101 protein-coding genes and 2 tRNA genes (2 of these 103 cut by a window edge) are annotated in these 115,343 nt (G+C 57.5%); 33 read left to right on the top strand and 70 right to left on the bottom strand.

The annotated features are described in order from the left end of the window. From GPM19_RS02570 to GPM19_RS02580, 3 genes are all read right to left on the bottom strand, one after another. Positions 1-260 carry the 5' portion of a CBS domain-containing protein gene (locus tag GPM19_RS02570; protein WP_160417332.1) on the bottom strand. Its footprint begins 433 nt before the window's first position, so the window shows 260 of its 693 coding nt (coding positions 1-260); it begins with the start codon at positions 258-260; its stop codon lies off the left edge, out of view. 154 nt (positions 261-414) lie between these two features. Then, positions 415-1,845: a hypothetical protein gene (locus GPM19_RS02575; RefSeq protein ID WP_160417333.1), complete on the bottom strand. Its 1,431-nt coding sequence runs from the start codon at positions 1,843-1,845 to the stop codon at positions 415-417. A gap of 183 nt (positions 1,846-2,028) precedes the next feature. Next, positions 2,029-4,398 carry a mechanosensitive ion channel domain-containing protein gene (locus GPM19_RS02580; RefSeq protein ID WP_160417629.1) on the bottom strand — a complete coding sequence of 790 codons (2,370 nt, stop codon included), beginning with the start codon at positions 4,396-4,398 and terminating at the stop codon, positions 2,029-2,031. A gap of 225 nt (positions 4,399-4,623) precedes the next feature. Here GPM19_RS02580 and GPM19_RS02585 point away from each other — a divergent pair, with 225 nt between their 5' ends. Continuing rightward, complete coding sequence (locus GPM19_RS02585) at positions 4,624-5,631, top strand: amidoligase family protein (protein WP_160417334.1); 1,008 nt, start codon at positions 4,624-4,626, stop codon at positions 5,629-5,631. 7 nt (positions 5,632-5,638) lie between these two features. After that, the gene (locus GPM19_RS02590) at positions 5,639-6,313 is read left to right on the top strand and encodes a gamma-glutamyl-gamma-aminobutyrate hydrolase family protein (protein ID WP_160417335.1); all 675 of its coding nucleotides are present in this window, start codon (positions 5,639-5,641) and stop codon (positions 6,311-6,313) included. Positions 6,314-6,324: 11 nt separating this feature from the next. On the opposite strand, the gene nfi is transcribed toward GPM19_RS02590, so the two are convergent. Continuing rightward, positions 6,325-7,014 (bottom strand): deoxyribonuclease V, encoded by a 690-nt coding sequence (gene nfi / locus GPM19_RS02595; protein ID WP_160417630.1) that lies wholly within the window; start codon positions 7,012-7,014, stop codon positions 6,325-6,327. 201 nt (positions 7,015-7,215) lie between these two features. Between nfi and GPM19_RS02600 the strand changes: the two genes are divergently transcribed. Then, positions 7,216-7,935, top strand: a complete 720-nt coding sequence (locus tag GPM19_RS02600) for a glutamine amidotransferase (RefSeq protein ID WP_160417336.1) — start codon at positions 7,216-7,218, stop codon at positions 7,933-7,935. Between the two features lie 127 nt (positions 7,936-8,062). Here the strand turns inward: GPM19_RS02600 and GPM19_RS02605 are convergent, their stop codons facing one another. Further along, positions 8,063-9,775, bottom strand: a complete 1,713-nt coding sequence (locus tag GPM19_RS02605) for a DEAD/DEAH box helicase (protein WP_160417337.1) — start codon at positions 9,773-9,775, stop codon at positions 8,063-8,065. Between the two features lie 518 nt (positions 9,776-10,293). Between GPM19_RS02605 and GPM19_RS02610 the strand changes: the two genes are divergently transcribed. Together GPM19_RS02610 and GPM19_RS02615 are read left to right on the top strand one after the other, a co-directional pair. After that, a complete protein-coding gene (locus GPM19_RS02610) occupies positions 10,294-10,503 on the top strand; it encodes a CsbD family protein (protein ID WP_160417338.1) in 210 nt (69 codons plus the stop codon). A 1-nt stretch (position 10,504) separates the two neighbouring features. After that, positions 10,505-11,005: a PRC-barrel domain-containing protein gene (locus GPM19_RS02615; protein ID WP_160417339.1), complete on the top strand. Its 501-nt coding sequence runs from the start codon at positions 10,505-10,507 to the stop codon at positions 11,003-11,005. A gap of 94 nt (positions 11,006-11,099) precedes the next feature. Here the strand turns inward: GPM19_RS02615 and GPM19_RS02620 are convergent, their stop codons facing one another. Beyond that, complete coding sequence (locus GPM19_RS02620) at positions 11,100-12,110, bottom strand: glutathione S-transferase family protein (RefSeq protein WP_160417340.1); 1,011 nt, start codon at positions 12,108-12,110, stop codon at positions 11,100-11,102. Between the two features lie 94 nt (positions 12,111-12,204). After that, positions 12,205-13,107 (bottom strand): LysR family transcriptional regulator, encoded by a 903-nt coding sequence (locus GPM19_RS02625; RefSeq protein ID WP_160417341.1) that lies wholly within the window; start codon positions 13,105-13,107, stop codon positions 12,205-12,207. Between the two features lie 353 nt (positions 13,108-13,460). Here GPM19_RS02625 and GPM19_RS15510 point away from each other — a divergent pair, with 353 nt between their 5' ends. Then, complete coding sequence (locus GPM19_RS15510; RefSeq protein ID WP_319928082.1) at positions 13,461-13,601, top strand: pirin-like C-terminal cupin domain-containing protein; 141 nt, start codon at positions 13,461-13,463, stop codon at positions 13,599-13,601. 250 nt (positions 13,602-13,851) lie between these two features. Further along, positions 13,852-15,552 carry a peptidoglycan DD-metalloendopeptidase family protein gene (locus GPM19_RS02640; RefSeq protein ID WP_160417343.1) on the top strand — a complete coding sequence of 567 codons (1,701 nt, stop codon included), beginning with the start codon at positions 13,852-13,854 and terminating at the stop codon, positions 15,550-15,552. A 134-nt stretch (positions 15,553-15,686) separates the two neighbouring features. On the opposite strand, the gene GPM19_RS02645 is transcribed toward GPM19_RS02640, so the two are convergent. After that, a complete protein-coding gene (locus tag GPM19_RS02645) occupies positions 15,687-17,336 on the bottom strand; it encodes a L,D-transpeptidase family protein (RefSeq protein WP_160417344.1) in 1,650 nt (549 codons plus the stop codon). Positions 17,337-17,407: 71 nt separating this feature from the next. Between GPM19_RS02645 and GPM19_RS02650 the strand changes: the two genes are divergently transcribed. From GPM19_RS02650 to GPM19_RS02675, 6 genes are all read left to right on the top strand, one after another. Next, a complete protein-coding gene (locus tag GPM19_RS02650; protein WP_160417345.1) occupies positions 17,408-18,130 on the top strand; it encodes a murein L,D-transpeptidase catalytic domain family protein in 723 nt (240 codons plus the stop codon). A 180-nt stretch (positions 18,131-18,310) separates the two neighbouring features. Continuing rightward, a complete protein-coding gene (locus GPM19_RS02655) occupies positions 18,311-18,997 on the top strand; it encodes an SDR family oxidoreductase (RefSeq protein WP_160417346.1) in 687 nt (228 codons plus the stop codon). 204 nt (positions 18,998-19,201) lie between these two features. Further along, complete coding sequence (locus tag GPM19_RS02660) at positions 19,202-20,194, top strand: LLM class flavin-dependent oxidoreductase (protein WP_160417347.1); 993 nt, start codon at positions 19,202-19,204, stop codon at positions 20,192-20,194. Then, a complete protein-coding gene (locus tag GPM19_RS02665) occupies positions 20,191-20,916 on the top strand; it encodes an AzlC family ABC transporter permease (RefSeq protein ID WP_319928083.1) in 726 nt (241 codons plus the stop codon). The genes GPM19_RS02660 and GPM19_RS02665 overlap by 4 nt, the downstream gene beginning before the upstream one ends. Further along, a complete protein-coding gene (locus GPM19_RS02670) occupies positions 20,913-21,221 on the top strand; it encodes an AzlD family protein (RefSeq protein ID WP_160417348.1) in 309 nt (102 codons plus the stop codon). The genes GPM19_RS02665 and GPM19_RS02670 overlap by 4 nt, the downstream gene beginning before the upstream one ends. 120 nt (positions 21,222-21,341) lie before the next feature. Next, positions 21,342-21,827, top strand: coding sequence for a peroxiredoxin (locus GPM19_RS02675; protein WP_160417349.1), 486 nt, complete (start codon positions 21,342-21,344; stop codon positions 21,825-21,827). A gap of 81 nt (positions 21,828-21,908) precedes the next feature. Here the strand turns inward: GPM19_RS02675 and GPM19_RS02680 are convergent, their stop codons facing one another. The 4 genes from GPM19_RS02680 to cobA form a co-directional block, all read right to left on the bottom strand. Beyond that, complete coding sequence (locus tag GPM19_RS02680; RefSeq protein ID WP_160417350.1) at positions 21,909-22,352, bottom strand: DUF4383 domain-containing protein; 444 nt, start codon at positions 22,350-22,352, stop codon at positions 21,909-21,911. Positions 22,353-22,542: 190 nt separating this feature from the next. After that, positions 22,543-24,468: a putative bifunctional diguanylate cyclase/phosphodiesterase gene (locus GPM19_RS02685; RefSeq protein WP_160417351.1), complete on the bottom strand. Its 1,926-nt coding sequence runs from the start codon at positions 24,466-24,468 to the stop codon at positions 22,543-22,545. A gap of 216 nt (positions 24,469-24,684) precedes the next feature. Next, positions 24,685-25,452, bottom strand: a complete 768-nt coding sequence (locus GPM19_RS02690) for a PRC-barrel domain-containing protein (protein ID WP_160417352.1) — start codon at positions 25,450-25,452, stop codon at positions 24,685-24,687. Positions 25,453-25,596: 144 nt separating this feature from the next. Further along, complete coding sequence (gene cobA / locus GPM19_RS02695) at positions 25,597-26,508, bottom strand: uroporphyrinogen-III C-methyltransferase (RefSeq protein ID WP_160417353.1); 912 nt, start codon at positions 26,506-26,508, stop codon at positions 25,597-25,599. 74 nt (positions 26,509-26,582) lie between these two features. Here cobA and GPM19_RS15355 point away from each other — a divergent pair, with 74 nt between their 5' ends. Beyond that, complete coding sequence (locus GPM19_RS15355) at positions 26,583-26,912, top strand: hypothetical protein (protein ID WP_227842108.1); 330 nt, start codon at positions 26,583-26,585, stop codon at positions 26,910-26,912. 70 nt (positions 26,913-26,982) lie between these two features. Here GPM19_RS15355 and GPM19_RS02705 read toward each other — a convergent pair whose 3' ends face one another. The 3 genes from GPM19_RS02705 to GPM19_RS02715 all read right to left on the bottom strand — a co-directional run bounded on the left by GPM19_RS02705 (position 26,983) and on the right by GPM19_RS02715 (position 28,796). Then, positions 26,983-27,345, bottom strand: coding sequence for a hypothetical protein (locus tag GPM19_RS02705; protein WP_160417354.1), 363 nt, complete (start codon positions 27,343-27,345; stop codon positions 26,983-26,985). 74 nt (positions 27,346-27,419) lie between these two features. Then, positions 27,420-27,950 carry an Hsp20/alpha crystallin family protein gene (locus tag GPM19_RS02710; protein WP_160417355.1) on the bottom strand — a complete coding sequence of 177 codons (531 nt, stop codon included), beginning with the start codon at positions 27,948-27,950 and terminating at the stop codon, positions 27,420-27,422. Positions 27,951-28,136: 186 nt separating this feature from the next. Continuing rightward, positions 28,137-28,796 carry a rhomboid family intramembrane serine protease gene (locus GPM19_RS02715; protein ID WP_202114660.1) on the bottom strand — a complete coding sequence of 220 codons (660 nt, stop codon included), beginning with the start codon at positions 28,794-28,796 and terminating at the stop codon, positions 28,137-28,139. A gap of 418 nt (positions 28,797-29,214) precedes the next feature. Between GPM19_RS02715 and GPM19_RS02720 the strand changes: the two genes are divergently transcribed. Continuing rightward, positions 29,215-30,624, top strand: a complete 1,410-nt coding sequence (locus tag GPM19_RS02720; RefSeq protein ID WP_160417356.1) for a PhoH family protein — start codon at positions 29,215-29,217, stop codon at positions 30,622-30,624. A gap of 109 nt (positions 30,625-30,733) precedes the next feature. Here the strand turns inward: GPM19_RS02720 and GPM19_RS02725 are convergent, their stop codons facing one another. The 10 genes from GPM19_RS02725 to GPM19_RS02770 form a co-directional block, all read right to left on the bottom strand. Next, positions 30,734-31,726, bottom strand: a complete 993-nt coding sequence (locus GPM19_RS02725; RefSeq protein ID WP_160417357.1) for a YihY/virulence factor BrkB family protein — start codon at positions 31,724-31,726, stop codon at positions 30,734-30,736. A 58-nt stretch (positions 31,727-31,784) separates the two neighbouring features. Further along, the gene (locus GPM19_RS02730) at positions 31,785-33,596 is read right to left on the bottom strand and encodes a complex I subunit 5 family protein (protein WP_227842109.1); all 1,812 of its coding nucleotides are present in this window, start codon (positions 33,594-33,596) and stop codon (positions 31,785-31,787) included. Next, entirely contained in the window at positions 33,593-35,101 is a 1,509-nt protein-coding gene (locus GPM19_RS02735; RefSeq protein ID WP_160417358.1) for a proton-conducting transporter transmembrane domain-containing protein, read from the bottom strand. Before GPM19_RS02735 ends, GPM19_RS02730 begins: the two co-directional genes overlap by 4 nt. Next, positions 35,101-36,597, bottom strand: coding sequence for a complex I subunit 5 family protein (locus GPM19_RS02740; RefSeq protein WP_319928084.1), 1,497 nt, complete (start codon positions 36,595-36,597; stop codon positions 35,101-35,103). The genes GPM19_RS02735 and GPM19_RS02740 overlap by 1 nt, the downstream gene beginning before the upstream one ends. Then, positions 36,594-37,283: a DUF4040 domain-containing protein gene (locus tag GPM19_RS02745; protein ID WP_160417359.1), complete on the bottom strand. Its 690-nt coding sequence runs from the start codon at positions 37,281-37,283 to the stop codon at positions 36,594-36,596. Before GPM19_RS02745 ends, GPM19_RS02740 begins: the two co-directional genes overlap by 4 nt. 6 nt (positions 37,284-37,289) lie before the next feature. Continuing rightward, entirely contained in the window at positions 37,290-37,955 is a 666-nt protein-coding gene (locus tag GPM19_RS02750; RefSeq protein ID WP_160417360.1) for an alpha/beta hydrolase, read from the bottom strand. A 67-nt stretch (positions 37,956-38,022) separates the two neighbouring features. After that, positions 38,023-39,792, bottom strand: a complete 1,770-nt coding sequence (locus GPM19_RS02755; protein WP_160417361.1) for an SLC13 family permease — start codon at positions 39,790-39,792, stop codon at positions 38,023-38,025. A 245-nt stretch (positions 39,793-40,037) separates the two neighbouring features. Continuing rightward, on the bottom strand, positions 40,038-40,244 hold the full coding sequence (locus tag GPM19_RS02760; protein ID WP_114485639.1) for a cold-shock protein: 207 nt from the start codon (positions 40,242-40,244) through the stop codon (positions 40,038-40,040). Between the two features lie 239 nt (positions 40,245-40,483). Beyond that, positions 40,484-42,160 (bottom strand): GMC family oxidoreductase, encoded by a 1,677-nt coding sequence (locus tag GPM19_RS02765; protein ID WP_160417362.1) that lies wholly within the window; start codon positions 42,158-42,160, stop codon positions 40,484-40,486. 21 nt (positions 42,161-42,181) lie between these two features. Then, entirely contained in the window at positions 42,182-43,693 is a 1,512-nt protein-coding gene (locus GPM19_RS02770; protein WP_160417363.1) for a CoA-acylating methylmalonate-semialdehyde dehydrogenase, read from the bottom strand. A gap of 167 nt (positions 43,694-43,860) precedes the next feature. Between GPM19_RS02770 and GPM19_RS02775 the strand changes: the two genes are divergently transcribed. The 3 genes from GPM19_RS02775 (at position 43,861) to GPM19_RS02785 (ending at position 46,578) form a co-directional block, all read left to right on the top strand. Further along, positions 43,861-44,793, top strand: coding sequence for a LysR family transcriptional regulator (locus GPM19_RS02775; RefSeq protein WP_160417364.1), 933 nt, complete (start codon positions 43,861-43,863; stop codon positions 44,791-44,793). A gap of 162 nt (positions 44,794-44,955) precedes the next feature. Further along, positions 44,956-45,594 (top strand): peptide-methionine (S)-S-oxide reductase MsrA, encoded by a 639-nt coding sequence (gene msrA / locus GPM19_RS02780; RefSeq protein WP_160417365.1) that lies wholly within the window; start codon positions 44,956-44,958, stop codon positions 45,592-45,594. 141 nt (positions 45,595-45,735) lie between these two features. Further along, positions 45,736-46,578 (top strand): glucose 1-dehydrogenase, encoded by an 843-nt coding sequence (locus GPM19_RS02785; protein ID WP_202114661.1) that lies wholly within the window; start codon positions 45,736-45,738, stop codon positions 46,576-46,578. A gap of 38 nt (positions 46,579-46,616) precedes the next feature. Here the strand turns inward: GPM19_RS02785 and GPM19_RS02790 are convergent, their stop codons facing one another. Then, positions 46,617-47,354, bottom strand: a complete 738-nt coding sequence (locus GPM19_RS02790; RefSeq protein WP_160417366.1) for a tellurite resistance TerB family protein — start codon at positions 47,352-47,354, stop codon at positions 46,617-46,619. Positions 47,355-47,588: 234 nt separating this feature from the next. Here GPM19_RS02790 and GPM19_RS02795 point away from each other — a divergent pair, with 234 nt between their 5' ends. Beyond that, the gene (locus tag GPM19_RS02795; protein WP_160417367.1) at positions 47,589-47,807 is read left to right on the top strand and encodes a hypothetical protein; all 219 of its coding nucleotides are present in this window, start codon (positions 47,589-47,591) and stop codon (positions 47,805-47,807) included. A 165-nt stretch (positions 47,808-47,972) separates the two neighbouring features. On the opposite strand, the gene GPM19_RS02800 is transcribed toward GPM19_RS02795, so the two are convergent. After that, complete coding sequence (locus GPM19_RS02800) at positions 47,973-48,449, bottom strand: phosphate-starvation-inducible PsiE family protein (protein WP_202114662.1); 477 nt, start codon at positions 48,447-48,449, stop codon at positions 47,973-47,975. A 197-nt stretch (positions 48,450-48,646) separates the two neighbouring features. On the opposite strand from GPM19_RS02800, the gene GPM19_RS02805 reads away from it, so the two are divergent. Next, positions 48,647-49,150, top strand: a complete 504-nt coding sequence (locus GPM19_RS02805) for a hypothetical protein (RefSeq protein WP_160417368.1) — start codon at positions 48,647-48,649, stop codon at positions 49,148-49,150. A 154-nt stretch (positions 49,151-49,304) separates the two neighbouring features. On the opposite strand, the gene GPM19_RS02810 is transcribed toward GPM19_RS02805, so the two are convergent. Further along, positions 49,305-50,978, bottom strand: a complete 1,674-nt coding sequence (locus GPM19_RS02810; RefSeq protein WP_160417369.1) for an isovaleryl-CoA dehydrogenase — start codon at positions 50,976-50,978, stop codon at positions 49,305-49,307. Between the two features lie 189 nt (positions 50,979-51,167). Here GPM19_RS02810 and GPM19_RS02815 point away from each other — a divergent pair, with 189 nt between their 5' ends. From GPM19_RS02815 to GPM19_RS02825, 3 genes are all read left to right on the top strand, one after another. After that, entirely contained in the window at positions 51,168-51,686 is a 519-nt protein-coding gene (locus tag GPM19_RS02815; RefSeq protein ID WP_160417370.1) for a cupin, read from the top strand. 312 nt (positions 51,687-51,998) lie between these two features. Then, positions 51,999-52,262 (top strand): helix-turn-helix transcriptional regulator, encoded by a 264-nt coding sequence (locus GPM19_RS02820; RefSeq protein ID WP_160417371.1) that lies wholly within the window; start codon positions 51,999-52,001, stop codon positions 52,260-52,262. Further along, a complete protein-coding gene (locus GPM19_RS02825) occupies positions 52,252-52,731 on the top strand; it encodes a HipA N-terminal domain-containing protein (RefSeq protein WP_227842110.1) in 480 nt (159 codons plus the stop codon). The genes GPM19_RS02820 and GPM19_RS02825 overlap by 11 nt, the downstream gene beginning before the upstream one ends. A gap of 119 nt (positions 52,732-52,850) precedes the next feature. On the opposite strand, the gene guaA is transcribed toward GPM19_RS02825, so the two are convergent. After that, positions 52,851-54,428 carry a glutamine-hydrolyzing GMP synthase gene (gene guaA, locus GPM19_RS02830; protein ID WP_160417372.1) on the bottom strand — a complete coding sequence of 526 codons (1,578 nt, stop codon included), beginning with the start codon at positions 54,426-54,428 and terminating at the stop codon, positions 52,851-52,853. A 9-nt stretch (positions 54,429-54,437) separates the two neighbouring features. Then, positions 54,438-55,907 (bottom strand): IMP dehydrogenase, encoded by a 1,470-nt coding sequence (gene guaB, locus GPM19_RS02835; RefSeq protein ID WP_160417373.1) that lies wholly within the window; start codon positions 55,905-55,907, stop codon positions 54,438-54,440. Between the two features lie 164 nt (positions 55,908-56,071). Here guaB and xseA point away from each other — a divergent pair, with 164 nt between their 5' ends. Next, a complete protein-coding gene (gene xseA, locus GPM19_RS02840; protein ID WP_160417374.1) occupies positions 56,072-57,415 on the top strand; it encodes an exodeoxyribonuclease VII large subunit in 1,344 nt (447 codons plus the stop codon). A 25-nt stretch (positions 57,416-57,440) separates the two neighbouring features. On the opposite strand, the gene GPM19_RS02845 is transcribed toward xseA, so the two are convergent. The 5 genes from GPM19_RS02845 to GPM19_RS02865 all read right to left on the bottom strand — a co-directional run bounded on the left by GPM19_RS02845 (position 57,441) and on the right by GPM19_RS02865 (position 62,991). Next, positions 57,441-58,418 carry a C45 family autoproteolytic acyltransferase/hydrolase gene (locus GPM19_RS02845; protein ID WP_160417375.1) on the bottom strand — a complete coding sequence of 326 codons (978 nt, stop codon included), beginning with the start codon at positions 58,416-58,418 and terminating at the stop codon, positions 57,441-57,443. A 171-nt stretch (positions 58,419-58,589) separates the two neighbouring features. Then, a complete protein-coding gene (locus tag GPM19_RS02850) occupies positions 58,590-59,408 on the bottom strand; it encodes a Crp/Fnr family transcriptional regulator (RefSeq protein WP_160417376.1) in 819 nt (272 codons plus the stop codon). Between the two features lie 184 nt (positions 59,409-59,592). Continuing rightward, complete coding sequence (argA, locus tag GPM19_RS02855; protein WP_160417377.1) at positions 59,593-60,906, bottom strand: amino-acid N-acetyltransferase; 1,314 nt, start codon at positions 60,904-60,906, stop codon at positions 59,593-59,595. A 129-nt stretch (positions 60,907-61,035) separates the two neighbouring features. Beyond that, the gene (locus GPM19_RS02860) at positions 61,036-62,301 is read right to left on the bottom strand and encodes an inorganic phosphate transporter (protein WP_160417378.1); all 1,266 of its coding nucleotides are present in this window, start codon (positions 62,299-62,301) and stop codon (positions 61,036-61,038) included. A 9-nt stretch (positions 62,302-62,310) separates the two neighbouring features. Then, entirely contained in the window at positions 62,311-62,991 is a 681-nt protein-coding gene (locus tag GPM19_RS02865; RefSeq protein WP_160417379.1) for a TIGR00153 family protein, read from the bottom strand. Positions 62,992-63,125: 134 nt separating this feature from the next. Between GPM19_RS02865 and GPM19_RS02870 the strand changes: the two genes are divergently transcribed. Both GPM19_RS02870 and GPM19_RS02875 read left to right on the top strand, forming a co-directional pair. Next, positions 63,126-64,019, top strand: a complete 894-nt coding sequence (locus GPM19_RS02870; RefSeq protein WP_160417380.1) for a CYTH domain-containing protein — start codon at positions 63,126-63,128, stop codon at positions 64,017-64,019. Positions 64,020-64,067: 48 nt separating this feature from the next. After that, positions 64,068-64,928: an ion transporter gene (locus GPM19_RS02875; RefSeq protein ID WP_160417381.1), complete on the top strand. Its 861-nt coding sequence runs from the start codon at positions 64,068-64,070 to the stop codon at positions 64,926-64,928. A gap of 31 nt (positions 64,929-64,959) precedes the next feature. Here GPM19_RS02875 and GPM19_RS02880 read toward each other — a convergent pair whose 3' ends face one another. Both GPM19_RS02880 and GPM19_RS02885 read right to left on the bottom strand, forming a co-directional pair. Beyond that, positions 64,960-65,583 (bottom strand): L-threonylcarbamoyladenylate synthase, encoded by a 624-nt coding sequence (locus GPM19_RS02880; protein WP_160417382.1) that lies wholly within the window; start codon positions 65,581-65,583, stop codon positions 64,960-64,962. A gap of 93 nt (positions 65,584-65,676) precedes the next feature. Continuing rightward, positions 65,677-66,591, bottom strand: a complete 915-nt coding sequence (locus GPM19_RS02885; protein ID WP_160417383.1) for a PHP domain-containing protein — start codon at positions 66,589-66,591, stop codon at positions 65,677-65,679. Between the two features lie 119 nt (positions 66,592-66,710). On the opposite strand from GPM19_RS02885, the gene GPM19_RS02890 reads away from it, so the two are divergent. Then, a complete protein-coding gene (locus tag GPM19_RS02890; protein WP_114488369.1) occupies positions 66,711-67,010 on the top strand; it encodes a YciI family protein in 300 nt (99 codons plus the stop codon). A 295-nt stretch (positions 67,011-67,305) separates the two neighbouring features. After that, positions 67,306-69,315: a bifunctional tRNA (5-methylaminomethyl-2-thiouridine)(34)-methyltransferase MnmC2/FAD-dependent 5-carboxymethylaminomethyl-2-thiouridine(34) oxidoreductase MnmC1 gene (gene mnmC, locus GPM19_RS02895; RefSeq protein WP_160417384.1), complete on the top strand. Its 2,010-nt coding sequence runs from the start codon at positions 67,306-67,308 to the stop codon at positions 69,313-69,315. A 228-nt stretch (positions 69,316-69,543) separates the two neighbouring features. Here the strand turns inward: mnmC and GPM19_RS02900 are convergent, their stop codons facing one another. From GPM19_RS02900 to ccmA, 13 genes are all read right to left on the bottom strand, one after another. After that, the gene (locus GPM19_RS02900) at positions 69,544-69,819 is read right to left on the bottom strand and encodes a YheU family protein (protein ID WP_160417385.1); all 276 of its coding nucleotides are present in this window, start codon (positions 69,817-69,819) and stop codon (positions 69,544-69,546) included. After that, positions 69,816-71,870, bottom strand: coding sequence for an NAD-dependent DNA ligase LigA (gene ligA / locus GPM19_RS02905; protein ID WP_160417386.1), 2,055 nt, complete (start codon positions 71,868-71,870; stop codon positions 69,816-69,818). Before ligA ends, GPM19_RS02900 begins: the two co-directional genes overlap by 4 nt. 83 nt (positions 71,871-71,953) lie before the next feature. Next, entirely contained in the window at positions 71,954-73,486 is a 1,533-nt protein-coding gene (zipA, locus tag GPM19_RS02910; RefSeq protein WP_160417387.1) for a cell division protein ZipA, read from the bottom strand. A gap of 236 nt (positions 73,487-73,722) precedes the next feature. Further along, entirely contained in the window at positions 73,723-77,235 is a 3,513-nt protein-coding gene (gene smc / locus GPM19_RS02915) for a chromosome segregation protein SMC (RefSeq protein ID WP_160417388.1), read from the bottom strand. A gap of 33 nt (positions 77,236-77,268) precedes the next feature. Next, complete coding sequence (gene ccmI / locus GPM19_RS02920; protein WP_160417389.1) at positions 77,269-78,513, bottom strand: c-type cytochrome biogenesis protein CcmI; 1,245 nt, start codon at positions 78,511-78,513, stop codon at positions 77,269-77,271. Next, positions 78,510-79,004 carry a cytochrome c-type biogenesis protein gene (locus GPM19_RS02925; RefSeq protein ID WP_371829346.1) on the bottom strand — a complete coding sequence of 165 codons (495 nt, stop codon included), beginning with the start codon at positions 79,002-79,004 and terminating at the stop codon, positions 78,510-78,512. The genes ccmI and GPM19_RS02925 overlap by 4 nt, the downstream gene beginning before the upstream one ends. After that, positions 78,995-79,522, bottom strand: coding sequence for a DsbE family thiol:disulfide interchange protein (locus GPM19_RS02930; RefSeq protein WP_160417390.1), 528 nt, complete (start codon positions 79,520-79,522; stop codon positions 78,995-78,997). The genes GPM19_RS02925 and GPM19_RS02930 overlap by 10 nt, the downstream gene beginning before the upstream one ends. Continuing rightward, positions 79,519-81,525 carry a heme lyase CcmF/NrfE family subunit gene (locus GPM19_RS02935; protein ID WP_160417391.1) on the bottom strand — a complete coding sequence of 669 codons (2,007 nt, stop codon included), beginning with the start codon at positions 81,523-81,525 and terminating at the stop codon, positions 79,519-79,521. The genes GPM19_RS02930 and GPM19_RS02935 overlap by 4 nt, the downstream gene beginning before the upstream one ends. Positions 81,526-81,537: 12 nt before the next feature. Next, a complete protein-coding gene (ccmE, locus tag GPM19_RS02940; RefSeq protein WP_160417392.1) occupies positions 81,538-82,047 on the bottom strand; it encodes a cytochrome c maturation protein CcmE in 510 nt (169 codons plus the stop codon). Beyond that, positions 82,031-82,279 (bottom strand): heme exporter protein CcmD, encoded by a 249-nt coding sequence (gene ccmD, locus GPM19_RS02945; RefSeq protein ID WP_319928085.1) that lies wholly within the window; start codon positions 82,277-82,279, stop codon positions 82,031-82,033. The genes ccmE and ccmD overlap by 17 nt, the downstream gene beginning before the upstream one ends. Next, positions 82,276-83,016 (bottom strand): heme ABC transporter permease, encoded by a 741-nt coding sequence (locus tag GPM19_RS02950; RefSeq protein ID WP_160417393.1) that lies wholly within the window; start codon positions 83,014-83,016, stop codon positions 82,276-82,278. Before GPM19_RS02950 ends, ccmD begins: the two co-directional genes overlap by 4 nt. A gap of 13 nt (positions 83,017-83,029) precedes the next feature. Next, a complete protein-coding gene (ccmB, locus tag GPM19_RS02955) occupies positions 83,030-83,698 on the bottom strand; it encodes a heme exporter protein CcmB (protein WP_160417639.1) in 669 nt (222 codons plus the stop codon). Between the two features lie 55 nt (positions 83,699-83,753). Further along, positions 83,754-84,398 carry a cytochrome c biogenesis heme-transporting ATPase CcmA gene (gene ccmA / locus GPM19_RS02960; protein ID WP_160417394.1) on the bottom strand — a complete coding sequence of 215 codons (645 nt, stop codon included), beginning with the start codon at positions 84,396-84,398 and terminating at the stop codon, positions 83,754-83,756. 250 nt (positions 84,399-84,648) lie between these two features. Here ccmA and GPM19_RS02965 point away from each other — a divergent pair, with 250 nt between their 5' ends. Together GPM19_RS02965 and GPM19_RS02970 are read left to right on the top strand one after the other, a co-directional pair. Then, on the top strand, positions 84,649-84,999 hold the full coding sequence (locus GPM19_RS02965) for a LexA family protein (protein WP_227842111.1): 351 nt from the start codon (positions 84,649-84,651) through the stop codon (positions 84,997-84,999). After that, the gene (locus tag GPM19_RS02970; RefSeq protein ID WP_160417395.1) at positions 84,999-85,628 is read left to right on the top strand and encodes an IMPACT family protein; all 630 of its coding nucleotides are present in this window, start codon (positions 84,999-85,001) and stop codon (positions 85,626-85,628) included. Before GPM19_RS02965 ends, GPM19_RS02970 begins: the two co-directional genes overlap by 1 nt. A gap of 90 nt (positions 85,629-85,718) precedes the next feature. On the opposite strand, the gene GPM19_RS02975 is transcribed toward GPM19_RS02970, so the two are convergent. The 3 genes from GPM19_RS02975 to GPM19_RS02985 all read right to left on the bottom strand — a co-directional run bounded on the left by GPM19_RS02975 (position 85,719) and on the right by GPM19_RS02985 (position 89,250). Beyond that, on the bottom strand, positions 85,719-87,041 hold the full coding sequence (locus GPM19_RS02975; protein ID WP_160417396.1) for a sodium ion-translocating decarboxylase subunit beta: 1,323 nt from the start codon (positions 87,039-87,041) through the stop codon (positions 85,719-85,721). A 9-nt stretch (positions 87,042-87,050) separates the two neighbouring features. Further along, positions 87,051-88,874, bottom strand: coding sequence for a sodium-extruding oxaloacetate decarboxylase subunit alpha (oadA, locus tag GPM19_RS02980; RefSeq protein ID WP_160417397.1), 1,824 nt, complete (start codon positions 88,872-88,874; stop codon positions 87,051-87,053). Positions 88,875-88,992: 118 nt separating this feature from the next. After that, on the bottom strand, positions 88,993-89,250 hold the full coding sequence (locus tag GPM19_RS02985; protein ID WP_160417398.1) for an OadG family protein: 258 nt from the start codon (positions 89,248-89,250) through the stop codon (positions 88,993-88,995). Positions 89,251-89,424: 174 nt separating this feature from the next. On the opposite strand from GPM19_RS02985, the gene GPM19_RS02990 reads away from it, so the two are divergent. Further along, positions 89,425-90,354 carry a tRNA dihydrouridine synthase gene (locus tag GPM19_RS02990; protein ID WP_160417641.1) on the top strand — a complete coding sequence of 310 codons (930 nt, stop codon included), beginning with the start codon at positions 89,425-89,427 and terminating at the stop codon, positions 90,352-90,354. A 157-nt stretch (positions 90,355-90,511) separates the two neighbouring features. On the opposite strand, the gene GPM19_RS02995 is transcribed toward GPM19_RS02990, so the two are convergent. The 8 genes from GPM19_RS02995 to GPM19_RS03030 all read right to left on the bottom strand — a co-directional run bounded on the left by GPM19_RS02995 (position 90,512) and on the right by GPM19_RS03030 (position 97,521). Further along, positions 90,512-90,588: transfer RNA gene (locus GPM19_RS02995), tRNA-Arg, on the bottom strand. A gap of 20 nt (positions 90,589-90,608) precedes the next feature. Further along, positions 90,609-90,701, bottom strand: a tRNA-Ser gene (locus GPM19_RS03000). 135 nt (positions 90,702-90,836) lie between these two features. Then, positions 90,837-91,025 carry a carbon storage regulator CsrA gene (gene csrA / locus GPM19_RS03005; protein WP_114486914.1) on the bottom strand — a complete coding sequence of 63 codons (189 nt, stop codon included), beginning with the start codon at positions 91,023-91,025 and terminating at the stop codon, positions 90,837-90,839. A 192-nt stretch (positions 91,026-91,217) separates the two neighbouring features. After that, the gene (locus GPM19_RS03010) at positions 91,218-92,468 is read right to left on the bottom strand and encodes an aspartate kinase (protein ID WP_160417399.1); all 1,251 of its coding nucleotides are present in this window, start codon (positions 92,466-92,468) and stop codon (positions 91,218-91,220) included. Between the two features lie 112 nt (positions 92,469-92,580). After that, positions 92,581-95,190 carry an alanine--tRNA ligase gene (gene alaS, locus GPM19_RS03015; RefSeq protein ID WP_160417400.1) on the bottom strand — a complete coding sequence of 870 codons (2,610 nt, stop codon included), beginning with the start codon at positions 95,188-95,190 and terminating at the stop codon, positions 92,581-92,583. 126 nt (positions 95,191-95,316) lie between these two features. Further along, positions 95,317-95,769, bottom strand: coding sequence for a regulatory protein RecX (locus tag GPM19_RS03020; RefSeq protein WP_160417401.1), 453 nt, complete (start codon positions 95,767-95,769; stop codon positions 95,317-95,319). 3 nt (positions 95,770-95,772) lie between these two features. After that, on the bottom strand, positions 95,773-96,885 hold the full coding sequence (gene recA / locus GPM19_RS03025) for a recombinase RecA (protein ID WP_160417402.1): 1,113 nt from the start codon (positions 96,883-96,885) through the stop codon (positions 95,773-95,775). A 114-nt stretch (positions 96,886-96,999) separates the two neighbouring features. Continuing rightward, positions 97,000-97,521 carry a CinA family protein gene (locus GPM19_RS03030; RefSeq protein ID WP_160417403.1) on the bottom strand — a complete coding sequence of 174 codons (522 nt, stop codon included), beginning with the start codon at positions 97,519-97,521 and terminating at the stop codon, positions 97,000-97,002. A 210-nt stretch (positions 97,522-97,731) separates the two neighbouring features. Between GPM19_RS03030 and mutS the strand changes: the two genes are divergently transcribed. Both mutS and fdxA read left to right on the top strand, forming a co-directional pair. After that, positions 97,732-100,332, top strand: coding sequence for a DNA mismatch repair protein MutS (mutS, locus tag GPM19_RS03035; RefSeq protein WP_160417404.1), 2,601 nt, complete (start codon positions 97,732-97,734; stop codon positions 100,330-100,332). 152 nt (positions 100,333-100,484) lie between these two features. Next, positions 100,485-100,808: a ferredoxin FdxA gene (fdxA, locus tag GPM19_RS03040; protein ID WP_114486907.1), complete on the top strand. Its 324-nt coding sequence runs from the start codon at positions 100,485-100,487 to the stop codon at positions 100,806-100,808. A gap of 394 nt (positions 100,809-101,202) precedes the next feature. Here the strand turns inward: fdxA and eno are convergent, their stop codons facing one another. The 9 genes from eno to GPM19_RS03085 form a co-directional block, all read right to left on the bottom strand. Next, positions 101,203-102,495 (bottom strand): phosphopyruvate hydratase, encoded by a 1,293-nt coding sequence (gene eno / locus GPM19_RS03045; RefSeq protein ID WP_160417405.1) that lies wholly within the window; start codon positions 102,493-102,495, stop codon positions 101,203-101,205. Between the two features lie 51 nt (positions 102,496-102,546). Continuing rightward, positions 102,547-103,413, bottom strand: coding sequence for a 3-deoxy-8-phosphooctulonate synthase (gene kdsA, locus GPM19_RS03050; protein ID WP_160417406.1), 867 nt, complete (start codon positions 103,411-103,413; stop codon positions 102,547-102,549). A gap of 5 nt (positions 103,414-103,418) precedes the next feature. Beyond that, positions 103,419-105,074: a CTP synthase gene (gene pyrG, locus GPM19_RS03055; protein WP_160417407.1), complete on the bottom strand. Its 1,656-nt coding sequence runs from the start codon at positions 105,072-105,074 to the stop codon at positions 103,419-103,421. 104 nt (positions 105,075-105,178) lie between these two features. After that, on the bottom strand, positions 105,179-106,597 hold the full coding sequence (locus GPM19_RS03060; protein ID WP_160417408.1) for a glutamate synthase small subunit GltD family protein: 1,419 nt from the start codon (positions 106,595-106,597) through the stop codon (positions 105,179-105,181). Between the two features lie 24 nt (positions 106,598-106,621). Further along, positions 106,622-111,064, bottom strand: coding sequence for a glutamate synthase large subunit (gene gltB, locus GPM19_RS03065; RefSeq protein WP_160417409.1), 4,443 nt, complete (start codon positions 111,062-111,064; stop codon positions 106,622-106,624). 461 nt (positions 111,065-111,525) lie between these two features. Next, on the bottom strand, positions 111,526-112,632 hold the full coding sequence (gene aroB, locus GPM19_RS03070) for a 3-dehydroquinate synthase (RefSeq protein ID WP_160417410.1): 1,107 nt from the start codon (positions 112,630-112,632) through the stop codon (positions 111,526-111,528). Further along, positions 112,629-113,177 (bottom strand): shikimate kinase AroK, encoded by a 549-nt coding sequence (gene aroK, locus GPM19_RS03075; RefSeq protein ID WP_160417411.1) that lies wholly within the window; start codon positions 113,175-113,177, stop codon positions 112,629-112,631. The genes aroB and aroK overlap by 4 nt, the downstream gene beginning before the upstream one ends. Then, positions 113,177-115,210: a type IV pilus secretin PilQ gene (locus GPM19_RS03080; protein ID WP_160417412.1), complete on the bottom strand. Its 2,034-nt coding sequence runs from the start codon at positions 115,208-115,210 to the stop codon at positions 113,177-113,179. The genes aroK and GPM19_RS03080 overlap by 1 nt, the downstream gene beginning before the upstream one ends. Continuing rightward, positions 115,207-115,343, bottom strand: the final stretch of a protein-coding gene (locus GPM19_RS03085; protein WP_227842112.1) for a pilus assembly protein PilP. The gene runs 439 nt beyond the window's last position; only the last 137 of its 576 coding nucleotides appear in the window; its start codon lies off the right edge, out of view — the gene reads right to left on this strand; it ends in the stop codon at positions 115,207-115,209. The genes GPM19_RS03080 and GPM19_RS03085 overlap by 4 nt, the downstream gene beginning before the upstream one ends.

Here is a 115,343-nt window from a genome sequence, read left to right on the forward strand (position 1 = left end):
CCATGAGACTTGACGTAGGATCCGGCGTCGTTGGCCCCGGTAAAAATTGATTTCAGCCACCAGGATTTGCGTTGATCGGTGCCGTTTTCCACCCGACGCATCAAGTCCCCTTCACTGACGATACCCAGCACCTTGCCTTCGGCATTGACCACCGGCACTGCACTGATTCGGTTTTCCATCAACAGTCTGGCGATTTCGCGTACTTGAGTATCCGGTTCTACCGTGATCACATTCTGGGTCATGACATCGTTTGCTTGCATGATATTACCTCGTTCCTGGCTTGCATTGGCTTTCAATGACTTGCAGTGGCTTGGGCCTCCCTGGCGTGGCGAGAACACTCTCTTGTAATTCTAGTTTGGAATGCGACATGCCGCGATCTTCCACGCCTCGGGGCAATGACTTACTTGATACAGCTCAGTAAGCATTACCGCCTTCTTCATGGACCTTCTCCACCACCACGATACCCGAACGGCTTACCACCACCTTCCAACGCGCCAACAACGGTGACGAACCACTGCCACTTTCCTTCACCACCAGATTGAACAGATGGCGACGCTCAACGCTTTCACGCACTGCCTGGCCATCCTTGAGCCGATAGATATAGTGTTTTTCCTTGCCCATCAAACGCGTCAGCATGCCAATATCCAGCGACAGAGTTTCGCGGGTATGCTGATAACCGCTGAGAAAGCGGGTCGGCGACATCCGTGAGCTTGATCGATAGTGAACGATGACCTCTTCTCGTTGTGCCACCTTGCGTTTTCGCACGCGCTGAATATCCTCGTCGAGCGAGGCAAAGCGCGTGTAATCGAACCATTCCAACTGGCGCCCCACCAATACATTGTGCGTGGCATCGAAATAGTGGCGCCGCCACTTGGGACGCCCCTTGCGCAACAGGCGCCACAAGGTATTGCGTAAATCATCCTTGAAGACTTCCCGCATGGCATACAGCAGTGCAATGGCCAGCACCAGCAAGGCTGTCACGTCGCCCATGTAGTTACGCAGGTATAAAAGACCCAGCGAGACAAAAACCATCACCACCGCCGTGGCCAAGCCCTTGACCGCTCTTTGCTCTCCTCCCCCGAGTTCCTGGGTACGCTGCTTCAGGGTGATCGGATATTCAATCAGGCGGCGCAGCAGGCGCATCTTGTTGGACATGCGCGTCGGATCCCGGTTGACGCGTTCGGCGTTGTACTGTTGCTGCTGGCGGTAGTCACTTTCATATCGACACAGGTCAACGTAATGCCGACGAACCTCGGAAAATTCATTTCCTCGAGGTAAATGCGCCACTAGGGCCAGCAGTTGTTGTTCGGTAAACCAGGACAGGTAGTTGTCGATATTGGCAAAGTACTTGTGCAGCGCTTCGTCCTTGGGCCGGTTACGTCTCAGACGCTTGAGGATGCCTTCACTCAGCTCGCTGACCTCGGTCAATTGAGCTTCCAGTTCGGGGCCGAGTCGCTGCTGTGTCGGGTCGCTCTTGTGCAGTTCTTCATCACGCCACGCCTTGCGCAGAATACGAACGTTTTCCAGCATCGCCTGGGTACTGCGTTCCATGGCCACGACGTATTGATAGGCATACAGGCTCAAGTTAAGCCGGTAATGTTCCGTGCCTAGGCGATTGCGGCTGGACAGCCGGCTATATACCAATGGCAGGTGATGCTCATCACTGTAATAGGTCCGCGCGACATGCACACCGCTGTGGTAGAGCGCTTCTTCGGAGATGACTTGCGTACTCAGCCCCAGTTCGCTGGGAACAAACAAATACACGTCCAGATGATGAGAAGTTTCCTCCTGAAGCGTACGGGATATCCGCAGCTGAAAGCTGTTTTTGCGTTCTACGCTGATCACCCGAACAAACTCCTGCTCTACTGGATGCCTTAAGGTTATACCATATGGATATGGTACCGAGGTTGTCATACTGATCCAGAGCGACCATTTCCCGCCATGTTCATTAAAACGTGACGAGAAACAGCTAGCCGCCCAAGCCTTCGTCCATTTTCAACACATCAAACAGGCCTATGAATATTTGAGTTACTTATCACCTTGCTCGCCACCGGTGGAAGCATAGGCCTGACTGTCGGGGTCGCCCTGGGCATGAGCCTGGGAACGCCGTAACCCTGCTTGCTTGTATTCATCACCTTTGGCGTACTCTGCCTCCGTCGGCCGAGGCGCCTCCTGGGGAGCGGCGGGGTGAACCCGTCGACTATCATGCTCGGTTTTGGGTTCCAATGAGTCGCTGGCCTTGTCTTCCAGCTCGCCGGTTTTGCCTTCCACACTGATGCTCATGCGCGGCATCGCCATATCCAGCCCCTGCTCTTCCATACGTTGCTTGAGCAACAGGTTGAAGGCGCGCGCCACGTCCCACTGCATTTCCGGCGCGGTACGAAAGCGCATCCGCAAGATAGCCCCACCTTCATCAAAACGATCAATCCCCTGGGGTTCCAGCGGTGACCAGATGTGGTGACGCATCATGGGATCCTTGCGCAGCTCCATCGCGGTTTCCTGCATCAAGTGCATGGCATCGTCGATCGGCATGGCATGCGGCACACGAATCCGCATCAGGGCGATGCCGAACTGGCGCGACATGTTGTGGATTGACTCAATCCGGCTGAAGGTGATGATATGCACTACCCCATCCAGGTCACGCAGGCGCACGGTACGCAGAGTCAGTCCTTCCACCGTCCCCGTGTGGCTGTTGATCTGCACGAAATCATCCACCGCCAGCGAATCTTCGATCAGAATGAAAATACCGGTGATCAAATCCTGCACCAAGGTCTGGGCACCAAAACCCAGCGCCAGACCGATGACACCGGCACCTGCCAACAGCGGGGTCACATTTACCCCCAGGTTTGCCAGCCCCACAATGGCGGTAATGATCAGAATGGTGACGAAGATCACATTACGGATCATTGGGGTAATCGTTTGGGCTCGTGCCTGGTTGACACGCCGCCCCCGCGAGCGCGCCGATGAGGTCAGGGCACGCTGAATCGCGGTATCGGCAAAAATCCAGATCAACCAAGCCAGTAGTAGCGTAAGCCCGAGACTCGCAATCGCCTGGCCGATACGCGCACTGGCCATGCCTTGCTGCCCCCATCCCCACAACGAACCACCCCATACCTGGACAGAGAGCTCGGCAAAGATCCCCCAGGCGCAGATATGCCCCAATACATAACCGAAGCGTTCCAGTCGTTTACGATACTGGCTACGCCGATGATGATGGCGACGCTTGCCCATACGCTCGGCATGGCGACGCAGCAGTCCTGTGACCACCAGCGTCAGTACCAGCAAGCCAGCCGATATGATCGAGCGTGCCAGTGCAGTACCTACCCCTCCCACGGTAATGAAAATTGCCAACAACGAGCCGCCGACCACCAGCAATGCTGGCACATGCCAGAGCGCACCCAGTACCCGGACCAATTCAACCACGGTTCCCGCATCACGCCGCTGAGGATAAGAACGGTTACAGATCAAATGGCGAATCGGGCGCTTGAACTTGAGGATGAAGCGCGCACTGATCAGTGCCGCCAGCATGTTTGCCAAGACCGATACCAGGCTTGAAAGCTCTTCCCCCAGCATGTCTACAAGGCGGCTGGAATTGACCGCATCGCCCAGCGCAATCAAGGCGCCGATGACGAATAACCAACGCAGCGCGCGTCGCTGTAGAAGCTGCACGGCGGTAAACCGGTGCCCACGACTGAACACCGCAATGACGGTTTCAAACACCACCGACAACGCCCGCCCGAATAGGCATACATAGGCCAACACCAGTACCAGCACGCGCCCTGGGCTATAAGCCAACAGCTGGGATACGCCCAGCACCAACACGAAAGCGAGTGCCCAAGGCAGCATGCGTCGCAGAAAATGCACCGCCAGCAGCCAGGCCGGGGGATCACGTGGCAGATCCAGCGGCCACTGTCGACGCCTGGCCACCAAGCGCCCAAGAGCAATCAGCATCACTAGCGAGCCAACCCAGACCAGCCCCAGAATTGCCCCGCTGGCGCTGACACGAATGGCTTCACTGGCATCGGCACTTTCCATCAGGTTACGCAGGTCTTCCGCCCCTTGGGATAGCTGGCGCGACCATTCGTTAATGGGTGATGTGTCGGCCTCCGCCTGCTCCCCCAAGTCAGTCAAGGTGTCCGCCAGCGCACCCAGTAGGCCCTGGCGCGCACCGGATTCCTCGCCGGCTTCATGGGCCATCTGCAAGTCACGCAGTGACTCCAGCAGCTCATTGCGACGCTCGCTATCTTCCAAGGTGGTGATGATGTTATCCAACGAGCGTTGAAATGATTCGCTATCCGCTTGTGTGTTTTCCTGGTTTCCATTCATCCCCGGCAGGCTCAATGTCTGCGCCTGTACCGGCGCCACCATCAGTGCCGTGAAGATAAACAGCCCTAGCATTATCTTGGCTACGCTTGCCTTGAGCCCCGTCTTGATTAATTCTGTTTTCAATAACATGATCTTGAATAACATCGCCTCGAATAACATCGTCTTTCTTGGCTGCTGTATTACCTTGTGCTGTCGCACCTGCTTCTCCTGGCTGGCAAGGGTGGCGGCCTGTGGCTAAGACCAACCGGGGGTATGATAGACTTAAGGTGATATTCGTTCACCTCACAGGATGCCGAGATGACGTTGCAAGCACCACCCGAACGGGATAATTTTGAAGGCCTGCCACGACATATCGGGGTGGAAATTGAATTTGCCGGTTTGCCGCCCCGGGACACCGCATTGATTATACGCGACCTCTTTGGTGGCGAGCTCAACGTCATCAGCCCTCACCGCCTTAACGTGGACGGCACGCGCTGGGGCAAGTTCGGTATCGAACTGGATACCCAGTACGCGCACCCGGACACGGCGGTGCTTGAAGAAAGCCCCCATCAAGATAGCGAGTGGGAACGTCAGCGTCACCAGATGCGGATCGAGTTTCACCAAAAGACCCGTGAGCTTATCGGCGACATGGTCTCGGGTCTGGTGCCCACGGAAATCGTCTGCCCGCCTGTTCCCTGGAACGAACTGGAGGAGCTCGACAGCTTATTCGATGCCTTGCGTGAACACGGCGCCAAGGGCACGGATGCCAGCCTACTCTATGGATTCGGCCTGCATTTGAACCCGGAAGTGGCCAGTCTGGAGGTGGATGATATTCTGGCTCAGTTGCGCGCCTATTTACTGATGGCGGTCTGGTTACGTGAAGAAATCAAGGTAGATATCACCCGAGAAGTGCTGCCTCACGCTAACCCCTTTCCCAAGGAATACGCGCTGAAAGTATTGAATAGCTCTTATACACCGGATCTCGATACCCTGATCGAGGATTACATCGCCTACAACCCCACACGCAACCGCGAACTGGACATGTTCCCCCTGTTTGCCTACCTACGCCCGGAGCACCCTCACGAGTTGATGCAGAATAAATTGGTCAAACCGCGCCCCACCTTTCATTACCGCCTGCCCAATGCGCAACTTTCACAACCTGGCTGGGGTGCAGTCGTGGAATGGAATCGCTGGGTGGAAGTCGAGAAACTCGCTGCACGGCGCGACGTGCTCATGGCGCGTTGCAAAGAATACGTGGCCGACCATGCCCGCTCACCAGTGACACGCTGGCTGGAAAAAATCCGTCACTGGCTGAGAGAGGGATAATACGCCTATGTCACGCCCCTTGATCGGCATCACCACCTCGGATGCCAAGAGTCGCCTTGCCTGGTGGTTTGACTGGTTCGCCGTCTGGCGTCATGGCGGGCGCCCTCTGCGCTTATCGCCTTCGCGTGCCCTGCCGGATACTCTGGATGGGCTGATCATCGGGGGTGGCGACGATATCGAAGCACACCTCTATGGCGGCGAAGTGCAATTGGACGTACGGGTCGATCCCCAGCGCGACAAGCTCGAGCTGCAATTGCTCGAAACCTTCATTCCCAAGGGCACACCGGTGCTCGGCATCTGCCGCGGTGCCCAGCTGATCAACGTCCACCTGGGTGGCACCCTGGATCCGGATATCTACACCACTCATGAAGGACTCAAGCAACGGCGTACCGTGCTACCGCGCAAGACGGTGGACATCGTCGGCGACAGCCAGCTTTACCGCATTCTGCGAGTCAGCTGGTGTCGCATCAACAGCCTTCATCATCAGGCGGTGCAGAAGACTGGTCCCGGCATCAGGATCGTCGCCCGCGACCGCAACGGCCTGGTCCAGGGAATCGAGTCAACCGAGCATGACTTTCTGATCGGCGTGCAGTGGCACCCCGAATGGCTGATTTTCAACCGCCCCCAGCAGCGCCTGATTCGCGCCCTGGTCAAGGCCGCCCGGCGGGTGCAACACGACTAGCAAGCACGTCACTAGCTGTGATGTGAAGCGATGCGCCGCGATGCCAGGCGATCGGCAAGCCGCGTGGGCTCGGGCAGTTTGGTGCGCCCCAAGCACTGAATCACCCAGTCAAGCGCCGTGGGAAGGCTGATGCGATGGCCCGGCGAGACAAAGATCGGTTTCACGCCTTGGCGTGAGCGCAGTACCACGCCGATGGTTTCCTGCTGCTCTCCCCGGCCGTCGAGAAGCGGCACCCAGTCGCCGCGCTCGGGTCCTGGCTCGCCGTGGCGACCGCAAAGCCGCGACTTGGCCACACCGATGCTGGGCAGGTCGAGCCACAGGCCCAGATGGCTGGCCACACCCAGACGCCGCGGATGGGCAATGCCCTGGCCGTCGACCATGACAAGCTCCGGCCGGATACTAAGTTTGCCGAAGGCGGCAAGGGCCGCGGGCAACTCGCGGAAGGAAAGCAGCCCCGGAATGTAGGGCATGCGGGTCGGCTCGCGGTGCACCACCTCTTCCACCACACCAAGAGATGGCCACTCGAGCACCACCACGGCTGCCCGGGTGACCTCGCCACCAGCCTCGAAGCCGATATCCACCCCGGCAAGATGGCGCACCGGCGCCAGGCGATCCTCCAGCTCCACACACGAGGCCAGGCGCCGCTGCAGGGCGATGGCCGCCTTCGGGTCCAGATTCCAGTCATGCAGCGGTTGCGAAATCATCGCAGTTCTCCTGAAGAAGCGACTTCACAACGCTTCACCATTCCCATGGGTTTTCCAGCTCCTGAGCGCGTTCGGCTGCTTCACGCAACACACACTCATTTGGTTGTCCTGCTGTTTAGGGAATCCTCATGGTAGGCTATTTTTCCGCTTTACGAATAGCCAGTCGAAAATCCCTTTCTGTCTGCTGGAGTCGCTTACATGGCGCAACTTCTCATCGTCAAGACCGGCAATGCCTTTCCCGAAGTCATCGATGCTCACGGCAACTTCGAGGCGCTATTCCAGCGACAGCTGGAAACCGCCCTGCCACCCGGCTTGACACTTCAGGTGTTCGACGCCCCACGCGAAAGCCCGCTACCTGAACTTTCTTCGCTCGCAGGGATCGTGATTACCGGCTCACATAGCATGGTAAGTGCGGCCGAGCCCTGGAGTGAAGCGCTCAAGCCTTGGCTTGTCGAGGCACTTGAACGTGATATCCCCATGCTCGGGGTATGTTACGGCCATCAACTGATGGCATCGGCATTCGGCGGGGTCAGTGATTATCATCCAGCCGGGCGCGAATCCGGCACACGCCAGGTGACGCTCAATGAATACGCACAAGGCGACCCCTTGTTGGGTGAATTGCCCCAGCAGTTTCACGCACATCTGACCCACGCTCAATCGGTATTGAGGCCGCCTGAAAATACTCGAATACTCGCTGGAAACAAGCATGACCCCTACCAAGCGCTGCGTTATGGTCCGCACCAGTGGAGCGTACAATTTCACCCTGAGTTCACCGTACCGGTGATGCATGCTTACCTGGAACGCCAACGTAGCGCCTTGCGTGAACAAGGCGAAGACCCGCAGGTGTTGATGGATGCCGTCAGACCCACTCCGGAAGCCACCGCCTTGCTCCCACGGTTTGTTTCGCTATTGGGTTAACGCCAGCACCCTGAACAGGCAGGCCGACACCCATTCATGCTGAGCTCACCCCTGACGCAAAAGCCTCCGCAACCGAAATTTTCGGTGCGGAGGCTTGTTTAATTGCCGGGCTTATGCCCGGCCTGGATCAGGCGCGTTCGCGGCGACTAATCGGCGCATCATCTTCTTGGCGACGACGCGGCGCACGCTCGGGAGCACCGCTGTCTTCGCTGATTTCCAGTTGACGACCGGCTACACGGGCGCGTGCCATCTTGACCAGAATACTGGGCGGCAAGCCATTGGGCAGCTCGACCACGGAGAAGGCGTTACGAATATCGATACGACCGATACGCGCACCTTCAATACCGCCTTCGTTGGCCAGCGCCCCTACCAACTGGCCGGGTTTCACGCCGTCCTGATGGCCGACGGACACGCGATAGCGGGTCATGCCTTCGCTAGGCCCGGCATTGCGGTCACGACGTGGCTTGGCATCACGCGTGGTAGCACCACGCTCTTTCTCTTTCTCTTTACGCGGCGCCTGCAGACGACCGATCGGTGCTTCGTCAGCACGCGCCATGGCCGAGAAAGAGCACGCCAGCTCGATCGGGTCATGACCCTCTTCCACCAGGCGCTCAATCAACGCACGTTGCTCATCGGCACCTTTGGTCAAGGAGGCGATAACCCGCTGATGGAAAATCTCGTCACGGTGAGCACGGATAGCCGCTTCATCCGGGACGGCCATTTCGCTCAGTTTCTGGCCGGTAGCTTGTTCGATCCAGCCCACTTTGCGGCCTTCGCGGAAACCGACGAAGGTAATCGCCACCCCGGTGCGACCGGCACGGCCGGTGCGGCCGATACGGTGTGTATAGGCTTCGCTATCCTGGGGCAAGTCATAGTTGATGATGTGGGTAAGACGCGACACATCCAGACCACGCGCCGCCACGTCGGTGGCGATCAGAATATCGACCTTGCCACGCTTCAGGCGAGTAATGGTGCGCTCGCGCAGGCTTTGATCCAGGTCACCCGAAAGGCTGGCCACGCTCAGACCGCGAGCGGACAACTGTTCCATCAGGGTGGTACAGGCAGCCCGGGTCCGCACGAAGACGATGGCACCGTCGACGGGCTCGACTTCGAGGATACGGGCCAATGCTTCCAGCTTGGCGCCGCCATCGACGCGCACCAGACGCTGTTCGATGCTTGCGGCGGTACCCACGGCGGAGGCAATTGCAACCTTGACCGGGTCGACCAGATAACGGTTGACGATGCGCTCGATTTCAGTCGGCAGAGTCGCCGAGAAGAACACACGCTGGGCATCCTTGGGGGTGTCGGCAACCACACGCTTGACGTCATCGATAAAGCCCATGCGCAGCATTTCGTCGGCTTCATCCAGCACCAGGGCTGAGAGGCCGTCGAGCTTGAGGCTACCGCGATCCAGGTGGTCGATCACTCGACCCGGCGTGCCGACCACGACTTGTGCGCCACGCTTGAGCGCGCCCAGCTGTTCGCGATATTCCTGGCCGCCACATAGTGTCGCCACTTCCAGGCCTTTCATGTTCTGGCCGTACTTGCTGAACGACATGGCAACTTGCTGGGCCAGCTCGCGAGTAGGTGCCAGTACGAGCACCTGGGGCTGGCGACGCTGAATGTCGAGACGCGACAGCAACGGCAATGCAAAAGCAGCGGTTTTGCCGGTACCGGTCTGGGCCTGGCCCAGCATATCGCGGCCTTCGAGCAGCGCAGGGATGGTTTGCGCCTGAATCGGCGACGGCGTTTCATAGCCCTGTGCTTCAACAGCGGACAGGACGGCAGGCAACAAGGAGAGGTCGCCGAAGCTCGGCGAGGTAACAGAAGTCGTGGTCATTAATTAATCACACCTTGGTAGACCGGTTTTTTTACCGGCAAATAACATCTAAAGCGTCCCTGACTCTGTCAACGATTGGATTCCAATCGGCATAATACGAATGCCCTCTTGAGGGCGGCATCAAATTGAGTCGGGGACACCGGTCGCGCCTAGCATTTGTTCTGGGTAGCCAACCGGCTATTTCACCAGAACACTGTGGCGACCTTACTGCGCCGATTTCACCCGGGTGGTGAAATGCTGGAGGCGCGCCATCTTCACAGCAATGAACATCAGCAAACGGCTTGATGTTCGCGCAAGCTTGCCATGCAGGCAAAGGCTTGTATCGTCGTGATGGAGGGGTCAACACATGCGAGGAATGCGCATCCTACCATTATCATCGCCGCCTGGCCAATTTTTTCCTTGTTTCTCCTGAAGAAAGATGAGAACTACCACGCTTGCGTCTGTTGGAATTTCAACTAGCCTGAAAATATCTATCAAAAACAGTCGCAAGATGTTTCGTCAGTCCAAGGAGGCACGCAATGAACTGGGATCAAGTGGAAGGCAAGTGGACGGAACTCAAAGGTAAGGCCCGTGCCAGTTGGGGAGAGCTGACGGACGATGACTTGGATCAGATTGATGGTAAACGTGAACAGTTGGTAGGTAAGCTTCAGCAAAAATACGGCTTAGCACGTGAGGAAGCTGACAAGCAGGCCGACGAATGGGCGAAAGACCTTGATAAGGAAACATGAAATGCGCAAGGCGACACTCACTTTAGCAGTTGCGGCAATTGCCAGCGGTTACGCATTGGGAACGCATGCATCCGATGACGCTCAACCACACGGCTCTCAGAATCCCCAAGGCCTGTATTCGGCAGAAGATATTCTGGATGCCGATGTCTTTTTTGCTCACAATGTTGATGAAGAAATCGGTGAAGTGGAAGACATTCTGTTCGATGACGCAATGAGCATCAGTGCGCTTGTAATTGAAAGCGGCGACATTCTCGGGCTCGGTGGGCGTGAAATCGTCATCGAGCCGGAGTATTTCAAGCTGGAAACGAGCACCGAGGGAGACGGCGATACCGAGCACCGGATACTTATCGATGCATCTTCCGAAGAAGTGGAAAATTTCCCTACCTATGATCGCGACTGGTGGGAACAGGCCAAACAGAACACTAGAGAGGCCTGGCAGAACACTCGCCAGGATGTGGAAAGTGCTTGGCAGCGCACACGTGAGGCCATAGAAAATAACTGAACGAACTAATTAAAGTTAAAAACGTTAATATCCCTTCTAAAGGAAAATAGCGGCGAACCAAGGTTCGCCGCTATTTTCATCTCAACCACTCTTTTCAGCCGAGCTTCTTTTTACGCACGCCTCGCCCGACTAACCGTTCGCGGTCATGGGGACGTTCCAGGGCCAGTATCGGACCGGCCGGTACGATCCGGGTGGGATTGATAGTGTCATGGCTGTAATAATAATGGCGCTTGATGTGATCCATATCCACGGTTTCCGCCACACCCGGCCACTGGTATAGCTCGCGAACGTAATTCGACAAGTTCGGGAAATCTTCGATACGTTTCAGATTACATTTGAAATGGCCGTAATATACCGCATCGAAACGGACGAGCGTGGTGAAGAGCCGAATGTCCGCTTCGGTAAACCACTCTCCGGCCAGGTAACGCTGTCGGCTCAGGCGGGCTTCCATCCTCTCCAGTGCTTCAAACAACGCCTTGACGTGTTTTTCGTAAACATCTTGCTCGGTGGCAAAGCCGGATTTATAGACCCCGTTGTTGATATGGTCGTAGACATCGGCGTTCACTTCATCGATCGTCTCACGCAGATCGAGCGGATAAAAATCCAGGTCATTACCGCTGAGATCGTCAAAGGCATCGTTGAAGATACGCAGCAGGTCGGCGGATTCATTATTGACGATGGTATTGCGCTTCTTGTCCCATAATACCGGCACGGTCACTCGGCCAGTATAATGAGGGTCCGTCATGGTATACAGCTGGTGGTGATACTCCACCTGATTGACAGGGTCGCCACTAGCCCCCTCCCGGGTATTGTAGGTCCATCCATGTTCCAGCATCAGAGGACTGACATGCGATGTGTCTATCAGCGAATCGAGCCCCTTGAGGCGACGCATGATCAAGGTGCGATGTGCCCATGGGCAGGCCAATGAAACATAGAGGTGATAGCGGTTTGCCTCGGCCGGAAGCACCTTGCGCTCGCCTTCTTCACTGCGCGCTTCGTCGCTGACCCAATCGCGCAGTTGTGCCGATTCACGCACAAACTCGCCACCATGCTTTTTGGTGTCGTACCACTGATCGTGCCACACCCCATTAACCAAGCGTCCCATTGAATGTCTCCTGAAAAGGGTTTGTTTGCGTCTCTTTTCAGCATACGCCCAAGTGTGCCCGGCTCAAGTGGAGGTTTTGCGCCCATTCATTCGATCACATCGAACCATGTGGCTGGCACTCGACCACCGCCCGTCTCAGTGCTTCGGCCATGGCATGTGCTGCCGGGCCTGCTCTGTCGCGATCGCGAAAGATCAACTGCATAGGCACTTCCCGGATACCACCGGCGGCCAGGGGCAAGGGTTTTAACAGGCCGGAAGCCAAGGCCTCTCCAATACGTGTTTCCGGCATCCAGGCAAACCCCAGGCCACGCTTGAGCATGTCCATGGAGGTATCCAGGTGGCTCACCGTCCAGCGTTGCTCGGCTTTCAGCCAACCGGCACTGGCAGACTGGCGTAACGCGGAATCGCGCACCACCAGCTGGCGATGCTGAGTCAAATCACGCAGGTCCAGCGCTCGACCCAAACGGTGCAGAGGATGGTTCGGATGCGCCACGGCCACAAAACGAACCGTGACCATGGGTATGCCGAGAAATCCCTGCGCCTCGATGCCTGTCACCACTAGATCGGCTCGGCCGTCATAAAGCATTTCAATGCCGCCATTAAGCACGCTTTCATGCAACTGGACACGAACCTGCGGGTAAGTTGCCGAAAAGCTCTCCAACGCCTTGGCTTGTGCGGCGGCGGGAAATATCTGATCAATGGCCACGACCACTTCCGCTTCGAGCCCTGCCGCTAATCGCGTTGCCACATCTTCAAGCGAGGCGGCACTTTCGATCAATTGGCGTGCTCGGCGCAAAAGCAACTCACCAGCTTCCGTCAAACGCACCTGACGGCCGATGGGCTCCAATACCTGCACGCCCAACTGCTCTTCAAGCTTATGAACCGCGTGATTCAGCGTGGAGGGACTTTTATGCACGGCTTCGGCAGCACGTGCAAAGCCTCCATAGTCAACCACAGCGGCCAACATCTGCCACTGCGCAAGCGTTACCCGAGACATTTCGATTTCCTCGATGCAAAACAGCGAAACAATCCGCTTAATATTCGAAAAAATCTCACTAGAATGCCATTAAATCACAGCTGAACGCTGTAACCGACCGCGAATTGCTTCAAAGACACTTATCGGAGGCCTAAATGGCATTGTCCACTCAGCGCGTTATCGATCATCTTATAATGCGGGTATCGCTCATCTTGCATTGTCACCTCACGGCAATGTGACGTTCGCCACACCCGCCGCCACCCTGCTGGCTTATGTGTTTGAAGGGCAACTTGAATATGGCGACAAGCATGTACGAGCCGGAGAGCTGGCAAGGTTTGCGCCTGGCAATGAGCTATTCCTGACGGCTTCCGGGGGTGCTCAAGCATTACTTGCTGAGCGGCGAACCACATCATGAACCTATCGCTCACTACGGTCCTTTTGTAATGAACGAACAACATGAACTCGAGCAGGCATTGCAGGATTACCGTAATGGTTCCTTCGGGGCTTTTTTATAGAGGATAGAGTCATTTTTCTCCCCTATGACTTTAACTACCACCGATGAAACTAATTAACACAAAAATTAACAATAAATAGCAAACACTGTTCTAGGTAGGAAAGGTGCTATTATTGCTTCCTTTATTACCTGAAAGAGCAGGTTTTTGTATGGGCATACAGTCTATGCACTCCTGCTTGCATGGGGTAAGGTTTATCAGCTTTTTCATAGTTTGGTTACCTCTTTCACTGATTTTGGCGGTCTTATTACCCATGTTGCGAATCCTTCATTCGCTGCCCCGCACGCATAAACTGTTACTTTTACCTGTGGCGACCATGGTCACAGTGCTGGGCGCACAAAAGTTATTGACGACATTTAATGATTTTTCTACTCCTACTACATCTCTGGAAAGTGTACTGGTACCGCTTCCCGCCGACTCCCGCCCTGGGGTGCCCTCTCTTCGCCAAGAACAAACGCCGGTAGCCGACGCCATCGGACGTGCCTCGCGCGCACTGGATGCCACTCGGGAACATATTCCCTTAAACGAGCTCACCGCCACCGAGATCGTTGACCTTGATGTCATTGTTGCCGCAGAAGCGAATATTGCCGCTCAGCCTCCCGAAGACACCTTCACCCCACTTGACGATGGCTCGCTGCACATGGCGATGGTGATAGGTACCCTGGCCAGCGGCATGCCCGACAGCTCACCGACTCTAGCCACGCTTGCCGATACTTCCATGGAAAACGACTCGGAAATAGGCGATGCCACTTCCTACGATGACTACGCCACCGATCTCGACGTTTTTGACGACATTTCCTTTCTCGACCTGGAGCTTGCCGCGGAAGAAACCTTCGTCCCAGAATGGACCACCCATAGCGTGGCTTCCGGAGAGACCTTCGCCATTCTAGCGCAAAACCAACTGGGGCTGGGATATAGCCGAGTCCTCGAACTGTTGGCCGACCTCCCCGACCAGCGGCTGTTGACTCATTGGCGAGCCGGGCAGAGTTTCGACTACAAGCTCGATGCACAGGGTGAGTTGCTCTCACTGCGCATGATGAAAAATACCCGTGAAGGTGTACTGATCGAGCGTGAAGGAAGCCAGTTCGCCGTCACCGGTATACAGCGTCATGGTGAACCGGTTCAACGCCTATACGCCGGCAGTGTCAGCGGTAGTTTTGCCCGCTCGGCCCAAGCCACCGGCCTGAATAGCGGCGCCGTTACCGAATTGACCCGCCTGCTCGAACAAAAACTTGATTTTCGCCGCGACAGCCGTCGCGGCGACCGTTTTCAGGTATTGCTCGAGTCCGACATGATCGAAGGTGAAACCCTCGATTCTCGTGTCCTGGCCGTTCAATATGAAGGCGCACGCATGGATTTGACCTTGGTGCGCAACCTGACGGACAACAACTTCTATACCCCCGACGGCAGCAGCCTTGATCCTGCTTTTTCTCGCTACCCCTTTGAAGGCAGCTATCGTCTGAGCTCAAATTTCAACCCGCGACGCAAGCATCCTGTGACAGGGCGCATCAGTCCCCATAACGGCACCGACTTTGCCATGCCGATTGGCACTCCCGTCACTTCACCAGCGACTGGTCGCGTAGAGCGCGTCGGCAACCACCATGCAGCCGGGCGTTATATCGTCATTCGTCATGACAATGGTTACCGTACCCGCTATCTACACCTGTCGCGCCCTCTGGTCGGCCGTGGCGACCGAGTCGAGATGGGAGAGCGTATCGCCCTGTCAGGCAATACCGGACGTAGCACCGGCCCTCATTTGCATTATGAAGTCATCGTCAACAACTCTCCGGTCAACGCCATGAACGTCGAGTTACCGGAAAACCGTAGCCTGAACGGCGAGAGCCTGGAAGCCTTCAAGCGCCAGACCCAGCCGATCATGGTCGCGTTGCAAAGCGGCGAAGCGGGCACCATCAGCGTGGCGCAGGCGGGTAACGACGAGGAAGATGAAGGCTAACCTTCACTTCTCGGTGAAAGTAAGACGCCGATGACATTGAAAAAGCGCCGCTACCTGCCAGATGAACAGAGTAGCGGCGCTTTTTCATGGCTTGAAATTGATCGGTTGGTTCTCTCGTCTAGCTGTTCTCCCGGCTAGTTAAGGGGACGCTGCAACTTGGCAAGCACTTTTTGATCACGCTGATAGATATCCGGGCGAAATTCCACATTGCCCTGAGCATCAGGCCAGGCAGTCACATAACCCAGTGTCACAGGGATATGTTGCGGCAATCGCACCGTCCGGTCGCTGCCACTGCCGTTCAGCAAGCGGCTCAACCGCTGCTTGCTTCCACTGTCTTCCAGTAGCAGCTGGGCAAATTCCTCAGCATTTTCAACACGTACACAACCGGAACTCAGGGCACGCTGCTCACGCCTGAATAGACCTTGCGCTGGCGTATCGTGCAGGTAAATCATATGGTCGTTGGGAAAGCGGATCACCACGTCACCCAAGGGATTTCCCGGTCCTGCTACCTGGCGCAGCATTATATTGCCCGGTGCCGACCAATCAATCGAGTCAGGTGAAAGAGGCTCACCGTTCGCATTCAATACCCGAATATTATTCCGGGCAAGATACTCCTGATCACGCCGCACTTCGGGCAAGACGTCTTCACGTAAAATCGTCGGCGGCAGCGTCCAGGACGGGTTGAGGGTCAGATGCGTAATCGCCGAGTGAATGAGTGGCGTATCCCGCCCGGACCTGCCGACCACTACCTTTGAACGCCATCGCTCGCCATCCGGGCGAAAATAATGCAACCGGTAACCGGCGATATCCACCCAGACCCTCGGCGTGTCCCGGGGAATCGACGTCATCCAGCGTGCGCGTTCCAGATTGACGCGCAACTGATCGACACGTGAAGAGAGTGAGATATTGAGTGCCGCCAGGGTTTGACGACCGATAACCCCATCCGCCTCAAGCAAGTGGCGCCGCTGAAAGCGTTTGACCGCAGCCTCGAGCGTCTCGTCAAAATAAAGCGGCTGAGGTGAACTAACGGCAATTTCAGGATAAGCGTCTCTGTCCGCGCGCATCACCTCAGGCTCACCCACCTGGACCAGACGCCTGCGCAGCAGAGCCACATCCTCATGGGTCATGCCAGGGCGCAGGGCTTCATTGCGACTCGGCAAATAGCCCAAGGAGGCCTGTGCAGGCTGGTTGGCCAACCCCCGGTAATAGCGAAGCGCATCACGCAAAGATTGATATTCACTGGTGCCGGGGCGCGCCAGGGCAAACACAGCGTCAAGGTTCCGGGCATCGACGCCCTGCACCACCTTGGACAGGTTGTAGCGCCTTGAGTCCAGTTCAGTTTCCCAGTTTTCCAGCGTTTCCTGTGGATTTATCTTGCCGCGTTCCAGATGATCCAGGGCAAGCAGCAACTGACGCGTGGCCCGAAGCTCGAACACCGCTTGTGTATCGGCATCCGCTTGCTGAGCCTGCCGGTAAGCTGCCAGTAACTGTGACGCCTGATAATTTTCGGGTTCGAGACCATCGTCTTCGAGGTGCTCCAATGCCTTGACCAAGGCCTCGACCGCGGCCTCTTCCTGCCAGACCGGCTGATTTTCGTGTAACCGGTAAAACGCATCCACCGGTAGATCGTTTTCCGGCAATCCGGCCAAACGCTGCATCAATGTCTCTGATAGCGCTTCCGGCTCCGCAACATCGTCGTGGGTCGCTGCAAGCAGGCCATGTGACAGGACCAGACATAAGGCTAGCCCCCCTACCCATCGCCTCTTCAACTTGATACCTTTCATCGTCCACTCCTTGCGTTACGACTGCTACAATTCTATCAGCCTTGTTTACCCTTCTTGCGGAATCTTTCAGTATGGCGGCACACTCAAACGCTACAGTATTGTTGTTTACATTACCGTTTTCTCTATTACCCCTCATCACACATGCCGATACATTCATGTCCCGGATTAACGGCAGTTCACCGCCAATTTCAGGATCACTTGAGCATCGTCTGGCTCAACTTGCTCCCCATGCCAACCCACATGTACTACAACTTGCCGCCAAAGCCTTGTCATGTGCCGCACCCAGTGCCCAGCGTCTGGCAGTGATTGATTTTTCGTTGCCCTCCACCGAAGAGCGCCTTTGGGTTTTCGACCTGCAACAGCAGACCCTGCTGTTCGAAGAACTGGTATCGCATGGAAGCGGCTCGGGAGACGCCAAGGCCGAAATCTTTTCCAACACCCCGGAAAGCTACCAGTCGAGCATCGGTTTGTTTCGCACCATGAACAGCTACTACGGACGTAACGGTTATTCTTTACGCCTGGAAGGACTGGAACCCAATATCAATGACCTGGCTTACGAGCGCGCCATCGTGATCCATGGCGCCGACTACGTCAGCGATGATTTTATCCAGCAAACCGGTAGACTGGGACGCAGCCAGGGATGCCCTGCCGTGCGTGAAGAAATCACTTATCCCTTGATCGACAGCCTCAAGGACGAGCAATACGTCTTTGCCTATTACCCTGATCAGGAGTGGCTGGAAACCTCAGCGTTTCTCGCCTGCTCCTCTCCTGCCGGTCACCTCGCCCAACGCTGATGCTGCAAAACGACATAATGTCGCAAATGAAGAAAACACTCCCCAATGATGCGGGCATACTCTTACGAACTTTCTCGATGATACCTTTCTTTTCAAGCTGATTTTCAAGCAGCGGGTTGCACCGCGACACAAGATTTATCATGCTGAAGTCTCCTCTTATTTCGATCATGGAGAGTTCTCATGCATAAAGGTGTTGTGTTGATTACCGGTGCCTCCAGCGGCATAGGTGCCGCCACAGCTAGAGCGGCTTCACGAGAAGGGTACAAACTGGTACTGGCCGCCCGCTCTCATGAAAAGCTCGAGGCCCTGGGGCAGGAGCTGGGAACGGACAATGTCATGACCTGCAGTGTCGATGTCACCGACATGGAGCAGCTTCAGAGCATGGTCGAGCAGGCGATGGAGCGTTTCGGACGTCTCGATGCGGTCTTTGCCAACGCGGGCCGAGGCGGCTCCCCCGGCGGCTTTAGCGAGGCCGACCATCACAGCTGGCGGGAAATGATCCTGACCAATATTTACGGGGTCGGCCTGACCCTACAGGCCTGCTTGCCGGCGCTGCGGCATAGCAAGGGCCATGTATTGCTGACCGGCTCCGCCGCCGGGCGAGCCACCATTCCCGGTTCGATGTACAGCGCCACCAAATGGGCGGTTACCGGGATCGGCTATAACCTGCGCGAGGAACTGCGCGGCACGGGAATACGCGTCACCTTGATCGAACCGGGCATGGTGGACACCCCCTTCTTCGACGAACCTCCCGCCCATGCATTGGAAGATCGCGACATCGCCAATGCGGTCATTTATGCACTCGGGCAGCCGCGCCATGTCGATGTCAACGAAATCCTGATACGCCCTACCCCACCGGAAGAGTGACCGCTGCTCAACGCCGAGAATTCCTGGCTGCGCCAAGGATTGGTTTATTTTTTCCGAGATCGTTTGCAATTCCCGGTAGCGACCCTCATAACAGTTATTAGCAAGCAGGCTAAGTATTGAGTCTGACATTCGATGCCACCTTTCGGATGCCCGCGCATCATGCGCTTAGCCGCTGCACCACACGTTTTCACTTTCAGGTGCTGTATGAGCCAACTTTCCACCACACCGCTTTCCGTTCTGGATCTCGCGCCGATTCGTCAAGGGAGCAGCGCTGCCGACACCTTCCGCGACACCGTTTCGCTTGCGCAATTGACCGAACGCCTGGGCTTCACCCGTTACTGGCTGGCCGAGCATCATAATATCGAGGGTATCGCCAGCGCCGCAACCTCGGTACTGATCGGCCACGTGGCCGGGCAGACCAGACGTATTCGCGTAGGCAGTGGCGGCATCATGTTACCCAACCATCCGCCGTTGGTGGTGGCTGAACAGTTCGGTACCCTGGAAACCTTGTATCCTGGACGAATCGATCTGGGGCTGGGCCGCGCCCCGGGCTCCGATGCCGCCACCATGGCCGCCATGCGGCGCTCGGCGCATGCCGGTGTGGATGATTTCCCCCAGCAACTCGCCGAACTGCAGCGTTACCTGGGCGAGCCAAAGCCCGGTCAGCGAGTCAAAGCCGTGCCTGGCCAAGGTACCCATGTGCCCATCTGGCTGTTGGGCTCCAGCGGCTACAGCGCCCAGCTGGCGGCCCGGCAGGGCTTACCGTTCGCCTTTGCCGCCCAGTTCGCCCCCGGCTATCTGTTCGAGGCGCTGCGGCTGTACCGCGACAATTTCCAGCCCTCCGAGCACCTGGAAAAACCCCACGCCATGGTGGGACTGCCGGTGATTGCCGCCGACAGCGATGAACAGGCGGACTTCCTGGCCACCACCGCCCAGCAGAAATTCCTCAACTTGATTCGTGGCAAACGTACCCAATCTTTGCCGCCCACCGAAGCGCTCGACTGGAACCCGCATGAGCGCGCCCAGGTTCAGCAGTTCCTGGGGGCCGCGATCATCGGCGGTCCAGAAACAGTACGCACCGGGCTCGAAGATTTTATCGCTCGTACCGGGGCGGATGAACTGATGATCAACAGCGACTTCTATCGTCACCAGGACCGCTTGCGTAGCTACGAGATCGTCGCTAAGGCCGCACGGTGAGCGCCGAACTCACGCTGAAAGGCTCTCTTTCGGGCTTCAAGCGCATGGCACCGCTTTCGCTGTTCGTGGTCGCGTTCGGCCTGGCGTTCGGTGTCGCCGCCATTCAGCGCGGTCTTTCCGGCTTGGAAACGCTGTTGATGAGCGGGCTGGTATTCGCCGGGGTGGCGCAGTTCGCTGCCCTGGAGCTATGGGGTCCAGAGATTCCCTTGATTGCCTTGATTGCCACCACTTTCGCCATCAATGCCCGACATTTGTTGATGGGTGCTGCTCTCTACCCATGGCTGCGCCACCTTCCTCCCCTGCAGCGCTATACCAGTCTCAGCGTCATGAGCGATGCCAACTGGGCTATGGCGGCGACAGATTACCAGCGTGGCGAAACCAACATCGGCATTCTGGTGGGCGGTGGTATTGCCCTGTGGTTGGCCTGGATGTTGGGCACGGCATTGGGGGTGATATTCGGCAGTGGGATCAGCGAACCCGAGCGCTTGGGGCTGGATGTGATCATGGGCTGTTTCATGCTGGCCATGCTGGTCGGCGGCAAGACCAAACTTTCGATGTTGTTTCCCTGGAGTGTCGCTGCCATGGCGGCACTTTTGGCGCTATATTTCTTACCTGCCAACTCGCATGTGATCGTCGGCGCTCTGGCTGGTGGCATCGCCGGGCTTTTCCTTCCTGACACTCCCAAGCCCAAGGAAACCTCCAAGCCGAAGGAAACAGCATGAGTCTTGCCCTGACACCCGCAGGTGCCTTGGTGGCCATAATTATCATGGCGGGTGTAACCTACCTTGCCCGTATCGGCGGTGTGATGGTGATGGCACGTGTACCCATCGGCCCTAAAGTGGAGCGTTTCATCAACGCCATGGCGGGCTCGGTGTTGGTCGCGGTTATTGTGCCCATGGCGGCACAAGGCGACTGGGCCGCACGAATGGCGCTGGTGGCCACACTCGGGGTGATGTTGGCCACTCGCAAACCCTTGGCTGCGATTACCGCCGGCATCGCCACCGCCGCGTTATGGCGTTTATTTTAGAGCCGCCTGCCCCAGTGCCGATTAGCTGACACAGCATCCATTGGCGAAGGAGTGGGTAAGGCGTCACACTGAGGCAGCGCATTCCTCGATGCGCTATCCATCATTTAACAAGGAAGCCCGATGACGATTTCCGTAGGCGAAAAAATTCCCGACATCACCATCAAGACCAACGGCCCGGAAGGACCTCAAGATATCTCCACCGGGGAGCTGTTTGCCGATAAACGCGTGGTGCTGTTTGCGGTGCCCGGCGCTTTCACGCCGGGGTGTTCCAACACCCACATGCCCGGCTTCGTGGTCAACGCCGACAAGATTTTCGAGAAAGGTGTCGATACCATCGCTTGCATGGCGGTAAATGATGCTTTCGTGCTCGACGCCTGGCAGAAGAACCAGAATGCCCAGGCCTTCACCATGCTGGCCGACGGCAATGCCGAATTCACCAAGGCGCTGGGGCTCGAGCTCGATGCCTCCGGTGCGGGCATGGGCACACGGTGCAAGCGCTTTGCACTGATTGCTGACGATGGGGTAGTGAATTACATTGGCGTGGACAGCAAGGGCGTGAAAGATAGCAGTGCCGAGACTGTGCTCGAGCTTCTCAGCCGTACATAAGCGGGACGTTTGCCATCCCACCAGGGTGAGCAACGCTTAAAAAACAAGGGCGCACCACGGCGCCCTTGTTGGATAGGTGAGTTACCGCGGAGCACGCTTGGTTTCTGTCACGGGACGCGCAGGCGGACCGAAGCCGAAATAGCCGGCTGCCAAGGCAGTGAGGATATGCAACCAAACATCATGGCCGTAGAGCGGGACCAAGCCGAACAGCGTATTGGTGAAAGGGATCAAGCCGAGCAACGCCAATATGGCGAATAGTACCGCATTGACTTGAGCAAAGAAGACCGAGGCACTCAAGCCTTGCCGGGAAGCCATAATCCCCCAGACACCCACGCCAAGATGCACCAGGTTGTGCAGGAAATTGACGGCGAAGAGCCCGAATAACCTGCCATGGCCCATTTCGACTGCCATCTCATTCGTCATGCCACCCGTCATTTCCGGTGGAGTAACGAGACCCGGAATGAACCCCAGTACACCAATGATGGCATAAATAATACCGAAGATGAGAGCAAATTTAGTAACCATGAGACCTCCTGTCCTTGATTGACTGTATCGTCGTGTTGCTTAACTCAAAGCAGCATTTAAACCTTGCTTCAGCCAGTGTAGAAAAAAACGCTGTACTCTGTCTTTTATTGAAAATTCCAGCCTTCAAGTAATTTCATTAGAAATGAAAATGGCATTCGTGGAGGCAACCACTCCCTCAACCACTTATTTTTTATCTATTTATTTGCCGCGTTTCCTCTTCTATCAATTCCTGGTTATTTCCCGCAATAAAACCAATACTTCTGTGCGTCTTATCCTTTACGAGAAGCTTCCTGAAGTCTTCCACGGCTAACGGTGGGCTAAAAAGAAATCCCTGGCCACCCTCGCATTGCTGGCTACGCAACAAGTTATATTGCTCTCTGGTTTCAATGCCTTTGGCCGTAGCTCGAAGATCAAGATTTTTCGCCAACTGGATAATCGATTTCATAATAGTGATAGCATCAGCGTCATGCGGCATGCCATGTACAAAGGATTGATCGACATTGACGGTATCAATTGGAAAGCGCTGCAAATAACTGATCGATAAAGGACCGACCCCAAAGTCGTCAATGGTTAATGCCAGGCCCAGCTGTTGCAATGATTCGAGCATCGTTAAAGAGGCTTTTGCATCATGCATCAAGCTGCTTTCGGTAAATTCCAGCTCGAGAAAATGGGCTTCCAATCCAGTATCTTCAAGTATCTCGATAATGCTTTCTAGAAACTTCTTGTTGCATAGCTCCACCGTTGAGATATTCACCGCGACCGGCACGATATCAATCCCTTCGTTACGCCATGCCTGTAGTTGCCGGCAGGTTTCATGCAACACCCATTGGCCGATGGGGACAATCAGACCGCATGCCTGGGCAACGGGTACGAACTCTGAAGGAAGCACCAGCCCCAGAGAGGGTTCGTGCCAACGAACCAGCGCTTCGGCACAGCACACCTCACCCGTCTCTATATCGACCTTGGGTTGAAAATTGAGAAAAATTTCGTTTTCTTTAAGCGCTTGCTGAAGGTGGCTCTCGATAAACAAACGCTTGACGGTAATCGCATTCATGCTGGGACGAAAGAAATGGTAGGTATTACGTCCATCCTTCTTCGAATGGTACATCGCAAGATCGGCATGGTGCATCAACTCATGCGTATCGATGCCATCAACCGGGTAAAGGCTGATACCCATACTGGCACTGACGCGCACCTCATGCTTGTGGATGCAATAAGACTCAATAATGGTGGAAAGTATTTTTTCAGCCACCTTCGCTGCATCTTCGGGTTTTTCAATTTCAGTCAATAGAATCACGAATTCATCACCGCCCTGGCGACAGACGGTATCCGTATCCCGTACGCACTTGCTTAGACGCTCCGCTACCGCTTGCAGCAGCATATCGCCTAAAGCATGACCCAGCGTATCGTTGACAGGCTTGAAGTCGTCAAGATCCAGATAAATCAAGCCCACCTGATGGTGATGGCGATGTGCCAGACCAATCGCTCGATTAAGTCGCTCCACGAGCAATACCCGATTGGGTAGGCCTGTCAGCACATCATGTTGTGCCAGGTAAGTCATCTTTTCCGACATGGTCTGAGACTGACAGGCATCGTGGAAGACGATTACCGCACCGGTGACATTTCCTTCTTCATCATGCAGCGGTACAGCTGAATCCTCGATGTGACATTCACTTCCATCACAACGAATCAACACGCAATTCATTGCCAATCCTACGGTTCGGTTTTCCTCGATAGCACGTCGCGCCGAATTGGCGGCGGCTTCATGGGTTTTGGCATCGATGATATGAAAGACTTGAGCAAGCGGCTTGCCGATGGCGTCCTCACTTGCCCAACCGGTCAGGGTTTCCGCCATTCGGTTCAAGTAAGTCACCGTGCCATATAAATCGACAGCCAATACGGCGTCACCCACCGAATTGAGCGCCACTCGCGCCCACGCCCTTTCGGCATACAGTGCCGACTTCATTTCAGCAAGCGCCACCCTGAGGTGTTCGTCCTGTCTCGGCTCATTTTCGGTCGGTAGAAACTGGCTTGCCGGCGAGAGGTTTGAGTGCTGCTCCCCTTCTTTCCTTGAAGCCCAATGATCTGCACCAAGCAACCGCTTATAATCAGACATGATCAATTTTCCCAAGAGAGCCCCCTCGATCGGCTACCAAGAAGAGTAGTAGCGCGACCTAGAGCATTCAATTAAATTAGCTTTATAGACTTATCAATTTGAATAAGAGGAAGCACTTTCGTCTTAGGCATGGCGGCTGTCTCTCTTGACACTCGCATAAAAAGCGCGGCCGAAGCCGCGCCTTATGATTCCGCCATATCAATTCAATCAATTATCTCAGGAGGAACCACCTCTCGCATCACTCAAGCGCTGGTCGCCTTCCACTTCATCGAAGTCTTCTTCACGATAGTCTTCGGCGGCGGAGCGAAGCTGCTCTTCACTACGCTGCTGCTGAGATACCAGCTGGTCCCCCTGCACTCCCAGTGCTTCCAGAGGAATAGCCAGCTCTTCGGCACCGAAGCCGAGGAAACCACCGGTACTGACGATACCGTAAAGCTGGCCATCCTGAGTATGGCGGGCGATACGGTCGATATCACCCATTTCCTCACCCTGGCTGGTCACTACCATCATGCCCTCAAGCTCGCTGGCCTGCATGGACATGAGCGAGCTTTCCTGCTCATCGGTAGCTTGCTGCTGAGTAGTAGTCTGGGTTTGTTGTTGGTCTTCTTGCTGTTGGCGTTCTTCCCGTTGCATTTCAACGTCGACTTCTCCACTACGCTCTACTTGCACTTCCGCTTCGCCTTGCTCCTCTACGGTAACCTCAGGCTCCGCCTCTTGAATTTCAACATCCGGCTCCGCCTGCTCCACGTGCACTTCCGGCTCGGGCTGAGTGATGGTTACATCCGGGCTCTGCTGCTCAACGGTAACCGTGGGCGGCTCTTGCTCTACCTGTACATCCGCTGCTTGTTCATCCACTACCACCGTGGTGCCTTCAGCTTGGCCGGCCTCCTGCTGGTCAGTCTGCTCTTCGTTCTGTGCCAGAACGCCACTGACCATACCGGCACTAAGTGCCCCGACTGCGATAGCAATCACTGTCCTTTTCATAGCATGCCTCCTTGATTGGGTTGCAAGCTTCAATCTAGACCACTTATTCGATATCTAAAAAGCAAGTTACAAAACAATAACAAAAAAACCTATGCAAGGGATTGCTATTTTCAAAAGCATTTAGCTTATGTTAATTAAAAGCTGTTAAGCCACTTGATGACATACCATCGCCGGGTTTTGTTCCACCATTTTCACCACACTGCCAACCACGATCAGACAAGGAGAAGGCAGTGGCTCGGCGGCGAGTTTTTCGGGCATATCCGCAAGTGTACCGGTAAGCGCGCGCTGTTCCGGCAAGCTGGCGTTGGCCACCAGCATGATTGGCCAGTCGTCGGGCAACCCGGCGCTACGCAGCCCAGCGCAAATCGCCCCCACCTTGGAAAGCCCCATATAGAACACCAGCGTTTCATCACGACTGGCCAATGCCGCCCAGTCCGGCGTGCCGTCTTCACGACATAGTTGAGCAGTGATAAACCGCAGCTGCTGGGCATGGCCACGGTCGGTAAGCGGAATACCCATGCAGGCGGCGGCGGCCGAAGCGGCGGTAATGCCGGGAACGATTTCTATGGGCACCTGAGCGTCACCCAGCAAAGCAAGCTCTTCACCCATACGACCGAAGATGCCGGGGTCACCGCCTTTCAGGCGTACCACCGACTTGCCTTGCCCCGCCAATTTGACCAGCAACGCACCGATTTCGGCCTGGGGCATACTGTGATGACCGCGCGTCTTGCCCACGTAATGGCGCTCGGTTCCCATCGGAATCAGCGCCAGCACATCATCCCCCACCAAACGGTCGTAGACCACCGCATCGGCCTGCATCAGCAACCGCGCTGCCTTGAGCGTCAACAGTTCCCCATCACCGCTGCCTGATCCCACCAAGTACACGCACCCTTGGCGACAGGCGCCGCGCAACGAAAGGTTGGGGGTAGCACGGTGTTCCTTGTTGGACGTTAGGCAGGACAGGTAACGCCACGCTCCCTGGCTCAAGCGGGACTGATTGAAACGGGCGAAGGCTTCAAGCCACTTCTGTTTAAGACTTTGGGTCAGAGTGCGCATGGGGGCCCTCTCCTCTTCGATCAGGGATTTTATTTCAGGAACGCAGTTACCACATTGTGTACCGCAGGCATGCCTTGCGCCCAGCGCATCATAGCCTTCACGACCCAGTCCGGCCAGGCCGGGCCGGGCCGGGCTGTAACAGGATAGCTGAGCTGGGCAGCGTAAAAAGCGCAGCCCTTGAGCTGCGCCTTTCGACGGTGATTGGTCGCTTCGGTTGGAAAGCTGGGCAACTCAGTATCGAGCAGCAAAGCCTGCATGCCGACGCCGTGACCTTCTATGCCGGCAGTCTGGCGGTACCCATGCGGCGCGACATGGATTCGCCCGAGGGTCAGCAAGGTGCTGGAACCTTCAACAGTTTGCTGAGCCGCCACATACGCAAGGTACTGACGCTATCGGGCGATTGATTTCACCCACATCGGAGAATTCGCTAACCGCTTGGTGAATGCCTTTCTCATCTCACTGGTCCAGACACGACTATTCTTCCCGTTCTCCCTGGATATCGGCTGCACGGTTTTCTTCTCCGACCAGGTACTTTTCGACAAAACGTTGTCGCTGCTGTTCATCGAGGAAAGGACCGAAATAGGCGGGGTCCAGACCTGCCTCCCCAGCTTCGAAGCCAGCGGTTCCCGCTTTCGTTTGTGCATCCACAGAAACCGAGGAATTGAGATTATCTCGTATGATCATACCGGCGTGCTGGGCCGGGGTAAGGATGACACCCCGATCGAGGTGATCATCGATAGTGCCTTCCATCTGGGTACCCAGCATCACTTCGTCTTTATACTTCTTGCCCTTCGCCTCGTCTTCGAGTTGTTGACGCACTTCGCGCTCATCGTTCATGTTCAGTTCCTTCTTCACTAACGGTCGACTGCAACAAGATAGGCACCTCCTACCGAGGTGCCTAAAAAATGTGTTCAGTGCTTGATAGGTATTTCCTGACGTTTCGGTGCCGCCTCGGCATCGCGGGGAACGGTCACGGTGAGCACGCCGTTGTTGAAAGAGGCCTGGATATCTTCCTTTCGGGCATCCGCGGGAAGATTCAGCATCCGGCGAAAACTACCGTAGGAACGCTCGATGCGTTGATACCGTTTTTCCTCAGACTTTTCCTCCTGACGCTTTTCACCTTCGATGATCAACTGGTCATCTTCAAGGTTCAGCTTGATGTCCTTTTCTTCGACACCCGGCACTTCAACGCTGATCACGTATTCCTTGTCACGTTCAGCGATATCCACGCTGGGACGCAGCAGACTTGGGGCTTCTCCGGCGACGGTCGATGGCATGCCGAACTGGCCCATCACCCTGTCCATCCAGCGATCAAGCTCCTGATGAATACCCAGCAACGGCGAGACCTCGCCACCGCTGGATTTCGCAGGAGTGGAACCTGACCCAGTATCGCTTCCTTCGTTCCTGAGCCAGTTCCATGGGGAAAGCTTGTGCGTATCCATTTTTTAACACCTCCTTTTTTGTCAATATCCATGGGGTAAAGCACCTATATCAGTGTCGGAAACATTCGAAAGGTTATCAAGGGGAGGGAAATTAAAATCGTACGCAAAAGCATAAATTGCTCTAAGTATTTAATATAAATAAACTTGGCTGCACATCAATAAGTGGCCACCTCGTCGGCTGGATAACTAATCACGCCTTTGGCGATCGAACAACACGATAAAGATCAGCCCGAACAGCATGCCGGCCAGGTGAGCGAAATTGGCCACCCCCTGTTGCGTGCCGAACACCCCGGCCATCAGCTCGAGTATCCCCAAAAACACCACGAAGTATTTCGCCTTCATGGGAATCGGCGGGATAAGCAGCACCACGATCTGGTTGGGAAACTTCATGCCGAACGCCAGCAAGATGGCGAACACCCCGCCCGAAGCCCCCACGGAGGGTGCCGGGGGTATCGCACCAACGGAAGAGAGCAGCACCTGTACCACCGCGGCCCCGACAATACAGAAACCGTAAAAGACAGCGAATTTCAACGAACCCCAGACTCGCTCTATCGGCCCACCGAACATCCACAACACGAACATGTTGATAAACAGGTGGAACAGGCCGCCGTGCAGAAAGGCATAGGTAACCAGCTGCCAGGGACGGAATTCACCCGCTGCCAACTCCGGCGGTAATTGAGCGCTCACTTCCACCCCCAAGGGCCATAACGCCAGATACTGCATTCCCAGATAGGGGGCGTTCAACAGCGCCAGAAAACTGAGGGCATTGAGTATCAACAATGTCATCACTACCGGAATGGAACCCCGTGAGGCCAAGCTTTTTTCCTCCTGTTCCATTTGTTGCATATGACGCTCCCTTGAAAAGCATTTTCTCCAGCCTGATAACTCACTTGCGTCTCCACTATTTCTTGCCCGACGACTCAATGGCTCTCAGCTGCATTAAAGATATAACGGAAGTATAGGAAACATATCCGTAAACGAAACGTTGATCGGAGGCGATGATTCCCCGAGCCTGAAAGTTGTCAGCTGAATCCATGAGGCAAGGTACGCTGCGTTTAAACGCCATGTGGCAAAGTCGGAAAAAGCCACTCATGCTTGAATGGAGTCAGAAATATGCCTTGAATCCCATCTCAAAATCAAAGGAGGCGGAGCGGATAAGTGTCAGGGAAGCGACACTGGCTAAAGCAGTTGAGAGCCTGTCACATGACCGTAAGGTTTCAGTGCCAGTGTCGATGTTGCCGTCAACCAAGGAGAACTTTGACCGATGGTACGATTCGATAAGAAAGCCACACGGCTTTACGTGCTGGATACCAACGTATTGATTCATGACCCCACCGCGCTCTATCACTTTGATGAGCATGACGTGGTCATTCCCATGACGGTTCTAGAAGAACTCGACAAACACAAGAACGGCATTCGCGAGATTGCCCGCACGGCACGCCAGATCATCCGCGCCCTTTCGGACCTGACCAACCAGGTCGATTTCCAGGAGATTCAGCAAGGAATTCTCATCCCCAAGCTCAGCGGGGAAACCGGCCGTCTGCGCTTCCTCTGTTATCAGGATCTCAAGCCACTGGATAATATGGAGGACAGTCCCGACAACCGTATTCTGGCCGAGACCTGTCGGCTACGTGAGGAAAGGCCCGATGCCTCGGTGGTGCTGGTCACCAAGGACATTAACCTGCGGGTCAAGGCGGCTGCACTCAAGGTACCGGTAGAGGACTATCTCAACGATCGGGTATTTTCCGATTCCGATACTATGATTGAAGGAGCCAAGGTCTACGTACCCGTCGGTCTGGATGCCAAGGGACTATGGGGATCGCTTAATGTCGAGGTGAAGGTCGAGCGTCTCGAAAACCATACGTTTTATCAGCTCAGCGGAATAATGCCTCATGACTGGCATGTCGGCATGCTGGTGTCCGATGGTGAAAATGGCGCTGAATTCGAGGCCATTGTACGCGAGCTGGGTCCCTCCAGCGCACGCTTGGAGCTGCTGACCAATTACCGTCATCACACCGGCGTATGGGGCGTGCATGCCCACGACAGCCGCCAAAACTTCACCTTCAATCTCTTGATGGATCCGGAGATCGACTTGGTCACCATCGCCGGCAATGCAGGAACCGGAAAGACCTTCATGACCCTGGCGGCGGCATTCCAGCAGACACTGGATTTCAAGCAATTCGAGCGGATCGTCTTTACGCGCGTACCCGTGCCGATGGGCGAGGATATCGGCTTTCTGCCCGGTACTGAGGAAGAAAAGATGTCGCCGTGGATGGGGGCCTTTCACGATAACATGGACAACCTGCTGCGCAATGACGATGGAGAAAGCAGCTGGGACAATGACGCCACCCGTTCATTGATCGGCTCTCGCGTCCAGATTCGCTCGCCGGGCTTTATGCGTGGGCGTACCCTGAACGATACCTTCCTGATTATCGATGAGGCACAGAATTTTACTCCCAAGCAACTTAAGTCACTGGTAACCCGTGCCGGTCGCAATACCAAGATCGTCTGCCTGGGCAACGTGGGGCAGATCGACACTCCCTACCTCACCGCCAACACCTGCGGCATGGCCGCCGTGGTCGAACGTTTTCGCGACTGGCCCCACGCCGGGCATATCACCTTGACCAGCGTGGAACGCTCGCGCCTGGCACTGGCCGCTGAAGAGCTGTTATAGAATTCGATATAAAAACTTTAATATCAATAACTTGATAGTCATATCACTCCACCGCTGGGGCATTACGCCCCGGCCTTCGCGACTCAACAGACACGCTCTGTTCAGATGGTTAATCTTCATCGCTGGGTAAATGGTGGGTTGGCTTTTGCCAGGGATGCATGGGTCCCAGCGTATCTGCTGCATGGGCTTTTCTTTCCCCCATCGGACGCGGCTCACCGACCGTGGTATCCAGCCGGGTCTGGCGCTCCATCTGGCAGTTGATTTCCGCGCCCAACAATATGACGAAGGCCGAAAGCCAGAACCACAACATCAATACCACTACCGCCCCTAACGAGCCGTAGAGCTCGCTGAAATTGGCAAAATAGCGCACATACAAGGAGAGCCCACCGGAGCCAAGCAACCACAATCCCGTGGCGACCAAGGTTCCCACGCTCAGCCATTGCCAGCGTGGCGCGCGCCGGTAAGGAGCGAAGCGATACAGTAGTGCAATCAGGACACTCATAAGCACTAGCAGCGGCGGCCAGCGCAACCAACCCACGATTCGATCATAGGGGCTATGTATTCCCAGTATATTGACCACCAGCGGGAACAGGGCGATAAACCCCAGGGTGAGCAGGGTAATGCCGAGCAAGCCGAATGTCAGGGCGGCCACTACCAGGATGCGCTTGGTTAACCCGCGTTTTTCTACCTGCCCATAAACGACATTAAGCCCCACGACAAGTCCGGTGACGCCCTTGGAAGCCACAAAAATGGCTAATACCGTGCCCAAGGCTGCCGTGATACCCGGCCCTGTATCGATTTCCTCGATAAGCTTCTGCGCTTGTTCGTCGATCAAGGTGGCCGCATTCGGCGGCATCAGACGGCTGAGCTCATTGAGTTGGCGAATGATGTCGTAAGGATCGAACAGCAACCCCCATAGCGAAATCATTGCGGCAATCGCGGGAAATATCGCCAGCAAGGCGTAAAACGCCACACCGGCCGCCAGCATGGTGATGCGATGAGCTTCCATCTGCTGCTTGACCCGCCAGGCGATATCCAGCCAGCCTTTTACCGGAATGTCACAGGGCACTTCGGCCTCACGACCACGTAACCGCTCGCTCATGAAAGTTCTCGCGTCGGGAAAAATATGCCATGAAATTGTCTGGATGATACAGCAACTTTCACGACGGAATATTCTCCCATGCTAGCAGTGCCACCAATCCCACCGCGAGCGCCATCATCAAGCCACTGGCATGGCGGCGCATCCAGGCGTCGCTGGCGAGGAGCTGTTCCAGGCGCTTCATCAGCAGGGTTTCCATCGCCAATGCGCGCGTCACTATGGAGGCCTTGGTGATGAACAAGCGGTGCACCATGGCACCATAGACGTTGGCGCCGGCACGCCCGAGTGCGGCGTATAGCCACCAGAGATCACCGGTCGGTACGATAAAAGGCCTTGGCGTCCATAACGTCAACACCAGCCCGGCGGCTAATACTCCCAAGGGGAGTGGCCAGACCAGTCCCGGCCATTCAGCGAAGGGAGGAAACGGCATGGACTCCGCCGGTAGCGGTAACCAGACAGGCGTAATCAGCGCCAGCCCCAAGGTTGCCAGCCAAGCATAAAGCTGCCAGCCATTTCCCTTGCCGACCTGACGCTGCTGCCATTGGCGCCACAACGCCACGCTCACTAGCGCGGCGGTGCCTATCGCTGCCAGCGACAAGAGCCATATCAAGGTGGTTTGTTCATTGTCGTACAATGCCGACTTGAACCCCCATTTGGATACCATTCCTGCTCCCAGCGTGCCTGCCAGCGAAAGCCCGGGAAGCGCCAGCAACGCCCACATCAGCGTCAGTGGCCAAGCCGGTAGATGCTCACTGATGCTGGTGCCCATGAACAGCGCCCCCTTGGCGAGGGCATGATGAGCGACGAACAATACCAGCGCCGGCCAGACCAGGTGCCAGTTGTCGGGTGCTGTCAGGCCGGTGGCCACCAGAGTGGTCATCATGCCCATTTGACTGATACTCGAATAGGCCAGCACCGCCTTGGGATGACGCTGCATCACGCCGTATATCGCCGCCCCGAAAGCCGCCAGCAACCCGACGACCATGATCAGCTGACCAAGACGCAAGAATCCTTCGCTGAGCAAAGAATTACCTAACGGCAAGACGTTGAGCCAGCCCAGCAAACCCGCCTTGATCATGGCCCCGCTCAAGACGGCACTGGCAGGCGCCGGTGCCACCGGGTGCGCCAAAGGCAACCATACATGCAGGCCGATCACCCCGGCCTTGATGCCAAATCCACCCCACAGCAGCGCCGCTATGGCCACCCCATGCGGGGCTTGGGCAATCCCTTCACGCAGCCCTTCCAGGGTGAGTACCTGCGCCTCCCCCGCCACCCATAGGAAGCCCCCGAGCACCATGCCTTCGCCGAGCACCGCCATGATCAAATAAACATGGGCACCCAAAACCGCTCGCTGCGACTCGTCATGTATCACCAGGGCGTAGGCGGCAAAAGTCATCAGCGAAAAGCCAAGATAGAAACTGGCAATATCCTGAGCGACGATCAAAAGAATATTGCCCGTCAACGTCAATGGCCATAACACGGCAAGGCGCAACAGGCGCCGTCTTGCGGCGGTATCTCCAGCATTTGCCTCGGCCTGCTCATGGGCGAAATAGCCTCGGGCATGCAAGGCCGCCAAGGCCCAGAGCAAGGCAGTGAACATCAACCACGCTCGGCTCAGGGCTGTAAGTTCCCATTGCCCACCGAGTATCCAGCCATCCAGTATCCATTGACCATTACCTACTAGCACTAACCCCAATGCCGGCCAGGCGGCGCTCAGCCACCAACCGTTCAAGTACTGCACCACCCCCTGATCGCCTGCAGCAACATGGCGCCACATCACCTTAATGGACAGCAATAACGGCCAGAGCAAAGCCAGGCCCAGCAGACTGTTGAACCAGAGCGCACTGGAGGTAAGTGTATCGGGCAGCATCATGGCAGGTAGTCTCCCAATGCGACTGCAGTAGCCCAGCCCAAGGGGCTGAACGGCATGGCGGCAAACAGCCCCGCACCCAGGCTGAGCAAGGCGGTGGCAACCATCGGCCATAACAGCCAGGCACTGGTTTCCATATGCCCCAGGCGTCGTTCTTCGGGCCAGGCGCCGTGACCATGAGCCGGGCCCAGGCGAAACCACAAACGATATAGAATAGGCAGAAAATACATCGCATTGAGCATACTAACCGCCACCAGCACCACGATTACCCAGGGCATACCCGCCTGCACGGCCCCCATGCCCAGATACCATTTAGTGATAAAACCGGCTACCGGTGGCAAGCCGATCATCCCCAGAGCACCTACGGTAAACGCCAGGCTGGTCAAGGGCATGCGGCGCCCGGCACCGTTAAGCTCATCAATGCGATGAATCCCCAGCTCTTCGGCGTAGTTGCCGGCGCAGAAGAACAAGGTGACTTTCATAAGGCCCTGGTGAAGCAGATGAGTCAGTGCCGCAATGGTGCCAAAGGGGCCGAACAAGCTGATTCCCAGCACAATGTATGAAACCTGGCTGATGGTGGAGAAAGCCAGGCGCGACTTGAGCTCCTCCTGAGCCAGCGCCCGAAGCGAGCCGTAGACAATGGTGATCGAGGCCGCCACAGCCAATACGGTGGTCATACCCAGTTCCACGCTGAGCTCGATGCCGAAAACATCATAGACAACGCGTAATATCCCAAAGGCGCCGGCCTTGACCACCGCCACCGCATGCAGCAGTGCACTGACCGGCGCCGGGGCAACCATCGCACGAGGCAACCAGCCATGCACCGGCACCATGGCCGCCTTGACCGCCAACCCACCGACCAGTAGCGCAAAGATCAGCAGCAACAAGCCGCGGTAGTCGGGCAGAAAGACTTCAAGGCCGCTGCCTTCCAAGGCGAAAGAGTGCTCACCGGCCAGGCTATACAACAGCACCACACCAAGCAGTAATACCGTGCCTCCTGCCAAGGTATAACGCAGATAAACGCGCCCGGCATCCAATGCCTTCGGCGTACCGCGATGCACCACCAAGGGGTAGGTAGATAAGGTCAGCATTTCGTAAAAAATCAGGAAGGTGAAGAGATTGCCCGCCAGCGCAATGCCTAAGGTGCTGCCCACGCACAGGCTAAAAAAACCAAAAAAACGCTTCCGGTTGGGTGAGCCCTCCAAATAGCCGATGGCATAGAGAGTGGTGCACAACCACAGCAATGACGAAAGTCCCGCAAACATCATGCCCAAGGCATCGGCGCGCAAGACGAAGTCGATGCCTTCCACTACCGGAAAACGAAACGTATCGCGATGCCCCTCTACTACGCGGTACCCCAACAGCACCACCAGTGTCAGCTTGACCAGCGCCGCCCCCAGATTAACGCCGGTACGCCAACGCCAAGCGTTTTCCGGCAGCGCAAAGATAACCACCGCTGCCAACAGAGAAGTGGACAACGCCATTGGCGGCAACCAGGCCGCGTTCATCAGCGGTCCCCTTGCAGTAGATTCAAGGGGCCATAGGCAAACAGCCCTAGCAGCAAAGAAGCCAACGCCAGGCCGAGCGCCAAGCCATCCAGCCAAGGGGGCAAGGCACGAAACGCATAATGAGGAGAAGTTTCGACAAAGGAGTAGCGAAACACGCGAAACACATAGGCGGCGGAAAGCAAGGTGCCCAAGAGGAGCGCTGCCACCCAGGCCCACTGGGCCTGCATCACCATTGCCCGCAACAATAACCACTTGGCGGTGAAGCCTGCGCTCGGGGGCAATCCGATCAAACTGACCGAGGCGACGCCGAAGGCCAGCAATGACAAGGGTAACTGACGACTGGCACCGACCAGGCCTTGCAGTGAAGTCTTCCCAGTGGCGAGTATCAGATTTCCGGCGGCCAGGAACATCGCCGCCTTGGCCAGGGCATGGCCTACCAGATACAGCCAGAACCCTTGCCAGGCCAACACCTGCACCGATGCCGAGATGCCGGGGCCCAGCAACAGGGGAAACACCACCATCAAATACCCCATCTGAGCGACCGTGGAATATGCCACCAAGGACTTCAATTCCACCGCACGCCAGGCCAGCCCGCCTCCCCAAAAAATGGCAATCACCCCGAGCCAGGCGACCAGCTGAGCGGCAAAGATGCTGTCCGGGATCAACACGCTCCATAACTGCAACAGGATGAACAGTGACGCCTTGATCACCAGGGCGGCGTGCAAGGCACTTACCGGCACCCAGGCATTGCCATGTACCGGGGCCAGCCAGGCATGCAACGGAAACAAGGCCGCCTTGAGGGCCAGCCCCGCCCCCAACAACGCCGCAGCCGTCCAGGCCACCGGCCCCGCTTCCACCACTTGCACCAGACCGGCCAGGTCCAGCCTGTCCCAGTGGCCTAGAATCAACGCCACTCCCAATAAATACATCAGCGAGCCGACCAACGCCAACAGCAAGTAGCGTATGCCGGCCACCAGCGCCTCCACCTTACCCGGCAGCAACAACATGGCGACGGCACTCAACCCCATCAGTTCCAGAGCGACATAGAGGGTGAGCAGATCCGCTGCCACCCAGATCAGCGAAAGCGAACTGATCAGTATCCCTAGCAGCGGCCACAGCCAGCGCTCCAGGCTGCGTTGCGCTGGGTCAGCGTGGCGCAATTCACCCGGTGTATAGAGTGCCGCTACCAGCCCCAACCCTTGGGTGAGCAACAACAGCAAGACACTCAGGCCATTCAGGCGCAACTGTACGGTCAGCTTGCCCCATTCCAGTTGCCAACGCTGCAAGCCGTACTGCTCGACTATCATCAACAGCACGATGCCGCTGGCCACCAGAGGCAGCCCAGCCAGCAAGATAGGCCAGGTACGTTGAGGGCGCAGCCAGGCACCCAGCACACCCAAGAGACAAGGCAGGCACAGAGCCACCCAAAGCGCCGGGTAGGTGAGAGGCAATACCATCTGTGAGCTTTCGACCAGGCCGAAGCGCATGCTCATCATGGCCCTGATCGCTTTTGCCGGAGGCTTTCATTATCGCTGATAAGCGCCTTGGCTCCCTGCAAGTGATACAAACGTCGTATCAGCATGGCACCCAGCAAGGTACCTAACCAGGCCACTCCCAACCCCGTGATGATCAATGCCTGCGCCTGAGCCACGGTGCCCGTCAACCCCGCCAGCAACAGGAACACCCCGGAACCCAGCACATTGAATGCTAGCAACCGGCGCAACAAGTGCCGGTGCAAGGCGAACGCTCCAAGCCCGAGAGCGCTCATCGCCACCCCGGCCAGCAATAAAGGTTGTTGAATAGGTGAGTAAGCCATCACCGGTACGCTGTGTCTGAGAGCCGTACCAATCATGCCCATCCATGCCAGCGCCAGTACCGCGCGAATGGCAGCTTGTCGAAAGGGCTCGCGAAACCAGTCGCGCCGTGGAGGCAAGGGAGAACCGGGCGGAAGGATACCCAAGGCGTAAAACAGGCTGCAGCCGGTCAATCCAGCGCCCAGCGAAAATTCAGCAAGCGCCAACCAGGGTGCCCCAAGCTGCCACCAGGCAAGCGCCATGCTCAAAGCAAAACCGACAAACACAATGCAAGCACGTACCAGATGGCGATCAAACAGACAGCCTAGCGCCAAGGCGGTGAGCCCCAGCGCTAAAAGCAGGTCAAAAAGAGGCGGAGTGGCATTCATCATGGCTCATGCAAGGCGTTCACTCAGCCAAGTGCCGATATCTTGCACCTGTTGCGGGCACAAGGCATGCGCCATGGGGTAGCGGTGATAGTTCACCGTGTAATCCCAGGCCTTGAGCCGCTCATAGGCAGCCCGTCCCAAGGCTTCCTGCACCACCGGATCAAAGTTGCCGTGATGGATCTCTATGGGAATATGCCGGTTGGCATCGGCCAATTGAATACTGTCGGCGGTGGCAAAGTACGTCGACAAGGCCAACAACCCACCCAGCGGCTGAGGAAAAGACAGCGCCACCTCGTAAGCCACCGCCCCTCCTTGAGAAAACCCCGCCATGATGATGCGTCGGCTATCGATGCCCTGATCAATCTGCTCTTGCACCAAGCCCTTGATCCGCTCAGCAGAAGCCTGCAACTGCTTTTCATCCACTCGCCGATCCAGGTCCATGGACTGCAGGTCGTACCAGGCCGGCATTACCATCCCACCGTTGATCGTGACCGGCAAGCGTGGCGCATGCGGCATGATAAAGCGTACATTGGCCCCTTCCGGCAATTTCAGCGCCGGCACCAGGGGTTCGAAATCATTACCGTCGGCACCCAGGCCGTGCAGAATAAACACACAGGCGTTGGCGGGCTGGCCGTTGCGCGGTTCAAGGATCAGTTCACCGGGGTTACTCATGGGTAGCTTCCACTTCAATCAAAAGCGATACCCTAGCGTAAAGCATCAATCACAGCGAGCGCCATTCTTAAAACGGCCATACCACAGGAATTAAAACCAGCGCCACGGCTGCGGTCAGTAAGTTAAGCCCACCCCCTAACCGCAGGAAATCACCGAAATGATAACCACCGGGACCATAGACCATCAGGTTGGTCTGGTAACCGATGGGTGTCAAAAAGCTGGCAGAGGCGGCAAACATCACCGCGACCACAAAGGGCATGGGGTTGACGCCGAGGCTTTCGGCACTGGCCATGACGATAGGAAAAACGATCACGGCTGCAGCATTATTGGTGACGAGTTCCGTCAACAGCGCCACTAGAAAATATACCCCTATCAGCAGCAACAAGGGATTGCCTCCCGCCAACGCCAAGGCCGATTGCGCCACTTGGGCGGCAGCCCCACTGCTTTCCAGTGCCGCTCCCACGCCAAAGGAGGCGGCAATGGTCAGCAGTACCTGAGTATCCAGGCCACGCTTGGCCGCACTCACTGAACAGCAGCCGGTCAACAGTACAGCGGCGGCGCCAAGCATGGTGGCATTGAGCATACTCATCAGACCAAAAGCCGCGAGCATGACAACCCCGCCCAGAATTGCCCAGGCCAGCCCGGCTTTTTCATGCACCGGCCGAGCCGCTCCGTTGAGCTGGCTGATCAACAGAAAATCCCGCGACTGGCGATGGCGTTCGATGAAAGGCGGCCGCGCCTCCAGCAGCAACACATCGGAAGGCTGCAACCGTACCTGACCCAGATTACCCGCCACGCGCTCGCCTCCCCGGCAGATAGCCAATACAGCGGCACCGTATAAGGTGCGAAAATGGCCATCTCGAATACGCTTACCGATAAACTGGCACTGATCCGAGACCACCGCTTCCACCAGCCGACGCTCCTTGAAGTCTTTTTCCAGACTAAAATCTCCGTGGCGCGAGGGAACTAGGCCGCGAATCTGCTGCAATTCCACCGCAGCATCAGAGGTCCCGGCGAATACCAGTCGATCATTGGCTTTAAGTCTTTCCCCCGGACCTACCACCGTGACGATATTTCCCTCGCGTTCGATTTCCACCAAAAATAGCTCCTGCAAATGCCGCAATCCAGCCTCCTCGACACTGCGATCCACGAGCGGCCCATCAGGCGCCACTTCCATTTCAATGGTGAATTCCCGCGGATTATCGAAGGCAGTGGAAGCACTGTGGCGGCGTGGGAGCAAGCATGGTCCCAGCACGATCAGATAAATCAATCCGATGACCGCCACCGGCACCCCCACCCAGGCCAAGTCGAACAAGCCCATGCTTAATGCCGGGTCGCGCTCAAGCAGCAGCCCATGGACCACCAGATTGGTACTGGTGCCGAACAGGGTCATGGTGCCCCCCAGGATGGAGGCAAAACTCAATGGCATGAGAAAGCGCTGGGGAGACAATGCCAGGCGGCGGCTCCAGCTCATCACGGCAGGAATATAGGTCGCCACCACCGGCGTATTATTGAGAAAGCCGCTCAAGGCCGCGACGGGGATCAGCAAGCGGCCCAGCGCTGTGCGTTCCGAATCGGGGCGTTTCAGCACATGACGGATAAGCAGGTCGATGCCGCCTGTTTCCCGGATGCTGGTGACCAGTACGTACATGAACGCAACGGTGAACAAGCCGCTATTGGAAAAACCACCCAACGCCTGGCTGGGGTCGATCACTCCGAGGGTCAACAGTAAAATGACGGCACCGAGCAAAATAATATCGGGCCCGAGCCGGGTAAAGGCCATCAGGGGAAAGATAGTAAGCACTACCGTTACCGAAACCCAGGCATCCAACGACATGACAGTATCCATTAATAACGTGATGCTGCATTGTGACGCCCATCCTATATTCTAAAAAGTTATTTTTAGAAATTCTGAAATTCCATAAAAGAATAAAAAGGCAGAAAAGAGTTAAGCTAAGCGATATAGAAAAGGGCTAATTCTTGAAGAACGTGAATCATAGGCACGCAAAAAGACCCGCCGAAGCGGGTCTTTTCTGCTTGTCTGGCTCGAAAGCCTAACTAGCGAACATCATGCTGAAGGAATTAACCGACAACCTTGATGTTGGAAGCCTGAAGGCCTTTCTTGCCCTGAGTGACGTCGAAGGAAACCTTCTGGCCGTCTTGCAGAGTTTTGAAGCCATCGGCTTGAATTTCGGAGAAGTGAGCGAACAGGTCGTCACCATTATCGTCCGGAGAAATGAAACCAAAACCTTTAGTATCGTTGAACCACTTAACTGTGCCAGTTGCCATTATCGAATTCCTCAAATAGCTAAAATATAGAGCCGGGAAATACCCGAATTACAGTGGGTAGAACAAGAAACCTTCACCAGACTCGATGCTATAGAGCGTTTCGATACTGCTGACTTCGTGCGACTTGCTAACCAACTGCGCGCATTCTGCACCTTTCCTCAGCCCCCGTCAAACCTTATTTGCATTTGTTCACCGAGGGCTTACTGTTCGCCAAAAACTTACTCACCATTCATTATTCACTACCCATTAGTTTCTTGCAGGATCCATCCCGCCGCTTTTTCGGCAATCATCAGGGTCGGTGAGTTGGTGTTGCCGCTGGTGATGGTGGGCATCACGCCGGCATCCACCACGCGCAGGCCTTGCACGCCGCGCACACGCAAACGCGAGTCCACCACCGCCATGGGATCGTTCTCCCGGCCCATCTTCGTCGTTCCTACCGGATGGAAGATGGTGGTCCCGATATCCCCTGCCAGCCGGGCCAGGTCGTCATCACTCTGGTACTCCACCCCGGGCTTGATTTCTTCCGGCTCATACTTGGCGAAGGCTGGCTGCTCAGCGATACGCCGGGTAATCCGTAAAGAATCTGCCGCCACACGCCGGTCTTCCTCCGTATTCAGGTAATTGGGGGCAATCGCAGGCGCCTTTCGTGGATCGCGGCTCTTGATACGCACCGTGCCGCGGCTGGTGGGGTTGAGATTGCACACGCTGGCTGTAATCGCCGGATAGGCATGCAGTGGCTGGCCGAACGCTTCCAGGCTCAACGGCTGAACGTGATACTCGATATTGGGATGCGGGTAGTCGCTGGAACTACGCGTAAAAGCCCCCAGCTGCGAAGGCGCCATGCTCATCGGGCCGGAACGTTTCAAGATGTATTCCAGGCCGATGCCCGTCTTGCCCCACCAAGTGCTGGCCATGGTATTGAGCGTCTTGGAGCCGATCTTCACCTTATATACCGAGCGAATCTGCAAATGGTCCTGGAGATTTTCTCCCACCCCCGGCAGATTTTTCACGATGGGAATTGCATGTTCAGCGAGCAGGTCCGCCGGGCCGATGCCGGAAAGTTGCAACAACTGGGGCGAGCCGATAGCCCCGGCACAGACAAGCACTTCACGCCGGGCATGCGCGACCACTTCCTTGCCTTCCCGCTCAAGACGCACGCCGGTACAACGAGAAGTGCCGTCCGCATTAGGCTGACATTCAAGCTTGAGCACTTGCGAGGAATGCCACAAGGTGAAATTGGCGCGCTTGGTGCAGACTGGACGCAGAAAGGCCTTGGCGGTGTTCCAGCGCCAGCCGGAACGCTGGTTGACCTCGAAGTAATCCACCCCCTCGTTGCAACCGCGATTGAAGTCGTTGGTCTTGGGAATCCCTGCCTGTTGGGCGGCTTCGGAAAAATCGTCCAGCACCTGCCATTTCAAGCGCTGCTTTTCTACCCGCCACTCACCGCCATGCCCATGAAAATCCCCATGTGCGGCATCGCTGTCGCTATTGTCGTCCAACCGATAATGGCTTTCGTGCTTGATGAAATCCGGCAGGCAATGCTCCCAGCGCCAGGCATCATCACCGGTAGCCTCGGCCCAGTCGTCGTAGTCCCGGGCCTGACCGCGCATGTAGATCATGCCGTTGATACTCGAGCAGCCGCCCAACGTCTTGCCGCGTGGGTAGAGCAAGGAGCGGCCGTTCAAGCCTTTGTCGGGCTCGGTTCGAAAGCACCAGTCGGTGCGCGGGTTATCGATGCAATACAGATAACCCACCGGAATATGAATCCAGTGGTAGTTGTCGCGCCCCCCCGCCTCGACCAGCAGCACCTTGTTTTTCGGGTCGGCGCTCAGGCGGTTGGCCAGCAGGCAGCCGGCGGTACCGGCGCCCACGATGATGTAATCGTAGTCATGTGTTTGTTGTTGGGTGTCAGCCATGGCCACTGTCTCCGCGCGTGGTTATTTTGCAGTCGGCATCACGAACTCGGCGCCGGCATCGATGGAATCCGACCAGCGCTGCATGATCGACTTCTGCTTGGTGTAGAAACGCACGCCTTCTTCACCATAAGCATGCGTATCACCGAACAGCGAACGCTTCCAGCCACCGAAGCCATGCCATGCCATGGGCACCGGAATCGGTACGTTGATGCCCACCATGCCCACCTGAATGCGGCGGCCAAATTCACGCGCCACGCTGCCGCTTTCGGTGAAGCAGCTCACCCCGTTGCCGAACTCATGGTCGTTGATCAACTGTATCGCTGTCGCCACGTCCGGCACCCGCACGCAGACCAATACAGGGCCGAAGATCTCTTCACGGTAGATGGTCATCTCCGGGGCCACGTTGTCGAACAGCGTGCCACCCATCCAGAAGCCTTCGGCATTGCCGTCACCGGTCACGGAGGAATCGAAATCCCGCCCGTCCACCAGCAATTCGGCGCCTTCCTGAACCCCTTTTTCGATATAACCGGTAATGCGCTGGTGCGCCTGAGCGGTCACGATGGGGCCCATCTCGGCGTCCAGTTCCAAGCCGTTCTTCACTTTCAGGGCCTGGGTGCGTTCCGCCAGGGCCGGCATGATCTTGTCGGCGACATCGCCCACCAACACCGCCACACTGATCGCCATGCAACGCTCGCCGGCGCTGCCGTAAGCGGCGCCGATAAGCGCATCCACGGCCTTGTCCAGATTGGCATCGGGCATCACCACCATATGGTTCTTGGCCCCGCCCAAGGCTTGAACGCGCTTGCCGTTCCTGGCGCCACGCTCGTAGATCAGGTTGGCGATCGGCGTGGAGCCGACGAAGCTCAAGGCTTTCACGTCCGGGTGGTCGAGCAACGCTTCAACGGAATCCTTGTCCCCCTGCACCACGTTGAATACACCATCCGGCAAGCCGGCCTGCTTGAGTAAATCGGCCATCAACAAGGAAGCGCTGGGGTCGAGCGGGCTGGGCTTGAGAATGAACGTATTACCGGCGGCAATCGCCACGGGGAACATCCACATCGGCACCATGACCGGGAAATTGAACGGGGTGACACCCGCCACCACGCCCAACGGCTGTCGCATGGTCCAGTTGTCGATCCCGGTGCTGACCTGCTCGGTATAATCGCCCTTGAGCAATTGCGGAATGCCGCAGGCAAATTCGACGATATCGATCCCCCGAGCGACTTCACCCTGGGCATCGGTGAACACCTTGCCGTGCTCAAGGGTGATCGCCCGGGCCAGCTCATCCTTATGGGCATTGAGCAATTCCAGAAAACGAAACATGACCCTTGCCCGGCGCAGCGGCGGCGTGTCCGCCCAAGCTGGAAAAGCGGCTTGAGCCGCCGCCACGGCGCTTTCGACATCCGCCGGCGAAGCCAAGGCGACTTGCGCGGACACCTTGCCGCTGGCGGGATTGAAAACATCCTGGCGCTGGGCGGGTTCAGTCTCTACTACTTGGCCATTGATATAATGATTAATTATTGTGTCAGACATATAAGAAAGTCCCGTCAGCTTGATCTAGGAGAATGGTCTAGAAGAATTCTTGCAGTTGATCCCAGCTTATCGTCCTCATCCCAGGGATCAATTGAGAAATTCAAAAGCTGGTTATAAGCTTTACTAATATCACTCTAGGCACTCATATCACTCCAGGTGGATAGCCCATGCAAGACTTCCATGCGTTGAGAGCCTTTGTCACCGTCGCTCGGGAAGGTAGCGTCTCGCGCGCGGCCGAACGCCTTCATCTGACCCAACCGGCCATCAGCCTCAAGCTGAAGCACTTTCAAGAAATCTTGGGGTTGACGCTATTCATTCGGCGTCCGCAAGGGCTGGCATTGACCGCGGACGGCCATGCGCTGCTTCCCGCCGCCGAAAATGCTCTGGCGGCCGCCCAGACCTTCGAACAGGCCGCCGCCGCCTTGCACAGCACCCTGCGGGGACGCCTCAAGATCGGCACCATTGTCGACCCCGAGTTTATTCGGCTGGGCGCTTTCCTGCGCCGCCTGGTCGAACGTGCGCCACAGCTGGAAACCGAGCTTCATCACGGCATGAGCGGCAGTGTTCTATCGCGGGTGCATAACGGCGAACTCGATGTGGGGTTTTTCCTCGCACCTCCGGGTGAAGGCCCCGATGACGCCGTGATGGCTCATCAGGAGCTGACCCACTTTCATTATCATGTGATCGCCCCCGCCGGCTGGGAAGCGCGCCTGGCGAAGAGCGACTGGAAAAGCCTTGCCGCGCTGCCGTGGATCGTCACTCCCGGTGATTCCGTGCATCACCGCCTGCTCGACCAAGTGCTCGCACCCCTTGGCGCCGTTCCCAATCAAGTGGCTCAGGTCGACCAGGAAGCCTGCATGCTGGATCTGGTACGCGCTGGGGTCGGCCTTAGCCTGGCACGGGATGCCTTGGCGATGAGCGAACGCCAAGAGCACGGTCTGCTTGTGGTCGACAACATACGCCTGGCCTGTGCCCTCAGCGTTATCTGGCGCCGTGACCGTTACGAGGAATCTGCCATTCGCACCACACTGGAGATATTGGCAGAGGTATGGAAAAGCCGGCCGGAAGTATCCGTTTCAGTCACTAACCCCGGAATGTAAAAAATATAAATATCAACAAATTAAACCGAAAAAAAGCCAATACAAAAGCATTAAAACAATCTATTAAGCGTTAACCATGCGGCGTCTTAACTCCCTTCACGGAACCCTTACTGCGACTGACACTCAATGGGAGAGGTACACCCATACTGGAGCGCTTCCCCTATGAGCCACTCGATGCACACTTTCCTGCTCAGCCCTCTGGTCCTTGCGCTAGGGCTGAGCGCTTCCTCCAGTCTTCTTGCCGAGACTGACGACACCCGCCTTGCCACCTTTGCCGGTGGCTGTTTCTGGTGCATGGAACCTCCCTTTGAACGCCAGCCGGGCATTGACGATGCTGTCTCCGGCTATATCGGGGGTAGCGTGGAAGACCCTAGCTATGAAGCCGTTACTCAGGGCGATACCGGCCATGCTGAAGCAGTTCAGTTTCACTATGACCCGGAGCAGATAAGCTACCCGCAGCTTCTGGAAGTGTTCTGGCGCAACATCGACCCCTTCGCCGAGAACCGCCAGTTCTGTGACGTCGGCTCTCAATACCGCTCGGCGATCTTCTATCATGATGAAGAGCAAAAACGCCTGGCGGAAACCTCAAAAACCGAGCTGGAAGCGCATTTCGGCCGTGACATCGCCACGCAGATCGTGCCCGCCGATACGTTCTGGGAAGCCGAGGAATACCATCAGGACTACGCGGAACGCAATCCACTGCGCTACAAGTTTTACCGTTACAGCTGTGGGCGTGACGAACGCCTGGAGGAGGTCTGGGGTGAAGAAGCCGGCGGGCCGACATTTACCGGCGCCGATTGAACATACCGCCTCGCTGAATAGCCAAGAATAACCGCACCTTCTTTTCTATACTGCCGACAAAAGCCAATCTTCACGTTAGCGATAGCTCAGGTGAAGAGGCTCAACGTCAATGTGTAATGTATAGAAAAGGATAAATAAACGATGGATACATCAGAACAGGCTCAACCACGCCAACCCGGCATGGAACATCTCATGTCACCGGAGCCCGACTACCAACCGCGTTATCCCGGTTCTGATCGGCTCAAAGGCAAGACCGCACTGATTACCGGGGGCGATAGCGGGATTGGACGCGCCACCGCTGTGTTGTTCGCACGCGAAGGCGCCAATGTCGCTATTCATTACAAGGATGAACACGAGGATGCCGAGACCACCCTGGCCCTCATGCGAGACGAGGGCTGTGACGGTCTCGCGCTAAACGGCGATATCGGCACCAAGCAGGAAGCAAAGCGGGCCGTGGAGGAAACCGTTAAACGGTTCGGTGGCCTGGATATCGTGGTCAACAACGCCGGTGAACAGTACGCCCAATCCAACGTCACCGATATTCCCGAAGAGCAGATTCGACGCACTTTCGATACCAATTTGTTCGGCCCATTTTTTGTGGTGCAATCCGCCTTGCCGCATTTGAAAGCCGGGGCTTCGATTATCAATGTCACCTCGGTCACCGCCTTTCGCGGCCAGGACCTGTTGGTGGATTATTCCGCCACCAAGGGCGCCCTTCTGTCGTTGACACGTGCCCTGTCCAGCAAGCTGGCGGAAGACGGCATTCGGGTCAATGCGGTGGCCCCCGGCCCTATCTGGACGCCATTGATTCCCGCCTCCTTCCCCGAGGAAAAGTTAGCCAAATTCGGCAAGGGTTCACCGTTAGGCAGGGCTGGCCAACCCAATGAAGTCGCCTCATGCATGCTATTTCTGGCCTGCGAGGATAGCTCCTTCATGACCGGCCAGACGCTGCATCCCAACGGGGGAGATCTCGTTGGCGGCTGACGCTTTCGAGACGTTTTTTTGAAAAACTGTATCGCTCTCTACCCTGCGGCCAGGGCCTGGCGCTCCAGCTCATCGACCATGCCCGGCTCCAGCTTCAATGCCGAGGCAAGTTGCTCCAGCCAGGCACGCTCCATGGGATTTTTCTCATCGATCACGGCCACGCTCATCAGGTAGATCTCACGGGCGGCTTGCGGGGAGTCTGCCTCGCGCGCCAACGCCTGGGCATCCAGCGGTGCCTTGAGTTGATGCTCTACCCAGGCATGCAGCTCCTGGTCAGCGCCCAGGGCGTCGATTTGCTGAGTAATCAGTTCCTGCTCACGCGCATCGATATGCCCATCGGCACGTGCCGCCATGATCATGGCTTGCAACAATTCCAGGCTTCGCCGCTCCTGAGTGGAACCGCTCAGGCTCTCCACCGGTTTACCCTCGGCCGCTTCATTAGAGGCACTTGCCTGGGAATTCTGCCAAGCCTTCCAGGCCAACATGCCCACCCCGGCAATCGCGCCGTACTTCAATGCCTTGCCGCCCAGTTTACGGCCGCGTCTGGAACCCACCAATAGCCCCATGGCGCTACCGCCCAGCAGGCTTTTCATATCGAAACCGCCCTCGCTTGACGCCTTGCCGGACTGCCCTTTTTGCCCCTCGTTACCGCCCAGCTGCTTGGAAAGCCCTTCCAGAATGCCTTTCACATCCATTGTGCCGCTGCTGCCTTTTTTGTTATTGCTGCTGCCACCGGCTTGTTGCATCAACTGCTGAAGAATCTTGCTTGCGTTCATGATCGGCCTCTTGGCTGTCGCTGCTCTGGTTTGGTGACGGGATCTGGCTTCGTGAGATGATCTGGACAGTGTAGCGCCGATCTAGTGACTGTCGCCCACCTTACCCAAGCGTTGCCAGGCTTGTGCGTTTGGCATGTAAGGTTTTCTTGCTCCGTCACACTAAAGCCTAGACCTGACGAGAGGTGGTGACGGCAGGTCTCAAGTGCTCAACAATTCGACACGACGAGGTGTGACATGAAAATGAAGCTTTTGACCGCTGGCCTGCTCACAAGCCTGATGATGGCCGGCTCTGCCCTAGCCATGGATTCCGAAGCCGTCGAGAAGCATATGGCCAAGATCAACGACAACTACATCAAGACTGCCGAGGAAGAAGGCAAGATCAAGGCACTTGAGGAGAAGGTCGAAGAGCTCGAGGCCATGATCCAGATGATGCTCGACGATCAGGATTCCTGACCGCTATCAACACCCTGATGCCCGACCACGAGCTCCCGGTGCGTTGACGCTGGGGCTCGCGGAAAGCTGCACGGTGACGGCTTCGGCGTCGTGGACCGTTTCGGGACGTATGGTGAGACGGGATGGTGTCGGCATGGATCTCAACTCAGGAGCCTCACCCTACTCCTACTTGCCCACCAGCCAATGGGTCACGCCGAGCGCCAGCACGATAGCCGCGATGGCCAGCATCTCTTCGGCCGAGATGGTGGCAATATCCAAGATGATCACCTTACGCGCGATAGCCATCAAGGCCGTCGCGATGACCAGCCGAATGGGCAAGACATTGGTGCCCAGGTAAAGCCGAATGTTGATGAAGATTTCCACGGCGATCAGCACCACCATGAAGGCACCGAAGATAACGAAGATGTCGGCGACTTCAAAAAGCATTACTGGCGGTGAGATGAACTTGGTGTAGAGCACATAGATGACATCCAGGACGCCCCAGATGATTACCAGCACCATCATTACCGCCAGTAGCTTGATGGCGTAGCGAATGATGATATGCAACCGCCTGATCAGCGGATCTTCATGCTCCTTCGGCAACTCGTCATGCAACAGCCTGTGCGACTGAGATGTTTCCTTGTCGTTGCCATCGTCTTGCATCGATTTCTCCCGATCGGCCCCACGAAACCAGGCCTTGATTGTTCAATACGCCGACCACTGTCTCAACCGCTGTGAGTGACCCTTTTATCGCCGATGATTGTCTAACTGCTAAGTTAGTGAGGGGTCGCCATAACGATTCTCTCGGGTAAGTTCGCCGTCAGAAAACACCCTGTCGTTCGTGAAAAGAGGACAACACAATGATCGAGTCACTGGAAGATCTCGAAGCCGTTAAAAAGTCGTGTCATTCATTGGTCACGAAGAGTTCAAGACTTTCTGCCGGCGCAGCGATCATTCCAATCCCTGGTGTAGATATAGGGTCAGACGTTGCCATATTGATGCGGTTAATTCCCGAAATTAATCAAAAATTTGGTTTATCGCTTGAACAGATCGAAAGCCTCGACACCGAATCCAAGCTGTTTGTGATGACCGCCATTTCCAACACGGGCAGCAAGATGGCCGGGAAATACATCACCAAAAAGCTGATCGTGCTGCTGCTAAACAAGGCGGCAGGCAAGGTAGCGGCGAAAGGGGTTGCCAAGTTCGTTCCCTTCGTCGGCAGCGCCGTGGCAGGCGGCATCAGCTTCACCGCCATGAAGTACATGGGAAACAGCCATGTCGAAGATTGTTACGCCATTGCTTTGGCAACTCTGGAAAAGAAAAGGCTGGAATCCGTGATCGTGGTCGTACCCGAGCAAAAATAGCGCTGCCAGCTCTGCCATACCGCTTACGTCATCCAATACGGTGAGCTAGGCAACAAGAGGCCTCGTAGGTGATCCCGAGACGAATTGTTCAGTGTTTCCTTTGCAATAACTCTCGCTGCATCCTTGTTCTGGTTGAGATTGTTTAAACACGGCGCTACTGAGGCCGGGCTCGCTGGATAATCGCCCCGCAGTCCAGTCCGCTTGGCAGGCAACCGTAGTTCATGCCGGGCTGTGGCTGCAGGCGCGAGGCGACGAAGGCATCCGCCACCGCACTCGGCGCATGCTGAATCAACAGGGCAGCCTGCAGTGCCAGGGCCATGCTGTCTGCCACCTGGCGGGCGCGGTACTCGAGGGTTTCGCGATCGGCAAACTGCGCCTTGAGTTGGCCGACAAAGCGGTCAAAGGCAGGCTCGCTACCGGAAGCTCGGTTCAGCTCGGCAAAGTACGCTTCCAGCACCGCCGGTTCACGGCCGATGGCGCGCAGAATATCCAGGCACTGCACGTTGCCGCTGCCCTCCCAGATGGCGTTCACCGGCGATTCACGGAAAAGCCGCGCCATGATGTGGGTCTCAATTACGCCCGTTCCGCCGATGACCTCCATCGCTTCATAAGCGTGGCTGGGCGTGCGCTTGCAGATCCAGTATTTACCCACTGGAGTGGCGATACGTGAAAGCAGCCGCTCGTGCTCATCGTGCTGGTTATCCATGGCCCTTGCCATGCGCATCATGTAGGTGGCGGCGGCTTCGCTCTCCAGTGCCAGATCCGCCAGAAGGTTCTGCATCAGTGGCTGCTCGCTCAGCGTGGCGCCAAACGCCTTGCGCTGGCTGGCGTGATGCACCGCCTGGGCGGTGGCCTGGCGCATGCCCGCCGCCGAGCCGATCATGCAGTCGTAGCGGGTCATGCCGACCATTTCGATGATGGTGCGCACGCCGCGCCCCGGCTCGCCTACCCGCCAGCCCAGCGCGCCGCGCAGTTCCGCCTCGCTCGAGGCATTGGCCACGTTGCCCATCTTGTCTTTGAGCTGCTGAATTTGCAGTGCATTCTTGCTGGCATCCGGGCGCCAGCGCGGCACCAGAAAGCAGGTCAGGCCCGCATCGAGTTGCGCCAGTACCAAAAAGGCGTCGCACATCGGCGCGGAGACGAACCACTTATGCCCCACCAGCTCATACGCCTTGCCATGGCCGTCGTGGCCAATGAAATAAGCCCGGGTGGTGTTCTGGCGCACGTCCGAGCCGCCCTGCTTTTCGGTCATCGCCATGCCCAGCGTTACGCCCTGTTTCTCGCCATCGGGGCAATTGCGAGGGTCGTAGTGCTCAGCCGTGGCTTTCGCCTGCCAGTACCTAGCAAGCGCGGGCTCGTGCTGCAAGGCCGGTACTGCGGCAAAGGTCATGGTAATAGGGCAGCCGTGGGCTGCTTCCACCTGAGCTTGCAGGTAGTACTTCGCCGCCCGCGCCACCTGGGCGCCAGGGCCAGGCTCTCGCCAGGGTCGGCTGTGCAAGCCTTGCTCAATGGATGCTTTCATCAAGGCGTGATAGCTGGGATGAAAATCCACGACATCTACACGATGCCCGTAACGGTCGTGGGTGCGTAGCCGCGGTTTTTGCGCATTGGCCTGGAACCCCAGTTCGATGGTCTCGGCGCGGCCCGTCCACTCGGCAAAGCTGCAGATCTCCTCCTCCGCCCAGCCGGCCCCTTCGCGCTTCACCGCCGTCTGCAGTACCGGGTCGGCCAGGTAAGGGTTGTAGTCCTCAAGCGGGGCGGGCTGGTTCTTTACCCTGTGCGTGGCCGCGCCAAAGCGGTCCTGCATGGGTGCGGGTAACTCACTCATTGGTGTTCTCCTCGTGCCAGGGGCAGCCATCATCCCTTGCGCTCACGTACTCTAGAGGTCTCCCGGTAGGCCACGTAGCCTGCTTGAATCATCATCCAAAAAAAATGAATGAATAAAAATAGAAGCGACCTACTATTGAAGAATAGCGTTACTTAATCCAACCACTCAACCCAGTGCCAGGAGGCCATGGTGAGCATTCCCCAGCCCGAACTACTTCATTTTGACAGCGATGAAGCCAACGGCTACCCCAACTCCCCGCTGCCGGTGCTGATTTACCGTCAGGTTCTCGACACCGGTAATGCCGAGGAGCGAGCCGATACATTCGAAACCATGTTCAAACGCCACGGCTGGCCACCGGCGTGGCGCTACCATCTGTATGACTTCGACCACTTTCACTCCACCGCACACGAAGCATTGGGCATCTTCCGTGGGAAGGCCCGGGCACGGCTGGGTGGGCCTAACGGCCGTGAGCTGATGCTTTACGCGGGCGACGTGCTGGTGCTTCCAGCGGGGGTTGGGCATGCCAGCCTGGAAGCAGACGATGATTTCTGCATGGTAGGCGCCTACCCACCGGAGCAATACCCCGAGATAGAGCGCGGCGACCCGGCACAGCTTGCGGCCGCACAAGCGCGGGTGGCTTCAGTGGACATACCAGAAAACACCCCGGTAGGCGGGCCACTGACACCGCTGTGGGGACAAGCCACTTAAATGGTCCAAGGCACTGCCGACAGTAGATTCATGGTAGAGGGAATGGAAGAAGCCTAAAGAGCAACTCCGCCTGCGAAGGTGGGAAAGACAAGACGTTACCCCACTCAGCTGCGGTTTGGCAGCGCAATAACTCCTTTCAGACAGACGGAGTCTTGCCCCAGTGTCACAAGGCGACATAGTTGATTACCGATCGGTAATTTTTAGGGCGTTTTTAGCCCCTAAAATCGCACAGTTACCGCTCGGTAATTATCTGGTTGTAGAGCACAATATTTAAGCCTAGACTTACCGAACGGTAATCACATCCAGGCTCCCATGACTTCCAACAACGCCTCCTCCCCCATGACCACTACCATTCGCCAAAGCGAAGACCTTGGCAAACTGGTGCGCCAGCTACGTGCCGAGCAAGGGTTATTACAGATCGATCTGGCCGGTCTCGCCGGCACCGGCAATCGCTTTATCGTCGATTTGGAACGGGGCAAGCCGACGCTACAGTTGCAGAAAGTGCTGGACGTGCTGGACTTGATGGGGCTTGAAGTCGTCGTGAGACGCAAGGGTGGCAACCGCCATGGCAAGTGACGATACCTTGGCTGTGTACCAAGGCGAAAGGCACGTCGGGTGGTTGTACGATACCCAGCCACTACGCTTCGAGTATGCCCCTGAGTGGTTGGAGTACTCCGAAGCGGTGAGTTTGTCCCCTTCAATGCCTCTCTCGCAGCAGGTTCACGCAGGCGATAACGTGTTGGCTTACTTTGAGAACCTTCTGCCGGAAGGTGATCTTCGCCACCACCTGGGACTTCGCCATCACACCACGACTGTTTTTGGGCTGCTGAAAGCCATTGGTGGAGATACGGCCAGCGGCTTCACCCTGCTTTCACCGGGCGAGTCACCGGCTCCGCCGCACTACCGGCCTATTCGCTGGGAGACCGTGGCGGAACACTTGCAACAGCGGCAACGAGGCCCTTTGTTCTCGCAACAAGGCGAAGAGGCGCGTATCTCACTCGCCGGCGCTCAAAACAAATTACTGCTGATTAACAGTTCCGTGTAAGACCATGTGCAACACTATAAAAAAACGCAAGGAAATCAACAAGTGAATTCCTTGCGCGCTCAATTTATGTGCCTTTAAACCACTTAAAAATAAGTAACTTACTTGTTAATCGTTAATCGCTACTCCCACTCAATCGTCGCGGGCGGCTTGCTGCTTACGTCATACGTCACCCGCGAGACACCGTTGATCTCGTTGATGATGCGGTTGGAGACTTTCTCCAGCAGCTCATAGGGCAGGTGCGCCCAGCGGGCGGTCATGAAGTCGATGGTTTCCACGGCGCGCAGGGCGATCACCCATTCGTAGCGGCGGGCATCGCCGACCACGCCTACCGATTTCACCGGCAGGAACACCGCAAACGCTTGGCTGGTCTTGTGATACCAACCCGAGTTGTGCAGTTCTTCGATGAAGATGGCGTCGGCTTCACGCAGGATGTCGGCGTAGTCTTTCTTCACTTCGCCGAGAATCCGCACGCCCAGGCCCGGCCCCGGGAAGGGGTGGCGGTAGACCATGTCGTAAGGCAGGCCAAGTTCCACGCCCAGTTTGCGCACTTCGTCCTTGAACAGCTCGCGCAGCGGTTCGACCAGCTTGAGCTTCATGGTTTCCGGCAGGCCGCCCACGTTGTGGTGCGACTTGATCACGTGCGCCTTGCCGGTCTTGGCGGCGGCGGACTCGATCACGTCCGGGTAGATGGTGCCCTGGGCCAAAAAGGCCACGCCTTCGATCTTGCTCGACTCTTCATCGAAGATGTCGATGAAGGTGTTGCCGATGATCTTGCGCTTGGCTTCCGGGTCGTCTTCGCCTTTCAGGCGCGACAGAAACTGGTCTTCGGCATCAACGCGAATCACCTTCACGCCCATGTGCTTGGCGAAGGTTTCCATCACCTGGTCGCCTTCGTTCTTGCGCAGCAGACCGTTATCCACGAACACGCAAGTCAGCTGGTCGCCGATGGCCTTGTGCAACAGCGCCGCGACCACCGAGGAATCCACCCCGCCGGAAAGGCCCAGCAAGACGTGGCGGTCGCCGACCTGCTCGCGAACGCGGCCGATCTGGTCTTCGATGATCTGCGCCGGGGTCCAGAGGCGTTCGGCACCGCAAATGCCCAGTACGAAATGCTCGAGAATCCGCTGGCCCTGCAGGGTGTGGGTGACTTCCGGATGGAACTGCACCCCATAGAACTGCTTTTCTTCCCAGGCCATGGCGGCAATCGGGCAGCTGGGGGTGGACGCGGTCACGGTGAATTCACTGGGCACCCTGGCGACCTTGTCGCCGTGGCTCATCCACACATCCAACAGGCCCTTGCCGGTTTCGTGGTCGAGGTGGTCCTTGATGTCCTTGAACAGCGCGGTCTCGGCGTCGATGCGAATCTGGGCGTAGCCGAACTCCTGCACCTTGGAGCCTTCAACGGCGCCGCCCAGCTGCTCGGCCATGGTCTGCATGCCGTAGCAAATGCCGAACACCGGCAGGCCCATTTCGAACACGCACTGCGGCGCGCGGGGGGAGTCCAGTTCCGTGACCGACTCCGGCCCCCCGGCAAGGATGATGCCGTTGGGGTTGTAGTCGCGAATCTCGTCTTCGGTGATATCGAAGGCGCGTACTTCGGAGTAGACGCCGATCTCGCGTACCCGGCGGGCGATCAGCTGGGTGTACTGAGAGCCGAAATCCAGAATCAGAATCTTGTGGGCATGAATATCAGTCATTTCGGTCTCTTAGCCTACCCGGTAGTTCGGGGCTTCTTTGGTGATCTGGACATCGTGCACGTGGGACTCGTTGAAGCCTGCGCCGGTGATCTGGACGAATTCCGGCTTGGTGCGCATTTCTTCAATATCGCGGCAGCCGGTGTAGCCCATGGAGGCCCGCAAGCCGCCCATCATCTGGTGAACGATGGCGCTCATCAAGCCTTTATAAGGCACGCGGCCTTCGATGCCTTCCGGCACCAGCTTTTCCGCGCCGTCGCTTTTGTCCTGGAAGTAGCGGTCGGCACTGCCCTGGCTCTGGGACATGGCGCCCATGGAACCCATGCCGCGGTAGGCCTTGTAGGTACGGCCTTGGTAAAGCTCGACTTCGCCAGGCGCTTCTTCGGTCCCTGCAAGCAACCCGCCGACCATCACGCAGCTGGCACCGGCGGCAATCGCCTTGGACAGATCACCGGAGAAACGCACACCGCCATCGGCAATCAGCGGAATATCATATGGCTTGAGCGCTTCGGCAACGTTGGAAACCGCGGTGATTTGCGGCACGCCGACACCCGCCACGATACGCGTGGTGCAGATCGAGCCGGGGCCGATGCCCACTTTCACACCGTCGGCACCGGCTTCGGCCAAGGCTCTGGCGGCGGCGGCGGTGGCGATGTTGCCGCCGATCACCTGGATCTGCGGGAAGTGCTTCTTGGCCCAGCGCACCCGGTCAATCACGCCCTGGGAATGGCCGTGAGCGGTGTCGATGATGATCGCATCCACGCCGGCTTCCGCCAGTGCCGCAATACGCTCAGCGGTTTCCGGGCCGGTGCCGACGGCGGCGCCGACCAGCAAGCGGCCGTCGCTGTCCTTGGCGGCGTTGGGGTAGGTGCGGGCTTTTTCGATATCCTGGAAGGTCACCAGGCCACGCAGATGAAAGTCATCATCCACAATCAGCATCTTTTCGATGCGATGCTCGCGCATCTTGGCCTTGCTTTCTTCGAGCTGGGTACCTTCGGCCACGGTGATCAGGCGCTCGCGGGGCGTCATGATCGCCTCGACGCTATCGCCGTGGTTGGGCTGGAAACGCATGTCGCGTTCGGTAACGATGCCCACCAACGTTTCCCCTTCGACCACCGGGAAACCGGAGAAGCCGTATTCACGGGCCATGGCCAGCAGGTCTTCAAGCTTAGCCTTGGGGCTGACGGTCACGGGGTCTTTGACGATGACGCTTTCGTGCTTTTTGACCTTGCGAACTTCCGCGGCCTGCTGGGCGATGCTCATGTTCTTGTGGATGATGCCGATGCCGCCTTCCTGGGCCATGGCAATCGCCAGGCGCGCTTCAGTCACCGTATCCATGGCGGCGGAAACCAGCGGGATATTCAGCGAAAGGTGACGTGTCAGGCGGGTCTTGAGGCTGACATCCTTGGGCAGGATATCGGAGAAGCCGGGAACGAGTAATACATCATCGAACGTAAGCGCTTCTTGGGCCATACGTAGCATAGCGGCAACACCCATGGTTGAGCAGATGGGAAGAGGAGATACGAAGGGTTAATCCCCCATTGTAACGGCTAGAGCCCCATCCCAGCAATGTAAGGCATGGCAAGTCTTGGGCGTGATAAGCTGCGTGGCGGTTTTTCTCTCATTTTTTAATCATGAAACCTTTTATGTCGTCTCCCGCTATTGAAGCCCTTTCCGTCAGTGAGTTGAATCGTCGCACCCGCCAGACCCTGGAACGCGATTTCGGTGAATTGTGGGTGGAAGGCGAGCTTTCCAATGTCTCGCGCCCCGCGTCCGGGCACATCTACTTCACCCTGAAGGACGACCGCGCCCAGATTCGTTGTGCGCTGTTTCGCCAGCGGGCGCGCTTCGTGGGCGCGCCCATGCGCGACGGCGACCAGGTAAAACTGCGCGGGCGGGTATCATTGTTCGAGCCACGCGGCGACTATCAGTTGCTGGTAGAGGCGGTGCAGGCGGCGGGCTTGGGGGAATTGCTGGCGGCCTATGAGCGTTTGAAGCAGCAGCTCGACGGCGAAGGGGTGTTCGCCAATGCCCGCGCCCTGCCCTTTCCGCCGCGCAAGCTGCTGATATTGAGTTCCGCCAGCGGGGCGGCGATTCGCGATGTGCTGGCGGTACTCGCGGCGCGCTGGCCGCTGGTGGACGTCACGCTGATTCCCTTGCCGGTGCAGGGCGCCGAAGCCGCCCCTGCGATGATTCGCGCCCTGGCGCTGCTCAACCGCCAGCGCCGACTAGACCCGGCGCGCGATGCCATCCTGATCACCCGCGGCGGCGGCAGCCTGGAGGATTTGTGGGCGTTCAACAACGAGCATCTGGCCCGGGCGATCTTTCATTCGCGCCTGCCGGTGATGTCTGCGGTGGGCCATGAGATCGACACCACCCTGGCGGATTTCGCCGCCGATGTGCGTGCTCCGACCCCTTCCGCCGCCGCCGAACGCCTGGTGCCGGACCAGCAAGCCCTCAAGCGCAGGCTCAAAGAACAGCAACAACGCCTGACGCAAGGCATCGCCCGGCGTCTGGAGCGCGAGAGCCAACTGCTCGACAGCCTGCGTGCCCGGCTGCGCCATCCGGGGGAGGCGTTGAACCGCCAGCGCCAGCACCTTCAAGGGCTGCAAACCCGGTTGTTGCGCGCCCAGCAGCAGACCCTGGCCCAGCAACGAGCCCGGCTGGATCAGCTTATGCGTCGGCTAGGGGGCCAGGATCTCAGGCGCCGTCATGCCCAGGCACAACAACGCCTGGAAAACGCCCGAGCACGCCTGGATCAGGCCATGGCTCGCCGCCTGTCGCAGGAGCGCCAACGCCTGGAAGGCGTGGGCCGCGAGCTCAATGCGGTAAGCCCCTTGGCGGTACTGGGGCGCGGCTATGCCATCGTGCATAACCACCAGGGTGAGGTCATTCATCGCGCCCAGGACACTCAGCCCGGCCAGGCACTCAAGCTACGCCTGGGCGAAGGCAGTTTGACGGTGGAAGTGAAACGGCGCTACAAGCGCTGAGAGAAAACGCTGCCAAACGCAGCGGCTATGTCCGCTCCGGCGGTTCGTAAAGCCGCCATCTCAGGCCTTTCGGGTCAAGCTCGAACACCACCGTCGCCAGGGTGTTTTCCTCGTCCGGGTCATCCGGGGCGAGGCGCAGAATCGGCAAGCCTTCACCACCGGTATCGTGCAGCAGCGCCAGGGGGTCGCGTAGGCCAGCGGCAAGCAGGGCTTCGCCGCGCTGCTGGCGGTCGAAGGATGACTGGGTAATTTGCTGTGCGGCCTGCCCGGTTCGATGATGCAGCGCATGATTGGCGTGAACCCGCGGCTCAGTGACCGAACGTACCGAGACCTCGCCGCCGCCGAATTCCACGCTGAGTATCTCGCCGGTTGCCGGTGCCGCCAAGGTGAAATGAAAACCAGCGCTGTCCGGGAAGCGCCGCAGTAACGCCACGGCATCCGCAAGACTTGACTGGTTCAATACGGCGCGGCCCAGCACCATGCGCGGCACGTTGGGCGAAAACGCCGCCAACCGCAAATTATTGACCGTCTGAACGAGGCCTTGGCGGGTAAAGGCAAAGGTATGCCCGGGCAGTGAACCGGGGTAGCAGAAAGCGGTAAAGCCCTGGCCCTGCGCGGGCTCCACGTCCACCATGAAGCAGTGGCCACGCAGGCACGGCAAGCCGTCTTCGTTATGCGCGATCAGCGGGGACTCGCCGGGCAATTGCACAGAGGTACAGCCATCCGCCGTGTCGGCCAGCAATTCCCCGCGACAGTTCCAGGCAAGCACCTGCTCCAGAGGTAACTGCAGCCCGGCGGCCAAGCCTTCGAGTTCCGCCCAGACCGACGGAAAATGGCGTTGCGTGGTAGCCGCCATCCGGGCGACAGCCGGGTGATGCCTCGCCGCTTGAATCTGTGCCCATAACGTGGTCGCGGTGAGCTCATGCTGAACCGCATCGCGCCCCAAACGGCCCAGCGTCTTGCCCAACTCAAAAGGGTCGCCACTCAGGCGCTGAATTGGCATAAGCCGGTCATATGTCGGTGGATTTTTATGGCTCAAGAGGCTAGGCACCCAGGTTCGCTGTATTTCTTGACGAACTTACCCATCTCCCTCGCGGGTTACCAGTTCAGTTCCCGTATTTCCGCTGTGGCACGAGGTATCGGGCACATTACCTCCTTCCAGCGCCAGGCCAAATTACAATGAGAGGTCATTACCCAAAAGCTTTACCCCCCCCTTAAACATAACATTCTTATAAAGAGAATCCTTATTAAATCCTGTTTCATGAGACATCACTTTGGCTTTCAATAATTCGACGCCATTACGCTGCTTTCTTATGAGCTTTCTATTTTCTAGGGCAGACATACATCGACTGACATGGACACTGGTAATGCCTAGCAAATTACCGGTGATGGCCTGCGTAATCGGTATATTAAAATAATTTTCTGTTATTATTTTTGAAAAAGACAGCCTGGCGTGCAGCTCAAGCAGGAAATGCGCCACTCGCTTTTCCGCTTGGTATTGAGTACAACTCCTTAAGCGCTCTATCAAAATATTGTCATGAATAATAATTAAACGCAGTATTGCACTACCGATATTTTCATTCTCTTTAGCTAAGCCATGTAATGCGGAATATTTCATACCCACCAAACTGCCACTGGTAAGCATTACCACTTCAGCATTTTCCCCTGTCAGAAAACTCTCGCGCAAACCAATAATATCTCCAGGTAAAAATATATCGATTATTTCACGATCGCCATTTCCCGAAGGAACAAACGAGCAAGCCCACCCGCTTTCCAGAACATAAACATCTGATTCCGCACCCCCACCCGCCTTCAATATTTGATGCTTTTCAACAGCAAGCCGCTCACTTTCTTCCTTTAAAAACAGATATCTGTAATCAATTGGCAGCTCGGCATACTGTCCCAGACAATGATAAAAAAAACCATCCCGGAACGTTTGCCACCCATCCGTCATAATCGACATTCGATCATTATTTTCACTTGATTTCCTCATTCCTTGAGTCCTCACAGCTAAAATTTATAAAAACTCGCTCTCCAGTTTTAACAAAAGTTATATATGCAATTTTATTTAACAAAACCCAACTACAACGTAGTGTAGAGAGAGAAATCTCTCCACACCATGGCTGTAAAATTTGAAAGTTTCTCAGTCTGCAGAACGGACTTATGGCGCTTGATTCTTACACTAGCTCTTTGAGCAATACCTTGGATTTTCGCGCCTGGTTATAAGTGTCGCGTTTGAGTGGCGGGAGCTCTTCGAGGGTGGCCGGGCGAAAGCCATGCTCGACGAACCAGTGAGCCGTGTGAGTGGTCAGCACGAACAAGCTGCTTATGTTGTGTTTACGGGCACGGCGCTCCAAAGCTTCCACCAGCCTTTCACCACGCTCACCACCTCGATAACTGCTGTGAACCGCCACGCAGGCAAGCTCGGCAATATCACTTTGCGGAAACTCGTGCAGTGCCGCGCAGCCGATCACCATGCCGTCACGCTCGATCACCACATAATCGTCGATTTCATGCTCCAGGCGTTCGCGGGAACGCGCCACCAGCATGCCACGGCGCTCCAGCGGCTCGAGGAGATCAAGCAGCCCTGCGATATCGTTCAGGGTGGCAGGGCGCAACTGCTCATAGCGATGCTGAGTGATCATGGTGCCCACGCCATCGCGGGTGAACAGCTCTCCCAGCAGGGCGTCGTGGTTGTGCCAGGAAAGCAGGTGCGTGCGGGCCACGCCCTGGCGTGACGCATTACAGGCAGCCTGCAAGTGACGCCTCAATTCACTGTCGGTTTGGGCATGCTCAAGGCGAGGTTCGGCCTCCGCCGGGGTCAGCTGGCGTAACAAAGCCCCCGCTTCATCGCGCAAGCCTTCGGATTCCCCCAGCAAAATCAATTTATCGGCATTTAGCGCCACCGCTGTCTGCTGGGCGACTTCCGAGGCATCCAAATCAAACACTTCGCCGGTGCTGGAAAATCCCAGCGGCGAGAGCAACACCAGCGAGCCCTTGTCCAGTAGCCCCTGAATGGCACCACCCCGCACCCGGCGCACTTCACCGCTGTGGTCGAAATCCACGCCATCCCGGACCCCCAGCGGCTTGGCCATGACCAGATTGCCCGAGACCACGGTCAATTCCACGCCATGCAGCGGTGTACTCGGCAAACCCAGCGATAGCCGCGCTTCCAACCACAGGCGTTGATGCGCCGCGACTTGCTCGACCTGAGCCATGACCGTTGAATCGGCTACCCAGCGGCCGTCATGACGTGTGGGAACGATGCCCGCTGTCATTAGCGCCTGTTGAACCTGGGGACGAATACCGAACACCACCACCAGGCGTACGCCCAGGGTATGCAACAGGGCGAGGTCCTGAATCAGTTGTTCGCCGCGACCGGATGCCATGGCTTCACCTTCGACAAGGATCACGAAGGTTCGTCCACGGTGCGCATTGATATAGGGCGATGCGTTACGGAACCAGTCAACGAAAGGGAAACGCGTATCCAAGGGCCGCTCTCCGGCAGCAGGTGAAAGACAATATCCGCCCCTACTTTACCAGACCCACAAAAACGGCGGCACCACTGTCGTGATACCGCCGCTTTTTCGTTACGTCTTTCTAGCCGTGATAAGTCAACTTCAGCCGAAAATGGCCTTGAAAATAAAGAAGAAGACAATCGCCAAACCAGCACCGGCCGGCAGGGTAATCAACCATGACATGACGATGGTGCCGATCACACGCAAATTAAGCGCTGCCATACCCCGTGCCAAGCCGACACCTAAGATTGCGCCGACCAGCGTATGCGTGGTGGAAATCGGCAGGCCGGTACCCGATGCCAGTACCACGGTAGTAGCAGCAGCAAGTGTTGCAGCAAAACCCCGGCTGGGGGTCAGCTCGGTAATCCCGGTACCCACAGTTGCAATGACCTTGTGGCCGTAAGTAACCAGCCCGACCACGATACCGCCACCACCCAGCACCAGCACCCACCAAGGCACCAAGGCAGCACTTTCGATGACACCGTCACTCTGTACCACGCTGATGACCGCTGCCAGCGGGCCTACGGCATTGGCCACGTCGTTGGAGCCATGGGCAAACGCCATGGCACAGGCGGTAAAGATCATCAGAACGCCGAATACACGCTCGACATTGGCATAGCCGAAATGGTCTTCGGCGTCTTTCACATACGTCACCCGGCGTTCCATGACGATACCCAGGCCCATGATCAACAGCCCCACCCCAAGGGAGAGCAGGAAACTCTGACCGAAACTGAAGTCGAGCCCGACGTGCTTGAGCCCCTTGGTCATGGTCACCATGGAAATGATGAATCCTACCAGGAATACATAGACAGGTACGTAGCGCTTGGCCGCCGCAAAGGGGTCATGGTTTTCAAAGATCAAATGATGCACGGACTTGAACAATAGAAAGCCCAGGGAACCAGCCAATAGCGGTGACACCACCCAGCTGGCGGCAATCATGCTGACTCCGCCCCAGTCGATGGTATGGGCTCCAAGACCCACCAGCGCAAAGCCTACAATAGCCCCCACGATCGAATGCGTGGTGGAAACCGGCCAGCCTTTCATGGAAGCGATCAGCAGCCAGGTAGCCGCTGCCAAAAGCGCTGCCAGCATGCCGTAGACCAACAACTGGGGGTCGTCCTTGAGCAAGGCAGGATCAACGATACCCTTGCGCACGGTATCGGTAACTGCCCCCCCGGCCAACCAGGCCCCTAGAAACTCGAACACCACGGCAATGATGATCGCCTGCTTGATGGTGATCGCTTTCGACCCCACCGAGGTGCCCATGGCATTGGCGACATCGTTGGCCCCCACACCCCACGCCATGAAGAAGCCGAATAGACAGGCTAGGATGATGAATACTTCACTGTACTGAGTAATGATCAGCATAAGGGCCCCTTAGCGCGCTGTCAGAATCTGTAACCGACTACCTACGCGCTCGGCGCGGTCGGATAGCTCACCTACCCAATCGATGATCTTGTACAGAAAAACCACATCCACTGGAGGCAATTCGCTTTCCAGTTCGAACAGCAAACGGCGAATCGCCACTTGCTGTCCATCCGCTTGATGTTCCAGGGTATGCAGCTCACGAATCATGTTCTGCATGACATCCGAGACATTGCGGCCGAAGCCGGATTCAAGCAGGTCCTTGAGTTCTTCCAGCGCTTGACGCGCCTGGGCCACGCAAGCCACCGAGGTACGCATGTAATCGCGCATCGGGTCGGCCAATGCATCGGGCACCCGCATCTTGCGTCCCAGCATGATGCCGGTAATATCGCGCACCTTGTTGGCTATCTTGTCCTGTACGCTGATCAGGTCGAGCAGATCCGAGCGCGATACCGGCAAGAACATGGTACTGGGCAGATTCAAGCGCAGGTCGGTCTTGAGCTCGTCGGCCTCGTGTTCGAGGCGCGTGACGTTCTCACGCAGTTCATTGGCGGTGTCCCAATCCTCCTGCAAGGATGCTTCAAAAAACGGCAGAAGTTGATCGGCACATTCATTGGCCTTGACGATGTGGGCCAGCAGCGGCTGAAATGGCGAGCGGCCGAACATCGCGGAAAAAGGGTTGGTGGTTACCATAATGCCTTTAAGCCTGTTTTCGGGGGGAGCCTGGAAATGGCGGCGCCAGTATAAAGACTGCATACCGTGCCGTCATGAAAAGTTCATAATGTCATCAAAAATTCATCAAAACATCATGCAACCGAGGTAGCAGCATGGCAAAAGATAGCCGAAACACTCGGGAAGTCGAATTGAAACTGGCCTTGGCCGAAGACGGCCCCGAGGCACTCGCCACGCATACCCTGCTGGCTTCACTGCCTTGCCGTAAGCAACAGCTGACCAACACCTACTTCGACACCCCGGAAGGTGACCTGGAAGGCGCCCGCATGGCATTGCGCCTGCGACAGGTAGATGGCCGCACCCTGCAAACCCTGAAAACCGCAGGCCAGGGCGGCGGCGGCATGTCCGAACGCGGGGAATGGGAATGGGAAGTGCCCGGCGGACAGCTTGATCTTGACAGCCTGAGTGCGCTTCCTGTGATGCACGACTGGAAAAGCGCGGCACTTGAACGGCTTGCCCCCCGCCTACAGACGAATTTCACCCGTACCACCTGGCAGCTCGATGCGTCGGGAAGCTCTATGGAAGTGGCACTCGATCAAGGTGAAATTCGTGCCGGCTCCCACCGTGCCAGCATCCGCGAGGCTGAACTCGAGCTTGTCGCAGGCAACCCCCAGGCACTTTGGACGGTCGCGCTTTCCCTCGCTGAAACAGTCAGGTTACGCCCCGCCGACATGAGCAAGGCAGCGCGGGGCAACGCCCTCTTGCAGCAGCATTGGGCATTGCCGGAAGCAGTAACTCCCGATCAATGGTTGCAGCGTGCCATTGTGGCACTGGATGCTTATCACGACAGCACGGATGGCTATTTTCTCCGGGCAGCCCATGACGCCTTGCGGGAATTGGCGCACCATCAGGCACTACACTGTAAAGAACGGCTATTGGCCGAACGATTAATCTCGCAACTCGACGACAGTGGTGAGTTTGCTGCGGCATTCGGCCAGGTGGCACTGAAGCTCTGGCGTCACATGGCGTTAGAAACCACGCCTACCTGAAAAAGTTAGCCGAAGCAGTCAACGATATTTACAATTTAGGAAGACAGCATGGGGTCTGGATTAAAACCGGCTAATGTGGGAATTCGCAAACGTCTATTTCAGATCATTTTCGAGTCTGACACACCCCTTGCCAAGGGTTTCGATATCGCCCTGATCGTCGCTATCATGATAAGCGTCATGGTGGTCATCCTCGATAGCGTCACTGCCCTTCATTTGCGCTTCGGTAGTTTTTTTTACTATCTCGATTGGATGCTGACGGTGCTGTTCACGGTAGAAATCGCCCTGCGAATTTACTGTCTGGAGCGGCCCTGGCTATACCTGAAAAGCTTTTACGGCATCGTGGATATCATCGCGGTGCTTCCCACTTGGTTGGCGCTGCTGTTCCCCGGCGCTCAGGTTCTCTTGCTGGTCCGAATGCTGCGAATACTACGGATATTTCGCGTTCTCGGCCTGTTTACCTTTGTCGGTGAAGCACAGTTGTTGCTGGATGCGCTGAGGCGCAGCCTAAGGCAGATACTGTTGTTCTTCTGCAGCATTTTCATGCTGGTGACATTGTTCGCCTCGCTGATGTTTCTGATCGAATCGCCTGAAGCGGGCTTCACCAGCATTCCCAAGTCCATCTACTGGGCAATCGTCAGCCTGACCACGGTAGGCTATGGGGATATCGTCCCCGCCACCTCGTTAGGCCAGGCAATCACGGTGGTGCTGATGCTCATCGGCTATTCGATCATCGCCGTGCCCACCGGGGTGTTTTCCGCACAAGTCATTCGCTCGATCCGCGAGGAACGCTATTCCCATGAGGCCTGCCCCGGCTGCGGTTACGACCGCCACGAAAAGAAAGCCCGTTATTGCTTGCGCTGCGGCACCTGGCTGGATGAAACCACCGAAGATCCTCGCAAACGCCAATAAGAACAGGTAAAGCATCGGTTATTAAGATTTCTTAAGCTTTAAATGGCTCAACATTTCCCCGGCCTTCACGCAAGATCTTGGGCGGCAGTTCGCGTAGATCAATCACGCTGGTGGGTTCAAGGTGACAGGCGCCGCCGTCGATGATCGCATCCAGATGAGCGGCGAAACGCTCACGAATCTCTTCCGGATCGGTCATGGGCAGCTCTTCGCCCACCGGGATCAAGGTGACGCTCATCAAGGGTTCACCTAGGGCCTCCAGCAAGGCATGCGTGATCCGGTGATCCGGCACGCGCACCCCGATCGAACGCCGCTTGGGATGTAACAGCCGGCGCGGCACTTCGTTGGTGGCATCCAGAATGAAGGTGTAGGGTCCGGGCGTATGCGCCTTCAACAAACGAAAAACGTCATTGTTCACTTTGGCATAAGTGCCTATCTCGGAAAGATCCGAACACATCAACGTAAAGTTGTGCTTTTCATCCAGCGAGCGTAACCATTTGATCTTGTCGATGGCTTTCTTGTCGCCCAGATGGCAACCCAAGGCATAACCCGAATCAGTGGGATAGGCCACCACGCCGCCTTTGCGGATGATCTCGATGGCTTGATCAATCAAGCGCTTCTGGGGGTTTTCCGGATGAATCTGGAAAAATTGGCTCATGCAGTACTCCTGTGACCTAAGGAACCAGTGTGACAGTAAGAAACCAGGCATCGAAACCCATGCCCATGACATGGCCTAGCATAACCGAACGGCTCAGCCGGCGGCCAATGGGCCCGGCTCGGCTTGATCAAGGTGCAGCAATCTTGGATGCCGCCACACCGGACGTGCCGCAGTACGTGGCACCGGGCTCATGCTACCCGGCGCCAGGTGTCCACCGGGGAAGTGAAAATCGCTGCCCAGCGAGGCGTAGAGTTCCCGCTCATCGAGCTGGCGCGCCAAGTCACGGGTGGCATCGGGGTTCTGATACCCACTGACCAGTTCCACCGCCTGCCCCCCGGCGGCCTTGAAAGCATCCAGCAGCAAGCCGCGCTTGCGTCGGGTCAAGCCATGGCGCATGGGATGCGCCAATACCGCAACACCTCCAGACGCCACGATCCAGGCCACCACTTGGGCGATTTCCGGCCAGTGAGATTTGACATCACCGCGTTTTCCGCTTCCCAGGTAACGTTTGAAGGCGGTCGCAACATCCGGCACCATTCCCGCCGCCACCAGGGCATTGGCGAAGTCAGGCCGTCCCAACGGTCGTTCGCTGCCCGCCTGTTCACGCGCCCGAGTCAGCGCATTTTCCAGCCCCAGCTTCTCCAGGCGTTCGGCAATCACTTCGCCGCGGGCAATACGTGCCAATCGCTGCTGCTCGAGCGCCTCCACCAACGGCCCCTGCAAACCGCCGGGCAGCAAGGCCACCACATGGATATTGATGCCCTGCCAGCGACTGGACAACTCACTGGCCGGTACCAGGCAAAGGCCTGCTTCACGAGCCGCTTCACCGGCCTCGAGCACGCCATCCATGGTGTCATGATCACTTAACGCCATATGCGTCAGGCCGCGTTCGGCGCACAGTTTGACCAGTTCCGTAGGCGAAAGCGCCCCATCGGAAGCCGTGGAATGCATGTGCAGGTCGATACAATAGCGTTGCTCGGTGGCAAACGCACAAGGTAATGGGGGCATAGGAATGACGCCGTCCGGCGAGTTTGTCAAAATAGGATGTCGTTAACGACGCGCCCGAATATGGTGCGCGCTTGCGCCCGCGTGGTCAATCACGCCGGGCTTTCCCAAGGAGTTGTCCCATGCTGTATGCCATTATCAGTGAAGATGTACCCGATAGTCTGGAAGGACGTCTCGCCGCACGGCCGGATCACCTGGCTCGCCTGGAAGCCTTGCGTGATGAAGCGCGCCTGGTGCTGGCCGGCCCGCATCCGGCGATTGATGCCGAAACTCCCGGCGATGCTGGCTTCAGCGGTAGCTTGGTGATTGCCGAATTCGAAAGTCTGGAAGCGGCGCAGGCCTGGGCGGAGGTCGACCCCTACATGATTGCAGGCGTTTATGCACAGGTAACGGTGAAGCCTTTCAAGAAAGTTTTACCCTGACCCTTCGCCCGGTCGCTTATACCCGTTTATACCCGCTTATACCCAGGATAAGCACAGTTTTCACCACCCCAGGCATTTTGGCTGGGGTTTTGCACAAACCCTGTGGAAAACTCTGTTGAAAGACGGCGGACGCTTTGTGCTAAGCCAGAGCTAGCGGCACTGTCCACCGATTGATTATTTTTTAACCTATTTTGACGACTGTCGATGATGACCAATCTCAGTCTTAATGGGCTTTGATGTTTATCACCTGCCATTTCATGCGCTTGTATTTTTCTAATTAAAAGGGGTGTCGTGCGTGTCTCATCGCTTTCCCGCTCTACCGCCACTGACCCATCTGACGCCACCCCCTCTGGACTGGCAAGACGGTGCGCCCCACTCCCGCACTTTCGATGATGTGTATTTTTCGCGCCAGGATGGACGTGCCGAAACCGAGCATGTGTTTCTGCATGCCAACCGACTGCCCGAACGCTTCGCACAGTGGGCGGCTCCCCGCCCTTTCGTGATCGGTGAAACCGGGTTTGGTAGCGGCCTCAACATGCTATGTGCCTGGGCCTGCTTTGAGGTGCATGCCCCGCCCGGCGCGCGGCTGCATCTGATTTCCACTGAAAAATACCCCATGAGACGCGAAGACCTTGCACAGGCACTTTCCGCCTGGCCCACGCTTGCCGACCATGCTCGGGTGTTACTCGAACAATGGCCGCCTTGCATCAGCGGCGTTCATCGGCTGTGGTTAAGCGATGCAGTCACCCTGGATTTGCACTTTGGCGATACCACCGAGCGCCTGCAGTTGCTCGACGGCCTTGTGGATGCCTGGTTTCTGGACGGTTTTGCCCCTTCCAAGAATCCCCAGATGTGGCAACCCGAGCTATTCGATGCCATGGCGGCACGTTCACGACCCGGGGCTACTTTTGCAACGTTCACCTGTGCGGGCATCGTCAAGCGTGGCCTGAAAGCGGCAGGCTTTGCCTGGCGAAAACAGCCGGGGTTCGGGCGCAAGCGAGAAATGCTTGCCGGTGAAATCACAGTTCCGCCTGCCGACCAGCGGCGCAAGGCTACCCCCTGGTTCACTCCCCCAGCGCTTCAGACCACGTCGCATGTCGCGGTGATCGGTGCGGGTATCGCTGGCACCAGTGTCGCCGAGGCCCTGGCTCGGCGGGGTGTCCACGTCACCTTGCTGGACCGCGACGCTCCCGGCGCGGGTGGCTCGGGCAATCGCCAGGGGGCGCTTTACGTCAAGCTGGCGGCACAGACCAATCTTCAGAGCCGCTTTTATCTGGCAGGCCTGATGCATAGCCGCCGATGGCTGGCGCGCCTCGACCCCGAACAGCAGTTGTGGCGAGATTGCGGGGTGACGCAACTCGCGTTGACCGCAAAGGAAGCACAACGCCAGGCACGTTTTGCTCATGACCATGAATTTCCAGACACGCTAATCGAAGCGTTGAGCCCTGTTCAGGCGGGAGCGCGCATCGGCATGCAGGTGGAGGCCACAGGCGCGCTGGATTATCCACAGGCAGGCTGGGTCCGTCCCCAGGCGCTGTGCGACCACTTGGCTCAACGCCCCGGCATTCACTTTCAAAAGGCCGAGGTGGCCAGTCTGAAAGCACAGAATGAGGGCTGGTTGCTGACGCTGGAAAACGGCGAAACTCTGCAGACGAACCAGGTGGTGATTGCCACCGCTAGCCTGGCCGACAGCTTCCACCAGACGCGTCAATTGCCGCTACAAGCGGTACGCGGACAGGTAACGCAGCTGGCATTGCCTTCAGGCGTTGCCAATCTGAAACGTGTGGTCTGCGCGGGTGGGTATGTTTCCCCGGCCTGGGAGGGAGTGCTGACCTTTGGCGCCAGCTTCATTCCCGGCGACACCCAAAGCGAGCTGCGCGAGGCAGAACATCAAAGCAACCTTGAAGAACTCAAGCGTACTCTGCCCTCGTTGGTGGAGGCACTGGAAAAGGCGGGGGCAACGCTCGACCCAACCCAGCTGACCGGCCGGGCGGCGATACGTGCCGCGAGCCCCGATAAAACTCCCTACGCCGGGCCGGTGCCGGATGCCGAAGCCTGGCAGACGGACTATGCCCCACTCAGCAAGGATGCCGGCCGGGTAGGCCGGATGCCCGGGCGACACCATGCCGGCTTATGGATCAGTGCCGCGCATGGTTCGCGGGGGTTGGCCAGCGCTGCGCTGTGTGCAGAGGTGATTGCCTCACGCATGTGTGACGAGCCTCTGCCGCTTGAAGCCCCGCTGGTCGACCATCTGCACCCCGGGCGCCGCCTGATCAGCGCACTAATTCGACGGCCGCGTCCTTGAGTTCCTGGAACCGCAATAGATTTCAATTTTGAAGGGCGAGTCTGCATGAGCCACCTTGGTGGCTTCGATGAAGTTTTCAAGATCATCGCGGATCCATTCTTGGCGCATGACCCGAAACATGGAGTTAAAGGTATGCTAATGAGGACGCCAGAATGACCAGAAAGCCATAACGAATATCGCCTAAGCAGCCAAAAATGAGCAAGGCAATCACCGCACTATTGATCTATATCAATAGTGCTCGCCTTCCTCTTCGTCGTCGGCCAGGTCGCGACCGAAGGCACGCCACTGCGCCAGCGTCATCACTTCCGTCATTTCCAGCTCCAGGTCGTGGGCGATGATCAGCTCGTTGCGCTCCAGCTGTCGCTTGAGCTCCACGACCCAGCCGGCCATGCCTTCGCCGGTATCAGTGGTGTCATAGCCTTGGCGGGTGACAAAGGTTTCAAGCAGGGCATTCAATGTCTCCGGCGGCAACATGCGCGCTGGGACTTCGATAAAGCGACTCATGATTCCTCTCCTTGCGTCACGCTGTTTTCCCACTTTCCCAGACGCGCAAGAAAGGTGGGTTCGTCGATCACCTCAACGCCCATCTGCTCTGCCTTGCTCAGTTTGCTGCCGGCGTCTTCCCCCGCCACCACGCAGGCGGTCTTTTTCGAGACACTGCCGGACACCTTGGCGCCCAAGGCTTGCAGCCGGGCCTTGCCTTCGTCGCGCGTCATGCTTTCCAAGGTACCGGTCAACACCCAGGTCTGGCCTTCCAGTGGTTGAGGGCCATGCGTCACTTGGGCTTCTTCCCAGGTGACCCCTGCTTGCAACAAGGCGTCAATGGTCTCGCGATTATACGGCTGCCGAAAGAACGTATGTACATGCGCGGCGACCACCGGACCAACATCGTCCACCGCTTCCAAGGCGGGTTTTTCGGCTTGCATCACCCCTTCAAGCGTGCCGAAATGGCGAGCTAGGTTAGCCGCGGTCGCCTCGCCTACTTCCCGGATACCCAAGGCATAGATAAAACGCGAAAGTGTGGTTCGGCGAGCATTGTCCAACGCCCTGATCAATTTGCTGGAAGATTTTTCACCCATTCGGGGGAGTGTCGCCAGTTGCTCTGCCGTCAGATGAAATAGATCCGCCGGCGTCTTCACCCAATCCCGCTCGACCAGCTGCTCGATCAGCTTATCTCCCAACCCATCGATATCCAGCGCACGGCGGCTGGCGAAGTGCTTGAGCGCCTCCTTGCGCTGGGCCGCGCAGTAAAGGCCTCCGGAGCACCTTGCTACGGCTTCGCCTTCCAGGCGTTCGACGTCGGCTCCGCATACCGGGCAATGCGTAGGAAATTCAATCGGGCGCGCATCGTCAGGACGTTTATCCTTATCCACCCGGATCACTTGGGGAATCACATCCCCTGCCCGCCGAATGGCCACCGTATCGCCGATCATCACCCCCAGCCGTTCAATTTCATCGGCATTATGCAGCGTGGCATTGGAGACGGTCACACCGGCGACCGATACTGGCTCCAAGCGAGCCACCGGGGTAATTGCCCCGGTACGTCCCACCTGGAACTCTACATCATTGACCACAGTGGTTTCTTCCTGGGCCGGAAACTTGTACGCCACCGCCCAGCGTGGGGCGCGAGCGACAAAACCTAACTCGCGCTGCAAACGCAAGTCATCGACCTTGATCACCACCCCATCGATATCATAGCCAAGGCGGTCACGCTTGGCCTCCAGCCGATGACAGTAATCGATCACTGCCTCAGCGCCATTAATCACTTCAAGTTCGACACTCGAGCGAAACCCCAGCTTGCCCAGACGTTGCATCAGTTGGCTATGGCGTTCGTCGCCCATGTCCGGTTCAAGCCGTGCCAGTTGATAAGGATGAAACTCCAACGGACGAGTGGCGGTAACCTCAGGGTCGAGCTGACGCAGGCTACCGGCGGCAGCATTACGTGGGTTGGCAAATATCTTGCTGTCTCTCTCACGGGCGCGTTCGTTCAGCGCTTCGAAGCCGGCATGGCGCATGATCACTTCCCCGCGCACTTCGAGAAGTTCAGGGGTACTCTGATTTCTTAACTTGAGCGGAACCGTCTGCAAGGTGCGCAAGTTGGAAGTAATCCCTTCACCGGTACGGCCATCGCCACGGGTAGCCCCACTGATAAGCACACCCTTTTCATACACCAGCGATACCGCTACTCCATCGAGTTTGGGTTCACAACTAAAGCTGAGTGACTCGGCGCGTATTTCCAAACGCTCGGCGACGCGCTGGGCAAAGGCTTGGATATCCTTCTCACTGAAGACGTTATCCAACGACAGCATGGGGATGGCATGTTCGACTTGCGGGAAACCTGCTGCGGGAGCAGCGCCGACACGCTGCGTGGGGGAATCGGGAGTAATCAGCTCAGGGTAGGTTGCTTCCATTTTTTTCAGACGCTGCATCATGCGATCGTAGTCGGCGTCGCTGAGCGTGGGGTCATCCAGTACGTAATAACGGTAATTGGCTTCATCGAGTTCGGCACGCAGCTGCGCCACTTCATCAAGCGTCTTGGAGTCAGGCTGGCTCATCGGGCAATCCAAATCTGGCGGTTATAACGGCAACGCCAACAGCCGTCATCTTGAATAGATGACGGCTGTTGGCGAAGTAAAGATCAATGAGCCTGGAGTTGACGATTCAGGCGATGGCGGCGCTCGAATTCATGCACACGTTGCCGGGCAAACTCGATGGTTTGCGCGGTCATGACGCTGTGATTTTCATCCTTCAACTCCCCACCCATATGACGCACCACGACCATCGCGGTTTCCACCATGGCTTCGAAGGCAGCGGAACTATTATCGGCACCCGGCAAAGGCATCAACAGCGTAATACCCGGCGTCGTAAAGTCGCTCATGGCTTCAATCGGGAAAGTGCCCGGTTTGACCATGTTCACCATGGAAAACTGCAATTCGCTGTCGGGACTTTCGGTTTCGAAACGATGGAAAATACCCATTTCACTGCTGTAGCGCAGACCGCATGCCAGCATGAGGTCAAGCAACCTGCCGCCGGAGAAACCTTCTTCGTCCCGTGAAATGATGCTGATGACCACGACTTCCTCGGCATTGGTCAACGTTTCCTTGGCGTGAGCACCACCGACGTCGTTGCGCAAGGCCTTTTCCATCGCAGGATGAACGTATTCGTGATCATCGGTTGAATAATCGTCTTCGTAAATATTTTGCTCGCGTTCTTCCTGGAAGGCCTGTTCTTGAGCTTCCTGGGCCTTTTCCTGCTCAATACGCAGCCGTTGGGCCTGGGCAGCGGCTTCTGCTTCGCGGTGTTGCTCAGCTTCAAGCGTCTTACGCTCGGCCAACGCAGCAGCGCGACGTGCCTTTTCTGCCTTGCGCTCTTGCTTGGCTTCACGCCGTTGCGCCAAGCGCTCCTTGAACGAGCGACCCAGGCCTTCGAAATCGACCAGACGGTAACGATCTTCCTCTTCGTACTCCTGGTCTTCTTCTAGTTCTGCCTGCATCGGGGAGGTTCCCCTGTCATTACCGGCAGTATTGCCACGCAGCTGGCGACGACTGGATGAGGGCGGAGACGCTAGCGGTTCGCTTTGCTGCTCGGCTGATGGATTTTTTCCCAAATCGGCCTGGTCGACTTCAGGCTCGGCTTTCCATATATCTTGTGCCGCCGGGTTAACATTGGGCGTAGGCTGCTCTTCCTGCCCCAATGCTGAAATATGCGGTTCGCGGCGCGGTTCGCTAGACGGCGCATCAAAGGAGCTATTTCCTTTATGTACTTTATGACCTCTGTCTGCCTGGCTAGCACTTGTCTTGTCAGTACTCTCTGCCTTCTTCTCACTCTCTGCCTTCTTCGCGCTGAAAGAGCGACGGAATTCCGAGAGTACTTTTGAAGGTCCAGGATGATCTTGACGTTTGAGCTTGGGCTTTTCTTCCCCGACACCGTAATCCGCCGAGCGAATCACGCGCGCGCCACCGTTAGGCAGCTCCCAATTAATTTCCGCCTCGCGGGCTGCCTCTTCCGGATCGGTAGCTGATGCCGCCGAACTCGTAGAATTCGTAGGGTTGTCTTCCGCCTGGTCCAGGCGAGGGACACGACGCTGCCGCTGTAAACGCCGCACACCGTCTATGACGATCAGCGTTACTAACGCCAGCCCCAGAATGATAAGCCACTCTCTTAATTCCATGTTGAAAATTCCATGGGTCGTCTTGCCTGTTGCTAAGTCACCGTGCCTGAATAAATACTGCCCGCAAGCATAGCGCGATTGCTACAAAAAGAGCCAATTTTCACCAATTTTCTTATTCTATCACTGCTTAATTGATACTTTTGACTGTCAACTAATACTTTAGAGTTTAGCCAAAAATAGCGCAGCGTCATGCAAAAAATTGAACTTCTTCCTATTAACATGCCATTAGCTACTTGCTAGATGCTAGCGTCAGCCAAGGCAGCTGCTTCTTCCACCCCAACAGAGACAAGTCTAGACACGCCAGGTTCCTGCATTGTTACCCCCATTAAACGCTCGGCGGCTTCCATGGCAATCTTGTTGTGAGTGATATAGATGAATTGGACGCTTTCCGACATTTCCTTGACGAGTTTGGCATAACGACCGACGTTTGCATCATCGAGGGGCGCATCCACTTCGTCCAGCATACAGAACGGTGCAGGATTCAATTGAAAGATAGCAAACACCAGGGAAAGCGCCGTCAACGCTTTTTCTCCCCCTGAAAGCAGATGGATCGTGCTGTTTTTCTTGCCCGGAGGTCGTGCCATGATCGCCACCCCGGTTTCCAGAAGGTCATCGCCGGTCAAGGTCAACCAGGCGGCGCCACCCCCAAAAACACGCGGAAACAGGACCTGCAGCCCTTTATTGACTTGATCGAAGGTGGCTCGGAAGCGTAGCCGTGTTTCCTGATCGATACGCCGGATGGCCCGCTCCAGCGTCTCCAGCGCTTCGCTAAGTTCCTGATGCTGGGCCTCCAGGTAATTGCGCCGCTCGGCTTGTTGTTCATACTCCTCGATCGCCGCCAGATTGATCGCTCCCAGTCGGCGGATTTTTTCAGTAGTCGTTTCTAGCTGCTGTTGCCAGGCCGTTTCAGTGGCATCAACCGCCAGGCTCTCGCCCAGCACCTGGGCATCGTGGCCCAGCTCGGCCAGTTGCTCTTCCTGGGCGGCGGCCTTGAGAGAAAGTGCCTGAACATCCATGCGTCGCTGCTGTAGGTGTTCGCGACTTTGCTCCAAGCTTCGCTCATGCTGTTGGCGGGCCTGCTCATCCGCACGCAACTGTTCGGCCAGCGCCTGGGACTGCTGACGCACTTGATTGAGGCCCTGCTCTTCCCGAGCGCGGCGCTCCAAAAGCTCATCGAGCTCTTCACGCCCCAGTTCATCCGGCTCGATCAAGGCTTCGCGCATTTCCTCAAGCTCGGCTATGCGTAACGCCAGACGCTCCTGGGTGTCATCGCTGCGGGATTGCTGAGCCAGCAGGCCGTCACGCTCGGTCATCAAACGCTGAGTTTCCAATGCAAGGGCTTGCTGCCGATCTTTCAGCGGGGCATGACGCTCGCGCAAAAGACCGAGTTGCTCACGCGCCGCCTGCCTGGCCTGCTCAGCTTGTTCACGAGCCAAAGCAGCCTCTTCCAGGCGGGTCATGGCCTGGTCCCATTGCTCGCGCTGTTCGTCCAGGGTCAGTTCGAGTTCGGAGGCATCCGCTTGCAACTGGGTAAGCTCCTCGTCCAGCTCCCTGCCACGGCTTTTCAGATGCATCAGCCGATTGGAAAGTTCGCGTTCCTGGAGCGCCAGGCGTTGATGGTCGGTGGCATGGTCGCGCTCTTCCTGAGCCAGGGTATCGAGGGATTGCTCCACCTCATGCAAGCGTTCACTTTCTTCCAGTCGCTTGCTTTCACAGGCTTCCAGTTGTGTCAGGCTATGTTCTAACTGCTGTTGCGTGTCCGCGTAGCGGCGACGGGTGACCAGCAGGGCATCCACCCCCTCGCCTTCACCCTGGCGGCATAGCCAGCCGTTGCCACACCACACACCATCCCGGCTAAGCACGCTATGCCGTTCAGATGAGTGGTCGGGCAATCGAGCGGCCATGGCCAATGCCTCTGCGCCGCTGTCGACACAGTGAATCCGGCTCAGCCAGTCGCTCAGGGCCCCCGCTCCTGAAACGAGCGCCGCCAAGGACGCCGCAGAAGCCTCACCGCTTTGCGCAGCATCGACCAACTGCCAGTCCGCCGCTACCTGGCTATCCAATAAACTCAGTTGTTGCGTACCGACCAGCCGGGCGTTCAACCAAGGCGCCAGCACCCAGGAAACGACCCGCTCCCAGCCGTCTGCCACGTCCAGGGTTTCGCCCAGGCGAGGCGCATTTTCCAGCCCCCGCTGCTTGAGTGCCTCGCTCAGTTGAGGGTCGTGATCGGCCAGGGCGACATCAAGCAATGCCTGAAGTGATGCCAGTTCTCCCTGGCATTGACTGACCTTGTCGCGACAGAGGTCACGCTCTTGCTCGAAGCGCTGCTGGGCGTCGCGACGTTCGGTACGCGCCTGCTGCAATGTTTCACGACGCGCGGCAAACGCCCGGGTCTGGTCTTCGGCGATCGCCAAGCGTTCCAGCGCTTGCTGGTGGGCTATCTCAAGCGCCTCGAAGCTTTCCAGTTCGCTGCGCTGTTGATGGCGACGCTGAATATCCGCTTGATGGCGTGTGATACGGCTTTCCAGGTCACGTAGCTGGTCCTGGCGCCGCTCGGCATCACGGCTAGCCTGTTGCCAGCCGGCGTTGGCTTCCTCCCAGGCCTGCTCAGCGGCCCTGGCCGCGGGCTCACACTGTTGCTGGGTTTCCTCTATATCGCCGAGCTGCTCTTCCAGCGCCGCCTGTTCCGGCGCAAGCTCAGCCAGGCGTTGGGTAATCGTCTCCAGACGCTCGGCATCGCCGGCATGAATCTGGCGCTGCTCTACCTGTTCCTTGACCGCAGCGGCTATATCACTGGCCAACTGGGCATCCCGGCTGCGTCGGTGGGCACTATCCTGTTCCAGGCGGGCAATGGCGGTGGTGGTTTCGAAAAAGCGCTGTTGATGACGATCCAGGTCTTCGGCCAGACGGTCATGCGCCAGACGGGCTTGCTCAAGGCGACTTTCACATTGCCTGACCCCCAGCACATCACGCTCGACGGCGGTTTCGAGCTCGTTGACGCGATTTTCCTGGGCAGTTTGCTCGGCACGCAACGTACGTCCACGCAAAAGCGCCAGCTCTCCCTTGAGCCGGTATTCCTGCTGTTTCAGATCTCGGTAACGTTGAGCGGCCTCCGCCTGACGCTTCAAGCGATCGAGCTGCTTGTCGAGCTCTTCGCGAATGTCATCCAAGCGTTCCAGGTTTTCCTGGGTGCGGCGCATGCGGTTTTCGGTTTCTCGCCGACGCTCCTTGTACTTGGATATTCCCGCGGCTTCTTCGAGGGTAGCACGCAAGTCATCCGGGCGAGCCTCGATCAGGCGTGAAATCATGCCTTGACCAATAATCGCGTAGGAGCGCGGGCCAAGACCGGTGCCCATGAATAGGTCGGCGATATCGCGCCGTCGACATTTCTGACCGTTGAAGAAATAGCTCGACTGGCCGTCTCGGGTTACCAGTCGCTTGACCGCAATTTCGGCATATTGGGCGTAGAGCCCGCCCATGCTTCCGTCGCGGTTGTCAAAGCGCAGTTCGATGGCGGCCTGGCCCACCGGCTTGCGTCCGGTGGCGCCATTAAAAATGACATCGGCCATGGATTCGCCGCGCAAGGTCTTGGCGGAAGACTCACCCATGACCCAGCGCACCGCATCGATGATATTGGACTTGCCGCAGCCATTGGGCCCGACGATGGCGGTCATATTGCCATCGAAGGGTACCGTCACCGGGTCAACGAACGATTTGAAGCCAGCCAACCGAATCGAGATCAAACGCATCGATTAAACCCGGCCGGTGCATCGGTCAATGCTTTATTCAAAGACACGGTCGATAACGACCTCTACCGGTTCAGCATCGCTCTCACCCACGTGGACGTTATCCAATTGGCCGAACAGGTCTCCCGGTTGTGGCATGGCCTGGCCTGAAGGTGATACGCGCACCATTAGGCGTGCCTGATCGACCATGGAAAGCGTTGCCTGCGGCGACATCGCGACGTTGTCATTGAGCACCACGGTCATGGGAAGCTCACCCACCACCGCGCGTACCACGGCCAGTGGCGGCAGCTCCCCTTCCAGGTCCCGCGCCGTCACGAACACGGTGGCATCGTCTTCAACCTGGCCAACCAAGGTCTCATCCAGCGTGACACGCACCTGAATTCCCGGTCCGTCGGCTGCAGAGGTTGCCACTGTTTCCGGTTCGACACCCAAGCGTTGCTGAGCCACCCGAATTCCCTCGCGCAGCGACTCGGCGGTTTCAGCATCCTGAACGTTGGCCACCGCACGACGCCAGTGACCAATGGCCTGTTCATAAGCACCACGCTCAAAAGCTTCGATACCCAACATGCCCAGCACGGTGGGCTGGCGCGGATCCTGCTCCAGCGTTTCATCGACCAATGTCTGCACCTCGGCGGTCAATTCACGTCCGGCCATGAAAAAACGAATCTGGGCCAATTGCGCCAGCAAAGGAGGGATACGCCCTTCGAGTTCGATCAAGCGCTCCAGCGCATCCACTGCCTCGGGCACCTTGCCGGAATCGCGGTACAACGGAAACAAGCTCGACCAGACATTAGGGTTGTCGGGTTGCCGCTCGGCCTGTTCTTCCAGACGCTCGATATACATGCTCAGCGACCCCTCGGGATGGCTCTGCACTTCCTGCTGCACGGCATAGAGGGCCAGGTCACCTTCTGCGCCTTCCTGCTGATAGCCGATCACCGCGGCGATCACTACCACCAGCATGGCGAGAGGCACCAACAAGCGCCCGGAAGAAGGCGATTTGAGCGGGCGGCGCTGATCGTTGGCAGTATCTTCGAGCAGGCTACGCTCAAGTTCCAGACGATCTTCATCGAAACGTGCCTGGTCGATATCACCCCGCGCCAGTGCCGCCTCGAGCGATTCTACTCGACGTCTGAAAATCGCCACGTTCTGTTCCGCAGAAGTGTCATTGGCTTCAAAATCTTGCTGGGCGTCGTGCCACTCGCGGGCTTGGCGCAACGGCGAGACCAACAACCACAAGGCCGGCAACAGCAATATAGCGAAAGCGATCCAGAGCAGCGTCATTTAGGCCTCTTACGGTTGATAAGGTCATTTAAGCGGGCGCGCTCTTCCGGACTCAGCGCTCGGGCCGCGGCATTGCGTCGGCTACGCACCATTAACACCACCAGCAGCAAGCCGGCCAGCGTCAGCGCAATAGGGGTGCCCCAGAGGAGATAGGTACGATTTTCCAGACGCGGATTATAAAGGATGTATTCGCCGAAACGTTGCACCATATGATCGACGATCTCGATGTCCGCACGCCCGTCTTGCAGCAATACATACACTCGCTGACGCATATCGGCGGAAATCGGCGCATCCGAGTCATCAATCGCCTGATTTTCGCATAACGGGCAACGCATGGAGCCGGTCAAGTCACGGTAACGCTGCTCCATCACCGGATCATCGAACTCACGAATTTCGATGCCGGCCGCCATCGCAACGCTACTATTTCCCAGTAGCATCAGCGCCATTGCCAATGCGGTCGCCAATCCCAGGAACGGGCGGATCATTGCCATTTTTCCACCTCCGGTAAAATCGTGTCGCGCACATCCGTCGGAGAGATATAGCCGGTATGGTGGTAGCGAATCACGCCATCACGATCGACTAGAAAGGTTTCCGGCGCCCCATAGACTCCCAGTTCGAACCCTAGGTCTCCCTCGGGATCGAAGATATTGACTTCAAAAGGATTGCCGAATTCATCCAGAAACTGCAGCCCCTTTTCACGGGTATCTCGGTAATTGATCCCCACCATGCGAATGCCTTGTTCGGCAAGGCTCAGAAGCTGCGGCATTTCCTGCTTACAGGCGGGACACCACTCGCCCCATACATTGACCAACGTCACCTCACCTTCGAGCAGCGAAGTATCCACGCGTCTTTCCGGCTCTTCCAGAGTTGCCAGATCGAAGGCGGGAAAATCACGTGCCATCAACGCTGAATCGCGATGCGAAGGATCCAGTGCCAAGCCCCGATAGAAGAAAAGCGCCAGCAACAGGAAACCTACCAGCGGTAACAGCAACAACAAACGACGCTTCATGCGGTGGCCTCCCGAGAGGGGGTTTGGATCTGTCCGGGCTGCGTCTCACGTCGGCCCGCCAAGCGCCGATAACGCTTGTCGGCAATCGCCATGATGCCACCTGAAGCCATCAACAGAGCCCCCAGCCATAACCAGCGCACGAAGGGCTTGTACTGCACACGCATGGCCCAGCTGCCATCCCCCAGGTCTTCCCCCATGGCGACATAAAGGTCACGGAACAAGCCAGGGCGCAGCGCGACCTGGGTCATCGGCATACCGGTGGCGATATACAGGCGCTTTTCCGGATTCATGGTAAAGCTGCGTCCATTCTCGCCACGCTGTACCTGCAGCGTTGAGGTATCGGCCAGGAAGTTGGGTCCGCGGCGGCTGCCCAGCTTGGTCATGGTGAACTGATAACCCGCTACTTCGACCGTTTCCCCGGGGGTCATGCGCACATTGCGTTCGATAGTGTAGTTGGAAACCACCGTGACCCCGATGATGGTAACCGCGACACCCAAATGTCCTAACACCATGCCCCAGTACGCCAGCGACAACTTGCGCAGCCCGCCGAAAAATGAGCTGGCGTTACGTGTCTTGTCGAACATGTCACGCAGCATGGGCAGCACGATCCACAGCGCCGAGACGATGCCCAGCGACACCCAGAGATTCCAGCTGCCGCCATATACCAATGGCGCCAATATCCCGATGGCCAGTGCGGCCACCCCTGACATCCATAGCTTGCGAGCCAATGCCGAGGCCGACATGCGCTTCCAGCGTGAAGACGGCCCAAGCCCCATGAAGACACACATGATCACGGTCAAGGGGACGAACAGGGAGTTGAAGTAAGGCGGACCCACGCTGATCTTGCCCAGCCCCAAGGAATCCAGAATCAAGGGATAGATGGTTCCCAGCAACACCGTCACCGTCATGATCACCAGCAGGATATTGTTGATCAGCAACAAGGCATCCCGCGACAACCAGCTGAAGCCCACGTTCTGGCTCACCCGTGGCGCGCGCAGAGCGAATATCAGCAGGGATAGCGCCACCGTGATGGCCAACAGAACGAGAATGAAGAAGCCGCGGGCTGGATCGTTGGCGAAGGCATGCACCGAGGTGAGAACCCCGGAGCGCACCAGGAAAGTGCCCATCAACGACAGCGAAAAGGTGGTAATCGCCAGGAGTACGGTCCAACTCTTGAACGAGCCGCGTTTTTCAGTCACCGCAAGCGAGTGTATCAGGGCGGTACCGGACAGCCAGGGTAGCAGAGAGGCATTTTCCACCGGATCCCAGAACCACCAGCCACCCCAGCCAAGCTCGTAGTAAGCCCACCAACTACCCAGCGCGATGCCGACCGTGAGAAAGGCCCAGGCCAGATTGGTCCAGGGACGTGCCCAGCGTGTCCAGGCGGCATCCAACCGCCCTCCCAGCAATGCCGCAATGGCAAAGGCGAATACCACCGAAAAGCCCACATAACCCATATAGAGCATGGGCGGATGCACCACCAGGCCAAAATCCTGCAGTAGGGGATTAAGGTCGGCGCCGTCCTGGGGAATATTGAGCAACAGGCGTTCAAACGGATTTGAGGTCACCAGAATGAACAGCAAGAACCCCATGCAGACCATGCCCAGGATTCCGAGTACCCGGGCCACCATATCCCGGGGCAAGTCCCGTGAGAACACCGCGACCGCACAGGCCCAGCCTGCAAGCATCAAGCTCCACAGCAAGACAGACCCTTCATGGTTTCCCCATACCGCGCTGAACTTGTAATACCAGGGCAACAAGGAATTGGAATTATTGGCCACGTTGGCCACGCTGAAATCATCCAGCATGTAACTGGCGGTCAAACAGGCGTATGCAATCAACACGAACAGAAATTGCCCCATCGCCATGGGGCGACCGTAGGCCATCCACAAAGGACGCCGTGTAGCGGCACCGGCCAGTGGCACGACCGCTTGCACTGCGGCTAGCAGCAAAGCGATGATCAGCGCAAAATGGCCGATTTCAGGAATCATCTTGATCAACATGGGGGCTCCGGATCAATACTGGCTGGTTTCGGCATTACCTTGGGCTTTTAGACGTTTACCCACTTCAGCCGCCTTGGCCTGATAGTCGGCGGGAGAATAGCCGGCCTCTTCCAAGGCTTGAGCCACTTCCGGGGGCATATAGTTTTCATCATGGCGCGCCAGTACCTGATCGGCACGCAAACGCCCGTCGCTCTGCAGCTCACCCACGACAACCACGCCCTGACCCTCACGAAACAGATCCGGCAGGATGCCGCTGTAATAGACCTCCAGATCATCGACGTAGTCGGTCACCTTGAACTCCACTTCCAGGCTTTCCTTATTACGCGACACGGAACCCTCCTTGACCATGCCGCCGGCGCGAATCTGTCGTTCCATGGGAGCACTACCCGCCGCGATCTGCACCGGGCTGAAGAACAGATTGATATTGGCCCGCAGGGCATACAGGGTCAGCCCGATGGCAATTGCCGCCAGTGACACCAGGCCGAGCACGATAAAGAGTTTCTGTTTACGCTTGGGGGTCATGATTGCCTCCACCTTGAGCTGTGTTCAACGGGGCCTGAGATGCCACCGGCTGATGGCGTGCCTGTTCGCGGCGAACGCGCCGCCGGAGTGTCGTGAGCAGTTGGCGACGTTCGAGGCGTGCATGCAGCACGGCGCCAATCAGCAACATGAAGGTGATTCCCCAGGAGGACCACACATACGGCGCATGGCCGCCCATGGCGAGAAAGTCTCCAAACGAATCGAATGCCATCATTGTTTTTCCTCTACCAGCTCACGCACCCAGCGTTTATTCGATTCACGCCGCAATATTTCACTGCGCGTGCGCATCAAGGTCAGTGCAATGAAAAAACTGTAAAAACCCAACACCATGAGCAGCAACGGTAGCCACATTTCAGTGGGCATCGCCGGACGCGAGGTAATGGTAAAGGTGGCCGGTTGGTGCAGGGTGTACCACCAGTCTACCGAATACTTGATGATCGGAATATTGATCACCCCCACCATGGCCAGCACGGAGGCGGCACGTGAGGCACTGTCGCGGCTGGTAAAGGCACCACGCAAGGCAATCACACCCAAATACAGAAACAGCAGTATCAGCATCGAGGTCAGACGCGCATCCCACATCCACCAGGTTCCCCAGGTGGGCACGCCCCAGACCGCGCCGGAAAATAGCGAGATGAAGGTCATCGCCGCTCCCAGCGGCGCCATGACCGCCGCCGCCATGTCCGCCACCTTGATCTTCCACACCATGTACACCAGCCCGGCGATGGCCATCGACACGAAGATCGATTGCGCCAGAAATGCTGCGGGGACGTGCACATAGAGGATACGAAAGCTGTTGCCCTGCTGGTAGTCCGCCGGAGCGAAAGCCAGCCCCCAGAGCGAGCCGGTCACGATCAGACCGGCTGCCGCCACCCAGAACCAAGGTTGCAGCTTGGCGCTGATGCGGTAAAACCACTTGGGCGAACCCAGTTTATGAATGAAAGCCCACATTCTGTATTCGTCCTCAACCGTTGATACTGATTCGCAGCGAGGCTGCAATTGCCCAAGGGGCGAAGATCAGCGCACCTGCCAGTAGCGCGCCTAGAATAGCCAGGTGCGCGGTGACGCCATCACCGAAAACGGCCGCCTGGACGGCACCGGTACCGAAAATCAATACCGGAATGTAGAGTGGCAGCACCAGCAGCGAAAGCAAGACACCGCCTTTCGCCAGCCCCACGGTAAGCGCTGCGCCAATCGCCCCGATAAGACTCAAACTGGCGGTACCCAACGCCAGCGAAAGGGCCAGGATCAAATAACTGCCCGCCGGCAGCGCCAACATGATGCCCAGCACCGGCGCCATCAGGGCGAGGGGCAAGCCGGTCAACAACCAATGTACCGCTACTTTGGCCAAGCTCAATGCCGCCAGCGGCTGGGGGGCCAGCAGCAGTTGCTCCAAGCTGCCATCGTCATAATCACTGCGAAACAGACTATCCAGGGAAAGCAGGGCCGCCAGTAGCGCCGCCACCCATAGAAGCCCCGGCGCGATCAACGCGAGCAGTTCGGGGTCGGGAGAAATGCCGATCGGAAACAAGGTGATCACCAGCGCAAAGAACACCAGTGGATTGAGCATTTCGCCTCGCCGTCGCAACATCAACGTCAGGTCACGCTTTAGGGTCGCTGTAATAGCGACCATGAGATTACCGCCGGGTTCCCCAAGCGCCACGCCAGCAGAGGCCACGGGAGCTGTATCAGATACCTGCAAGGTTATCTCCTTGGCCCAGCTGAATGCGCCTTAATGCTGTGGATGCCGCCAACTCATGATGGGTGGTGACCACAACACTGCCCCCGGCCCGCGCATGAGCCACAAGCCGCGCTTCGAGTGCTGCGACACCATCTCGATCAATGGCGGTAAACGGCTCATCCAGCACCCAAAGGGCACGCGGGGTCAGTTCCAGCCGTGCCAAGGCGACGCGACGTTGCTGACCGGCGGAAAGCTGGCCTGCCGGCAAGTCTTCGAACCCGGCGAGCCCAACGCTTTCCAGTGCAGCGAAGCGAGCCGTTTCATTGCCGGTCTCGCCACTCAACGCCTGGTACCACTTCAGGTTTTCCAAGGGGGTCAGGCCCGCCTTGACCCCAGGGGCATGCCCCAGATACAGCAGGTTGGCCAGAAAATGCTCGCGCGCCTGGCGCATGGGGGTGTCGTTCCAGAAGAGCTCGCCCTCGTACTCCGCCAGCTGGCCGGAAAGGATTTTCAACAGCGTGGTTTTACCACTCCCATTAGGCCCCTCGATTCGAACGATTTCACCGCCGCGCACCTCCAGGTCGAGACCTTGGAAAAGCCAGCGATCATCGCGCTCACAGGCTAGCTTTCGGGCATGTAGCCGCAGGCTCAAAGGGGACTCTCCCAGCATATTGAATTCGAGCCAGACTTTACACGGAAAGGTGGTTTGTCGCTAGTCGAGCCCTGCGGCGCCGGGTCGCATGAAAAGCCAAACGTTGATAGTCGTCGCTGGCACTGTAATTAATGACAGGTCTATACTGGCAATCACTGTATAAAAAGACATGCCCCAAGAGACGCTACGTATGGAAACTCCCACCATGGATGACAGCCCATCGCTTTGCGCTACCGCCAGGAGCTCCCTGATGCTGCCCTCTTCCGCCGCACCCTCTCCTCGCATGACTCCCCCCGCTCACGGTCGAGTCATGCGCCGCAATACCTATGCCGTGAAAATTCGCGGTAATGCCCTGCATGATTGCAACCTTTTCGATGGCGATGTCATCATTATCCGGCGCTTCCAGAACGACGCTGATGAAGAAACGCTTACCGCAGAGATCAATCAACAGGAAATCACCTTGAAAAAGCTCTCGATCAACCGGCTCGGGGTTCATTTGCTTCCCGCTGACACCCTGCAGCCCGCCATGTTCCTGCACAATCGTGATATTCAAGTACTGGGCCTGGTCATGGGCATCAATCACCATGTCACGGCGCACTAATGCGCTACCTCGTTCCACATCTTTCTCCTGGGACATGGCACAGTGCCGATATCGAGGTGGAAAAAAGCCGCTTTATTACCTGGGTAACTCATGCGCCTTCTCCCGCCGAGCTCCAGGTACTGCTCAGGGCGGCCTGCACTGCTCACCCCAATGCCAGCCATCATTGCAGCGCTTTTATCGCAGGCCCGCCCGGTGAGCAGAACCACATCGGCTTTTCCGATGACGGTGAACCGGGCGGCACCGCTGGACGCCCCATGTTTCAGGTACTGGAAGGCAGTAGCCTGGGACAAGTCGGCTGCGTGGTGACTCGCTACTTCGGCGGCACCAAGCTGGGAACCGGTGGGCTGGCCCGCGCCTACGCCCAGGCAGTCAGCGCAGCCCTTGTCGACTTGCCCACTAAGGAACTGGTGGAGCGCCGCCGTTATGGCTTGCAACTGCCCTTTGCCGGCGAAGCCGAGGCGCGAGCCTGGCTAGCTGAGCAGGCCATTCCTATCACTGACGTATCTTATGATGCTCAAGGCGCCTACCTGACCATTGGCTGGCCAAGCGACCACCCTCTGGATCTCTCGCCTTTGGAAAATCGTTTGAAATCGTCACTCAGCTACCAGGATCTCGACACAAAAAAATAACGCGGCATGCCAGGGCATGCCGCGTTATTACCATTCTTAACATCGCTACGTTCGAGCCAAGTGGCTTTCTCAAGTACTTATCTCAAGTACTTATCCCAAGTACTTGATCATCACCCCGGCAGCTACCGCCGAGCCGATGACCCCGGCCACGTTGGGGCCCATCGCATGCATCAGCAGGAAGTTATGCGGGTTAGACTCCAACCCCACCTTATTGGCCACCCGTGCCGCCATGGGCACCGCCGAGACACCGGCGGCACCGATTAACGGATTGATTGGCATCTTGCTCATCAGGTTCATCAGCTTGGCCATCAACACCCCGGCGGCAGTGCCGATACCGAAGGCCACAATGCCTAGCCCCAGAATCCCCAGCGTCTCGATCGCCAGAAAGCTTTCCGCCATCAGCTTGGAACCCACCGCCAGGCCCAGCACGATGGTGACGATGTTGATCAGGGCATTCTGGGCGGTATCGGAGAGTCGCTCGACCACGCCACACTCGCGCATCAGGTTGCCGAAGCAGAACATGCCCAGCAGCGGCGCGGCATCGGGCAGAAACATCGCCACCAGCAGCAGCAGCAGCAAGGGAAAGACCACTTTTTCAAGCTTGGACACCGGGCGCAGCTGGGTCATGGTGATTTCGCGTTCTTTACGCGAGGTCAGAAGCTTCATGATCGGCGGCTGAATCAGCGGCACCAAGGCCATGTAGGCGTAGGCCGCCACGGCAATGGCCCCCAGCAGTTCCGGCGCCAGAATGCTTGAGACATAGATCGAGGTGGGACCATCGGCCCCACCGATGATACCGATGGCAGCCGCCTGATTGAGCGAGAAATCCATCACGCCCATCGACGACAGCGCCACGGCGCCAAACAGCGTGGCGAAAATACCAAACTGCGCAGCGGCCCCCAGGAACAGCGTACGCGGGTTGGCCAGCAGCGGACCAAAGTCAGTCATCGCCCCCACCCCCATGAAGATAATCAAGGGAGCAATACCGGAGGTAATCGCCACGCTGTAGAACATATACAGCAGGCCGTCGCCGTAGCCAACATTGACCGAGACGTCATGCGCGGCGCGCAACTGATCCGGCGAGGCACCGTCACCGGCGATCAGCTTGAGCGTCTCGCGCCAGGTCTCGACGCTGGCCAGAGGGTCCAGAGTGGTCCCAAAAGCCGAGGCGATCTGGTTGAGCACCATCGGCTTCGCCACCCCGATGGCTTGGTCCAGCGCGGAAACCGCCAGTCCCGCTTCGGGAATATTGGCTAGGATGCCGCCGAAACCGATCGGGACCAGTAGCAGCGGTTCGAATTTCTTGTAGATGGCCAGATACAACAGTAATAAGCCCACCGCAATCATCGCGGCCTGGCCTACTTCCAGGTTATATAGCCCCGACCCTTCCCACAGGATGTGTAATTTATCCATGTCCTGTCCTTAAAGTTCGATCAGGGTGTCGCCGACGGCGACGCTATCGCCTTCGCTGACCTTGACAGCCGTGACGGTACCCGCACTTGCGGCCCGCACTTCGGTTTCCATTTTCATGGCTTCGAGAATGATCACCACGTCGCCTTCGGCGACACTCTCGCCGGGTTTGACGTTGACCTTGAAGATATTGCCCGCCAAGGGTGCGCTGATGATTTCCCCCGAAGAGGGCGCCGAGCCTTCGTCGCGTGACACGGATGGCGTACTTGCAGCCGACGGCTGAATATCGCCGACCTCGCCGCCTTCAGCGACTTCCACCACATAGGCCTTGCCATTGAGCTTGATGGTGTAAGTTTCCGGGGCGGCGGCAGTGGCCGGTACTTTGGCAGCGGGCTTGGCCGGCGCTTGGGCCGGTTGCGCCGTTGCCTGCTGAGCCTGGGGCACCGGTTCGAAGGCGTCCGGATTGTCACGGTTTTTGAGGAACTTCAGACCGATCTGCGGGAACAGCGCATAGGTGAGCACATCATCGATCTCGCGCTCGCCCTCGGCCAGACGGATGCCTTCGGCCTTGGCCTTTTCCCTGAGCTCGGTGGTGAGCCTATCCATTTCCGGGCTGAGGTTGTCCGCCGGGCGACAGGTAATCGGCTCACCGCCCTCGAGCACGCGGTTCTGCAGCTCCTTGTTGAACGGCGCCGGGGCGGTACCGTACTCGCCCTTGAGCAGCGCCTGAACTTCCTTGGAAATCGACTTGTAGCGTTCGCCCATCATGACGTTCATCACCGCCTGGGTGCCGACGATCTGCGAGGTGGGCGTGACCAACGGAATGAAGCCCAGATCCTCGCGCACCCGCGGAATTTCTTCGAGCACGGCATCGAGCTTGTCACCGGCGCCCTGCTCCTTGAGCTGGCCTTCCATGTTGGTCAGCATGCCGCCGGGCACCTGGGCGATCAGGATGCGCGAGTCGATGCCCTTGAGCGAGCCTTCAAAGGCGGCGTACTTCTTGCGTACCTCACGGAAATAACCGGCAATATCTTCAAGCAATTCCAGGTCCAGGCCGGTATCCCGGTCGGTGTCCTTGAGCATCGCCACGACCGACTCGGTGGGGCTGTGGCCATAGGTCATCGACATCGAGGAAATCGCGGTATCCACATTATCGATGCCCGCTTCCACCGCCTTGAGAATGGTCGCGGTGGAAAGCCCGGTGGTGGCGTGGCACTGCATGTGAATGGGAATCGACAGCTCTTTTTTCAGCCGCGACACCAATTCAAACGCCGTGTAAGGCGTCAGCAGCCCGGCCATGTCCTTGATCGCCAGAGAGTCGGCCCCCATGTCAGCGATCGACCGGGCCAGCTCGACCCAGCTATCCAAGGTGTGGACAGGACTCACGGTGTAGGAAATCGTGCCTTGGGCATGACCGCCCACCTGGCGCACCGCCTTAATCGCCCGTTCCAGGTTGCGCGGGTCATTCATGGCATCGAACACCCGGAAGACATCCACCCCATTGGTCTTGGCCCGCTCGACGAATTTATCCACCACATCGTCGGCGTAGTGGCGGTACCCCAGCAGGTTCTGGCCACGCAGCAACATCTGTTGCGGGGTATTGGGCATCGCTTCCTTCAGGGCGCGAATGCGCTCCCAGGGGTCTTCGCCCAAGTAACGGATACAGGCGTCGAAGGTTGCGCCACCCCAGGACTCCAGCGACCAGAAGCCCACCTTGTCGAGTTTTTCGGCGATCGGCAGCATGTCATCCAGGCGCATGCGCGTGGCAAACAGTGACTGATGCGCATCGCGCAGCACAACATCCGTGATGCCTAGAGGACGTTTTGTGTCGTTCATGATGTAGGCCCTAGTGTCGTTTTAATGAAAAATGAAGAAAAAAGACGCAAATATGAATAGGAAATAAACACACGAAAACGACACACGACAGGCGCCCAAACGGCCTGTCGTGTGTGGTTCAATCCCGATGACGGTTGCGATAACGGTGAATGGCGGTGCTGATCACCACCTTCAGTTCATCTTCCTGGGGGGTGCCCGACGTTGCTGGTGTCGCTGATTTAGCTGTCGCGACCGGCGCAGCCTCGGGGGCAAAACGTCGGATTACGCCCGACATCAGCGTCACGCTGATTACCAAAACCGTAAGAAAAACAAAAACAAACCCCATGCCTAGTCCCATCAAGGCCAGTCCTTCACGGAGCAGCTGTGTATCCTGCATACGGTTTTTCTCCTGAATATTTGCACTTGTTGCCAGTATAACTGCCTAGAAAAGCAACTTGGCCCACTACGAATGATGCATTAACCTGCCACACCCTGAAAAGATTGCAAGGTCGCCATGGTGGAAGTCAACGTTGTTAATTTACTACAAGATGGAAAAATTGGCTTGGCCCCGATGGAAGGCGTCATCGATGCCACTACGCGCGACCTCCTGACCCGGATACCCGGTTTCGACTGGGCGGTAACGGAATTCGTGCGCGTGGTCGATGCCCGCCTTCCCCCGCGAGTGTTTCGCAAACATTGCCCGGAACTCGACAGGACACCGGTGGCAACGCCTAGTGGAGTACCGGTACATCTTCAGTTACTGGGCTCCGAACCCGAGGCACTCGCCGCCAATGCCCGCCAGGCACTGGCATTGGGCGCAATCGGCATAGACCTTAACTTTGGCTGCCCAGCCAGAATTGTCAACCGGCATGATGGTGGCGCCTCGATGCTGCGTCGGCCGGAGCGTTTGCATCAAGCCGTCCAGGCGGTTGCCGACGCCGTCGGTGAGTCTATCCCCGTAACCGCCAAGATCCGCCTCGGGTTCTCTGATCGCCGCCTGGCACTTGAGTGCGCCCTGGCTGCCGAAGCCGGGGGTGCTCGCCAGCTCGTGGTACATGGGCGTACTCGCGACGAAGGCTACCGCCCACCGGCACATTGGGAGTGGATAGGCAGGATTCATCACCGTTTACGCATACCGGTGGTCGCCAATGGCGATATCTGGACACTGGAAGATTATTGGAAAGCGCGCACCCTATCGGGCTGTCGCGATGTCATGCTTGGGCGAGGCGCCTTGGCCGACCCTTGGCTGGCAAGCTGTATTCGCCACTGGCAAGCCACTGGCGAGCGCCTACCTGCCACCACCTGGGCGATGCAGGCAGACATGCTCCGGCGCTACGCGGCTCGGCAGAGCCAAAGCTTGCCGCCGCGTGTTGTGGTCTCTCTGGTCAAGCAGTGGCTGGCCCAGATGCGCTTGCGTAGCCAGGAGGTGGAAACACGCTTTCAGAAGCTCAAGCGCATCACTGATCTGCCTACACTCCTGGACGTCCTGGGAGCGGCTTAAAAAAAAGCGCCCTTCGCAAAGCGAGGGCGCCAAACACGATCACCAGACCGTCTTGCGAGCAGCAGTTGGTCTAGCCAGTAAAAAGAAGAAAAAGTATTTTTGAAACAGTAACTCTGAAACAGAAAACCCGCCCTCACGAGAGGGCGGGTTTGGAATCTGGTGCGCCCGGGAGGATTCGAACCTCCGACCACCTGATTCGTAGTCAGGTACTCTATCCAGCTGAGCTACGGGCGCTTGTCTTCACATCTACCGATTGGCGGAGAGAGAGGGATTCGAACCCTCGATAGGGCTATAAACCCTATACTCCCTTAGCAGGGGAGCGCCTTCAGCCACTCGGCCACCTCTCCTTAACGGCACGGCGCGAATATTACCGATTTCAGAGATGCTTGTCCAGTCATCCCGCGGATTTTTTCGCGCACGCATCAAACCATCTTGCTTGGCAGCGCCGGAAACAGCCTGCTCGGCAGGCAGTGGAAAGCACCTTATTCGGCGCCTTCTTCACTGCTTCTCTCACGCTGAATGCGCTGATAAATCTCTTCACGGTGTACGGCGACGTCTTTAGGCGCATTAACGCCGATACGTACCTGGTTGCCTTTTACACCCAGTACGGTCACGGTGACTTCATCACCGATCATCAGGGTTTCGCCGACACGGCGAGTCAAGATGAGCATGGCTGATCTCCTTCTCAGTCGTTTTGTAGCAACGGGATGTGCACGCTAACAGCGCCACCATGCCATTATGCGGCATGGTGATGCTAGTCACCAATGCTCCAGTTTCATAGCACTGAAACTTTCCGTTGAAATAAAGCCCACCACCACTCGGCAGCGAGTCCCTTTCAGGGTAGAAGGTTCGTGACGTGAACGTTACTCGCTTTCAATATCGGATTTATCGAGTCCAAACGCCGTGTGTAACGCCTTTACCGCCAACTCCATGCGTTTCTCATCGATGACTACCGATATCTTGATTTCCGAGGTAGAAACCATACGGATATTGATATTTTCATCCGCCAACACACGGAACATCTTGGAAGCCACCCCGGCATGCGAACGCATACCCACACCGACCAGGGATACCTTGGCGATATTGTCGTCACCACGCAGCTCACCGCCGCCCAAGTCAGGAATCACGGTCTCTTCGAGAATGCGCTTGGTAGCCTTGTAGTCACCCTTGGCCACGGTGAAAGTGAAGTCGGTGTAATCGCCTGCCGGTGCCACGTTCTGCACGATCATGTCGACTTCGATGTTGGCATCGGCAATCGGCCCGAGAATGCGTGATGCAACGCCAGGGACATCAGGCGTATTCAACAGGGTCAGCTTGGCTTCGTTCTTGGTAAAAGCGATACCGGAAATCAGCGGTTCTTCCATGGAGTCCTCGTCTTGGTCAGATTCTGCAACAATCAGGGTGCCGGGGCCGTCTTCGAAACTCGACAGCACCCGTAAGGGAACGTTGTACTTGCCGGCGAATTCGACCGCGCGGATTTGCAGCACCTTCGAGCCCAGGCTGGCAAGCTCAAGCATTTCCTCAACGGTAATGCGTTCCAGACGTTTGGCCTTGGAGCACACCCTGGGGTCGGTTGTATAAACGCCATCCACATCGGTGTAAATCTGACATTCATCCGCACCCAACGCCGCCGCCAGGGCAACACCGGTAGTGTCCGAGCCGCCCCGACCCAGCGTGGTGATATTGCCTTCCTCATCCACTCCCTGGAAGCCAGCGACCACGACCACCTGACCATCATCCAGGTCAGCCTTAAGATCATCGGTTTCAATACGCTGAATACGCGCCTTGGTGTAGGCACTGTCGGTATGAATACCCACCTGGGCACCGGTATGTGAGGTAGCCGGAACACCGATCTTCTGTAGCGCCATCGCCAGCAAGGAAATCGTCACCTGTTCACCGGTGGAAAGCAGCATGTCCATTTCACGGGGAGTGGGTTCTTCATTGATCGAGCGGGCCAGTTCGGTCAACCGGTTGGTTTCGCCGCTCATTGCGGAGACCACCACCACGACCTGATGGCCCTGATCGCGGAAGCCCTTGACCTTTTCCGCCACGGCCTTGATGCGCTCGGGAGAGCCTACCGAGGTGCCGCCGAACTTCTGTACGTATAGTGCCATATGCCGTTTTTCCTGTTCGTTCGGGAATGGAGGGTGAATGAAACTGGAAAATGAATAAAAAGGGATAATAACAAAAAACCGGGCCGGGGCATTTCGCCACCGGCCCGGTTTTTTAGCCGAGCTGAGCTTCCAACCAGCTAGGCACGCTTTCCAGAGCACTAGGCAAGGCCGCTGGCTGATTTCCTCCGGCCTGCGCCATATCGGCACGACCTCCGCCTTTACCACCCACCTGAGACGCCACGAAGTTGATCAACTCACCCGCCTTGACGCGATCCGTCAGGTCCTGGGTGACCCCAGCAATCAAGCTGACCTTACCGGCGGCTTCGTCGGCCACCGCCAGCACGATAACGCCTGAACCCAATTTGTTCTTGAGCTGGTCGAGCATACCGCGCAATTCCTTTCCGGAAACGCCTTCCAGCTGTGTAGCGAGAAGCTTGACGCCGCTGATCTCACGGGCTTGACTCAGCATATCGCTGCCCGCAGCACTGGCCAGCTTGCCCTTGAGCTGTTCAAGCTCTTTTTCCAGGGTACGGTTACGCTCGACCAATGATTCGACCCGCGACTCCAGTTGCTCGGGTTTGACCTTCAGGCGCTCACCGATGCGATTCAAACGACTTTCCTGTTCACGGAAATAGCTCAAGGCATTTTCACCGGTAATCGCTTCGATGCGCCGTACTCCCGAGGCGATACCCACTTCCGAGACCACATGAAAACAGCCGATATCGCCACTGCGCCCCACATGCGTACCACCGCATAATTCGACGGAAAAATCGTCAGGGCCGATGGTAAGCACACGGACGTTATCCTCGTACTTGGCCTCGAACAGGGCTGCCGCTCCCTTGACCTTGGCCTGTTCCAAGCTCATCTGTTCGGTTCGGGTCGGCGCATTGGCCAATATTTGCGTATTGACGATGTGCTCGACTTCGTCCAGCTGCTCGGTGGTCATGGGCTCGAAGTGGCTAAAGTCGAAACGCAATCGCTCAGCGGTCACCAAGGAACCTTTCTGCTGAACGTGATCGCCAAGCACCATGCGCAATGCCTTGTGCAACAAATGCGTGGCCGAGTGATTGCGCACCGTGGCATCGCGCAGACCGGCATCCACCTGGGTGGTCACCGGCTCGCCGACGGTCAGCTCGCCTTCCACCAGTACCCCGTGATGCAGGTGGTGGCTCGCGTATTTTTGCGTATCCGTCACCTCGAACCGGCCGTTGGCCAAGTAGAGATAACCGGTATCACCCGCCTGCCCGCCGGACTCGGCATAGAACGGCGTGCGGTCCAGCACCACCAGGCCTTTCTTGCCAGCTTCCAGGGTGACAAGTTCATTGCCGGCACTATCCATCAGCGCGATGACCTGGGCACTGTCTTCAAGCTGCTCATAGCCGACGAAATCGGTCTTGCCTTCCAGCTCGATGTTAATACTGGCATCCGCTCCGAATTGGCTGGCGGCACGCGCCCGTTCACGCTGGGCGTCAAGCTGACGTTTGAAGCCTTCTTCGTCCAGCCGCACGCCTCGCTCACGACACACATCCGCCGTGAGGTCGTAAGGGAAACCGTAGGTATCGTACAACTTGAAGACGGTTTCGCCGGGCAGCACCACGCCTTCCAGCTTGTCCAGGGCGGTTTCCAGCAAGGTGATGCCGTGTTCCAGCGTGCGCGCAAACTGCTCCTCCTCTTTTAGCAGCACACGGGTGATCTGCTCGCGCGCTTCGCGCAACTCCGGGTAGGCCTCGCCCATTTCCGCATCCAGCGCATCCACCAAGCGGTGGAAGAACGGCCCTTCGGCACCCAGAGTATGGCCGTGACGAATGGCGCGACGAATGATGCGACGCAATACATAGCCACGGCCCTCGTTGGAAGGCAGCACGCCATCGGCAATCAGGAAGGCACAGGAACGGATATGGTCAGCAATCACTCGCAGAGAAGGGTTCTCCGTGTTGTTGAACCCGGTTACCTCAGTTGCCGACGCGAGCAGGTTCTGGAACAAGTCGATTTCGTAGTTGGAATGCACGCCCTGCATCACCGCGGCGACACGCTCCAGCCCCATGCCGGTATCGATGGAAGGCTTGGGCAATGGGTTCAAGGTGCCACTTGCATCACGGTCGAACTGCATGAACACCAGGTTCCAGATTTCGATATAACGGTCACCTTCTTCCTCCGGGCTTCCCGGCGGACCGCCCCAGACTTCGGGGCCGTGATCGAAGAATATTTCGGAACTCGGCCCGCAGGGGCCGGTATCGCCCATCTGCCAGAAATTGTCTTCATCCAGCCTGGAGAAACGCTCAGGATCGATACCGATCTCATCCTTCCAGATGCGCTCGGCTTCATCATCGCTGATATGGACCGTGACCCAGAGCTTGCTCTTGGGCAGCCCCAAGGTTTCGGTCAAGAATGTCCAGGCAAAGCGAATGGCCTCGCGCTTGAAGTAATCGCCGAAGCTGAAGTTGCCCAACATCTCGAAGAAGGTGTGGTGACGGGCAGTATACCCCACGTTATCCAGGTCGTTGTGCTTACCACCGGCACGCACGCAGCGCTGGGCCGAGGTTGCACGCACATAGGGGCGCGGATCGCGCCCCAGAAATACATCCTTGAACGGCACCATACCCGCATTGGTGAAAAGCAGGGTCGGGTCGTTGCCCGGCACCAACGAACTGCTTGGAACGATGGTATGTCCCTGTTCTTCAAAGAATTTCAGAAAGGCCTGTCTGATGTCTGCGCTTTTCATAGGGTATCCAAAAAAGAAACATGATGCCCCAGGGCGCTTGAGCCACTACCCGTCGGGGTCGCAAAGAAAGACAGGTATTATAGCGCAGTTGGCAAATGACTAAAGCCATGAGAAGGAGAAGAAGCGCTACAGGCAATCAAGCGCATAGCGAATCTGTTCGAAATCGAACCCCCGCGAGGCCAGAAAGCGCTCACGCCGGGCCCGTTCCTTGGGTGTGTCGCCAGGCATGGAAAAGCGCCGTGACAGCGTCTGTCCGGCCAAGGCGAACCAATCGATTCGCTCTTGCTCGATCACGGCATCGATGGCGTCGCGAGCCAGGTTTTTGTCGATTCCTCGTTGAAAAAGCTCGCCGCGGATACGAATTGGCCCCTGACCTCGCATCACGCGAGAGCGCACGAAGCTTTCAGCAAAGCGCGTATCCGACTGCAGCCCCTGCTCAGCCAGGGTATCCAGGCAAGCCTCTATCTCGTCCGCTGCATGCCCCTTGCGTGCCAACCGTAGCCGTAGCTCGGCACGCGAATGCTCGCGCCGAGCCAACAGAACAATGGCAGCCTCGCGGGGTGTCGCTGCACCGGCCATGGGTTAGATCAGGTCGTCTTCGGGAGGCTCGACGGATGTGTCGGCGGGAGAAATGGCAGGCTCTTTCTTACCCTTGGCAGGTTCTTTGCCCTTGGCAGCCTCCTTGTCTTTTTTCGTTTCCACGGGAGCCAGCAGCTGGGCGCGAATTTGGGCTTCGATTTCTTCCATGATCGCCGGATTGTCTTCCAGGTACTGCGCCGAATTGGCCTTGCCCTGGCCGATCTTCTTGCCCTTGTAGCTGTACCAGGCACCGGCCTTGTCGACCAGATTGCACTGCACACCGAGATCGATCACCTCACCGGCGTGATAAATACCCTTGCCGTAGAGAATCTGGAACTCCGCCTGACGGAATGGCGGCGCCACCTTGTTCTTGACCACTTTCACGCGAGTTTCGTTGCCGGTAACTTCATCGCCGACCTTCACCGAGCCGGTGCGACGAATATCCAGGCGCACGCTGGCATAGAACTTCAGCGCATTGCCCCCGGTAGTGGTTTCGGGGCTGCCGAACATCACCCCGATTTTCATGCGGATCTGGTTGATGAAAACAACCAGGCAGTTGGCATTCTTGATGTTACCGGCAATCTTGCGCAATGCTTGAGACATCAAGCGTGCCTGCAAGCCGACGTGAGTATCGCCCATTTCACCTTCGATTTCCGCTCGCGGCGTAAGTGCCGCCACCGAATCGATGACGATGACGTCAACACCGCCGGAACGCACCAGCATGTCGGTGACTTCCAGGGCCTGCTCACCAGTATCCGGCTGGGACACCAGGAGATCGTCCAGGTTAACGCCGAGCTTTTCGGCATAGCTGGGATCAAGGGCGTGCTCGGCGTCAACAAAGGCACAGGTCTTGCCTTGCTTCTGGGCCTCGGCAATCACGGCCAGGGTCAGCGTGGTCTTGCCCGAGGATTCCGGGCCGAAGATTTCCACTACACGGCCATAGGGCAGCCCCCCGATACCCAAGGCGATATCCAGACCCAATGAACCCGTGGAAACCGACGGCATGACCACGCGGGGCGTATCACCCAGGCGCATGACGGTGCCTTTACCGAACTGGCGATCAATCTGGCTGAGTGCTGCATTCAGCGCCTTGGCGCGGTTGTCATCCTGTGCCATTCAAGGCTCCTCATCATAAGCTGTATAATTAGCCAGTATTATGCCAAACATTGCTGCGCAAAAAAACGCATATCGCTTAGCAAACCGATTTAATCTCTGTTGTGTTTTCGCTGCTCATGCCATGGTCTTGATCCACAATATCAGCCCGACAAGGGCTTGATGCACCGCCAGCTCGCGTACCGCCTGTCGACTCCCTGGAAAGTGAAAGCACTCCACCTGCTGGTGCGACAGATTACCCCAGGCGAGCCAGACGGTGCCCACCGGCTTGGCGTCACTGCCGCCGCCCGGCCCTGCCACGCCACTCACCGCTACCGCCAATTGCGCCCCGCTATCACGACAGGCACCCTCCACCATGGCTTGAACCACGGCCCGACTGACCGCCCCATGGGTTTCAAGCAGCGCAGGCTTTACCCCCAACAGGCGTGTCTTGGCCGCATCGGCATAGGTGACGTAGCCTGTAGTGAAATATGTCGAACTCCCTGCCACTTCCGTGATCGCGGCGGCAATCCCACCGCCGGTACAGGATTCCGCCGTGGTCACCTCTATTCGATGCTCGCGGCATAGCCGCCCCAGCTGCTCGGCCAGCACCCCCGGTTCCGATTCGTAGCCGGGAAATGTATTGAATGGGCGTGGCATGGCGACTCCTTGATGATGACGGACTTATATCGACGAGAGTGAGGAATCCAGAATACATGATAGCGGGTCCATCATAGCCAGTTCATGACGGCGACAGCTTCATCTCGATGATCAGTTCAGCGTAGAATACCGCGTTCTCCTTGCCCACAGAACATGCCGCCCGTCACCGCGAGATCGTGCTGCCGGGCGCCACGCTCAATCAGGAAGCTCATGTCCCAGGCCAGTCCAGCGAATACGCCGATGATCACACAATACCTCTCGATCAAACGCGACCACCCCGAGGTTCTGTTGTTTTATCGCATGGGGGATTTTTACGAGCTGTTTTTCGATGATGCCAAGCGCGCCGCCGCACTCTTGGATATCACGCTCACCCAGCGCGGCCAGTCCGGCGGCAAACCGATTCCCATGGCAGGAATACCCTACCACAGCGCCGAGGGCTATCTGGCGCGGCTGGTGGCAGCCGGTGAATCCGTGGCGATCTGCGAACAGGTGGGTGACCCCGCCGCCACCAAGGGACCGGTGGAGCGCAAGGTGATGCGTATCGTTACCCCCGGCACCCTGCATGATGAAGCCCTGCTCGACGCCCGGCGCGACAATGTCCTGGCCGCCTTGTATTCCAAAGGGCCGCATTGGGGTCTGGCCTGGCTGGAGCTTTCCAGTGGCCGCTTCAGCGTGCTGGAAGTGGAAGGCGATGCCGAAATGCTGGCTGAACTCACCCGCCTGGCACCTGCCGAGTTGCTGGTTCCGGAAGATCTGGCATTGCCCGGTGCACTTGCCCAGCAACGTGGCGTGTGCCGTCAGAGCGACTGGCTATTCGACCTGGAAAGTGCCGTTCGAAGCCTATGCGATCAATTCGAGGTACAGGATCTGCGCGGCTTCGGTTGCGCTCACCTGGTAACGGCACTTGTCGCCGCCGGGGTGCTGATCGATTACGCTCGCGACACCCAGCGCTCGCGACTGCCGCATGTCACCGCCATCGCCGTGGAAAACCGCGACGATACCGTGGTCATCGATGCCGCCAGCCGCCGCAATCTCGAAATTGACATCAACCTCGGTGGCACCACCGATAACACCCTGGCCAGCGTCCTCGATACTTGCACGACTGCCATGGGGTCACGTCTGCTCAAACGCTGGTTGAACCGGCCCTTGCGTCAACGCGATGTCGTCACCGCACGCCAGGCCGCCGTGGCATTGCTTGCGCTCGAGGCTGCCTACATGACCTTGCGCGAAACATTGAGCGCGGTAGGCGACGTGGAACGCATTCTGGCGCGTGTGGCACTTTATAGCGCCCGGCCACGCGATCTGGCCCGCCTGCGAGATGCCCTGGCCGTTCTCCCCGACCTTGAACAGCAACTGACGGAAGTCGAGCCTGGCAGCGCCCTGGATGTGCTCAAGACCCATATCCGCCCTTTTCCCGAGCTTAGCGCCACCTTGCAGCGCGCCTTGATCGACAATCCTCCGGTGGTGATTCGCGATGGCGGTGTGATTGCCGAGGGCTACGATAGCGAGCTTGACGAGCATCGCGGCATGGCGGAAAACGCCGGTGCCTATCTGGTGGAGCTGGAAACCCGTGAACGCCAGCGCACCGGGCTTGCCCACTTGAAAGTGGGTTATAACCGGGTCCACGGTTATTTCATCGAGTTGCCCCGCGCCCAGGCTCAGAGCGCGCCCGCCGACTATATTCGCCGCCAGACGCTCAAGAATGCCGAGCGTTTCATCATTCCCGAGCTCAAGGAGTTCGAGGACAAGGCCTTATCGGCAAGGTCCCGCGCCCTGGCGCGGGAAAAACGGCTCTACGACAGCTTGCTTAGCGAGCTCAATGAAACACTCCATCCGCTTCAGGCCACCTTTCGCGCCGTGGCGGAACTGGATGTCCTCTGTGCGTTCAGTGAACGGGCGGAGACTCTGCATTGGGTACGCCCCACGCTGAGCGAGGACGGGGGCATAGAGGTCAAGGCCGGGCGTCACCCCGTGGTCGAGCAGGTCAGCGAAACGCCCTTCGTACCCAATGATCTGAGCCTGGATCAGCAACAGCACATGCTGATCATTACCGGTCCCAATATGGGGGGTAAATCGACTTATATGCGCCAGGCGGCATTGATCACCTTGCTGGCGCATGCAGGAAGCTTCGTTCCGGCCGATGAAGCCCGAATCGGGCCGGTTGATCGCATCTTCACCCGTATCGGTTCCAGTGATGACCTGGCCGGTGGACGCTCCACCTTCATGGTGGAAATGACCGAAACCGCCAATATCCTGCATAATGCCACTGCCCAGAGCCTGGTACTGATGGATGAAATCGGTCGCGGCACAAGCACCTTCGACGGCCTTTCGCTAGCCTGGGCAAGTGCCGAGCACCTCGCCCAAACCCAGGCACTGACCCTGTTCGCCACACATTATTTTGAAATGACCACGATGCCTGAGCATATCGAGGGGGTGGCCAATGTGCATCTGACCGCAACGGAACACGGCGAAGGTATCGTGTTCATGCACCGTATCGAGCCGGGGCCGGCAAGCCAGAGCTACGGCCTGCAAGTGGCGCAACTCGCCGGGGTGCCGTCGCCGGTAATTGCCCGGGCAAGGGAAAAGCTGGTGACGCTCGAACAACGGGAAATCGATCAGGATACGCTGGCACCAAGACACCTGGTTAATGACCTTGGGAAAGAGCCGGGGAGTGTCGCTTCGCCGCATCAGGCAGACTTGTTTGCCACTGCCCCCCACCCGGTGGTGGAATCATTGTCTCAGCTAGCGCTGGACGACCTGAGTCCACGTGAGGCCTTGACCATGCTGTATCAATGGCGCGACCTGCTGTAGGGGATAGAGCTTGCCGCCGGGATAGCCCCCCGACTAGAATGTGGCGATAATTTTTCTTTATAAAAACCTATCGCTTTATAACCATAAAGCACTTAGACCATTCACGACTGCCGGGCGGCAACCCTGCCCGGCCAAGCAAGAGGGATATCGAGATGACGTTTGTCGTTACCGAAAACTGCATCCAATGCAAATACACCGACTGTGTGGAAGTCTGCCCGGTCGACTGCTTCTATGAAGGGCCGAATTTCCTGGTCATTCACCCCGATGAGTGCATCGACTGCGCCCTGTGCGAGCCAGAGTGTCCGGCAGAGGCTATCTTCTCTGAAGACGAGCTACCGGAAAATCAGGAAAGCTTTACTGAAATTAACGCCGAACTGGCTGAAGTGTGGCCCAACATCACCGAAAAGAAAGATCCCTTGCCGGACGCGGAAGAATGGGATGGCAAACCGGGCAAACTGGAAAAACTCGAACGTTGAAACAAAAAAAGGCGGCCCTTAGGCCGCCCGCTCCAAACTTTTCTTGCAATATCCCTTTGCCGACATCCCTGGGTGCCTTCCTTGCCAAGGTTAACCTCCTGTTTCACCCGGCGCACCAAACCTGCTTGCATCCCGTCGCATCCTGCCCGAAGCGTCCCTGCTTCTCTTTTCTCCTGTGGCTATTCTGGCAGCTTGGGGCATTAACTCAAGGCGGTCCCGACGACGAAGAGCAAGTCTCGTCGGTTCGTTCTTGATTTTCTAAGACTTATAAAACATATAGTTAATAGCAAACTATGCTGAAGTTACCCTTCAAAAATAGCCTTTCTCTTCGCTCTTTGTAAGAGATGTCTTACAAGAAATGGGGACATCTCTTACGAAGCGTCAATATTTCGCTTTATTGGCCCTTGATCGCTTTCAGCCCCGGATAGCCCGCCTGATCACCCAACTCGGCTTCGATCACCAGCAGGCGGTTGTACTTGGCCACCCGGTCGGAGCGGCACAGCGAGCCAGTCTTGATCTGGCCGGCACAGGTGCCCACGGCCAGATCGGCAATGGTGGTGTCTTCGGTTTCGCCGGAGCGATGCGAGATCACCGCAGTGAAACCGGCATCCTGCGCCATCCGGATCGCGTCCAGCGTTTCACTAAGCGAGCCGATCTGGTTGAACTTGATCAAGATCGAGTTACCGATCTGCTCGTCGATGCCGCGCTTGAGAATCCGAGTGTTGGTGACGAACAGATCATCGCCGACCAGCTGCACGCGATCGCCCAGCTTGTCGGTCAATGCTTTCCAGCCGTCCCAGTCGGACTCGTCCATGCCATCCTCGATTGAGACGATGGGATATTCGTCGCACAGCCCGGCCAAGTAGTCGGTGAAACCGGCGGCGTCATAGACCTTGCCTTCCCCCGCCAGGTTGTATTGCCCGTCCTGGTAGAACTCGCTGGAGGCGCAGTCCAGCGCCAGGGTCACATCGTCGCCCAGACTGTAGCCAGCGTCCGCCACCGCCTGCTTGATTACCGCCAAGGCCTCGGCGTTGGAGGCCAGGCTGGGGGCGAAACCGCCTTCGTCGCCCACGGAGGTCGACAGGCCACGGGCGGACAGCACCTTTTTCAGGGCGTGGAAGATTTCCGCGCCCATGCGCAGGCCTTCGCGGAAATTCTCGGCGCCGACCGGCTGCACCATGAATTCCTGGATATCCACGTTGTTGTCGGCATGCTCGCCGCCGTTGAGGATGTTCATCATCGGCACCGGCATCAAGTACTGCCCCGGCTGACCATAGAGCTCGGCGATATGCGCGTAGAGCGGTAGATTTTTGGCATTGGCCGCGGCCTTGGCGGCGGCAAGCGAGACCGCCAGGATCGCATTGGCGCCCAGGTTGGCCTTGTTGTCGGTGCCGTCCAGCTCGAGCATGGCGTTATCCAGGCCGCGTTGGTCCTCGGCATCCATTCCCAGCAGGCGGTCGCCGATCGGGCCATTGATGGCATTTTTCGCCTTGAGCACGCCCTTGCCCAGGTAGCGCGCCTTATCGCCGTCACGCAGCTCCAGCGCTTCACGCGAACCGGTGGAGGCACCGCTGGGGGCAAACGCCTCGCCCACGGCGCCGTTTTCCAGGCGAACCTTGGCCATTACCGTGGGGTTGCCGCGCGAATCCAACACCTCAAGGGCGCTGACATCAACAATCTTGGTCATCAAATGATCCTTTTTATCTTAATCAAGTAGGTCAACGGCAGCAGCACCGTCTCAGGTTATCTCCAGCGGCGCAAAGCCTTTGACCAGACGGTCCAGGGCGACCAGTTGGGTCAGAAACGGCTCGAGCTGGTCGAGCGGCAAGGCACAGGGGCCGTCGCACAGGGCGGCGTCCGGTTCGGGGTGTGCCTCCAGAAAGAGCCCCGCCAAGCCGACCGCGACACCGGCGCGGGCAAGCTCAGCAACCTGGGCACGCCGACCACCGGCGCTATCGGCACGCCCGCCAGGACGCTGTAGCGCATGGGTCACATCGAAAAATACCGGGCGACCGGTTTGCTTCATGTCACCCAAGCCCAGCATGTCGACCACCAGATTATTGTAACCAAAACTGGTGCCACGCTCGCACAGCATCAGGCGGTCATTGCCGGCTTCTTCAAATTTCTTGAGGATATGGCGCATTTCATGGGGGGCGAGAAATTGTGGTTTCTTGATATTGATCGCGGCACCGGTTTTGGCCATGGCCACGACCAGGTCGGTCTGGCGCGCAAGAAACGCCGGCAACTGGATGATATCGGCAACTTCAGCGACAGGCTCAGCCTGCCAGGGTTCATGTACGTCGGTGATGATCGGCACATCGAAGCGCGCCTTCACCTCGGCCAGAATCTCCAGGCCTTTCTCGAGGCCGGGGCCGCGATAGGAGTGGATCGAGCTACGATTGGCCTTGTCGAAGCTGGCCTTGAACACATAGGGAATACCGAGTTTCGTGCTCACCTCGACATAGCGCTGGGCCACTTCGAGGGCTATTTCCCGGGATTCAAGCACATTCATGCCACCCAAAAGCATCAGCGGCAATGAGTTGCCGGCCTGAAGGCCGGCAACTGTTACATCACGCTCGAGAATTTGTCGTTCAGGTGCAGACATCTCGCTCACTCCTGAGGAGGATTTTGAGCACGGGTACGTGCGGCCTTGTGCTCCACTGCAGCATTGACGAACCCGGAGAACAGCGGATGACCGTCACGCGGTGTGGAGGTGAATTCCGGATGGAACTGGCAGGCTACATACCAAGGATGGTCCGGTAGCTCGATCATTTCCACCAGCGACTGGTCGACACTCTTGCCCGACACCACCAAACCCGCCTGTTCGAGTTGCTCGACGAACTGGTTGTTGACCTCGAAGCGGTGACGATGGCGCTCGACGATTTCGTCAGTGGCATAAGCCTCACGCGCTCGAGAACCTTCCTTGAGACGACAAACCTGGCCGCCCAGGCGCATGGTACCGCCCAGATCCGAGCCTGCATCACGCAGTTCGATCTTGCCTTCGGGGGTGAGCCACTCGGTAATCAAGCCGACCACGGGATGTTGGGTATCATGGGTGAATTCGGTGGAGTTGGCATCTTCCCACCCCGCGACGTTGCGGGCGAATTCAATCACCGCCACCTGCATACCCAGGCAGATGCCTAGATAAGGGATACCATTTTCACGTGCGTAGCGGGCGGCGAGTATCTTGCCTTCCACCCCACGCTCGCCAAAGCCCCCCGGCACCAGGATCGCATCCTTGCCCGCCAGACGTTCGGTACCGTGGTGTTCGATATGTTCCGAATCGATATAGTCGACGTTGACCTTGATACGATCCTGAATACCGGCATGAATCAGCGCTTCATTGAGTGACTTGTAGGCATCCAGCAAGTCCATGTACTTGCCGACCATGGCGATGCTTACCGACTTGAGCGGATTGAGCTTGGCATCGAGTACCTTGATCCACTCGGAAAGATCGGCCTCTCCGGCTTCCAGGCGCAGCTTGTCGCAGACGATCTCATCGAGCCCATGTTCGTGAAGCATGATGGGGATGCGATAGATGGTATCGGCATCCTGCAGCGGTACCACGGCACGCTCTTCGACATTGGTAAACAAGGCGATCTTGCGCCGTTCGCTCTCCTCGAGTTCCACTTCACTGCGGCAAATCAGGATATCCGGCTGGATACCGATCGAGCGCAGCTCCTTGACGCTATGCTGGGTCGGTTTGGTCTTGGTCTCGCCGGCGGTCTTGATGTAGGGTACCAGCGTCAGGTGCATGAAGATCGCCCGGGTCGCGCCCAGCTCACTTCTGATCTGACGGATCGATTCCAGAAACGGCAAGGACTCGATATCGCCGACAGTGCCGCCGATCTCGACCAGTGCCACATCGAAACCTTCGCCACCGGCATAAACACGCTGCTTGATTTCATCGGTAATGTGCGGAATGACCTGCACCGTACCGCCCAGGTAATCCCCCCGGCGCTCCTTGCGTAGTACATTTTCGTAAACGCGACCGGTGGTGAAGTTGTTGCGCTGGGTCATCTTGGTACGGATAAAGCGTTCGTAGTGCCCCAGGTCCAGGTCAGTTTCGGCGCCATCTTCGGTCACGAAAACCTCGCCATGCTGAAAAGGACTCATGGTGCCCGGGTCCACATTGATATAGGGGTCGAGCTTGAGCATGGTGACCTTGAGGCCGCGTGCCTCGAGAATCGCCGCCAGCGAGGCGGAGGCGATGCCCTTTCCGAGAGAGGACACAACGCCGCCGGTCACGAAGATATATCGTGTCATGGATAACCTGTCGAAACGTGATCAGAAGGCGCGGCAGGAAACCGCGCCAGGGTGGGTCGACAGACTAGCAGATTACGTCTAACGGCTCAATTACACTGCCGCTTTTACACTTGCAGGTAGTCGAGAATGCCTTCGCCCGCTTGGCGACCTTCGTGAATGGCCGTGACCACCAGGTCGGAGCCACGCACCATATCGCCACCGGCGAAAATTTTCTGATTAGTGGTCTGAAAGGCGTAAGCGCCATGTTCCGGCGCCTTGACCCGATCACGCTCATCCACCTGGATATTGGCTCCTTCGAACCAAGAGGCGGGACTGGCCTGGAAGCCGAACGCGACAATCACCGCATCCGCCGGAATGATTTCCTCGGAGCCGGGCACCACTTCCGGGCGCTGGCGGCCGTTTTCATCCGGCTCGCCCAAGCGTGTCCGTACCACCTTGACCCCTTCCACCTTGCCTTCACCCACCACCGCTACCGGCTGGCGATTGAACAGAAACTCCACCCCTTCTTCGCGGGCGTTGGCGACTTCCTTGCGCGAACCGGGCATGTTCTCTTCATCACGCCGGTAGGCGCAGGTCACCTCGGTGGCACCTTGACGAATCGCGGTGCGGTTACAGTCCATGGCGGTATCGCCACCGCCCAGCACCACCACGCGCCTGTCCTTGAACGAGATGTAATCCTCGGGATTCTTTTCGTAGCCCAGGCAGTGATTGACGTTGGCGATCAGATAATCCAGTGCCTTGTAGACGCCGGGCAGGTCTTCGCCGGGAAAACCGCCCTGCATGTATTTGTAGGTACCCATCCCCAGAAAGACGGCATCGTATTCCGCCAGCAAGGTATCGAACTCGACATCCCGACCGATCTCGGTATTCAGACGGAACTCGATACCCATTTCCTCGAATACCGCCCGGCGACGCTTCATGACGTTCTTTTCAAGCTTGAATTCCGGAATACCGAAAGTCAGAAGTCCGCCGATTTCCGGATAACGATCGAATACCACGGACTTGACCCCGGCACGCGCCAGAATATCGGCACAGCCCAGACCCGCCGGCCCTGCTCCGATGATCGCAACTTTCTTGTCGGTCCACACCACCTTGGACATGTCCGGCCGCCAGCCCATGGCAAAGGCGGTATCGGTAATGTATTTCTCCACCGAGCCGATGGTGACCGCGCCGAAGCCGTCATTCAGGGTGCAGGCGCCTTCACAGAGACGGTCTTGAGGACACACCCGGCCACATACTTCAGGAAGGGTGTTGGTCTTGTGCGACAGTTCCGCCGCTTCAAGAATGTTGCCCTCGGCAACCAGCTGCAGCCAGTTGGGAATATAGTTGTGTACCGGGCACTTCCATTCGCAGTAAGGGTTGCCGCAGTGCAGGCAACGGTGCGACTGGCTGGCCGCCTCAGTGGGCTTGTACGGCTCATAGATCTCGGAAAATTCCTTGGCGCGCTTGCGCGCCTCTTTCTTCTGGGGGTCATTACGCCCCACATCAATGAACTGAAAATCGTTATTCAATCGGTTAGCCATGTTCGTCTCTCCTGGAAATCCGGCTTACTCGGGCCGCCTACGCGATTCGTCGAGCAGACTGGTCAAGCTTGCTGCCTTGGACTTCACCAGCCAGAAGTGACGAAGATAATCACTGAAATCTTCGATAATGGCGGCGCCACGCTTGGATCCGGTTTCCGTTACATAGTCTTCGATGACTTCACGCAGGTGTCGCCGGTACGCTTCCATGCTTTCGGTGTTGACTCGGTGAATCTCCACCAGCTCATGGTTGTACTTGTCCACGAAAGTGCGATCTTCATCCAGCACGTAGGCAAAACCACCGGTCATCCCCGCGCCGAAGTTGACTCCGGTTTCACCCAGCACGCAGACCAAGCCGCCGGTCATGTATTCACAGCAATGGTCCCCTGCGCCTTCGATGACGGCTGTGGCACCGGAGTTACGTACCGCGAAACGTTCACCGGCGGTACCTGAGGCAAACAGTTTGCCGCCGGTCGCACCGTACAGGCAGGTGTTGCCGACAATCGCGGTCGCGTGGCTTTCAAAGGTACTGACCTTGGGCGGCACAATGACGATCTTGCCGCCATTCATGCCCTTGCCCACGTAGTCGTTGGCATCGCCTTCAAGATAAAGATTGAGGCCGCGAGCATTCCATACGCCAAAGCTTTGCCCGGCCACGCCGGTGAAGCGCGCATTGATGGGCGCGTCCTCGAGCCCTGCCTCGCCATAACGCTTGGCGATGGTGCCGGAGGTCAATGCCGCCACCGAGCGGTCACAGTTGGTGATGCTAAATTCGAAGTCACCGCCGGACTTTGACTCGATGGCCCCTTTCAAGGCTTCGAGCACTTCCTGGTTCTTGGCACCCGGGTCATGCGGTACGTTGCGGCTGACTTGGCAGAACTGAGGGGCATCCGCCGGCACGAAATCGTTGCTCAAAAGCGGCGACAGATCCAGCTTGCGCTGAGAAGATGTTTTGCCTTCGATCACTTCGAGCAAGTCGGTACGGCCAATCAGGTCGGTCAACTGGCGCGCACCCAGCACGGCCATCAGTTCCCGCACATCTTCGGCAATGAAGCGAAAGTAGTGCTTGACCATGTCGACGGTGCCGCGGAAGTGTTCGCCACGCAGGTAATCGTCCTGAGTGGCGACGCCGGTGGCGCAGTTGTTCAAGTGACAGATACGCAGATACTTGCAGCCCAATGCCACCATCGGGGCGGTGCCAAAGCCGAAGCTTTCGGCGCCAAGAATCGCCGCCTTGATCACGTCGAGGCCGGTTTTCAGACCGCCATCGGTCTGCAGGCGAATCTTGTCGCGCAAGCCATTGATGCGCAGCGCCTGATGCACTTCAGGCAAGCCCAGCTCCCAGGGAGAGCCTGCATGCTTGATCGAGCTCAAGGGGCTTGCCGCCGTGCCGCCGTCATAACCGGAGACAGTAATCAAGTCGGCATACGCCTTGGCCACCCCGGTGGCGATGGTGCCGATACCCGGCTCGGAAACCAGCTTCACCGATACCTGGGCTTCCGGATTGACCTGCTTCAGGTCGAAGATCAACTGTGCCAGATCCTCGATCGAGTAGATATCATGGTGCGGAGGCGGTGAAATCAAGGTCACCCCGGGCACCGAATAGCGCAAGCGAGCAATCAGGGCGTTGACCTTGCCCCCCGGCAACTGCCCCCCTTCACCCGGCTTGGCACCCTGGGCAACCTTGATCTGCAACACCTCGGCATTGACCAGATAATGCGGTGTGACCCCGAAACGCCCGGAGGCGATCTGCTTGATCTTGGAAGAACGCACCGTGCCATAACGTGCCGGGTCTTCCCCGCCTTCGCCTGAGTTGGAGCGACCGCCGGCTTCGTTCATCGCCTGCGCCAAGGCCTCATGGGCTTCCGGCGACAGGGCGCCGAGGCTCATGCCGGCACTGTCGAAACGCGGCAATAAGGCTTCGACAGGCTCGACTTCATCCAGCGGAAGAGGTGTGGCGGCAGGTTTGAGCGCCAGCATGTCGCGAATCGTGGCGACCGGGCGTTCATTAACCAGGCGCGCGAATTTCTTCCACTTTGCGTAGCTGCCCTCCTGTACCGCCTGCTGCAGGGTCGTCACCACATCCGGATTGTAAGCGTGGTATTCATGACCATGCACGTACTTCAGCATCCCGCCCTGAGTAATCCCCTTGCGCGGCAGCCAGGCATCCCGCGCCAACAGCTCCTGTTGCAGTTGCAGCTCGCTGAAACCGGTACCCTCGATGCGTGATGCCATGCCGGGGAAACACATCTGCATGATTTCTGAGGACAAGCCCACCGCTTCGAACAACATCGAGCCACGGTAGGAGGCCAGCGTCGAGATGCCCATCTTGGACAGGATCTTGAACAGACCTTTTTGCATGCCCTTACGATAGTTCTCGCGTGCATCCGCCGGGTTACCGGTCAGTTCACCGGTACGATGCATGTCCGCCATGACCTGATAGGCCAGCCACGGATACACCGCCGTGGCGCCGACGCCGAAGAGCACCGCCATCTGATGAGCATCCCGGGCATAACCGGTTTCCACCACAATATTGGCATTGGGGCGCAGCGCCAGGCGGCCCAGATGAGTATGCACCGCACCCACGGCGAGTACCGCCTGGATCGGAATTTCACCGCGGGGCAGTCCGGCATCACTCAGCGTCAAGATAACCTTGCCAGCGCGCACCTGGGCCTCGGCCGTCTCACACAGCGCCTTGAGTGCTTGCGGCAGGCTTTGTTGTTCCGGGTCATAGCCCAGCGACAGCGTATGGCTGGCAAACGCCGGGTCGTCCTGAGTCACCAGGGCGGTGAACTTGCGCGGCGACAGCACCGGTGTGGTGAGGATCAAGCGATGTGCATGCCCAGGGGTTGCCTGGAACACATTCAACTCGGCCCCGCAGCAGGCTTCCAGCGACATGACGATCGATTCTCGCAAGGGGTCGATCGCCGGGTTGGTCACCTGGGCGAATTTCTGGCGGAAAAAGTCGCTGAGCAAGCGAGGCTGGGTGGAAAGCACCGCCATTGGGGTATCGTCGCCCATGGAACCCACGCCTTCCTGGCCACTTTCGGCCAGCGGGCGCAGCACTTGGTCGCGTTCCTCAAAACTCACCTGGAACATTTTCTGCTGGATATTAAGGGTATCGGTATCCAGGTTCTGGAAACTGGCAAGCTCCGTGAGGGCCGACTCCAGGTAGCTGGCTTCTTGCTTCAACCAACGCTTGTAGGGGTAGGCCGACTTCAGGCGGTTGTCGATATCCTGGGTATGCAGCACTTCCCCGGTATGGGTGTCCACCGCCAACATCTGACCCGGACCGACACGCCCTTTAGCCACCACATCTTCCGGCCGGTAGCCGTAGGTTCCGGTTTCCGAGGCCAGGGTGATATAGCCGTTCTTGGTAATCACCCAGCGAGCCGGGCGCAGACCGTTACGGTCGAGCATGCATACCGCCTGGCGACCGTCTGTCATCACCACACCGGCAGGCCCATCCCATGGCTCCATATGCATGGAGTTGTATTCATAGAAAGCCCGCAGCTCGGCATCCATGGTTTCCACGTTCTGCCAGGCCGGCGGCACCATCATGCGTACCGCACGATGCAGTTCCATGCCCCCGGTAAGCAGCACTTCGAGCATGTTGTCCATGCTCGAGGAGTCGGAACCGGTGGTATTGACGATTTCATCGAGCTCGGCGATATCCGGCAGACGCTCATTGACGAAATTGGATTTGCGCGAGTTAGCCCAACCACGGTTGGCCTCGATGGTGTTGATTTCGCCGTTGTGCGCCAGCAGACGGAACGGCTGAGCAAGCGGCCAGCGTGGTGCGGTGTTGGTCGAAAAGCGCTGATGGAAAACGCAGATGGCGGTTTCCAGGCGCGGGTCGTTCAGGTCATGGTAAAACGCCGGTAAATCCTCCGGCATCACCAAGCCTTTATAAGACACCACTTCAGAGGACAGCGAAGCGACATAGAAGTCTTCATCGTCGCGCAGCGCCTGCTCGGCACGGCGACGCGCCATGTAAAGATCCACGTCAAAATGCTCGCCCTTGCCCGGCGAGACGAATACCTGACGGATACGCGGCAGGCAATCCAGGGCCATGGGGCCGCAGACACTCGAGTCGGTGGGTACGTCACGCCAACCGATTACGTCAAGTCCACGCGCTTCCAGCTCACGATCAAAGGTCTGGCGCGCATGCGCCTCACGGCTATCATCGTTGGGCAGGAATACCACGCCGACGGCGAAGCGCTCCTGCAACTCGACACCCAAGGCATCCTTGGCCGCCTCGCGCATGAAAGCATCAGGCATCTTGAGCAACAACCCGCAGCCGTCACCGGTCTTGCCATCAGCGGCAATCCCGCCGCGGTGAGTCATGCAAGTCAAGGATTCAATGGCGGTCTTGAGCAAGTCGTGGCTGGCCTGCCCTTGCATATGGGCGATCAGGCCAAAGCCACAATTGTCGCGAAACTCGCCGGGCTGGTGAAGACCTCTGTTCATGGGCGTGCCTCTCATAAGCGTATTTTTTTTCGCAGCTTTTTATGATACAAAGGCCGGTTAATCTATTTTTCGCGCTGACTTTACCGGGTTCAAACGCACCCCTAAGGTGCCAGTGAAATGCTAGCTGCATGGCGAAAATGGCCGCTCAGCATAGCGATTTCCAGGCCTTTCGCGCAATCTTCACTATACCACCCTCTCTAAAAACTCCCCGAAAATCCAAGACTTGCGCACCAGCAGTTTTTAAAAACAACATAAAGTTCAACGACTTGCAAACCAATCAAACGATATTTAAACGAAAATCATCAAGATCTATACTTTGGTCTAAAAATGTCCTTTCACCCCATGCCGATAGCGTATAAGGCATGCGGATTATTGCTTAGCTTGTTTTTCTTGGACCTGTTCCCAGGCAAAAAAAAGCCCGCAAAAGCGGGCAATAAAGTTAATACGTTTACGACGTAAGCTTAACGACGCGGAAAGTCTTCCAGCAAAGCCTGCAGCGTTGCGCTGGGTGTCGCATCGAATACACAGGCATCCCCTACCGACTTGAGCAATACCAGCCTGAGGCGTGTATTGATATTTTTCTTGTCCAGACGCATGCGACTGAGAAAATCTTCGGCATTCATATCGTTAGGGATCTCAAGGGGAAGCCCGGCACCTTCGATAATGGCCTGGACACGCGCCACATCGCCTTCATTCAACCATCCCAGGGCTCGGGAAAGCTCAGCGGCCATGGCCATGCCGGCGCCCACCGCCTCACCATGCAACCAATTGCCGTATCCCTGGTGAGCTTCGATTGCATGGCCGAAAGTGTGTCCCAGGTTGAGCAAAGCCCGAACGCCTTGCTCGGTTTCATCCTCGGCAACGATCTCGGCCTTGAGCCGGCAGCTGCGCTCGATGGCGACGACCAGGACTTCGTCATCCAAGGCTCGCAGCGCCGCCATTTTGTCTTCCAGCCAGCCTAGAAATGCCACATCGCGGATCAGGCCGTACTTGATGACTTCGGCAAGCCCGGCGGAAAACTCACGCGGCGGCAAAGTGGTCAAGGTAGCAGTGTCGATCAGCACGGCCTTGGGCTGCCAGAACGCCCCAATCATGTTCTTGCCGCGAGGATGGTTGACGCCGGTCTTGCCGCCTACCGAGGAATCCACCTGAGCCAGGAGCGTGGTCGGCACCTGAATGAACGCTACCCCGCGCTGATAGCAGGCGGCGGCATAGCCGACCATATCGCCGATCACCCCGCCTCCCAAGGCGATCAAGGTGCAACGGCGATTGAAACCCACTTCCAGCAAGGCATCCCAGATACGACTCACCTGCTCGAGGGACTTGTACTGTTCACCGTCGGGCAACACTAATTCGCGCACTTCAAGCTCGTCGGACAAGCCAACCTTGAAACGCTCAAGATAAAGCGGCGCCACCGTCTCGTTGGTGACTATCATGACCTGCCGACCCGCCAGATAGGGCATCAGCCAACGCGGCTCACCCAAAATCCCGGAACCGATGTGGATAGGGTAACTACGTTCATCCAGCGATACGCTCAGCGTGCGTACCGCATCAACAACCTGCGTCATGGGGAAGCCTTGGATTGGAGAGGATCGACGAGACGGCGTACCCGTCGGATAATTTCATTGACCACGGCACGAGGGCTACGCCTGTCGGTACGTACCGTAATATCCGAGGTGGCACGGTAGAGGGGATCACGCAAAGCGAACATGTCGTTGAGTACCTGTTCACGGTTATCACACTGCAGTAGCGGACGATTACGGTCTTTCGCCGTGCGCTTAAGCTGCTGTTCCACCGTGGTGAGCAGATAGACCACGGTGCCGCGTTCACGCAGGGCACAGCGATTTTCTTCACGCAACACCGCACCCCCACCGGTGGCTACCACCACCTGGGAAAGCTGGGTCAGTTCATCGATCATCTGTATCTCGCGCTGGCGAAAGCCCTGTTCACCTTCCACGTCGAAGATCCACGGAATATCGGCACCACAGCGAGCCTGTATGGCGTGATCGCTGTCAAAGAACTCGCGTGCTAGTTCGGCCGCCAACAGTCGGCCGATTGTGCTTTTACCAGCCCCCATGGGGCCGATGAGGAAAAGGTTGGGTAAATCCTGCATCAGGGAACCGCCAAGCCATCGTCGAGTAGTCGTGGAGTAATGAAAACCAGTAACTCTACCTTTTCATTGCGCTCATCGGTATAGCGAAAGAGTTTGCCCAGCAGCGGAATGTCACCCAGGAAAGGGGTTTTGCTCAGCTGGCGCAGCTCTTCGGTAGTAAGAATACCTCCCAGCACTACCGTTTGTCCGTTATCTACCAATACCTGCGTTTCAATGGTGTTGGTATCGACCGGAGGTTCACCGCCGAATTCCGTTTCGCGAAAGCTATCGTTGGTGATTACCAGATCCATGATGATGCGGTTGTCCGGGGTAATCTGCGGCGTGACCTCCAGCGACAGCAACGCCTCCTTGAATTCCGTCTGGGGAATATCGTCACTGACTGTCTGATAGGCCCGCTCTTCGCCCTGGCTGATTGTGGCTGTGCGCTGGTTCGCGGTAATGATACGCGGCTGGGAAATGGTCTGGCTTTTCCCCTCCGTCTCTAGGGCGCGCAGCTCCAGGTCGAGCAGAATATCCCCGGACAGATAACCGAAACTGAATCCCGTACCCGCTCCGGCACCTTGGCCAAGGTTCACCTCCAAACCACCCATGGCACGGTTGATGCCACCGGGGTTGACATCTCGCCGACTGTAAGTGCCGCCCTCCTGCTCAAAGCCACGCGTGGTGTCGGCGCTCCAATTGATCCCCAATTCACGCGAGGCGGTATCCCGCGCGATCACGATCCGCGCTTCGATCTGTACCTGACGCACGGCCACATCCAGGCGATCCAGGGTACGTAGAATATCCCGCACCTGATCGGCGGTATCCTGAACTAAAAGCGTATTGGTGCGCTGATCGACACTCACCCTGCCACGCTCGGTCAAAAGGCCGAAGCCGTCAGCCCCGCGCAACAAGGTAGCAAGATCTTCCGCGCGGGCGTATTTGACTTCGATGAATTCCGTCACCAATGGCGCCAGCGTTTCACGCTGATTGCGCGCCTCGATTTCCTGGCGTTCAAGTTCGGCAAGTTCCGTGGCCGGCGCCACCACAATCACATTGCCCTGCTGACGGCTGGATAACCCCTGGCTTTGCAGAATCAAATCCAATGCCTGGTCCCAGGGCACTTCATTAAGGTTCAAGGTGACTCGCCCGGTAACGCTATCACTGGCCACCAGGTTCAGGTTGGTGAACTCGGCGATTTCGTTCAGCACCGCGCGCACTTCGATATCCTGAAAATTCAGACTCAAGCGCTCGCCGGTGTAAGCCTCCCGCTCTTGTCGGCGCTGTTCGACCGGCGCCTCGCTGACCGGTTGCGCTTCGATCACCAGCTGTCGCCCGCTTTGTGAGGACACCATCGCATAGGGGCCCTGAGTTTCAAGCTCAAGCATTGCCGCTTCCCGCCCGAGACGCGGGGTAACGCGAACGATCGGGGTGCCGAAATCCGTCACATCGTAAACCTGATTGAGCGAATCCGGGATCGAGACATGGCGAAGCTCAGCCACAATCTGATTACGCGCGCCTTCGCGCACCCGTGCATCCACCCCTGCACGATCAAAGGTTACCACCAGGCGTCCGGCACCATCATCGCCGCGACGAAAGTCGATCGCCTCCACCTGCGGTCCTATTGCGGTTTCTAGCGTTTCGACAGGCGGCGACTGATCAGCGCTCACAGCGGCTCCCGGACCGATCGAAACTCGCAAGTGACTCTCATGCTGGCTGGTCACATAAGGATGCGCCTGGGCCAACTCCACCACCAAGCGTGTGCGCGAACCGGAATCCAGGGCGGTAATACGCTCGACTCCCGCCACGCCCACTTCCTGTCGGCGCTGCTTTAATGCACTGGAGGTGTCGGCAAGGTCCAGCGCCAGGCGCGGTGGTTCATCCAGGCGGTAACCACGGAGCTCGGGCAGTGGGCCGGAAAAATACAAGTCGATCTCAACGTCGCCGGCGGTTGTCCGACGCACATCCAGGTCGGTCAGCACCGAGGTCGCTGATGCCAACGCCGGCATTAACATAAGCACCAGCATCACAACACTGCGGGTCATCAAGGTCATTGGTCATCTTCCGCGTTATTGTTCATTGCGTTGGTTTCAAGCATCAACTCCACCTCACGCTCACGCCAGCCATCGTGTTGGGTAAATACCCGCTCGGCAATCAAGATGGCATTGCTATCGATCTGCTTGATAC

It is taken from the genome of Vreelandella zhuhanensis (assembly GCF_009793355.1).
GTDB classification, from domain to species: Bacteria; Pseudomonadota; Gammaproteobacteria; order Pseudomonadales; family Halomonadaceae; genus Vreelandella; species Vreelandella zhuhanensis.

Coding starts and splice junctions, on each gene's coding strand:
- GPM19_RS03010 (WP_160417399.1), bottom strand. CDS start 92,468: ATGGCACTATACGTACAGAAGTTCGGCGGCACCTCGGTAGGCTCTCCC.
- GPM19_RS02605 (WP_160417337.1), bottom strand. CDS start 9,775: ATGACCACGACTTCTGTTACCTCGCCGAGCTTCGGCGACCTCTCCTTG.
- fdxA (WP_114486907.1), top strand. CDS start 100,485: ATGACGTTTGTCGTTACCGAAAACTGCATCCAATGCAAATACACCGAC.
- guaA (WP_160417372.1), bottom strand. CDS start 54,428: ATGACTGATATTCATGCCCACAAGATTCTGATTCTGGATTTCGGCTCT.
- aroK (WP_160417411.1), bottom strand. CDS start 113,177: ATGCAGGATTTACCCAACCTTTTCCTCATCGGCCCCATGGGGGCTGGT.
- GPM19_RS02645 (WP_160417344.1), bottom strand. CDS start 17,336: ATGAAAGGTATCAAGTTGAAGAGGCGATGGGTAGGGGGGCTAGCCTTA.
- guaB (WP_160417373.1), bottom strand. CDS start 55,907: ATGCTACGTATGGCCCAAGAAGCGCTTACGTTCGATGATGTATTACTC.
- ccmI (WP_160417389.1), bottom strand. CDS start 78,513: ATGACGCTGCTCTGGATCGCTTTCGCTATATTGCTGTTGCCGGCCTTG.
- GPM19_RS02640 (WP_160417343.1), top strand. CDS start 13,852: ATGTTGCGAATCCTTCATTCGCTGCCCCGCACGCATAAACTGTTACTT.
- GPM19_RS02685 (WP_160417351.1), bottom strand. CDS start 24,468: ATGTCTGATTATAAGCGGTTGCTTGGTGCAGATCATTGGGCTTCAAGG.
- GPM19_RS02865 (WP_160417379.1), bottom strand. CDS start 62,991: ATGGTAACCACCAACCCTTTTTCCGCGATGTTCGGCCGCTCGCCATTT.
- GPM19_RS02775 (WP_160417364.1), top strand. CDS start 43,861: ATGCAAGACTTCCATGCGTTGAGAGCCTTTGTCACCGTCGCTCGGGAA.
- GPM19_RS02760 (WP_114485639.1), bottom strand. CDS start 40,244: ATGGCAACTGGCACAGTTAAGTGGTTCAACGATACTAAAGGTTTTGGT.
- oadA (WP_160417397.1), bottom strand. CDS start 88,874: ATGAACGACACAAAACGTCCTCTAGGCATCACGGATGTTGTGCTGCGC.
- recA (WP_160417402.1), bottom strand. CDS start 96,885: ATGGCACAGGATGACAACCGCGCCAAGGCGCTGAATGCAGCACTCAGC.
- GPM19_RS02585 (WP_160417334.1), top strand. CDS start 4,624: ATGACGTTGCAAGCACCACCCGAACGGGATAATTTTGAAGGCCTGCCA.
- GPM19_RS02660 (WP_160417347.1), top strand. CDS start 19,202: ATGAGCCAACTTTCCACCACACCGCTTTCCGTTCTGGATCTCGCGCCG.
- GPM19_RS02890 (WP_114488369.1), top strand. CDS start 66,711: ATGCTGTATGCCATTATCAGTGAAGATGTACCCGATAGTCTGGAAGGA.
- GPM19_RS02610 (WP_160417338.1), top strand. CDS start 10,294: ATGAACTGGGATCAAGTGGAAGGCAAGTGGACGGAACTCAAAGGTAAG.
- aroB (WP_160417410.1), bottom strand. CDS start 112,632: ATGACGCAGGTTGTTGATGCGGTACGCACGCTGAGCGTATCGCTGGAT.
- GPM19_RS02655 (WP_160417346.1), top strand. CDS start 18,311: ATGCATAAAGGTGTTGTGTTGATTACCGGTGCCTCCAGCGGCATAGGT.
- GPM19_RS03020 (WP_160417401.1), bottom strand. CDS start 95,769: ATGGCCGGTGCAGCGACACCCCGCGAGGCTGCCATTGTTCTGTTGGCT.
- GPM19_RS02845 (WP_160417375.1), bottom strand. CDS start 58,418: ATGCCAATTCAGCGCCTGAGTGGCGACCCTTTTGAGTTGGGCAAGACG.
- pyrG (WP_160417407.1), bottom strand. CDS start 105,074: ATGACACGATATATCTTCGTGACCGGCGGCGTTGTGTCCTCTCTCGGA.
- GPM19_RS02705 (WP_160417354.1), bottom strand. CDS start 27,345: ATGAACGATGAGCGCGAAGTGCGTCAACAACTCGAAGACGAGGCGAAG.
- GPM19_RS02870 (WP_160417380.1), top strand. CDS start 63,126: ATGGCAAAAGATAGCCGAAACACTCGGGAAGTCGAATTGAAACTGGCC.
- GPM19_RS02885 (WP_160417383.1), bottom strand. CDS start 66,591: ATGCCCCCATTACCTTGTGCGTTTGCCACCGAGCAACGCTATTGTATC.
- GPM19_RS02590 (WP_160417335.1), top strand. CDS start 5,639: ATGTCACGCCCCTTGATCGGCATCACCACCTCGGATGCCAAGAGTCGC.
- GPM19_RS02620 (WP_160417340.1), bottom strand. CDS start 12,110: ATGGGACGCTTGGTTAATGGGGTGTGGCACGATCAGTGGTACGACACC.
- mutS (WP_160417404.1), top strand. CDS start 97,732: ATGTCCCAGGCCAGTCCAGCGAATACGCCGATGATCACACAATACCTC.
- GPM19_RS02710 (WP_160417355.1), bottom strand. CDS start 27,950: ATGGATACGCACAAGCTTTCCCCATGGAACTGGCTCAGGAACGAAGGA.
- GPM19_RS02745 (WP_160417359.1), bottom strand. CDS start 37,283: ATGAATGCCACTCCGCCTCTTTTTGACCTGCTTTTAGCGCTGGGGCTC.
- GPM19_RS02880 (WP_160417382.1), bottom strand. CDS start 65,583: ATGAGCCAATTTTTCCAGATTCATCCGGAAAACCCCCAGAAGCGCTTG.
- GPM19_RS02975 (WP_160417396.1), bottom strand. CDS start 87,041: ATGGATAAATTACACATCCTGTGGGAAGGGTCGGGGCTATATAACCTG.
- GPM19_RS02675 (WP_160417349.1), top strand. CDS start 21,342: ATGACGATTTCCGTAGGCGAAAAAATTCCCGACATCACCATCAAGACC.
- GPM19_RS02820 (WP_160417371.1), top strand. CDS start 51,999: ATGACTTCCAACAACGCCTCCTCCCCCATGACCACTACCATTCGCCAA.
- GPM19_RS02950 (WP_160417393.1), bottom strand. CDS start 83,016: ATGTGGGCTTTCATTCATAAACTGGGTTCGCCCAAGTGGTTTTACCGC.
- GPM19_RS02930 (WP_160417390.1), bottom strand. CDS start 79,522: ATGAAGCGTCGTTTGTTGTTGCTGTTACCGCTGGTAGGTTTCCTGTTG.
- GPM19_RS02990 (WP_160417641.1), top strand. CDS start 89,425: ATGGAAGGCGTCATCGATGCCACTACGCGCGACCTCCTGACCCGGATA.
- GPM19_RS02740 (WP_319928084.1), bottom strand. CDS start 36,597: ATGATGAGCATGCGCTTCGGCCTGGTCGAAAGCTCACAGATGGTATTG.
- GPM19_RS02725 (WP_160417357.1), bottom strand. CDS start 31,726: ATGAGCGAGCGGTTACGTGGTCGTGAGGCCGAAGTGCCCTGTGACATT.
- GPM19_RS02935 (WP_160417391.1), bottom strand. CDS start 81,525: ATGTTGATCAAGATGATTCCTGAAATCGGCCATTTTGCGCTGATCATC.
- GPM19_RS03030 (WP_160417403.1), bottom strand. CDS start 97,521: ATGCCACGCCCATTCAATACATTTCCCGGCTACGAATCGGAACCGGGG.
- GPM19_RS03080 (WP_160417412.1), bottom strand. CDS start 115,210: ATGACCTTGATGACCCGCAGTGTTGTGATGCTGGTGCTTATGTTAATG.
- GPM19_RS02875 (WP_160417381.1), top strand. CDS start 64,068: ATGGGGTCTGGATTAAAACCGGCTAATGTGGGAATTCGCAAACGTCTA.
- csrA (WP_114486914.1), bottom strand. CDS start 91,025: ATGCTCATCTTGACTCGCCGTGTCGGCGAAACCCTGATGATCGGTGAT.
- GPM19_RS02755 (WP_160417361.1), bottom strand. CDS start 39,792: ATGTCGTTGGATGCCTGGGTTTCGGTAACGGTAGTGCTTACTATCTTT.
- ligA (WP_160417386.1), bottom strand. CDS start 71,870: ATGAGCCAGCCTGACTCCAAGACGCTTGATGAAGTGGCGCAGCTGCGT.
- GPM19_RS02720 (WP_160417356.1), top strand. CDS start 29,215: ATGGTACGATTCGATAAGAAAGCCACACGGCTTTACGTGCTGGATACC.
- GPM19_RS02970 (WP_160417395.1), top strand. CDS start 84,999: ATGCGCTACCTCGTTCCACATCTTTCTCCTGGGACATGGCACAGTGCC.
- GPM19_RS02715 (WP_202114660.1), bottom strand. CDS start 28,796: ATGCAACAAATGGAACAGGAGGAAAAAAGCTTGGCCTCACGGGGTTCC.
- GPM19_RS02795 (WP_160417367.1), top strand. CDS start 47,589: ATGAAAATGAAGCTTTTGACCGCTGGCCTGCTCACAAGCCTGATGATG.
- GPM19_RS02650 (WP_160417345.1), top strand. CDS start 17,408: ATGGCGGCACACTCAAACGCTACAGTATTGTTGTTTACATTACCGTTT.
- ccmB (WP_160417639.1), bottom strand. CDS start 83,698: ATGGTCGCTATTACAGCGACCCTAAAGCGTGACCTGACGTTGATGTTG.
- GPM19_RS02860 (WP_160417378.1), bottom strand. CDS start 62,301: ATGCTGATCATTACTCAGTACAGTGAAGTATTCATCATCCTAGCCTGT.
- GPM19_RS02900 (WP_160417385.1), bottom strand. CDS start 69,819: ATGAGTCGCTTTATCGAAGTCCCAGCGCGCATGTTGCCGCCGGAGACA.
- GPM19_RS02825 (WP_227842110.1), top strand. CDS start 52,252: ATGGCAAGTGACGATACCTTGGCTGTGTACCAAGGCGAAAGGCACGTC.
- GPM19_RS02580 (WP_160417629.1), bottom strand. CDS start 4,398: ATGCTAGGGCTGTTTATCTTCACGGCACTGATGGTGGCGCCGGTACAG.
- msrA (WP_160417365.1), top strand. CDS start 44,956: ATGAGCCACTCGATGCACACTTTCCTGCTCAGCCCTCTGGTCCTTGCG.
- GPM19_RS02615 (WP_160417339.1), top strand. CDS start 10,505: ATGCGCAAGGCGACACTCACTTTAGCAGTTGCGGCAATTGCCAGCGGT.
- alaS (WP_160417400.1), bottom strand. CDS start 95,190: ATGAAAAGCGCAGACATCAGACAGGCCTTTCTGAAATTCTTTGAAGAA.
- GPM19_RS02965 (WP_227842111.1), top strand. CDS start 84,649: ATGCTGCCCTCTTCCGCCGCACCCTCTCCTCGCATGACTCCCCCCGCT.
- GPM19_RS02600 (WP_160417336.1), top strand. CDS start 7,216: ATGGCGCAACTTCTCATCGTCAAGACCGGCAATGCCTTTCCCGAAGTC.
- GPM19_RS02735 (WP_160417358.1), bottom strand. CDS start 35,101: ATGAACGCGGCCTGGTTGCCGCCAATGGCGTTGTCCACTTCTCTGTTG.
- GPM19_RS02770 (WP_160417363.1), bottom strand. CDS start 43,693: ATGTCTGACACAATAATTAATCATTATATCAATGGCCAAGTAGTAGAG.
- zipA (WP_160417387.1), bottom strand. CDS start 73,486: ATGGAATTAAGAGAGTGGCTTATCATTCTGGGGCTGGCGTTAGTAACG.
- gltB (WP_160417409.1), bottom strand. CDS start 111,064: ATGAACAGAGGTCTTCACCAGCCCGGCGAGTTTCGCGACAATTGTGGC.
- cobA (WP_160417353.1), bottom strand. CDS start 26,508: ATGCGCACTCTGACCCAAAGTCTTAAACAGAAGTGGCTTGAAGCCTTC.
- GPM19_RS02850 (WP_160417376.1), bottom strand. CDS start 59,408: ATGAGGAAATCAAGTGAAAATAATGATCGAATGTCGATTATGACGGAT.
- GPM19_RS02985 (WP_160417398.1), bottom strand. CDS start 89,250: ATGCAGGATACACAGCTGCTCCGTGAAGGACTGGCCTTGATGGGACTA.
- ccmE (WP_160417392.1), bottom strand. CDS start 82,047: ATGACCCCCAAGCGTAAACAGAAACTCTTTATCGTGCTCGGCCTGGTG.
- smc (WP_160417388.1), bottom strand. CDS start 77,235: ATGCGTTTGATCTCGATTCGGTTGGCTGGCTTCAAATCGTTCGTTGAC.
- GPM19_RS02625 (WP_160417341.1), bottom strand. CDS start 13,107: ATGTCTCGGGTAACGCTTGCGCAGTGGCAGATGTTGGCCGCTGTGGTT.
- GPM19_RS02785 (WP_202114661.1), top strand. CDS start 45,736: ATGGATACATCAGAACAGGCTCAACCACGCCAACCCGGCATGGAACAT.
- eno (WP_160417405.1), bottom strand. CDS start 102,495: ATGACCAAGATTGTTGATGTCAGCGCCCTTGAGGTGTTGGATTCGCGC.
- GPM19_RS02750 (WP_160417360.1), bottom strand. CDS start 37,955: ATGAGTAACCCCGGTGAACTGATCCTTGAACCGCGCAACGGCCAGCCC.
- GPM19_RS02805 (WP_160417368.1), top strand. CDS start 48,647: ATGATCGAGTCACTGGAAGATCTCGAAGCCGTTAAAAAGTCGTGTCAT.
- GPM19_RS03060 (WP_160417408.1), bottom strand. CDS start 106,597: ATGGCTAACCGATTGAATAACGATTTTCAGTTCATTGATGTGGGGCGT.
- kdsA (WP_160417406.1), bottom strand. CDS start 103,413: ATGTCTGCACCTGAACGACAAATTCTCGAGCGTGATGTAACAGTTGCC.
- GPM19_RS02730 (WP_227842109.1), bottom strand. CDS start 33,596: ATGATGCTGCCCGATACACTTACCTCCAGTGCGCTCTGGTTCAACAGT.
- GPM19_RS02790 (WP_160417366.1), bottom strand. CDS start 47,354: ATGAACGCAAGCAAGATTCTTCAGCAGTTGATGCAACAAGCCGGTGGC.
- GPM19_RS02690 (WP_160417352.1), bottom strand. CDS start 25,452: ATGAAAAGGACAGTGATTGCTATCGCAGTCGGGGCACTTAGTGCCGGT.
- GPM19_RS02800 (WP_202114662.1), bottom strand. CDS start 48,449: ATGCAAGACGATGGCAACGACAAGGAAACATCTCAGTCGCACAGGCTG.
- GPM19_RS02680 (WP_160417350.1), bottom strand. CDS start 22,352: ATGGTTACTAAATTTGCTCTCATCTTCGGTATTATTTATGCCATCATT.
- GPM19_RS02765 (WP_160417362.1), bottom strand. CDS start 42,160: ATGGCTGACACCCAACAACAAACACATGACTACGATTACATCATCGTG.
- GPM19_RS02810 (WP_160417369.1), bottom strand. CDS start 50,978: ATGAGTGAGTTACCCGCACCCATGCAGGACCGCTTTGGCGCGGCCACG.
- ccmD (WP_319928085.1), bottom strand. CDS start 82,279: ATGATGGCATTCGATTCGTTTGGAGACTTTCTCGCCATGGGCGGCCAT.
- GPM19_RS02670 (WP_160417348.1), top strand. CDS start 20,913: ATGAGTCTTGCCCTGACACCCGCAGGTGCCTTGGTGGCCATAATTATC.
- xseA (WP_160417374.1), top strand. CDS start 56,072: ATGTCGTCTCCCGCTATTGAAGCCCTTTCCGTCAGTGAGTTGAATCGT.
- GPM19_RS02925 (WP_371829346.1), bottom strand. CDS start 79,004: ATGGCAATGATCCGCCCGTTCCTGGGATTGGCGACCGCATTGGCAATG.